Below are 115,343 nucleotides of genomic sequence, written 5' to 3' on the forward strand. Positions count from 1 at the left end.
ACAAAATCGCCGTCATCGTCCCATGCCCATGACCCGTCGCCGCCAACGACCCATACAAATCCACCCGCAACGACGCCACCTTGTCGAGATCGCCGGAGCTCTTCAGCTCCTCCGCAAACACAGCAGCAGCCCGCATCGGCCCCACAGTATGGGAACTCGAAGGACCGATCCCAATCGAAAAAAGATCAAAGACACCAACGGCCATCGTGGGATTCCTTACTTGACGTGTAGCGGGCGGGTAGAGCGTCACCAAGGCGACATGCGCACGAGGGGCCGGCGGAGCCGGACTTTTCGAAAGCGTGCGTCAAAGCGACGAAGGAGCAGCACGCGTGAAAATGTCCGGTCCGTCGGCCCCGGGGGTGGTTAGAGCCCCGGGTAGAGCGGGTGGGCTTTGGCGAGTACTTCGACACGGTGACGCAGCCCGGAAAGGTCCGTGCCGGCGTCGGCCATCAATGCCTCGGCGATGATGTCCGCAACCTCGCGGAAGGCGTCCTCGCCGAAGCCGCGGGTGGCCAGCGCAGGCGTGCCGATGCGGAGGCCGGACGTGACCATTGGCGGGCGCGGGTCGAACGGGACGGCGTTGCGGTTGACGGTGATGTCGATTTCCGCGAGCCGGTCCTCGGCCTGCTGCCCGTCGAGCTCACAGTTGCGCAGGTCCACCAGGACCAGGTGCACGTCCGTGCCGCCGGAAACCACGCTGATGCCCTCGGACGTGACGTCCTCGCGGGTGAGGCGCTCAGCCAGGATCCGGGCGCCGGCCAGGACGCGTTCCTGGCGTTCCTTGAACTCGGCGGACGCGGCGATCTTGAAGGCCACGGCCTTGCCCGCGATCACGTGCTCAAGCGGGCCGCCCTGCTGTCCGGGGAACACAGCCGAGTTGATCTTCTTGGCGATGTCGGCGTCGTTCGTCAGGATAATGCCGCCGCGCGGACCGGCGAGGGTCTTGTGCGTGGTGGACGTGGTGACATGCGCGTGCGGGACCGGCGACGGGTGCAGCCCGGCGGCCACGAGCCCGGCGAAGTGGGCCATATCCACCATCAGGTACGCGCCCACGGAATTGGCGATCCGGCGGAACTCGGCGAAGTCCAGCTGCCGGGCGTAGGCGGACCAGCCGGCCACGATCAGCGCAGGCTTGGTTTCCTGGGCCAGGCGCTCCACCTCGGCCATGTCCACGGTGTGGGTGTCCTCGCGGACGCCGTACGGGACCACGTTGTAGAGCTTGCCGGAAAAGTTGATCTTCATGCCGTGGGTGAGGTGGCCGCCGTGGGCCAGGTTCAGGCCCATGATGGTGTCGCCCGGCTTGATCAGCGCGTGCATCACCGATGCGTTGGCCTGGGCGCCGGAGTGCGGCTGCACGTTGGCGAACCCCGCGCCGAACAGCGCCTTGATCCGGTCGATGGCAAGCTGTTCGATGACGTCCACGTGCTCGCAGCCGCCGTAGTAGCGCTTGCCCGGGTAGCCCTCCGCGTACTTGTTCGTCAGCACCGAGCCCTGCGCCTGCATCACGGCGACGGCGGTGTGGTTCTCCGAGGCGATCATTTCCAGACCGTCGCGCTGGCGGGTGAGTTCGTCGTCGATCTTCGCGGCGATCTCCGGGTCCAGAGCGGACAGGTCCGCGTCCAGGGACGGGGAGATGACCTGCTCGAAGTCAGTCACTGCTGTGTTTGCGGCCGGGTTCACAGTTCGCCGCCGTTGGCTGCCGCGTACTCCTCAGCGGACATCAGCGGGCCTTCTTCGGTGACGGCAACTTTGAACAGCCAGCCTGCGCCGTAGGGATCGTTGTTGATCAGGGCGGGGTCGGAGACCACTTCGTCGTTGATCTCCACAACCTCGCCGGTGACCGGGGCGTAAAGGTCGGAGACGGACTTGGTGGATTCAACCTCGCCGCAGGTCTCGCCCGCGGTGACCGTGGAGCCAACCTCGGGCAGGTCCACATACACGATGTCGCCAAGGGCTTCGGCAGCAACAGCGGAAATGCCAATGTTGGCGGGTCCGGATCCGTCCGCGGCAACCCATTCGTGCTCGGCGGAGTACTTCAGTTCAGCAACAACTTTTGCCATGTGTTTTTCCTTAGGTTCGTGTTTGAGAAAGTGAGGGAGCGTTGGCCCAGATCCCGCATCAAGTGAGAGAGCGTCGGCCCAAAACCAGCATTAAGTGAGAGAGCGTCGAGGGCCGGCGGATGTCAGCCCCGCCGGGGCGGACGTTACTTCTGGCGCTTGTAGAAGGGGAGTTCTACTACCTCGAAGGGCTCTGGCTTGCCGCGGAGGTCGATGTCCAGGGCGGTGCCGGGTTCAGAATGTTCGACGTCGACGTAGGCCATGGCGATCGGGTAACCAAGGGTGGGGCTCGGCTGGCCGGAGGTCACTTCGCCCACGACGTTGCCGTCCTTGAGGACCGGGTAGTGGCTGCGGCCGGCGCGGCGGCCCAGGCCCTTGAGGCCCACGAGCTTGCGGCCGGACGTGGAGCCTGCGCCGAGTGCTTTGAGTTCGGCGAGCACGGCCTTGCCTACGAAGTCCGATTCCTTGGCCAGCGAAACCACGGGGCCCAGGCCTGCGGCGTAAGGGTTCCCCTCGCGGGAGAGCTCATTGCCGTAGAGGGGCATGCCGGCCTCGAGCCGGAGGGAGTCGCGGCATGCCAGGCCGGCGGGGATGAGCCCGTGGCCGGCGCCAACTTCCAGCAGCGCGTCCCACAGGCCGGCGGCGTCCTCGTTGGGGATGTAGATCTCGAAGCCGTCCTCGCCGGTGTACCCGGTCCGGGCCAGCAGCAGCTGCTGTCCGTTGATCTCCACTTCAACCGCCGCGTAATACTTCAGCTCCGTCACCAGGGAGTGCTGATCGGCAGGAACGAGCGTCAGCAGGATGGCCTCCGCGTTCGGTCCCTGCACCGCGATCAGGGAGGTCTCGGCGGAAACGTCGTTTACGGTGACGTCGAAGCCGGCAGCCCGCTCGGCCAGCGCTGCGGCAACCACCGCAGCGTTGCCGGCGTTGGGGACCACCAGGTACTTTTCTTCACTCCGCCGGTAGGAGATGAGATCGTCGATGATGCCGCCGTCTTCCTGGCAGATCAGCGAGTACTTGGCCTTGCCCACGGCAACCGCGGACAGCTTGCCGGCCAGGGCGTAGTCCAGGAAAGCGGCAGCGTCGGGACCGGTAACCCACACTTCGCCCATGTGGGAGAGGTCGAACAGGCCGGCGGCGTTACGGACGGCGTGGTGTTCGGCCAGTTCGGAGTTGTATTTCAGGGGCATCTGCCAGCCGCCGAAGTCGGTGAAGGAGGCGCCGGCAATCTTGTGCTGCTCGTACAGCGCGGTGTAGTTCTCAGTCATCACAGAATCCTTAGTTCTCAAACTCGGAAAGAGGAGGGCAGGAGCAGACCAGGTTGCGGTCCCCTGCCGCGCCGTCGATGCGGCCCACGGGCGGGAAGTACTTGTCCTGCCGGAGCGATGCCACCGGGAAGGCGGCCTGCTCGCGCGGGTACGTCCGGTCCCAGTCAGAGGAGACGACGGCGGCGGCCGTGTGGGGTGCGTTGCGCAGCGGGGACTTCTCAACGGTGAAGTCGCCGGCGGCCACCTGGTCGATTTCCTTGCGGATGGTGATCATGGCTTCGATGAAGCGGTCGATCTCCGCGAGGTCCTCGGACTCGGTGGGCTCCACCATCAGGGTGCCCGCCACCGGGAAGGACAGCGTGGGGGCGTGGAAGCCGAAGTCGATGAGCCGCTTGGCCACGTCCTCGGCCGTGACACCCGTGCGGGCGGTCAGTTCGCGCAGGTCCAGGATGCACTCGTGCGCCACCAGGCCGCTTTCGCCGGTGTAGAGCACCGGGAAGTGCTCGTCCAGGCGGGCTGCGACGTAGTTCGCAGCCAGGAGCGCGGACTTGGTGGCCTCGGTCAGGCCCTGCCCGCCCATCAGCTTCACGTAGGCCCAGGAGATCGGGAGCACACCGGCGGAGCCGAAACGTGAAGCGGAAATTGCCACGCCGTGGCCGGCCTCATGGGCAGAGTTGTTCGCATCGCCCGGCATGAACGGTGCCAGGTGGGCCTTGGCGGCAACCGGTCCGACGCCGGGTCCGCCGCCGCCGTGCGGGATGCAGAAGGTCTTGTGCAGGTTCAGGTGCGAGACGTCGCCGCCGAACTTGCCCGGCTGGGCGAGCCCGACAAGTGCGTTAAGGTTCGCGCCGTCAACGTACACCTGGCCGCCGGCGGCGTGGATCGCATCGCACACCTCGCGGACATCGGAGTCGTACACGCCGTGCGTGGACGGGTACGTGATCATGATGGCGGAGAGGACGTCCTTGTGGGCCTCGATCTTGGCCGCAAGGTCGGCATGGTCGATGGTGCCGTCTGCAGCGGTGGCAACCACCACAACCTTCATGCCCGCGAGCACGGCGGATGCGGCGTTCGTGCCGTGCGCAGAGGCGGGAATGAGGCAGACGTTGCGCTGCTGGTCCCCGCGGGAGTGGTGGTAGCCGCGGATCGCCAGCAGGCCGGCGAGTTCGCCCTGGGAGCCGGCGTTGGGCTGGATGGACACCTGGTCGTAGCCCGTGATTTCGGCAAGGTCGGCTTCCAGGCCCGCAATCAGTTCACGCCAGCCGGCAGTCTGGGAGTCCGGGGCGAACGGGTGGATGGACGCGAACTCCGGCCAGGAAATGGCCTCCATCTCGGCGGTGGCGTTGAGCTTCATGGTGCAGGAGCCCAGCGGGATCATGGTGCGGTCCAGTGCCAAGTCCCGGTCGGAGAGGCGGCGGATGTAGCGCAGCAGCTGGGTCTCGGAACGGTGCGTGTTGAACACCGGGTGCTGCAGGTAGCTGGAGGTGCGCAGCACCGATTCGGGCAGCTCGAAGCCCTCACCGGACACAACCGGACCGGCGCCAAAGGCGACGGCAACCGCGGCGAGGACCTCCGGCGTCGTGGTTTCATCAACGGACACGCCAACGGTGTCCGCGTCGATGAGGCGCAGGTTGATGCCGCGGGCTTCGGCGGCGGTGATCACCTTGGCGGACTTGCCGGGAACACTGACCGTGAGGGTGTCGAAGAAGGTGTCGGACACCAGTTCGCGGCCGGCGGTCTTCAGCGTGGCGGCTAGGGCGCGGGCGTTGTTGTGGACGGTTTCGGCGATCGCCTTCAGGCCGTCGGGGCCGTGGTAGACGGCGTAGAAGGACGAGACGATGGCCAGCAGCGCCTGGGCTGTGCAGATGTTGGACGTGGCCTTCTCGCGGCGGATGTGCTGCTCGCGGGTCTGCAGGGCAAGGCGGTAGGCCGGGACACCGGCGTTGTCCTTGGAGACGCCGACGATGCGGCCGGGGAGGGTGCGTTCCATGCCGTCGCGGACAGCCATATAGGCGGCGTGCGGTCCCCCAAAGAACAGCGGCACGCCGAAGCGCTGGGTGGAGCCGACGGCGATGTCGGCGCCCTGCTCGCCCGGCGGGGTGATGAGGGTGAGCGCCAGGAGGTCGGCGGCGACCGTGACCAGGGCGCCGCGGTCCTTGGCTTCGGCGATGACGGCGGACTGGTCCCAGACGCGGCCGGAGACGCCGGGCTGCTGGAGGACGACGCCGTTGATGTCGCCCTCGGGCAGGCCGTTCGTGAGGTCGGCGATTTCCACCTCGAAGCCGAGGGCCTCGGCGCGGCCCAGCACAATGGCGATGGTCTGCGGCAGGAGGTCGGCGTCCAGGACGGTCTTGCCGTCCTTCGCAGTCTTGGACTTGTTGGCGCGGCGCATCAGCAGCACGGCCTCTGCGACGGCGGTTGCTTCGTCGAGGAGGGAGGCGTTGGCCACCGGGAGCGCGGTAAGGTCCTGGACCATGGTCTGGAAGTTCAGCAGCGCTTCGAGCCGGCCCTGCGAAATCTCGGGCTGGTACGGGGTGTAGGCGGTGTACCAGGCGGGGGCTTCAAGGATGTTGCGGCGGATCACCGGCGGGGTCACGGTGTCGTAGTAGCCCTGGCCGATCATCTGCACGGCCATCTTGTTCTTGCCGGCCAGCTTGCGGAGCTCGGCGAGGACCTGGACTTCGCTGAGGGCGCCCTCAAGGGTGAGCGGCTTGTCCTGGCGGATGGAATCCGGAACCGCGCTGTCCGCCAGGCCGTCAAGGGTGTCGTAGCCGACGGCCTTGAGCATGGTGTCGATGTCGGACTGGCGGCGCGCGCCGATATGGCGGTCTGCGAAGGTGGTTGGGGACGAGTGAACCGTCATGAGAGGAACTCCATAATTCAGGTGGCAAACGGTGCCACTTCGATTCGGGTTCCTCCCCGCTCTGTATTGGACCTGAGAGTTTTGCGTTGCCCTGCCGTTCAGCGGGGCGCCACTTGCACCGTCGGTGAGCCCGGTTGCCCGGACTGCTTTCCAGAGTTGCCTTGCCGCGGCGGTACGTGGGCCTGAGAGATTCCTGGGGAGGATTTGCTCCTACGGCGCCTGCAGAACGTACCGGCAGGACTCTCCCGCCGCAGATCATAAGCACGTGCCACTGGTCGGTGACACGGCTCACACCATACAGGTTTTCGGGGCGGGATGCAAAATCCGTGCCCCTTCGAGGAGGACGCACGACGGCGGGACGCGCCCGCCGTCGTGCGCCTCCTTCAGCGTCTGGAGAAGCCGGCGAGGACTCCGTCGATCTGCGCCAGCAGGCCGGGCCAGCCGCTGCCCATGCCCTCAAAGGCCTGCCTGCCCATGGGGGTGTCCAGGCGGAAACCGGCGTGTTCGTGGTGGAGGACCGTGCCGCCGTCCACCGGCTCAAGCCGCCATGTGATGGTGGTGTCCAGGACGCCCTCCGAGAAGAGGAATGTGATGGATTTGCCGGGGTTTACGGTGAGGACTTCGCACTGCTGCTGGCCCCAGGAGCCCATGTCCAAGGTGAAGCGGTGGCCGGCGACCGGCGCGATGTCGCCCGGCGCCCACCACCTGGCCAGCAGCTCGGGTGTGGTCAGGGCGGCCCACACAGAGTCCGCGGGGTGCGCGAAGCGGCGTTCGAGCCGGATGGCGTTCTCGGTCATGACGGTTTCTCCTCGTCCAGAAGTTCTGCCAGCGCGTCGAGGCGCCGGTTCCAATGTGTGCTTCTTCAGCGCGCGGCCTTTTTGCCGATCCGATATCCAGCCCAGAATGCCAGGACGAGCAGCCCGACGACGGCCATTGCCAGCCCCAGTTGTGTTCCTTGGGTGACGAAGGCAATGCCGCTGCCGGTGAAAAGCTGGTTGCCCAGCGGCGCGTAGGCGAACCAGCCGAAGCTGGCGTTCGCGTTGCTCCATGCGACGAGGCCGCCTGCCATTACCGCCGCGAGGCCGGCAATGGGCACGACGGCGGCAAGGACCCGGGCAGGTGGCGGAATTTTGCGGTCCTCAGGTGCGTTGTTGTTCCCCATGCAGGCGAGTCTAGCGGGGCAGCCCTCGACTTCCGGCTCCGGGGCAGGACAGGTTCCGTGAATCGGGTTTAGGCTGGGCGGATGTTGAGCATCGGCAGCACCGTCCTCGGCGTCAACGACCTGGCCCGCGCCACCGCCTTCTGGCACGCCGCCCTCGGCTACGTCCCGCAGGAGCCAGGGGACGAAACGTGGGTAATCCTGGTGCCGGGATCAGGCCCCGGAGCGCAGCTTGCACTCATGCTGAGCGAAACGCCGGTCCAGGAGCACCCCCGCATTCACCTGGACCTGTATGCGGACGATCAGGACGCCGAGTTGGAACGTCTGGTTTCACTGGGCGCCCAGTACGTCGACTGGGACCTGTATCCGGAGGACCCCGATTTCGTGGTCCTCGCCGACCCCGACGGCAACAGGTTCTGCGTCATCGACAAAAGTCCGCGTTAGCCCCGCGAGGTTGCATTGCCAGCCGCCTTGAATGGCTAAATCTCCTGGTTGCATATGTAAAAGCCGAACCACAGAGCAGTAAGCCGGCAGCGATTGCCCAAACAAGGTTGTTCGCCTCAGTGTCAGTTTTACCCTCCGATGTGGCTTCTGTGCCGCCGACAGGAACTGGGGCGGAAGCACTCAGTGGTGATGGAGCAGAGGCTGCAGGCGCTGTTGACAAGCGTGCTTCTGAAGATGCAGTCCCGGCGTCCTTAGCAAAATCATCCGTTACGGCCGCAGGTGGAATCACTTCCGGTTCTACCGCCGGCACTTCCTCGTCCGCTATACGGGCATCGGGTGAGCGTTGGGCGGAAGCGGATCCGGCCTGAAGTGAGCGAGCATAGGCCCGAGCAGGGGCCGGCGCATCGGGAGCGAAAGTGGAGCCAGAAGCAGAGTCTTCGCTGGCGGCTTGGACCGGGGCAGGTGATTCGCTGGCACTTACAGTGGCTTCAGCGGTAGATAAAACAGAAGTTGCGGTCCCTTGCAGCCCACAATGTGTGCCTACTCCGGCCCATGCATCACCAAGTTGCAGATTCGAGCAGGAGGGAAGAGCAGGAGTGGGACGGGGTACAAACAGCAACCTGTTAGGAGTTGCACCCTTGTTGGCGCTGACGACACCCGTCGTAGCGTTATTGATCATTGTCTGCTGAACATCTGCTGGAGCTAGCGAACGATCACGGGAAAGTAGGATCGCAGCCGCACCAGAAACGTGAGGAGTGGCCATTGAGGTGCCATCCAAAGTGTTGTTACCTGTAGGAGAGCTATTCCACGCAGACCTGACGGCCACCCCGGGGGCCTGAATGTCAACGCAAGAACCGTAGTTGGACCATGAAGCTTGAGCATCGCTGATGTTTGTTGCAGCAACGGTAATGGCAGATGGAACTCGAGCGGGGGAGGTAATGCAGGCATCCTGACCGGAGTTGCCTGCGGCTGCTACTACTGTTATCCCGTCGTTTACGGCACTTTGAACGGCTTGGTCAAATGAAGCATTAGTAAAACCGCCGACACTCAGATTCATCACGGCCGGTTGACCGGCGACATGATGTGATATCGCCCAGTCGATCCCGGCCATGACCGTTGAAGACCAGCCGCTCCCGTCGCACTCAAGAGTGCGGACAGGAATGATGTTCGCTTTCTTAGCAACGCCATATGTTGTTCCCGCGGCGGTGCCGGCGACGTGGGTTCCGTGACCGTTGCAGTCATTAATCCCGTTACCGTCATTGATTGCATTCCAGCTTATGGGGACCCTGCCGGAAAACTCTGAATGGGAGAGGAGTAGTCCGGTGTCAACGACGTAGACATTCACCCCGGCGCCTTCAATATCGAAGCTGTACTGCCCGTCTCTTCCAGATCGTTGATCTACCCGGTCAAGCCCCCAGATGGAAGTAGAACTGGAAATCGAAGCACGGCTGTCGAGTTCAACGGACGCTACGTCTGCGGATTTTTTAAGCGACTCCATTTCCTCAGGTGTCGCTACAACTACTGAAGCTTTCATTGCGTGGGAAAGAGTCGCTTTTACTTCTATCCCGTTTTGTTCCAGAGACCTGGACTCTACTTCCGCGTTCACATTATTGCCGTACTTAACGATGTACCGGCTCTGACCTTCCGGCAGCGGAGCCGAGTAAGAGGGAGCCGCCGGGGAAGGATTGCCAGCTACGGGATCGGCATGGGCCACAGCCGGAGTCAAGGATAGAGCCACCGATACAGCAAAAACGGAGCAAATAGCTAGAAGGGCCTGCGGCGAAAGCTTTTTCATGCTGTGGCATTCCGTTCAGAGCTCTTCGCGTGACGGCCACATGAGGACGGGAACGAAGAGCAGAGCTGGTTGACAATCTCCCTGCGCGTTCCCGGCCGGGCGAAGCAGATGGTCCGAGGTTTCTTGAGCCGCTGCCAGGAAAAGGGAAGCTGCACACGGGCACGGGCTGACTGCTTTTTGGTAAGACAACTGTAAGCACGGATCCGGATGCGAAAACGGGATTTGGTCCAAGACTAGGATTCCTAGGGAAATCCTGCGCATTTTTTGCGATAAGCCTTGCCTGGTGCTGATCAGTCAGCCCGATCCGGATCTGCACCGACCGGAGGATTAGTGGAGCAAAAAACAAAGCGAACGACGGCGGGAACCTCCCGCCGTCGTCCGCTTATGTTTTGCGGTCCTCCCGCTAGACCTTTGCGGGTTCAGCCACCTTCAGGGGCTCGATCTTGCCCATCACGAACAGGTAGTTGGCGGCGCCGATCAGCGATACGGCACCGATGACGGCAAGCGGCGCCACGAAGGAGCCGGTCTGGTCCACAAGGACGCCGATCAGGATCGGGGTGAAGATGCCGGCCAGGTTGGAGGCGAAGTTCTGGAGGCCGCCGATGGAGCCCACGTGGCGTGAGCTGGGGGCGACGTCTGCCGGAAGCGACCAGATGCCGGTTGCTGCGACCGTCAGGCTGGAGTACGCCACCGACAGCAGGGCCAGCGCCATCCAGGCCTCCGGTACCAGCGCAGCGAACATGATGACCGAACCGCCGGTCAGGCCGCCAGCGATGGCGGTCTTGCGGACCCGGGTCACCGAGACACCGCGCTGGACGGCGCGGTCTGCAACGTAGCCCGCCAGCCAGCCGAACAGCACGGCGCAGATTCCGGGGATGGCGCCGAAGAAGCCCAGCTTGAGCAGGTCGAAGCCGCGCTCCTTCACCAGGTAGCTCGGGAAGAACGTGATGAAGAAGTAGATGGCGCTGTTGAGGCAGAAGAAGCCGAACATCATGCTCAGGACGGTCCGGTACTTGAACAGCGAGCGCCACGGAAGCTTCGCGGCACCCTCGTCATCGCTTGCGGCGCTGCGCGCACCGCCTTCCTGGATGTAGGCAACCTCGGCGGCGTCCGCCGTCGGGTGCTCTTCGGGGCTGCGGTACACCTTCCACCAGACGGCGGCCCAGATGATGCCGGCAAAGCCGATGATGATGAATACGGCGTGCCATGACGTGAAGGCGACAATCAGGGTCACGATCGGCAGGGCGATCACCGCGCCCACACGGGATCCGGAATCCCAGATGCTCGTGGCAAACGCACGCTCCCGGACCGGGAACCAGGTGGCCACCACCTTGGCCGCCGTGCTGGGGGCGGGGCTTTCGCCCACGCCCAGCAGGAACCGGGCGGCGAAAAGGGACCAGAAGTTCGTAGCCGCGGCGGTGACCATGGTGAAGATGGACCACCATACGGCCGCAAGGGAGAACGACCTGCGCGGGCCCACCTTGTCGACGTACCAGCCGGCAGCCAGCTGGCAGAAGTCGTAGGCCCAGAAGAAGGCCGCGAAGATCAGGCCCTGCTGGGTTGCCGAGAGCTCGAAATCCTCGCCCATGAACGGCAGCGCGACACTAAGGCTGGAGCGGTCAAGGTAATTGATGCTCAGGCCAATGAAGGCGAGCCAGATGATCATCCAGCGTTTTCGGGTCATGGTGCGGGGAGCCTTGGGGGAAGTTTTGGGGGCAAGCCTACTGCCTAGAGCAGTCATGCGGTCTCCTTTGACGTAAACATGGGCTTCGGGCGACACGGCGCAAAGAGGGCCGGGCGCGGTTATTGGGGGGAACGATCATATAGGAATGTGGTTAATCATATATAGAAAGTGATCCAGGACAAGTCCCTGTCCAAAAAACTTGCCCGAGCTCCCGGAACCGGCCGGTGGCTTATGATTCCCACAGCGACTCCGGCAACACACTGCAAAGAGGTAAAACGCGTGCCACCACGTCAACCGTCCGAGACTTCCCGCATCAAAGCAGCCGTCACCGACGTCTACTCCGCGATGCGCGCGTCTATCCTCAACGGGGAAATCGAACCGGGCACCCGAATCAACATCGACGCCGTTTCCCGCACCATGGGTGTATCCCAGACACCGGTCCGGGAAGTGCTCCAGCGGCTGGAAGGCGACAACCTGGTGGTCTATACCCCGGGGCGCGGCTACAGCACCACTCCCCTGCTGGGCCTGGATGAACTGCGGTCCCTGTTTGAATTCCGGCTGCTGGTGGAGCCCTGGGCCGCCCGCGCGGCAGCAGTGGACCGGCTCGCCAACCCCGCCCGCACCCTCGAAAAGGAACTGTCCACATTCCAGGGCGTCATCCAGGCCGGCGGCGACCTGCGGCAGGACCTCGTTGCGCATGACACGCGCTTCCACGACACCATCCTTGCCGCAGCCGGAAACCCCGTGGTCCGGCACGCCTTCGCCCAGACGCACTGCCACCTGCACACCTTCCGCCTCTACCCGGCCGACGTTGACGGGGCCAGCACCATGGCAGAGCATTCGGCCGTCAGGGAGGCCATCCAGGCCTGCCGGCCGGAGGAAGCAGAAGCTGCAATGGCACAGCACATCAGGAATTCCTTCACCCGCTTCGCGCAGGCATTCGAGGGAACAGTGGAACTGGAGCCCCTTGAGGAAGGCGGGCCGCCCAGGACCCGCATTGTGTGATCCCAGGCCAGCAATCGCAAGGAAGCCCGGCAATGCGCCGGGCTTCTTTTTTGTCGCAACAGCCAGGCCGGAAAACTTGACCTGCCTCACACTTCCTATATGATTATCAAACTTCATATAGGAATAGCCCACGAACTCCTCCCAGTGCAGAGAGAAGACCAGCATGCCTTCCATTTCTTCCATCCGTACCCAGGACGTCCGCTTCCCGACGTCCCTGGAACTCGACGGCTCCGACGCAGTCAACGTCGACCCCGACTACTCCGCCGCGTACGTGGTCATCCGCACCGACGCGGGCGACGAAGGCCACGGTTTTGTGTTCAGCTGCGGCCGCGGCAACGAGGTCATCACCCACGCCATCGATTCCTACGCAGCCCTCCTGGTGGGCCGGGACATCGACGAGCTCATCTACGACCTTGGCAACGCCTCCAAGCGACTCATCCACGATTCCCAGCTGCGCTGGCTCGGCCCGGAAAAGGGCGTCACCCAGATGGCGGCCGGCGCCCTGGTCAGTGCGCTCTGGGACATCCGGGCCCGGCGCGAAAACAAGCCGCTGTGGCTCCTGCTCAGCGAAATGCCCGCGGAGGAAATCGTCGACGTCGTCGACTTCACCCACATCCGGGATGCCCTCAACCCCCAGCAGGCCCTGGACATCCTGCGCGCCGGCGAGGACGGGAAGGCGGCACGGATCGCCGCACTCAAAGTGGACGGCTACCCTGCCTACACCACCTCCCCCGGTTGGCTGGGCTACAGCGACGAAAAGCTGGTCCGGCTCAGCAAGCAGGCGGCAGCGGACGGCTTCTCCATGATCAAGCTCAAAGTGGGCGGGGACATCAACGATGACCGCCGCCGCATGGCCCTGGCGCGGCAGGCCGTGGGTGAACTTCCCATCGCCATCGACGCCAACCAGCGCTGGGAGGTCTCCGAAGCCATCGAATGGGTTAACCAGCTGGCGGAATTCAACCCGTACTGGATTGAAGAGCCCACCAGCACCGATGACATCCTGGGCCACGCGGACATCCGCAAGGGCGTGGCCCCGGTCCGGGTTGCCACCGGTGAGGCTGTTGCCAGCCGCATCGTGTTCAAGCAGCTGCTGCAGGCAGGCTCCATCGATGTCCTCCAGCTTGACTCCACCCGCGTGGCCGGCGTCAACGAGAACATCGCCAACCTGCTGCTCGCCGCCAAGTTCGGCGTCCCGGTCTGCCCGCACGCCGGCGGCGTGGGGCTCTGCGAGCTCGTCCAGCACTTCTCCTTCTTCGACTATGCGGCAATCACCGGCAGCCAGGACGGGCGCATGATCGAGTATGTGGACCACCTGCACGAGCACTTCGCCGAGCCGGTCCGGATCGTCAACGGCCGCTACGCTGCCCCGCAGCTGCCCGGCACCGGCGCCGAAATGCTCAGCGCCTCGCGGGCCCGCTGGGAATTCCCGGGCGGCGCCGGCTGGGCCGAGGTGGGCAACCGCGCCGCCGTCACCGGGGCCCGGCTCGCCCAGGCGGGAGGCGTCCGATGACCACCAGCGTGGACGAGCTGGACGCCGTCGTCGAGGCCGCCCACGCCGCCTTCGCAAAGGCCCGGACAGCGGATCCCTTCACCCGGGCGTCATGGCTGGAGGCGGTGGCAGCAGCGCTGGATGCAGACGCTAACGCTCTGGTGGCGCTCGGGGAACAGGAAACCCACCTGGCCGAGGCGCGTCTCCGCGGCGAACTGAAGCGCAGCACCTTCCAGCTCCGGCTCTTCGCGGACGAGATCCGGCGCGGCGAGCACTTCGATGCCACCATCGACCACGAGGATCCGGAATGGGGCATGGGCCCGCGGCCCGACCTGCGCCGCTACAACGTGCCGCTGGGCGTGGTGGGCGTCTTCGGCGCCTCCAACTTCCCGTTTGCCTTCAGCGTGATGGGCGGCGACAGCGCCTCGGCGCTTGCCGCCGGCTGCGCCGTGGTGCACAAAGCCCACGACGGGCACCGGCAGCTTGCCCTGCGCACCGCGGAGGTTGCGGTGGCTGCACTGGACGCCGCCGGCGCGCCGTCGGGCCTCTTTGCCCTGGTGACCGGAAGGTCCGCCGCGGAGGCCCTCGTGGACCACCCCCTGACGAAGGCCATCGGCTTCACCGGCTCGACGGCTGGCGGCCGCGCCCTCTTCAACCGTGCCGCCGCGCGTCCCGAGCCCATCCCCTTCTTCGGCGAGCTCGGCGGCATCAACGCAGTCTTCGTGACGGAGAACGCGTGGGCGGCACGCCGCGACGGGATCGTCGCCGGCTACGCGGGCTCCTTCACCCTGGGCATGGGCCAGTTCTGCACCAAACCGGGCCTGCTGTTCATTCCCCGCGGGCACACCGACGCCGTCCGTGCGGCGCTGAAAAACGCGCTGGCAGGCTTCGCTGCCGCGCCGCTGCTCAGCGAGCGGCTGCACGAGGGGTACGCGGGCGCCGTCGGCGATCTCCGTGGAACGCAGGGCGTGGAGGTGCTGGTGGAGGGCGACTTTGCCGAGGCGCCGTCCCCCACCGTGCTGCACACTTCTGCGTCCGCGGTGCGCAAGGATCCGTCCATCCTGCACCAGGAGATGTTCGGGCCGGCGAGCCTCATTGTGGAGTACGGGGACGAGTCCGAGCTCCCGGCACTGGCCGGACTCCTCGAGGGGCAGCTCACCACCACCCTGCAGGCGGAAGCGGACGACGACGTCTCCGACCTCGCCGCCCGGCTCACCGACATCAGTGGCAGGGTGCTGTGGAACGGCTGGCCCACGGGCGTCACCGTCAGCTACGCGCAGCACCACGGTGGGCCTTACCCGGCGACCTCGTCCAACACCACGTCGGTGGGGACGGCCGCCATCCGGCGTTTCCTCCGGCCCGTGGCCTTCCAGTCCTTCCCGGCGGACCGGCTGCCGGAACCGGTGCAGGATGCCAATCCCTGGCGGGTGCCGCAGCGTATCGACGGCGAGTGGCAGCGGCCGGAAGCTGCGCCGGCGACGGCGGGTGGCGGCCAGTGAACGTGCCCAGGCCCATTGGAACGTCGTCGGTCCTTCCGGAGGACGCGGCTTCCGCGCTCCTGATCGGCCGGATCTGGGACGTCGAAGCGTCCGGCCCGCGCGTCGTGGTGGTCCAGGGCGGGGACGTCTATGACCTCCAGCCCCTGGCCGAAACGGTCTCCGAACTCCTCGAACGTCCGGACCTGGTGGCGGATGTCCGGGACGCCATGACCGTGCCCCGATGGTCGGCCTCGGAGATCATCGAGGCGTCCCTGGCCCGCGATACAACCCGCCCGCATCTCCTGGCCCCGGTGGACCTCCAGGTCGTCAAGGCCTGCGGCGTGACGTTCGTGGACAGCATGATTGAGCGGGTGATTGAGGAGCGCTGCGGCGGCGACGCCAGCCGCGCCAGGCAGACCCGGGAGCTGGTGGCCAGGGCACTGGGCGGCAGCATCGCCGCGGTCCGGCCCGGCTCGGCTGAAGCTGCCGAGGCCAAGAAGGTGCTCATCGCGGAAGGGCTGTGGTCGCAGTACCTGGAAGTGGGCATCGGGCCGGACCCCGAGGTGTTCACCAAGGCCCCGGTGCTTGCGTCCGTGGGCCTCGGCGCGCAGGTGGGGATCCCGTCGTTTTCCCATTGGAACAACCCCGAGCCGGAGCTGGTGCTGATCGCCACCTCCGCGGGTTCCGTTGTGGGCGCCACGCTCGGTAACGACGTCAACCTTCGGGACGTGGAGGGCCGCAGCGCCCTGCTCCTGGGCAAGGCGAAGGACAACAACGCCTCCTGCGCGCTGGGCCCCTTCATCCGGCTGTTCGACGGCGGCTTCACCCTGGACACGCTCCGCGAGGAGGAGATCCTGCTGCGGGTCGACGGCGAGGACGGCTACTGCCTTGAGGGCCGCAACTCGGTGGCCCGGATCAGCCGGCCGTTCGAAGAACTGGTGGCCGCGACCCGGGGGCGCCACCACCAGTACCCGGACGGCTTCGCGTTGTTCACCGGCACGCTGTTCGCCCCCACCCAGGACCGCAACCAGCCGGGGCAGGGCTTCACGCACAAGATGGGCGACACCGTCACCATCCGCAGCCGGCACCTCGGTGCGCTGGTCAACCAGGTGGGCCGCGCCGAGGAATTGCCGGAATGGTCCTTCGGGCTGCGGCAGCTGTTCGAGTACCTGCACCACCAGCGGGCCCTCCAGGAGTCTGCAGCCCAGGTGCGGTAGGCGGCCGGAAGCGGACGACGGCGGGAGGTTCCCGCCGTCGTCCGCTTCTTTTGATGCCGCTCCCCAAGGCGACGGTGGACGCGTCAGTTCTTGGCGACGTCCAGCTCAATCACGGCCCAGGACAGCGCCGGAAGCGTTGCCCGGAGCTCGGACCCGCTCGCCTTCGCGCCTTCCAGCGGCTTCAGCCCCACCTGGTCCGGGCGGTCCTGGCTGTTGGCGGTGAAGCGGTTCCCGCCGTCCGGAATTTCCAGGACCTCCGCGCGGACCACCTGGCGGGCGTCAAACCCGCGCAGTGAGACGTCGATGTCCGCCGCTTCCTCAAGGCCGCGGTTAGCCAGGAAGAGCGCAACGCGGCCCGTCTCCTCGTTCCACGTCGCGCTGACGTCCACGAGGTCGGTGCCGCCGAAGCGCGCGTTCTCGTACTTGTCCGAGTCAACGGACAGGCGCAGGATCTGTCCCTGCGCCAGCTCTGCCATCCGGGCGAACGGGTGGAAGATCGTCTGGCGCCAGGCCGGGCCGTTTTCCTCGCTGAGGATCGGGGCGATGACGTTGACCAGCTGCGCCTGGTTGGCGATCTTGACGCGGTCGCCGTGGCGGAGCAGCGAGTTCAGCAGGGTTCCCACCACCACGGCATCCGTCACGTTGTACTTGTCCTCGATGAGCCGGGGGTGCTCGCGCCAGCCGGCCTTGGCGACGTTGCGCAGCTGGTCATCGGTGTCCCGGCCGCGCTGGTACCAGACGTTCCACTCGTCGAAGGAAAGGTTGATGTGCTTCTTGTGCTTTCCCTTCGCCCGGACGGCGTCGGCAGTCGCGATGACTGATTCGATGAAGTAGTCCGTGTCCACTGCGCTGGCCAGGAAGCTGCCGGCATCGCCGTCGTGCTCCTGGTAGTAGGCGTGGAGGGAGACGTAGTCCACCTCCTCGTAGGCGTGCGTCAGGACAGTCTGTTCCCAGGCGCCGAAGGTGGGCATGCCCGAGTTGGAACTTCCGCAGGCCACCAGTTCGATGTCCGGGTCCACGAAGCGCATGGCCTTGGCGGCTTCCTGCGCCAGGCGGCCGTATTCCTCGGCGGTCTTGTGGCCGATCTGCCACGGCCCGTCCATCTCGTTGCCCAGGCACCAGAGCTTGATGTTGAACGGATCCTTGTGGCCGTTCTTAGCGCGGAGGTCGGACCAGTAGCTGCCGCCGGGGTGGTTGGCGTATTCCACGATCTCGCGGGCCGCATCCACTCCCCTGGTGCCCAGGTTGATGGCTTCCATGATTTCCGTGCCGGCCTGGCGGGACCAGTCAACAAATTCGTGCAGGCCGAACGCGTTGGTCTCCACGGTGTGCCAGGCGCCGTCCAGCCTGCGGGGACGGTCCTCGCGCGGGCCGATGCCGTCCTCCCAGTTGTAGCCGGAGACAAAGTTGCCGCCGGGATACCGGATGACGGTGGCACCGAGTTCCTTGACGAGCTTGAGGACGTCGCGGCGGAAGCCCTTGTCATCGGCTTCAGGGTGGCCCGGCTCGTAGATGCCGGTGTAGACGCAGCGGCCCATGTGCTCCACAAAGGAGCCAAAAAGGCGGCGGGGAACTTCGCCGATGGTGAAGTCGCGGTCGAGGGTGATCCGTGCGCGGGACATGTACAGCACTCCTTGGTCGTTTTTCAGGTCTGTTTCGTAGCGTTGGCTTGGTGGGCGGAAAAGTGCCGGATCAGGTCCCGGCGAGGCCCGTCGTCGCAACGCCCTTGATGATCTGGCGCTGGAAGAAGAGGAAGACGAGGATCAGCGGGAGCGCAGCGAGCAGGGCGGACGCCATGTTCTGCGCGTACTGGATGCCGTAGGCGCTCTTGATGGTCTGCAGCCCCACCGGCAGGGTGAGGAGCGCGCCGTCGTTGGTGGCAATGAAGGGCCACAGGAAGTTGTTCCACGCGCCGATGAACACGAAGATGGCGACGGCGGCCAGGATGGGCCGGGACAGCGGCAGGACGATCTGGGTGAAGATCCGCATGCGGCTGGCGCCGTCCATCACCGCGGCTTCCTCAAGTTCGCGGGGAATCTGGTCGAAGAACTTCTTGAGCACGAACACCATGGCCGGGTGGATGACCTGCGGCAGGATGATGGCCCAGGAGGTGTCGATCATGTGCAGGGCGAGCATTTGGTAGAAAAGCGGGATGATCAGGACCGGCGGAGGGACGATGATGGAGGCGATGATCACCGTCATCAGCACCTTCTTGCCCTTGAAGTCGATCCGGGACAGGGCATAGGCCACCAGCGCCGAAATCACCAGGGTGATGGCCGTGATGGCCGCCGAGGTGTACAGCGAGTTCCACGTCCAGAGCGGGATGTTGCCGTCCTGGAACACCTTCACGAACGCTTCGGGAGTAAAGCCCGACGGCGGCACCCACGTGATCTTCGGAGCTGCGGCATCCGTCTCGGTCTTGAAGGCGGTGGCGGTTGCCCAGGCGAAGGGGACCAGCCAGAGGACTGCGATCAGTGCGGCGACCACGACGGCGGCTATCTTGCCGGCGGTCATCTTCTTGCGGGGCTGGCGGAGTTCCTGGCTGGTGCTGATGCCTGGCTCGGCGCGGTCGAGGGTCTGAATTGCCATGGTTATGCACTCCTGCGGCGGGTGATGACGAACTGCATGACCGAGACGAGCACTATCAGTCCGAAGAAGATGTAGGAGATGGCTGCGGAATAGCCCAGCCGGTAGCCGGTGAACCCGGTTTCAAAGATGTACTGCACCACCGGCCGGGTTGATCCTCCGGGACCGCCGGCGGTCATCTGGTACACCTGGTCGAAGATCTTGAGCGAGGCGAGGATCTGGAGGAGGACGATCATCACGGTGGTGGGGGTCAGCTGCGGCAGGGTGATGGAGAAGAACTGGCGCCAGGCCCCGGCCCCGTCGAGGGATGCCGCCTCATAGTGCTGGTGCGGGATGTTTTGCATCGCGGCCAGGTAGAGCAGGAAGTTGAACCCCACCGTCCACCAGAGCGTGGCAATGACGATCGCCCACATGGCCACGTTGGGATCGTTGAGCCAGGCGACCTTGGGGATTCCGATCTTGGACAGGGAATCGTTGATGAGGCCAAGCTGCGGGTTGTACATCCACGTGAAGAACAGCGAGACCACGGTGGACGCCAGCAGGTAGGGAGCAAAGTAGGAGAGCCGCCACAGCCATTGGGCCGGCAGGCCGACGTTCAGCAGTGCCGCCATCACCAGGGCCACCAGCACCAGCGGGACCGTGCTGATCACCGTGAAATAGAGGGTGTTGCCGAGTGAGCGCCACATCCCGGCATCGGCCAGGGCTTCGGCGTAGTTCGCAAAGCCGATCAGGCTGTCATTGGCTCCGGTCAGGGACTTGCCGGTGAGGCTCATGTAGACGCCGTACAGAAGGGGCCACACAAGGAAAACGAGGAAGAAAACCAGGAAGGGCGCGGCGAACCCCCAGCCGCTGAGGTTGCTCCTGGTGAGGCTCCCGGGGCTCCGCCGGGCTGCTAGTGAAGAACTCATGTAGGACTCCTTTGTCGCTCGGTGGGGTTAGACCGGGTTGGGCCGGGAAAGAAGGTGGTTGGTGCGCTCTTCGAAGGCGTCCCAACCTGCGGCTGCCTTGTCGCGGCCAAGGAGGACGTTCTGTACGGTCTCCGCGAAGTAGGTCTGCCAGTCGGAGCCCGAGCCGCTGAACCAGGACTCGGGATCGTAGGCGATGACGTCGGCTGCGTTGGCATAATGCGCCTGCGGCGTGAGGTCCTTGTAGGCCTGGGACTGGACCACCGGCTGGTACGCGGGGATGTGGCCCGCTTCTGCCCAGGACAGGGATCCCTTGAGGACATCGCTGACGAACTTGTAGACATCGCGGCGCTTCGACTCGTCCACGTTCAGCTGCCGCGGAAGGACGAAGGAATGCGAGTCTGCGTAGGCCGCCGGGGTGCCATAGAGCGTGGGGATGGTGGCCGCGTCCACCGGCAGGCCTGCCTTCTTGAGCGTCGGCAGCTCCCAGACGCCGCTGAACAGCATGCCCGAGCCGCCGCGGGCGAACTCCGCGATGCCCGTGCTGATGTCGCCGCTCTTGGCCGCGATGGTGTCATCAAAAAGCGATGCCATGAATTCCAGCGACTCAATGGCTGCCTCCCGGTCAACCTTCATCGGCTGGCCCGGCGTCAGGATGATGTCCGCGCCGTGCTGCTTGTAGAGCGTGTAGAAAAGCCGCCACATCTGGGAACCACTGCCCAGGTAGCCAAAGGACAATCCATGGGCCTGGGTGACCTTCTGCATTTCCTTGGCCACCGCCACGAACTCCTGCGGGGAAGCCACTTCCTGCAGTTGCCCGTTGCCGGCCAGGACTCCGGCCTTGCGGGCGATGTCCGTGTTGTAGAACATGACGAACGGGTGTGAATCCAGGGCGATGGAGAACACCTTGCCGTTCTGCCGGCTCTTCTCCCAGATCCGCGGGGCGAAGTTTGCCTCCGTCACGCCGTTCTCTGCCAGCAGCGAGAGGTCCCAGGGGTCGATCAGGCCGCCGGGGGCGTAGCCCGGCACCCGGCTGGCATGCATGATCGCCAGCTCCGGCGGACGTCCGCCTGCCGAGGCCATGGCCAGTTTGGTGTAGTACGGCGGCCCCCACGCCAGCACGGTGGGATGCACCTTGAACGCCGGGTTGGCCTGGTTGGCGCCGTTGATCATCGCCTGCATCTTGATGCCGTCGCCACCGGACAGCAAATGCCAGAACCCGATGTCCCGCACGCCGGAAGCCTGGGCGTTTCCGCCGCAGCCCGTCAGTGCGCCTGCTGCCAGGACACTGCCCAAGGCGGCCGTTCCTGTCAGTAACTGCCGCCGGGACAACTGCTTCCCTGGCAAGAATTCAAACTGCTTCACCAATCACTCCTTTGGATGGGTCCGCTGAAAGGTCACTGCTTCTTATTCGAAACTCCGTTACCGGTGCGCTCCATACCCGGGCCAAACGCCTGCAGGGGGTGACGCAGGTCTCACGTTACATCGATGTAATGGAAGACCGCAAGAGAAAATTGTTAGCGCAAACAAGGTGGGCGTACGCTCTCGCTTCAGCCGCGGCTGCTGTCCCTCTCCACGATGCTGTAGTCGATGGAAACCACGCGCTGTTCCTGGCCGCGGTCCGCCATCCGCTCCGTCAGGAGGCGCAGGGCTTCGCTGGCAATAGCGCGCTTGTCGAAGGAGACAGTGGTCAGCGACGGCACGGCGTAGCGGCCGTCGGCAATATCGTCGAACCCCGCCACAGCAATGTCGTCCGGTATGCGCAGGCCCCTCTTCCAGAGCACGCTCAGGGCTCCGATGGCCATGGAATCCGTAAAGCAGAACAACGCCTCCGGGAGCGGACGCGAGTCCAGGTAGGCCGTGAGCGCATCGGCGGCAGTCTGCGGCGTCCATCTTTCGCAGGGGATCAGCAGCGACTCGTCCCGGTCAATGCCCAGGATCCCCAAGGCCTCTTCATAACCTTGCGTCCTCTGGATCGCCGCGGCGGATCCCCTGCCCTCGGTGGTTCCCAGGACAGCGATCCGGCGTCGCCCGGACGCGGCCAGGGCCAGGGTCATGTCCCGCGCGGCGCCGACGCTGTCCACGTACACGCGGTCGGCGAGCTTTTGTGCGACCTCACCGAGCAGGACCACGGGCGGCAGGGCAACGCCCACCTGCACGGCACTCTCGTCCAGCACCACGGGGTTCAGGATCAGCCCGTCTATCAGGTTGGAGCGGGCGCGCACCATGAGTTCGTGTTCGCGCTGGGGATCCGAGCCGGTCTCCTCGATCTGCACGATCCAGCCCTGCTCATGCGCCACTTCAACGATATTGTGGGCAATTTCTGCCGAGTACGGCGTGCCCAGGTCAGGCAAGGCCAGGGCAATCACCCCGGACCTCCCGTTCCGCAGCCCCCGGGCGGAGAGATTGGGCACGTAATCCAGTTCGAGGATGGCCTGCTCCACCTTGGACCGGGTGGCCCCGCTCACCGGAACGATGCCGTTCATCACGTTCGAGACAGTCTTGGGCGAAACCCCGGCGCGGCGGGCGACATCCTTGACCGTTGCGCGCAATGCTCCCCTTCCCAACTTTCCGGGCCAGAGCCGGCAACCCGGTGACCGCCTCCACGGCTGGCCTGCTGACGATGTTACCTCCAGTTGGGACGGACGACGGCGGGACCTCCCGCCGTCGTCCGTCCCCCCGCCTGAGGGGTGCCCGCAGGGCTACCAGCCCCGCATTGCCGGGGGTAACGTGGCGATCAGGCTGATACCCATCCAAGGAGGAACCCGGCATGGAAGTCGTCACCATCGAAACGCCCCAGCTTGGCGACCGCACCTACCTGGTCCACGACGGCGAGGTGGGCATCGTCATCGATCCCCAGCGGGACACCGACCGGGTGGAAAAGGCCGTGGCGGACGCCGGGGTGAGGATCACGCACGTTGCCGAGACGCACATCCACAACGACTACGTCACGGGCGGACTGCAGCTCGCCAAGGAACACAACGCCGCCTACCTGATCAACGCCGCGGACAACGTCCCGTACGCCCGCCAGCCGATCTCGGACGGAGACACGGTGCAGGTGGGAAGGATGGTCCTCAAGGCGGTGGCCACGCCCGGGCACACCCACCGCCACCTCTCCTACATCGTCACGGACGGCGAGCGCCAGGCCGTGTTCTCCGGAGGGAGCCTGCTCTACGGCTCCGTGGGGCGCACCGACCTGGTCAGCGACGATGACACCGTGCCGCTCGCCCACCACCAATACGCCTCGGTGCGGCGCCTGGTGGACGAGGCCGGCAGGGACGCCCGGCTCTACCCCACCCATGGCTTCGGCTCCTTCTGTTCCTCACGCCCGGCCAGCGTGGCCGAATCCTCCACCATCGGCGAGCAGCTGAAGGAAAACCATGCACTGACGGATCCGGACGAGGACCACTTCGTCCAGGAGCTCATCCACAACCTCACGGCATACCCCTCCTATTACGCCCATATGGCTCCGATCAACCTGGCAGGCCCCACGGCGCCGGCCCTGGAACTGCCGGACTCCCTGGACCAGGATGAGCTGGCGTCCCGGCTGCAGCGGGGAGAGTGGGTAGTGGACTTGAGGAACCGCATTGCCTTCGCCAGAAGCCACCTCAGCGGCAGCGTCAGCTTCGAATACGGCGATGGCACCAAGTTCACCGCATTCCTTGGCTGGGTCCTGCCCTGGGACGAACAGCTGACCCTCGTGGGTGAACGCCAGGACATTGAGAATGCCATTCGGGATCTTTCCCGCATCGGGATCGACAACCCCGACGCCGCAATCGGCAGCGGGCCCGCGGAACTCGCGCCCGCGGCACCCACGTCTTCCTACGCCAGTGCTGGCTGGCAGGAAGTGCTGCAGAAGCCCAAGGACGAGTGCATCCTTGATGTCCGCCGCACAGATGAGTTCGAACGGGCCCATATCCGGGAGGCAACGAACATCCCGGTCCATGAACTGCTGCGCCGCATGGACGAGGTGCCCCCCGGGCGGCTGTGGGTGCACTGCGGTTCCGGGTACCGCGCGGCAGTGGCGGCGAGCCTGCTGCAGCGCGCAGGCCGCGACGTGGTGCACATCGACGCAAGCTTCCGCGACGCGAAGAAGGCCGGCCTCACCCTGGCCTAATCCGGTGCCGGCAACCCCAGGCGCACGCGGTTCCTTCCCTCGGCCGCCAACTCTATCCAACGGCGTGCAATCGCTTGCATGATGCATGCAGTTCCCCCCTGCGGGTTCGCCGAGTTGGTACTAGAAAATTGCTTTGGCCACAGGCCTTGTCGTGCAAACGTTTGCATGCGAGTGTGGTCTCCATCACTTCCATCTCTGCTAGGAGAAACATGCACGCTTTGGACTGGATCGTTTTGTCGGGATACTTCCTCGTGATGGTGGGGATCGGATGGTGGTCGAAGCGCAGGGTTCATAACGCTGCCGACTTCTTTACTGCCGGCGGCAAGATGCCGTGGTGGCTCGCGGGAATTTCGCACCACATGTCCGGCTATTCGGCGGCCGTGTTCGTCGGTTATGCCGCACTGGCCTACACAACTGGATTTGCCGTTTACGTCTGGTGGGCAATAAGCATCACTATCGCGTGCGTCGTCGGGTCGTTCCTGTTCGCACCGCGCTGGCCGCGGCTGCGCCAGCGCCTGGGCATCATCTCCCCGCTGGAGTACCTCACCACCCGCTACAACCTTCCGGCCCAGCAGGTTCTTGCATGGTCGGGAACCGCGCTGAAGATTTTTGACGTTGCCGCCAAATGGGCAGCCAGCGCCATCCTGCTCGAATCCTTCGCCGGAGTCCCGCTGTCTGTCGGCATCATCCTCGTCGGCGGCGTGACCATGGTGTACTCAACCATCGGCGGCCTTTGGGCAGATGCGCTGACCGACTTCGGGCAGTTTGTCATCCAGTTCGTTGCAGCAATCGCCCTGCTGATTGCGGCCATGGCGAAGCTTGGCGGGTTCTCCTCAATCTTCGGCATCTGGGAGCAGCTGCCGCCATCCCACTCCGCTCCCTTCGGCGGAAACCTGACCATCGCGTTCTTCCTCGCCTACATCGTCATCAGCACCGTTTCCTACAACGGCGGCACCTGGAACCTCGCCCAGCGCTTCATTGCCGCACCCACCGGATCTTCGGCCAAGAAATCGATCCTTCTCTCCGGCGGCCTGTACCTGGTGTGGCCCCTGGTTCTGTTCTTCCCGATGTGGGCAGCGCCGCTGCTTCTGCCCAACCTGGCCAAGCCGGAGCAGTCCTACGCGCTGCTGACCGAAATGCTGCTGCCCGCAGGCCTGGTGGGGCTGGTCCTTGCCGGTATGTTCTCGCACACGATGGCCATGACCTCCTCGGACGCCAATGCAATTTCGTCAGTGATCACGCGTGACATCATTCCGGCCCTGCGGCGGTCCAAGAAGCCGTTGACCTCCAAGACCGAGCTGGCGGCAGGCAGGCTGTCCGTATTCCTGTTCATCGGACTTTCGATGCTCATCGCACTGTCCGCGGATTCCTTCGGCGGAGTCCTGGGCCTCCTGATCCTGTGGTTCGGCGCCCTTGTCGGCCCGATCGCCATTCCCATGCTGCTGGGCATGCTTGCTCCGTTCAAGCGCTGCGGTCCCTCAGCAGCGCTGTTCTCCTGGGCCGCCGGCCTGATCGTGTTCGCCGTGAACAAGTACGTGCTCACAGCGCAGGTGGCAGCGCTGGGCGATCTTGCCCAGGCGGTCTCGGTCGCCGCCCCGATCCTCGCCTCCATCGCGGTCTACTGCCTCATGGGGGTCATCCGGCCCTGGCGCAACGAGGAGTCAGACGCCTTGGTCGATTCCCTGAATGTCGATGTTCCCGACGAGGTCGAAGAGAACGCCATCGCCGCGGGCGTGCGGGCATGACCGGTGTGAAGTCCGGTCATACCCCTTCCGTGCAGGACCTGACAGGATCCGGTTTCTCTCCCGGCGCCCACCTCCAGGACATAATCCTTCCGTGGTGGGACAGCAACGGCGCGGATGACCTTCATGGCGGCGTCCTGACCTGTTTTTCCAACGACGGCGTCCTGGAGTCGAGTGATAAATACACCTGGTCGCAGGGACGCTGGGCGTGGCTGTGTGCCGAAATTGCCGCCGATGCGCGCTCCGGGTTGCTGACGGTCGACGGCGACAAATGGTCCAGGCGGGCACTCCAGACGGCCGAGTTCGTCCGGACCCACTCCGTGCTGGAGGGCGGACTCACCGCCTTCCGGACAGACCAGGCCGGAGGTCCTCTGCCCTCGGGCCCGAACGGTGAACTCGCCACCAGCGTGTTTGCCGACCTGTTCGCGGTCCTCGGCCTTGCAGGGGCAGCAACGGACCCGGCATATCCGGAGCCGGCCCGGTCAGCGGCGTCGGCCACCGCTGACGAAGTCCTGGCCAGCTCCCTGGCGAGGATACGGTCACGGACTGCTTTGACTGCCCCCTATCCGGTCCGGCCGGGCTTCTGCGACCTCGCAGGTCCCATGACACTGCTTCACGCCGGGTCCGAGCTGTATAAGTCAACGGGCTCGGAAGCGGCGCGGAACGCCGTGGCTTTTGCGCTCGGCCAACTGTTTGGCGGGCCGGGACAGGCGCCAATGTTGCAGGAAAAGCAGTGGTGGGAGTTCAGGCCGGACTCGGTTCAGGACGAAGAATCACTCCTGGCCAGGCACAGGACGCCCGGGCACCTCCTGGAACTTTTGTGGATGCTGATCCACAGCCAGGAGGCCATGGGGGATTCCGCGGCAGCCCTCCCCGACTGGCTGCCAGGACTTGCCCTGCGCGCGCTGGAGCTTGGCTGGGATGAAGAGCACGGAGGGCTCCTCCGCTACGTTGACAAGGACGGCGGAGTACCAGCCGGGACACTCTTTGGCGGTGACCCCTATGAGGAGCTTGTTCAGTCAACCTGGAGCACCAAGCTGTGGTGGGTGCATGCGGAAGCCATGTACGCCACCAAACTTCTTGCCCGCCACTACGGCGGCTGCGGCTTCGAAGAGTGGAATGCAAAGGTCACCGACTACACGCTTGCAACCTTTCCACATCCGGGCGGACAGGAATGGACGCAGATCCGGGACAGGCAGGGAGCGCCGCTGGACATGGTGGTTGCCCTCCCGGTCAAGGATCCGTTCCACATCGCACGGACTTTGGTATTTCTCAATCGGCTCGAAAAGGATGATTTACATGCAGCACAGTGACCTCACCGTGAGCGCAGCTCAATACGGGACGCTCGCCGTCCGCGCCTACCCAGGCAAGAACGAACTCGGCAAGGCAGCCGGGGAGCATGCTGCCCGGGTCATTGCGGACGCAATCAGGGCCAACGGCACGGCCAGGGTCATGTTCGCTGCGGCGCCCAGCCAGGAAGACACCCTGAAAACGCTTATTGCCGCCACAGACGTCGACTGGTCCCGTGTGGAGTGCTTCCATATGGACGACTACGTTGGGCTCCGTCCTGATGCCCCGCAGGGCTTCGGAAACTGGCTGCAACGGCTGGTTTTCGATTCAGTCACGCCCAAGGACTTCCACCGCATCAACACGGCCGGCGATGCTTCCCAGGGGGCGGAGGATTACGCCCGCGTCATGGGGTCAGCTCCCTTCGACCTCGTGCTGTGCGGCCTCGGCGTCAACGGGCACCTGGCCTTCAATGATCCGCCCGCTGATTTCAATGACCAGAAGGCTGCCCGCGTGATTCATCTGGATGACGTCTCACGGCAGCAGCAGGTTGACGAGGGCCACTTCGAGCGGCTGGAGGACGTGCCCACCCACGCCGTGACCGTGACCATTCCGCGTCTGCTCAACGCGGCGGCGATCGTTGCCTCCGTTCCGGGCAGTGCAAAGAAACAGGCGGTTGAAGACACCCTCACCAGGGCCGTTTCAGGAACGCACCCCGGCACGATTCTTCGAACCCACCCCAATGCGTCCCTGTACCTCGACGATGAGTCCGACCCGCGATGACTGACGCGGCGGACCTGGGCGCCACTTACCTGGCACGGATCACGGCCCTTCTGGAACGGATTCACGGCGAAGAGCAGGCCTCCATCTCGAAGGCGGCTTCGCTCCTTGCCGACCAGATAGCTGCCGACCGGCTCATCCATATTTACGGGCCGGGCGGCCATTCCAACCTCGCCAGCCAGGAAGTGTTCTTCCGCGCCGGCGGCCTGATGCACGTCTCGGCGATCCTCGATGAGGGGACCATGCTATCCGGCGGGGCGCTGCGCTCCATGGCCATGGAACGGACGCCCGGCTACGGCCGCATCGTGATCGAAAACGCGGGACTGACGCCCGGGGACGTGTTGATCCTTGTGAACGCTTACGGAATCAACACCGCACTCATCGACGCTGCCCTGGCGGCGGGTGCGCTGGGCGTGCGGACCATTGGCGTCTCCTCACGGGGGCATGCCGACGGCACGGCAGCCGGCCACCCCGCACGGCACCCGTCGGGATCCAACCTGCATGACGTCGTCGACCTTCACATTGACACGAAAGTGCCGATCGGAGACGCCGTCGTCGAGCTGCCGGGCGTCACCGAGAAAGTCGGGGCCGTTTCGACCTTCGCCAACGCCTACACCCTCAACTGGCTGGTGCAGTGCACCATCAAGGAACTGACGGAGCGCAACATCGAGCCGCCTGTCTGGCGGTCGGGTAACGCCCCTGGCGGCGACGAAGCCAACCGAAAGGTCCTGGACAGGTTCAAGGGCCGGGTGCATTCCCTGTGACAGTGCAGACCGCCAGGGGCCGCGACGCGGCCCGCGGGGACGTCCTCACTGTCCGGTACGACGACGGATACATCGTCTCCGTTGAACGCAGGCACGATCCCAACGCCTCGGACTTGCCCGTGCTGTCCCCCGGATTCGTCGACGCGCAGGTCAACGGTTACCTGGGACTTGACGTCAACGGGCCCGACACCGACAGCATGGTGATCGAGCGAATCACCGAGGAACTGGCGCGGATCGGCGTGACCACATGGGTGCCCACCGTCATCACCGCCAGTGAAGACGCGATCAGCCACGCACTCAGGTGTGTGGAGAAGGCCCGGAACGCGGATGCACGGGTGCGGGATGCCATTCCCAGCGTCCACGTTGAAGGGCCCTTCATTTCGGACCAGGACGGGGCGCGCGGAGTGCACGACGCCAGCCAGGTCCGGGCCATTGATCCCGAGGAGGTGCGGCGGTGGGGCGCCATCACCAGGATCGGCGTGGTGACAGTATCGCCGCATTGGGCTGACGCGCCGAGGGGAATCCGGGAGATCTGTGCCATGGGCGTCCGGATTTCCATCGGCCACACCCATGCAACTGCGGCCCAGGTCCTCGGGGCCATCGACGCCGGGGCAACACTGTCAACCCACTTGGGCAACGGTATTGCCCCGATGATTCCGCGCCATCCCAACGCCATCTGGACCCAACTGGCCGACGACCGCGTAACCTGCGGCCTGATAGCTGACGGCCACCACTTGCCGTCCGAAACACTGGAGGTCATGCTGCGCGCCAAAGGAACCCGCGGGGCATTTCTCGTTTCGGACATGACGGCGGTTGCCGGGAAGCCACCGGGGCGCTACGCGACTCCTGTGGGTGGAAGCGTTGATCTTGATGAACACGGCCGGCTCTCACATGTGGGCAGCGAGCTTCTGGCCGGCGCCGCGGCCAGCCTTCCCGACGGCCTGCGCAACGTAGTCAGGTCAACGAGCCTGGGTTTGGGGCAGGCGCTCAAACTCGTCACGGAAAACCCGGCACGGACACTGCCGGGAGCCCGTCCAGGGCTGGGAACGCTGCAGCCCGGCGCGCCTGCGGACATGGTCCTCGTCTCGGATTCCGGAACGGTGCTGGAGGTCATCAGGTCCTCGCCAAGGCGGGAGGAGATCGGCCCATGAACGACGCATCCATCACAACGGAACACAGTGGCAGCAGCTGCCTGCAGGTGGGCGCCGCCTCCGTGGAGGTTTCCGTCCCGCCCGGCACCATGATGTCCGGATTCGCCGCACGCGTGGAGCCGAGCACCGGCGTCCATGACCCCCTGACCGTGCGGGCACTTGTTATCGACGACTTCTGCTGGGTGACGGTGGATGTGTGCGGCCTCGACGGACCCACCTGCCGGACCATAGCGGACCGTATCCCCTTCCGCGAAGGGCATGCCGTGATCAGCGCCACCCACACCCACTCGGGGCCGTGTGCCATGCGTGGCGGTTTGGGGGACTGCGACCCGGACATCATCGAGGCCATCAGCGCGGCCGCGGCAGTGGCCGTCAAGGATGCCTCCAACTCCCGGGAACCGTGCCAGGCCTATTACGGATCCTTTGCGGGCCTTGGCATTGCCAAGAACCGGCGGCACCCCGGGCGTGCGATAGACCCCGCACTGCAGGTTGTGGTCTTCAAGCGGGACGACGGGACAGCCAGGGCCTGGCTGGTGCAGTATCCGTGCCATCCCGTTGTGCTTGGCGCCGACAACCGGTTGGTTTCCGGGGACTACCCGGCCTTCGTGCGGAGCCACCTTGAGCGCGCAGCCCCAGGTTCCACCGCTGTCTTCCTGACCGGGGCCGCCGGCGATGTCAATACCGGTCATTCGGCTGAGAGTTCCTATTCCCAGGCAGCGGCTGAGCACCGGACGTTCGCGGAAGCTGAACGGATAGGAGGACTGCTCGGCGAGGCCGCGGCCCAGGCACGGACCTCGGGCAAGCCGCTCGGAGGGGTCATCCTGGCTGCAGCAGCATCCATCGACCTCTCCTTCGAGGTACTTGACGCCCGCATCCCTGCGGAATCAGCGGCCTACTGGACTAAGCTCATGGCGGACGCGGCGCCCGGGCAAAGGGCCTTGCTGCAGACCTGGATCGACTGGGCGGCACGGGACCACCTGCTGAGGGACATGAAATGGAGGGGGACGGTGACAGTTCTCCGGCTGGGCAGCCTGCTGGTGGTGGCACTGCCAGGGGAACCCTTCCTCAGGTGTGCCGAGCGCATCCAGGAAGCCTTCGCCACTCCCGTCATCGTTGCCGCCTACAGCAACGGCTGTCCAGGGTACTTTCCCACTGCCGACGAATATGACCACGCAGGATACGAAGTCACGGACGCCCATCGTTATTACGGGATGCCCGCCCCCTTCAAGCGGGGCAGCGCGGAGCAGCTGGTGGAAACGGCCATTGAACTGGGACGGCGGCTGCTGTGAGGCCCAGATCCACAATTGTCCAGGTCGCCAAGCTCATCGGGGTGGCACCTTCCACGGTGTCCCGGGCATTCACGGATCCCGGGAAGCTGAAGCCGGAGACTGTCCAACGGGTCATGGACGCAGCTGCAGAGATCGGATACGTCCCCAACCACCATGCACGCGCGTTGATCACCGGCCGCTCAGGCGCAATCGGGCTGGTGCTGCCCGATGTTGCCAACCCCTTCTTTCCCCCGCTGATCCGTTACGCGCAGCTGGCGGCGGAGGATTACGGGCTCGCCGTGTTCGTTGCAGACACAGCTGAGGACACCAAGCGGGAATTGCAGATGATTGAACGGCTGTCGCCGCAGGTGGAGGGCCTGATCATAGCTTCGTCGCGGCTCTCGGACCGGGTTCTCCAGACGGTTGCCGAGCGGCAGCCGACCGTGCTGATCAACCGGGACGTCGCCGGCGTCCCGCGCGTCCTCATCAGCACGTCCAAGGCGCTCACGGACGGGCTCCGCCACCTGGTGGATGCCGGCCACACCCGTATCGCCTATGTTGGCGGTCCGGCGAGGTCCTGGTCTGATGGGCAGCGTCATGGCGCCGTGCAGTCAACCTTGGAAAGCCTCGGGCTTGAAACCTTTTTCTTCCGCGCGAAGTCCGGAAACTACGCCGATGCCCTTGAAGTCAGCGGCGAGGTGGAAGCCGCCGGAGCTACCGCCGTCGTAGCCTTCGACGACGTTGTTGCCCACGGCCTGATGTCCGGATTCCGGGCACACGGCCTCCGCGTCCCCGAGGACATCAACGTCCTGGGGTGCGATGACACCCTGGCGATAACAACCCATCCGCCACTGTCGAGCATCTCTCTGGACCTGGCATCTGCCGCCCGGAGCGCTGTGGCAATGCTGAGGTCGGCGGGCCGGCCAGGGGCGAGCAGCGACCAGCGCTTCGAACTCGAGGGGTCCCTGGTGCTTCGCGGCACCACGACTTGATCGAGTTGGCCTAGGGTTCCCTGGTATGGCGGGCACGAACTCACAGGTTGGCGGCTTCCTCCTCCGCCAGCCTGATCATGCGGAGTTCGTCCTCCACGGCGCGGGACGGCCAGTAATCCTTGGCCAGCTCAACGGCCCGGACCCTGTCCGCTTCAGGGAAGAGCTTGCCGAGCAGCCCGGCCGCCTGCAGCAGGGCAATCAGGGCTATGGTCCTGGGTTCGGGTGCCTTGGTGCCGGTCTTGGCGGACGCGGAATTTGGCGCCTGGGCCCCGGCTGTGCCGGCACCGGCAGCCGTTGCGTCGGCAGCCCCGGAATCAGGCGGCTCGAGGTTGGACGGCGCACCGCTGAGTGCCGCTTCGATTTTCTTCAGGAGCGCGGCTTCCGGGGCATGGTCCTTTTCCGGGTAGCGTACGGCGCGGAAAAGGCCCAGGTGCCTTTCGCCGACGTGTTCCACGATGCCCAGGGAAGCCATCCCCTCGTAGACGCGCTGCACTTCGGCGCGGCCCTCGAGCACCGAGACCCACCATCGTGGAGTGTGCGGCCGTGACTTGCCGCGGATGAGCTCCAGCTCGTGCTGCAGGTGGGTGTCCGGCGCAGTGCCGGCAACCCTGACGTGCTTGCCCTGCAGCTCGATGGCACCGAGCAGGTCCAGCTCGGCCAGCACAGCACCTGCCAGCGTGGTCCGAAGGGCGAAGACCGGAATTTCGGGTTTTCCGCTGGCATCATTTGTGGCCAGCAGCAGGAATGCCTGGGGAAGGCTCAGTTCCACCGCTTGGGGTGTTTCAGCGTCCATAGCACCATGGTGCGCCTGTCTGGCAGAGACTTCTACGGCCGAAGTACCTTGATTTCCCCGCTGGAACCCCTGTACCTGGGCCGGGGCAAAGGATGAAGCGGACGACGGCGGGACGTCCCGCCGTCGTCCCCTTGCGTGTCGCATCCGGAAGGGTCGCCGGTGGGCGGCGTTGCTGGCACACTGGGCCAATGAACGAGGCACTCTCACCCTCCCGCAGGCCTGGCATCCGGGCGGCGATGTTTGTGGATTTTGACAACGTCTTTACCGGCCTGCAGGCTCTCGATCCGCTGGCGGCGAAGCGGTTCGCCGAAGACCCGAAGCATTGGGCGGATGCCTTGTCAGCCGGGGGTTCCGGGGAGGGGCCGCGCCGGTTCCTGATCCGCAACTGCTACCTGAACCCGATGGTGTACTCGAAGTACCGGACATACTGGACCCGGGCCGGTTTCCGCGTGATCGACTGCCCGTCGCTCACCCAGCGGGGGAAGAGCAGCACGGACATCAACCTGGTGCTCGATGCCATGGACGCGCTCTCCGGAAGCGGCGGCATCGAAGAGTTCTTCATCGCCTCGGCCGATGCCGACTTCACGTCCCTGATCCAGCGTTTCCGTGCGGCTGACCGGATGACGACGGTCATCGCTGCCGGCGCGGTGGCGTTCGCTTACCGGGAAATGGCGGACCACGTTGTGGAGTCGCACGATTTCGTTGCGATCCTCAACGGAACCACCGGGGAGCCCATTCGTGCGGTGGCGTCTGCCAGGCAGCCGCAGGTTCCTCCCGCAACCAAGGTCAAGGCAAAAGCAAGCTCGCCGGCAATCCGTGAGGTCCTGGAGTTCGTGCGCTCCGCGCCGGGACCGGTGGTCGGCGCCATGGTAGCCCACCGGGCGCTCACCGCAGACCCCTCCCTGAAGACGGACTGGGGCGGTTTCGGGAAGTTCGGGACCTGGGTCTCGCAGATCGGCAAGGACGTGGAGTATTCGGCAGCCCAGGGCGGCTGGGTCTGGGACGGGAAGCGGTTCTCGAGCGAGGATCTTCCCGCACCGGCCGAGCAGCAGCCGGGCGTCGAGGAGCAGGTGACCCGCGTGACGGATGTGCCGGCTCTTTCAGCGTCCCAGTTCCGGCAGATTTTCCAGTCCTTGGCAGCCCGGCTTCGTGAACATCCGGTCAACCGCACGGAGCTGAGCCGCCAGGTGCGGGATGACTGCGTCAGTGCCGGCCAGCCGGTCTCACGCAACGCGGTCAGTTTTGTCCTGCAGGGCCTCGCGTACGCCAACTTCCAGCTCAGCGACGAGGCGACGGCAGCGGAACTGGCCGCAGCCTGGACGGCGAACGTGGAAGAACTCTGCCGAGTGGCGCTGCTGGAGTTCGACGCCGCCGAAAAGCTGGCAGTGCGCCGGTGGGCCAGCGGCGGGCTGCTGGACGCCTAAACGTGCTGGTCAAAAAGCACCGGGTTGAACTGCCGGCTACTATCCGGCACGGCAGGACTAGACTACTAGCAGAACATCCCTTCCAAAACGGGGAGGTCCTCATGGACGCCGAAACCGCCGGCGTGACCGGTCATGATGTCACCACCATCGTTTGCGTGTGCGGCAACACCGTCAGCCAGGACGGCTTAATCCAGGCCAACTCCCAGGGCATACCTGTTTACGCCGGAGGAGACACTCCCGTCCCGGATGGCCTGGCGGCGTGGCCCGAGGATGAGGACCTGTACACGCTGTGCCCCAGATGCGGCCGCGTGTACCGCGATGCCGTCATCGAAGAAACAGGAACGGCGCCCGTTGCTTTCCGGGTGGACGTCACCGCTGACCCACTTGCCGGAGCCATCCAGGCCCACTGGAACCTCAGCGTGTAGGCGCCCGGCCTTGGGAAGCCGGCGTCACGCCGGGCGCGTTGCGGGCCTGCCTCCCAAGGGGGCCCTGCCGGTACCTGTTTCAGCAGACCCTCCCTAACGCGCCCGATAAGCCGTTGACTGGAGGAAGGCCGCGCACAAGCGTGCCGGCACGGACTGCCAGTGGCAAAGGACTCATCATGCATACACGAACACTCGGACAGGGACTGCAGGTTTCGGCAATTGGGCTTGGCTGCATGGGCATTTCGCAGGGCTACGGCCCCAACCCCGGGGACCGCCAGGCGATGATCGGGGTCATCCGTGACGCGGTCGGCCTGGGAGTCACCTTCTTTGACACCGCCGAGGTGTACGGCCCCTACGTCAACGAGGAAATCGTGGGGGAAGCACTCGCGCCGGTGCGGGACGAGGTAATTATCGCAACGAAGTTCGGGTGGCGGATCGAGGGCGGCAAATCCGTGGGGCTGGACAGCTCACCCGAGCAGATCAAACGCGTGGCGGACGAGTCGCTGCGCCGGCTGCGCGTGGACGCGCTGGACCTCTTTTACCAGCACCGCGTGGACCCCGGTGTGCCCATCGAAGAGGTGGCCGGCGCCGTGGGCGAGCTCATCCAGGCCGGCAAGGTCCGCCACTTTGGGCTCTCAGAGGCCTCGGCTGCGACCATCCGCGCCGCCCACACAGCGTTTCCCGTGACAGCCGTCCAGAGCGAGTACTCGCTGTGGACGCGGGATCCGGAGCCGGAAGTGCTGCCCACCCTGGCGGAACTGGGGATCGGGTTCGTGCCCTTCAGCCCGCTCGGCAAGGGCTTCCTCACCGGGACCGTGGATACGTCCACGCAGTTCGCGGAAGGTGACGTCCGCGGCACCATCCCCCGCTTCACCCCGGAGAACCGTGCCGCCAACCAGGCGCTGGTGGCGCACGTCGCCGGCCTCGCCGCCGCCAAGCACGCCTCGCCGGGGCAGATCGCACTGGCATGGCTCCTGGCACAGCACCCCTGGATCGTTCCCATCCCGGGCACACGCCGCCGGGAGCGCCTCGAAGAGAACACCGCAGCTACAGCCGTTGCGCTGTCCGCCGACGAAGTCGCCGACCTGAATGCCGTGGCGAGCCGGATAGGGGTGCAGGGCAACCGCTACAACGACACGCACATGCGCTACGTCGGACGCTGACCGCTCACGCCACCTGAACGGCCGAACTTTTAGCTGCCCAACGCCTGAAAAGAGCGGACGACGGCGGGAGGTCCCGCCGTCGTCCGTTTTCCGTTTGCGAGGCGCCGCTTCCTCAGCTGACTCCGCCCGGCACTTCTAGAGCTGCCCGGTTGGGCCGGTGTCCCCGACTTCGCCGCGCCAGCCGCCGGTTTCGGTACCGCGCGATTCGATGAAGTCCTTGAACTTGCGCATGTCAGATTTCACCTGCATCTGGTCCATCTTCAATGCCGCACCTGCTTTTTCAGTGAGGGTTTCCGGAGCCCATTCGAAATGGACCCTGACCTTCGTGTGGTTGGCGTCCAGTGGCGTAAACCTGATGATGCCGGCATGGGACTTGCCGTCGGTGCTGCGCCAGGCGATCCGGTCGTCAGGCTCTTGGTCGACTATTTCAGTATCGAATTCCCGCTGGACACCGCCCACTTTGGTAACCCAATGGTTGGTGGTGTCCGTCAGCTGGGTTACGGATTCGACGCCGGACATGAATTGCGGAAAGGATTCGAACTGGGTCCACTGGTTGTACGCGGTCCGCAGCGGCACTGCTACTTCAACGGTCTCTTCAACGTGTTCCATTGCTTCCTCCTCATGACGGACGGCTGCAACAGCGGACCGGCAGAGTTTGCCATCCTGCCAGTCAGGCAGCCGCCACTTTTGCACGATAAGTCCGGCGGGCACCGGTGTCCAGACCCTTGGAATTGCCAGAATGACGGCATCATCGGATGACATTGACCGGCACAGTCGTAGGCTACTGGTAGGCCGGACGCCTAATGACGGGCCCGGGTCCCGAAGGGAACGACGAGTGGACAGTACTGCTGGTTACTGGTTCTTGGGTGCCGCCGAGTGGGGCAATGCGGCTGCCGACGTGCACGCCGGCAAAGTAGGATCGCCCTCCTGGTCGGAGGGCAACCTGGTGCGGCCCCTGATTCACGGTGCCACCTATTTCGCCCGGCTGCATGAGGAGCTCTCGGCCCTGCAAGCGGGAGACCGTGTGTGGTTCACCGACTGGCGTGGCGACGGCGACGAAAAGCTTACGGCGGACGGGCCGGCCATCGGAGAGTTGCTGGCGCGGCTTGCCCGGGACGGAGTGGAAGTGCGCGGCCTCGTGTGGAGGTCACACGGAGAGCGTGTGTCCGCCCCCATGAGCAACCTGTCCAACGAGCACCTCAGCCGCCAGATCAACGACGCCGGCGGCGAGGTGCTGCTGGACCAGCGGGTGCGGCTCTTCGGCTGCCATCACCAGAAACTGTTCGTCATCCGCAATCGTAATGACCCTTCCCGGGACATCGCATTCGTTGGCGGGATCGATCTTTCCCACAGCCGCCGGGACGACGCCGATCATATGGGAGACCCGCAGTCGGTGGAGATGGATCCCCGGTACGGGAAACGGCCTCCATGGCACGATGCCGCCCTGGAACTGCGCGGCCCGGTGGTGGCGGATGTGCTGAAGCTGTTCGCGGAAAGGTGGGACGACCCCCATCCCCTGGACCGGCGCACTCCGTACCGGATGCTGCTGCAGCGCCTGGCGGATATGCCGCGGCACCCCGAGCCCCTGCCGGAGACTGCGCCGCCACCGCCGCCGGCCGGCCCGCACGCCGTGCAGCTGCTGCGCACCTACGGCGTGAAGCATCCGCCGTTCCCGTTCGCACCCGATGGTGAACGGAGCGTTGCCCGGGCCTACACAAAAGCATTCGGCCTGGCCCGCTCCTTGATTTACATCGAGGACCAGTACCTGTGGTCTGCTGAGGTGGCGGCCGGTATCGCAGGGGCCCTCGAACAGAACCCAGGGTTGAATGTGATCGCCGTGGTACCGCGCTACCCGGACTCCGACGGTCCGTTGGGAGGGCCGCCCAAGCGGCTCGGCCAGCTGCGCGCCATCGAGAGGATGCGCCGCGTGGCTCCCGACAGATTCGGCGTGTTCAACCTGGAGAACAGGGCCGGGACACCGATCTATGTCCATGCCAAGATCTGCATCATCGACGACACCTGGTTCACGTGCGGATCGGACAACTTCAACCGGCGGTCCTGGACCACGGACAGCGAGCTCACCTGCGCGGTCATCGACACCTCCGCTGGTCAGGGGGAGGCGCCCGGCGCAGGCACTGGCCCGGGCACCAGTCCCGGCACTGGTCCCGGGACTGGTCCCGGGGCTTCCAGTCCGCTGGCCCAGGGGCTGCGGCGGCAGCTCTGGGCCGAGCACCTGGGCCTGGACCAGGATGACCCCCGGCTGAACGATCCAGCGGACGGCCTCGGCCTGTGGAATGCCGCTGCCGATGCCCTGGATGAATGGCACAAAACTGACCGCCGCTCGCCCCGCCCCGGGGGTCACGCGCGGCACCACGTCACACAACCGGTCACACGCCTGCAGCGCCTCTGGGCGGATCCTGTGTACCGCTTTTTGGTGGACCCGGACGGCCGCCCCCGCAAACTGCGTGGGACTACACGGTTTTAGGCGAGCGGGTCGATGTTCAACATGGGGTTTCACCGCTTACCGATAGGCGCCGGGCCGCAAGGAATGGGAGCCGGGGGTCACCCAGGGTCGCGCCCAGTCGCCGTCTTGGCCACCCTCGCAGCCGTGGCCTTCGGATTGAGGGCAGTGATCGAGCTTCCCGGCGAGGTCACATACTGGGATCCGCAGACTCCGCGTGACTATACCGCGGTGGCCTTAACCTCCCTGGCCTTGCTGTTCTTGGGCGGTACCCTCTGGGCCATGGGGAGGACTGGACAGCGCATGGACACAAGGACCCGAAAAGCCGCGAGGGTCAGCCGGGTGTCCCTGCGCACAGCGGCGGCCGCTGCACTGGTGGTCTCCTTCTCGAATTTCCTGGAAGACTTTCTGCGGCTGCGCTGGTTCGGAACAACCTTTGTCGCAGGAGTCCTGGTGCTCTCCCTCGCGCTGCTGACAGCAACGGTCGCCCGTTTTGCAGCCACTCCCCGGAAGGCGCCTGCCGAAGCGCTCCTTTTGCTGGCCATCACCGCCGGCGTTGTTTTCCTGTCCTTGTCAATGTTCCTTGCGTGCTTGGCCCTGCTGGCGGTGGCTGCCTACTACGCCCGAAGCCGAATCACAACCGTCCGTCCCCCTTCTGACGCGAGTTAAGCGCCGGCCAGCAACTGAATGGAGCAATTCCGGGCAAATCTTTTCCGCTTACTGCGCTACCGTGCGCCGAAGCAGCCGCCAGTTCGGCCCTGCCTACGGCTTCCGCATGCCCCCCGTCCTCCGCCTAACCGACCTGGAGGTCAAGCTCCACGGGTACGGGCCGGCGGACCGCATCATCGACCGGGCAATGCTTCAGGCCCCACTCGACAATCCTCCGAACAGCCGCCTCATCGGCTGCAGGCCCTACCCGAACCGCCACCCGCATGCTGACCGGGCCGGCGCTGACGTCCTCGGAGATGCCCAGGATGCCTCGGTCGTCAGACTCACTGTCCACGTCGACCTGCAGCCCGGGCAGTTCCACGCCCTGCTCGGCAGCACGCATCACCATCAGGGTTGCGGCGCACGAGGCATAGGCAGCACGGAAGAGCCAGCCGGGCGACGGTGCCGAACCGGTTCCACCCACGCCAGCGACCATATCGGTCTCCAGGGAGGAGCCATCCGTCCCTGTGACCCGGATGCGGAGGCCCTCCACCACAACGGCCGACGCGATCGAATCGCGGTAGCGCGCCTCGTCAGGACGGGCGCCCAGAAATTCTTTGGCCGACTTGATTGCTTCGGCAATTCGGGAGCTGCTCATCGGTCTCCTCCGACTGGGTCTTGGTACTGCCGGGGCTCTTGCGTCAACGGCCGCCTACCGGGTGTGATGTCGACGCACCGGGTATGGGAGTCAGCCAGTTTCATGGTCCCGGTGGCATGCCGGACAGTCAATAACGCATTCAGAAAAGGGGGCGCCGCTCCTGCCCGCCCCCACGACTGGCCCTGGATGTCACACAACGCCGCGGCAGCAGGATGTGGACTAGCAACGCCCTACTCTTAACGGGTGACTTTGACTAAGATGCGCACCGCCGCCGCGAGCTCCCTCGCCGCCGCCGGTCTCCTGTTTTCCCTCGCCGCCTGTTCTGCGCCGGCCACCACCTCGCCAACCACCTCTGCACCGCCGTCCACGGCAGCGGCTGCCCCCAGCGCCTCCGGCCCTTGCGACGGCGTGAAGGTCGTCGTCGACTCCGGCTCCCTCAAGCAGGCTTCCGCTGACAAGTCCGTGTGCGTGCCCGTGGACGGTCCCACCGCCGCGTCCAAGGTGCTCGAGGAAGCCAACGTCAAAACCGAAGGCACCAAGCAGTACCCCACGCTCGCGTGCCGGGTGAACGGTGTGCCGGCCGCGGACTTCGACATCAAGCACAAGGGCGGCACGTACAAGGAAGAATGCACCGGCATGCCCGCTGCATTCGCCTACTGGTCCCTCTGGCTAAAGAAGGACGCCGGCGCCTGGGAATACGCGCAGGAAGGCCTCGACACCCTGCAGGTCAGCCCCGGCCAGAGCCTGGAACTGCTCTTTACCGTCGACGGCGAACCGGCCGCCCCCGCGGCATGACCTTCCGACCCGCGCCGCTGCGCGCCGGCATTGTTCTCGCCGTCGTGTTCATCGCGGCGCGGGTCATCTACCGCGTCCTTTTCAACGGCGCGGGCCTTGGCTCGCCTGTCCTGCTCGACCTGCCGGCCATGCGGCTGCCGGCCCCGTACGCCCACGTGGTGTTCCTCGGTCCGGTCACCGGGCCCGGGCTGTGGGCGGCGGTCCTGTCCGCCCTGCCGATTGCCGGGCTGTTTGTCGGCTTCGGACTGCTGAACGCATTCGTGGACGTGGCCCGCGGCTTCGTTCACCTGGCCCGCCGCGGCCCCATGCAGGGCCTGGCCCGCACGCTGGTCGTGGCGTGGGCGGCACTCCCGGCGCTGGCCGACGCCGTGACCTCCGTACGCCTGGCGTTCCGGCTGCGGGGCGAACGCTTCGGGCCCCGCGCCCTGGTGCCCGTCCTCGAGCGCACCCTTGAACACGCGGCCCGGGTAGCCGCCGCCCTTGAGCTGCGCGGCTTCGGGAGCCGCGCCGCACACCACCCCGGGAACGACGACGGCGGCCCGCTCCTGGTGCGCGACGCCCGGTTCCGCATCGGTGACGCGCAGGTCCGTGTGGCCGGGTTCACGCCGTCGAGCGGGTCCATCACCGTCATTACGGGACCTACCGGATCCGGCAAGTCCACCATCCTGCGGGGCATCGCCGGCCTGCTCTCCCACGTGGACGGCGGAGAGATTTCCGGCACCGTTCGCGTCGCCGGAGCGGACCGTGCCCCCATGCCGCCCCGCGATACCGCCCGGCTCATCGGCGTCGTCCTGCAGAATCCCCGCGCCGCCTTCGCCAGCACGCGGGTGCGGGACGAAATCTCCCTCGCCCTTGAGCTGCGCGGCATGCCATCGGCCGCCGCCAAGGCCCGGGTGCTGGAGGTTGCCGAGCGCATCGGGGTGACGGCGCTGCTGGACCGGAATATCAGCACCCTTTCCGCCGGGGAGGCAACGCTCGTGGCCATCGCCGCCGCGGTGGTGGAACAGCCTCCCCTGCTCCTGGTGGACGAGCCGCTGGCCGACCTCGACACCACGGCCCGCAGGCACGTCATCTCCGTGCTCAACACCCTCGCCGGCGACGGTGTCTGCGTCATCGTGGCGGAGCACCGGGCGGCAGCGCTCGTCCCGGTTGCCGACTCCTGGTGGACCATTGCCGACGGCGAGCTGGTACCGGGTGCCGCGCCCTCCGCGCCGGTCCCGACGGTTGCGCACCCCACGCCTGTTCCAGATGCCGAATACGCGCCCGTGCTGACAGCGGCCAACCTCGCGGTGCACCGCAAGGGCACGCCACTGGTTCGCGACGCCTCCCTGGCCCTGCACCGCGGCGAAGTGGTGGCCCTGGTGGGGCCGAACGGGGCCGGGAAGTCGTCCCTCCTGGTGGCGCTTGCCTTGGGTGAGGGAGCGGGCGGAGTAAAAACCAACGACGGCGGAACGGCGGACGGCGGCCGCGTCGCCCTGGTGCCGGATGCCTCGGACGACCTCTTCACCAGGGATACGGTGGAGGGAGAGCTCCGCGCGGCCGAGCGGCGCCTTGCGCGCCGAAAGAACGGCCAACAGCCCGAGCCCGGCTTCGCGGCGTCACGCCTGGCCCGTCTGCGGGGAGACGTCAGCATTCCCATTGGCCATGAGCATCCCCGGGACCTGTCCGCTGGAGAGCGAAGGATCCTGGCCATTGCGCTGCAGACCATGGATGATCCCCAGGTGCTCCTGATCGACGAGCCCACCCGCGGCCTCGATCCTGCGGCCCGCGCAGCAGTCACGGCCGCGCTGCGGTCCGCAGCCGACTCCGGTACCGCTGTCCTGATCGCCACCCACGACCACGACTTTGCCCACGGCCTCGGCGCCCGGATCCTCCCGATGCGTGACGGCGTCGCACCCTCCACTGCGGTAACCGAAGCACCGGAGCCGCCCGCCCTGCTCCCCCGGCAGGTGGGCTCCGGGCCAAAGCCAATCACCGAACCGGACACCCCCGGCGCAGCAACAAAGCCCCGCATCCGGCTGCCGCGCGCCGTCGAACTCTCCGTCCTGGCAGCCGCAAACCTCGTGGCCCTCGCAGCGTTCTGCTGGCCGCTGCTTGCCGCGGCCCTCCCGCAGGACGCAGCCGCAGCCCTCCCCTACGCGGCGCTGGCAATCGCGCCGCTCGCCGCCGTCGCCATCGTTGTGTCCTTGGACGGTTCTGTCCGTTCGGCACATACTGTGGCGCTGCTCGGCGTCCTGGCCGCCGTCGGTACGGCAGTCCGGGTGGCGAGCACCGGCGTCGGGGGCGTGGAAGCAGTGTTCATCCTGCTGATCCTTGCCGGGCGGGCGTTCGGCGCGCGTTTCGGCATGCTGCTCGGCGCCGCCACGATTGCGCTCTCCAGCGCCTTGTGGGGCGGGATCGGGCCGTGGACTCCGTTCCAGATCTTCGCCTGTACGTGGGTGGGTGCGGGGGCCGGCCTGCTCCCCCGGCGGGTGCGCGGCAGGGCCGAACTGTGGATGTTGGCCGGCTACGGCGTGGTGGCGTCCTACCTGTTCGGCCTGCTGACCAACCTGTGGTTCTGGCCCTTCGCGGTGGGCGCCGGCACCGGCATCTCCTATGTGCCCGGCGCGCCGCTGGGCACCAACCTGAGCAGCTTCCTGCTGTACTCGCTGGTGACGTCGACGGCGGGCTGGGACACCCTGCGCGCCGTCACCACGGTGATCGGAATCGCCGTGGTGGGGCGGGCCATCCTCGCCGCGCTCCGGCGGGTGAAGCCGGTCTCCAGCGCAGGCGGGTACGCAGGCCAGGCTTCGTCCGCCCAGGCCAGGGACCGGCTACAGCTCAGGGTTTGAACACAGCACTGGGAACCCAACCCTTTCAGCACGCCTGCCTCACGGTACGGTGCATCACGATTTTGTGGGGGCATCGCCTACGACTTCGGGATTCTTTACGAAAACCTCTGAGTGAGAGCGCTGCTGCGCTGGGCAAGGGTCCGGAAAATTCCCGTGTGGTCAAGGGCGCCGTCGCCCCGCGCCACCATATCCTCGAAAAGACCCTGGATTACCGTGCTCAGGGGTAGCTCCAGGTGCGCTGTTCCAGCCGCCCCCAGCACGAAATTGAGGTCCTTCAGCTGGTTTTGGGCGCTGCCGCCACCCGTGAAGTCGCCGTCAATCCATCTGTGCCCCTTTTGGCGCAGCACCTCGGAGTCGGCCAGCCCACCCCGAAGCAGTTCAAGCATCACCGATGGATCCAGTCCCCCGCCGCGCGCGAGAAGCATGGCTTCGGAAACTGCCGTGACCGTGCCGGCGACCACGATCTGGTTGCAGGCCTTGGCCAGTGCGCCCGAACCTCCCGGGCCCATGTACCGGATGGTGCTGCCTATGAACCCGAACACCGGCGCGACCGAGTTAAACGTGTCCTCGTCCCCGCCCGCCATGATGCTCAGCGTGCCGTTTTCGGCACCCACGGTGCCGCCACTGACGGGGGCGTCCAAAACCCTGACGTTGTGCTCTCGAAGCATCCGTTCGCCAAAGGCCGCCACTGCCCCCGGCGAGACGGTCCCGTGCACGACGAGTATCGGGCTGGCAATGCCCCGGGCTGTCCATCCGGCTATCATGCCTTCTTCTCCCGGAAGCAACGATTCGACGTGGCTTAGGTCCGGCAACACCGTGAGAACGATGTCAGCGGCCGCCTCAAAAGGTGAGGCGGCAACACGGGCGCCCAGGCCCGCCAGGGCTTCGGCCTTCGAAGCAGTCCGGTTCCAGACAGTCAGCTCGCGGTAGCCCTTCAGCAGCCGGCGCGCCATGGGTTCCCCCATCGGCCCTAGTCCCATCAGGGCAAGCGCTGGGTGGTCAGGTTCAGGCATTGGGATCCTTTAGTGATAAGGGCTGTATGGGATAGCCGGCTGGGGCCAGGCGTTACTGATTGGTCAGGAGATCAGACGGCCATAGGATGAGCTGCGGGAAGACGGCCAGCATGACGATGGCAACCACCATGACCACATAGAGCGGCACCGCGGCCTTCACAATCTTCTCCATCGGCAGCCCGCTGACATAGGACGCCGCGAAGAGGCAGACGCCGACAGGCGGTGTGACCAGGCCGACGGCAAGGGCGGCAACGAGGAAGACGACGAAGTGGATGGGATCCACACCGGAAGACACGGCCGCGGGCATGAGCACCGGTGTGCAAAGCAGGATGGCGGCGACTTTGTCCATCACGGTTCCGATGATGATCAGGATAAGGCCGATCAGTAGCATGACGATGGTGGGGTCAGTGCTGACGCTCAGCAGCCAACTGCTGACCTTGGCCGGCAGCCCGTCAATGGTGAAGATGTAAGAGGCGACGCCGGCGATCATGGCGATGAGCAGGATGGTGCCGGTGGTGAGGCCGGCGTCCACGATCATCTTCGGCATCTGGCGCCACTTCATGTCCCGGTAGACGTAGATTCCGACCAACAGGCTGTAGAAGACGGCGACGGCGGCCGCCTCCGTGGGCGTGACGAGCCCGCTGAACATGCCCACCAGGATGATCACCGGGCCGCCCATGGCCGGGATTCCCCCGAGGACGATCCTCAGGCCCTTCTTGAAAGGCGTCTTTGAGACCTCGCCGTAACCGTGGCGTGCCGACAGGAAGAAATTCACCAGCATCAGGACGAGGATCAGGACAATGGACGGTCCAAATCCTCCTGCGAGTGCCGCGCCTACCGAGACGTTCGCGGTCGAGGCGGCGATGATCATGAGGATGCTGGGCGGTATCAGTGAGGACAGGGTAGCGGTGACCATGGTCATCGCTGCCGCATAGGGCCGCGGGTACTTATGGTCAGTCATGGCTTTGATCTCGATCTTGCCAAGGCTGACAATATCGGCAACCGAGGAACCGGAGATGCCGCCGAAGATCGCGCTCGATGCGATGTTCACTTGGCCAAGGCCGCCACGGAAGCGGCCGAAGATGACTTCGGCGCCACGGAAGATGCGGTCCGAAATACCCCCGCCGGCCATGAGGTTGCCGGCCAGGACGAACAGGGGGACAGCGACCAACAGGAAGCTGTTCATGGAGCTCATCATGGACTGCGGCAACAGGTCGAGGGGGATGTCGAAGATCAGCAGCGTGGCGATGACGCCAATGCCGAGTGAGATTGAGAGCGGAACGCCCAGCAGCAGCAGGAGGAGGAAAATGCCCAGCAGGGTCAGGCTCATGCGATCATCTCTCCTTTGAGGATTCTCTTACGCATATTCGGGGAGAAGTAGACGGTGGTGATATGGGCGACGATGGCGAGTGCTGCGCTGATCACCAGCGGCAGGGTTACCAGGAACATCTTCAGTCCCAGGGCAGGACTGGACTCTCCGGCGGCGTACTGCTGCAGCATCAGTTCCCACGTCTTGTAGATCAGGACACTGAAGAACACGGTCCCGCAGATGGCGTAGAGATGCATGCTGACTTTCTTAAGCCAGGCTGGTCCCCACGCCACCGCGAAGTTCACCCGCGGGTGCACGGCGGCCCGGAAGCCTGCTGCCATCCCCAGGAAGGTGGTGTCCATGAACAGGAAACGGGTCAGTTCCTCGGTCCATGACAGCGAGGCTCCCATCTGCCGGCTGACCATCTGGGCAGCAAGGCTGAGCAGCATCGCGCAGATTCCGACGAAGAGGAGAGCATCCACGGCCTTCCAGATCAGACCATGAGGTTCCGAGACTTCGCTTACCGGAACCACCTCGATGTTGTCTTCGGCCGCCTGGTGTTCGGCACCCCGGACTGGGGTGGTTCCCTCATCATGCACAGAACTCGTCTCCTGCACTGGACCCGCCACCTTACCGTCCAAGGAATTCAAGGCTTGACTGGACGAATTCCTTGCCCACCTTGCCCTCAAGCTCGGGGTAGACCTTCTGCGCTGCCGCCTGGAACTTTGCCCTAGCTTCGGGCGTCAGCTCGTTGATCTTCACGCCTTCGCCCTTCAGCTTGTCGAGGGTTTTGGCGGCTTCGTCGTTGTCGTACTTTGTCTTGAAGTCAGCGGTCAGGTCTGCCGCTTCCTGCAGGACCTTCCGGGTGTCCTCATCAAAGGAGTCCCACTTCTTCTTGCTGAACCCGAGGACGAGGCCGTCGGAGATGTGGCCCGTCAGGGAGAGGTAATCCTGGACTTCAAAGAACTTGTTGTTGACTGGAACTTCCAAAGGGTTTTCCTGGCCATCGATAGTCCCCAGCTGCAAGGCGGTGTAAACCTCTTTGAAGTCCATCGGCGTCGGGTTGGCGCCCAGCGAGCCAAAGAACTTAACCCAGAGGTCATTCTGCGGTACGCGGAGCTTCAGGTCCTTGAAGTCCTCGGGCTGGGTGATGGGACGCACCGAGTTGGTGGTGTGCCGCGGAGTACGGGTCAGCATGGACACGCCCTTAATGCCCAGCTTGTCCAGTGAGCCCAGCAGTTCCTTGCCCGGCTCGCCCTCAAAGTACTTGGTGACCTCCTCCGAGTCCTTGAAGAGGTAGGGAAGGCTGACGGCATTCATCTTCGGCTCGAAGGACGCGTACACCGAGGTGGACATAATGGTGGAGTCCAGCGTGCCGTTTCCAAGCAAGTTGACGGCGGCGTTCTGGTCTCCGCCAAAAAGGGTGCCGTCGGGGAATGTCTCGACCTTGACCTTGCCGTCGCTCAGCTCGGCAACCTTGTCGGCGAAGTGCTTTGCGCTGACGCCCATGGAAGAGGTTGCAGGGTCGCCGAGGCCGAGGCGGACGGTGGTGCTGGCCCCGCCGGCGCCGCCGGCGGCGCCCCCGCCGCAACCTGTGAGGGCAGTAGTAACGGTGAGTGCAACGGCCACAGCTACGGTGGCAAGGATGCGTTTTGGCATCTGATTCTCCTTTGAATACTTGCTGGTTCCTGGCCTTTACGGACAGGGGTACTGATGCCTTATGGCGGTGGTTAAAGCGTCCTGGGCTAGGTGGCTATGGGTGAGACCAGCTGCTCTTACTGCTTTCTCATCCCGCTTGCCCAGTGCCTTGCAGACGCGGCGGTGCTGTCGTTTGCTGTCTTTCCGCCGTGAATCATCCCGAAGTGGAACCGGTACACTTTTTTACCACAGCCCGGGACGGCTGTAAACATTGAGGCGCGAATGCCAGCTTGAATTACTTCGAGAACTGGAGCCGGGCGACGCTTGACCGTTCCACTAGTTCGGCGGCTACGCGTATGACGTGGGGTTTTCCCGACGTCTTGCCCTGCGTGTTGGACAAAGCGAGCTGCACGGAGTGCCGGGCGAGCAGATCTATTGGCTGCCTGACGATTGTCAGGGGCGGGGTCACGAGTTCGGTCCAAGGTGAATCTTCGAAGACGATGACGGATAGCGTCCCTGGGATGTCGATTCCGGCGTGGGAGAGGCGCCGCAAAACTTGCGTTACCTGGGCGGTATTTGCCACTACCAAAGCTGTGGGCGGCTCTTCGAGGCCGAGCAACGCCGAGGCGGCATCTCCTCCCGCCGGCCCGCGGAACGCGGCGTGCCGTATAAGGAGCTCATCTTGCTCCAGGCCGGCTGTTTCCAGGGCTTGCCGATAGCCGGCAATCCGCTCCGTTCCGGTGGTGGAGGAAGCCGGCCCGGAGATGATTCCGATCCGGCGGTGCCCGTGGGCGGCAAGGAGCGCTGTGGCGGACCGGGCGGATTCAAAGTTGTCGATGCTCACCACATCAACTTCAGGGAGCGAAGGAATTGATCGGTCGACAAAAACCACGTCAGTTCCCAGATCCTGGAGCTGCTTCCAGATTGCCAGGTTGTTGCCGGTCGGGGTCGCGATAATCCCACTGACCCTGCGTTCGATAAGCGTCGCCAGACGTTCTGACTCCAGCTGGTCATCCTCCTGCGTGGTCATCAGCAGCACCTGGATTCCGCGCGAGTGAGCCTCCTGCACCACTTGGTCGGCGAGTCGGGCGAAAAAGGGGTTGGAGACATCTGCGAGCAGCAGCCCCAGTGTTGTAGGCGGGCCATACTTGAGCTCCCTGGCTGCCGTGCGGGGGTGGTACCCGAGGCTCTTCATCACCTCGTTTACTCGGCCGCGGGTAGCTGCGGCAACTGGACCTGACCCCGGGTTTAGCACCCGGGAGACCACCGCAACGGACACCCCGGCTGCCTGGGCAACATCGCGGATGGTCGGTTGTTTCTGCACGCCTACTCCTTGCGTAGCACTTCCTGGACATCTGGAACCTTTTTCAGCCTAGGGCTTGACCTTGGGCCTTGCCCTATGACATAAAAGTGTACCGGTTCCACTTATTTTACCTTAGCTCGTTCCCGCTTGGTCTCGAGCCTCACTACCAACGGCGGCACGCCGCAAGGTCAAGAAGTAGAGCCCCAAAAGCTGCGGTCAATCCCAGACCCGCCCGCATCCCTTCCGGAACAGCGCCGTCTCCCTTGAAAGGCAACCATGAATCTGCACCATCTCCTGTCCCAGCGTGAGGCCGACGGAAAGCCCATCCGAGTCGGCCTGATCGGCGCGGGGCGCTACGGAACGATGTACCTGGCCCAGGCAAACAACATTCCGGGCATCCACGTCGTCGCCATCGCAGACATCAACGTCAAGCGCGCTGAAGGTGCCTTCGAACTCGTTGGGTGGCCCAAAGACCAGATCGCCTCCGACATAGCAACCGCTCTGAGGGACCGCTCAACCGCGATTGTGGCCAACGCTGACGAGCTTTTCGACGTCGATATCGACATCATCGTGGAAGCCACCGGCAACCCCATCGTTGGTGTCAAGCACGCTCTGCGTGCCATTGAAACGAAAAAGCACATCATCATGGTCACGGTTGAAGCCGACGCGTTGGCAGGGCCCGCTCTTGCCAAGCGGGCAGAAGCAGCCGGTGTTGTCTACTCGATGGCGTACGGCGACCAGCCGGCCCTCATCATGGAACTTGTCGATTGGGCCCGCACCAGCGGGTTCGACGTCGTGTGCGCCGGCAAAGGCGCCAAATTCCTTGAGCACTACCACGAGATGAACCCTGACAATGTCTGGGAAAACTGGGAATTCTCCAAGGAACTCACCGACTCCGGGCAGCTGAACCCCAACATGCACACCTCCTTCCGTGACGGCACCAAGGCCGCCATCGAGATGGCTGCCGTCGCCAACGGGGCAGGACTGGTTCCCTCTGACACCGGGCTGACGTTCACGCCGGGAGACGTTGAGGAAATTGCCTCAATTTGCCGGCCCGCCGACGTCGGAGGAGCCCTGGCACACGAAGGCACCGTCGACGTCATGTCCAGTGTCAAGCGCGACGGCACCTGGATCCCCCACAACACGCAGGAAGGCGTTTTCGTCGTCGTGAAGGCAACGAACGCCTACGTCTCCGGCTGCTTCAACGAATACCCCTGGCACCCGGACCCCACCGGCCAGTACGCGGCACTATACCGCCCCTACCACTACGTCGGCCTGGAACTGAACGTATCCATCGCCAACGCCGTCCTGCGCGGGATCCCCACGGGTTCACCCATCGGGTTCTTCGGCGACGTTGTCGCCACCGCCAAGAAAGACCTCAAAGCCGGTGAATTCCTTGACGGCGAAGGCGGATACACCGTCTGGGGCCAACTCGTTTCCGCGACGCACTCCGTCACTACCGGTGCGCTGCCGGTCGCGCTGGCCCACCACGTGGAACTGCGCAATGACGTCGCCAAGGGCGGGATCGTCCGCTGGGACGACGTCATCATGGACGACTCGCTCGCCCAGGCCCTCGAACTGCGTCGCGAAACCGAGGCCCTTGCCCTCGAGGAAAGCCTCACCGCTCGCAGCTAAGCCTGAAGAACACCCTGCGGATGTCCGTCGCGGACCGACAGACTTCAGCCGTCGGTCCGCGCCGCGTCCCCAGGAACCCTCCCACGCCCCTCAAGGGCACCATAAAGCAAGGAGAACCTCACCATGACCATCGTCGTCACCGCTGCTTTCAGCCCGAAGGAAGGCGCCTTCGACCTGGTCGTCGCCGCCCTCTCCCCCGCAATCAGCGAAGTACACCAGGAACCCGGCTGCCTGCTCTACGCGATCCACGAAGCCCCAAACAACCAGATTCTCATGATCGAGAAATGGGAATCAGCTGCGCTGCTCGACGCCCACGGTCAAGGTGAACCGGTCAAACGCCTGAACGCCTCCCTCGAAGGCCTGCTCGAAAAGCCTGTCGAAGTGACCCGGATGGTTCCGATTCCCGCAGGAACAGCGCAACAGGGAGCGCTGTAGTGCACAGCCCCATCGTCATCATGGGCGTATCAGGCGCAGGCAAAACAGCACTGGGCACCGCCCTGGCAGCCCGGCTCGGCGCCACCTTCAAGGATGCCGACCACCTGCACCCCTTGCCGAACGTCGAAAAAATGACAGCTGGCGTACCGCTCACTGATGAAGACAGGTGGCCCTGGCTTCGCCTGGTCGGCGCAGAACTCGCGGCCGAACACCCCCATGGGATCGTGGTTGCCTGTTCGGCCCTCAAACGCGCCTACCGTGACGCTATCCGCGCGGCCGCTCCTTCCACCAGGTTCATCCTCTTGAAGGTCGACCCTTCGGTACTGAAGGACCGGTTGGTCCAGCGTCCAGGACACTTCATGCCGGTATCCCTTCTCACCTCACAGCTGGAGACACTCGAGGCCCTCGAAACAGCTGAAGCCGGAATGACCGTGACATCCGAAGGCGGCATCGAAGCACTCACCGATCAGATTCTCGCTAATCTGCGCCAAGGACATCTCGCAGTACCGGCCGGTACCGATCAGAACGCAAGATGAGTTTCTAATCATCGGCTCGGGCTTCGGCAGCTCCGTCACCTTGCGGCGGTCCTCCATGTCCGGGCGCGCAGGGTAGCCGAGCGAGAACCGCGCACCGTGGTAGTCGAGCTTGAAATAGCCTGCAGTGTTCTTCCGCTCCCCGGTCGCTAAGCCCAGCTTCTTGCGGATGCGTGCATTTGAGCCCGGCGCCAGGTCTCCAGCGCGGGCGGAAGCACTGGCGGGCACGCCGCGCAGGCCCACTCCGACAAGGCCAGGGACCGGTGCAACTCGGGGCCTGAGGAGACCGCTAGGAAGTCAACCCGCACGCTGCGCGACACTCGAGGCGCTACTCGCGAACCTCAATGCTGGGATGGCCTGCGACTTCGGGGATGCTTCACGAAAGATCCATTATCGGCCTTTCAAAATATGCGGAGGAAACCTGCGGTGCGTCCACTAAAGGCAGCTTTACTGGCAGTCCTCAGCACAGAGAAGCCAAGCCTCCCCAAGGTCATCCCTGGTCAGGATACTGATGGGATTCCGGCGCTTTTCGATTGGTGCTTGGCCAGAGTCGATATTTCTGGCAGGATCCCGTGCACGAACGCCTGTATTGCGAGGACGGCCGCCCCGCGGCACCATTGCACGTTATCCTTCGATGCCAGCACGATGGGAGGGGTGGTGGCTCGGGGGTCGCGGTCCAAGGCAATGCCCGCGTCGAGGGCGGGGCGGGCTACTGCTGCAAGCCGAACTCCTTCTCCGGCGATGATAATGCGCTGTGGCATTGTCAGGTTGCAGATGGCTGCGATGAGCCTGCCTAAGCCGCGTCCGGCGTCGTCGACGACTCGTCTCGCTACGGGATCGCCTTGTATGGCCAGGTCCAAGGCGCCCTCGTAGTCCACCTCACGCCCCAAGGCGTTTGAAACGTGTCGGGCGATGGAATCAGAATTCAAAACACTTGTCGCACAACCTCGATGGCCGGCAAAGCATAGCGGTCCTGTGGGGTCGAGCGGCCAGTGTCCTACGAGGCCGATGCCGATCCCGCTGATGTCTTTCTCCTTCAAACATGCATCTATTCCGCATGGTTATCTTCAAAATCTTGCGCTTTTGTTGCAGCTCTTGTGACCCTAATCTCATTACAAGCTCTTCGAACCTTCAGATTCATACTTGTCCGATTAAGCGCCGGGCAGGCAGCATCGGGATGCTGTTCCACTGGACACGGCATCCCACTGACAGCCTTCGCCCTCGCGAAGGAAGAGCTGTCCCGTGTCCGTGAAGGGTGCTTCGGTGGCCTAAAACCTGGGGAGGTATCCCCATCGAAGCACCGCTTTCGGGCCACGGGGCAGCGCCTGCAACTTTGCCGGACCAGTGCAGGGCCATCCGAACGGAAGGCCTGGCACCAAATCCCTAGCAAAAGGAGTGTCCATGTCAGGAAACAGAGCCGTTGCCTACAAAGAACCCGGTGTCGTGGAAATCATCAACACCGACTACCCGACGTTCGAGCTCAAAGATGGGCCCGGCGTTAATCGCGCCAATGTGGGCCGAAAAGTGCCCCACGGCGCGATCCTGCGCACGGTGACCACCAATATCTGCGGCTCGGACCAGCACATGGTTAGGGGCCGGACCACGGCCCCTAAGGACCTCGTCCTTGGCCATGAAATCACCGGCGAAGTGGTGGAGGTCGGTCCAGACGTGGAGTTCATCAAGGTGGGAGACATTGTCTCTGTACCTTTCAATATCTCCTGCGGCCGTTGCCGGAACTGCAAGGAGCGCAAGACGGGCATCTGCCTGAACGTCAACCCTGACCGCCCGGGCAGCGCCTATGGTTATGTGGATATGGGCGGATGGGTGGGCGGCCAAGCCGAATACGTGCTGGTCCCCTATGCTGACTGGAACCTGCTCAGGTTCCCGGACCGCGACCAGGCCCTGGAAAAGATCATGGACCTGACCATGCTTTCCGATATCTTCCCCACCGGCTTCCACGGCGCCGTCACTGCCGGAGTGGGCGTCGGATCCACCGTCTACATTGCCGGTGCAGGACCTGTGGGCCTCGCGGCCGCCGTCGGCGCGCAGCTGCTCGGTGCAGCCGTCGTGATTGTCGGCGACATGAACGAAGACCGCCTGGCTCAGGCCCGCTCCTTCGGCTGCGAAACGGTGAACGTCTCCAACGGCGATCCGAAAGACCAGATCGAGCAAATCCTCGGCGTCCCCGAAGTGGATTGCGGCGTGGACGCCGTAGGGTTCGAGGCCCGCGGTCACGGCAAGGACGCCTCCCACGAGGCCCCCGCCACCGTGCTGAACTCCCTCATGGACATCACCGCTGCAGGCGGGGCCCTTGGCATTCCCGGCCTGTATGTCACCGGCGACCCGGGTGGAATCGACGAGGCCGCAAAGCACGGCTCCCTGTCCCTGTCCCTGGGCACCGGATGGGCGAAGTCCCTGTCCTTCACCACCGGCCAGTGCCCCGTCATGTCGTACAACCGGCAGCTGATGATGGCGATCCTGCACGACAAGGTCCAGATCGCCAAGGCCGTAAACGCCACAGCGATCCCGCTTGAGGATGCACCGCGCGGCTACGCCGAATTCGACGCCGGTTCGGCAACGAAGTTCGTGCTGAATCCGAACGGATACGTCAAGGCATAGAACCGCAGCTGGTGGGCCCCGGAGATTGCGACGCAAACACCACCTGGTGCAAGCCTCACGGTCTCTGGGCCTTCCCGGCCCCGCGCCACCGGCGCGCATCCACTCTCCCTGCATCAGCAAAGGTAAAAACATGGCCCATCGCACCGACCAAGAATCAATTCTCCGCCTTAGCAGCAACGGGAAGGAGCATGTTGACATCCGGCTCGAAGCATCGAGTCCGGTGACCGTTCGGCTGCAGCTGGATGGTGGCTGCAATTGCCAGCATGGCACTGAAAATCGCCCCGGTTCGTATGTTGACAGCGACCTCGGCGTCCGCTGACAGTGGCCGCACCGGCCACCCGGCATCAGCCCTAAGGCCGGGACCACACCCAGCTCACACCTTAAAGTACTTCGCCTCCAGGTGGTGGAACACAAACGCGTCGGTGGACTGCTCGGGGTGCAGCATCAGCTCATCGCTCAGGACCACGCCCATCCGCTCTGGCTTCAGCAGCTCCGTCACCTTGCGGCGGTCCTCCATGTCCGGGCACGCGGGGTAGCCGAGCGAGAACCGGGCACCGCGGTAGTCGAGCTTGAAATACCCAGCCGTGTCCTTCGGCTCCTCGGCCGCGAAACCCAGCTCCTTGCGGATGCGGGCATGCCAGAACTCCGCCAGCGCCTCGGTGAGCTGCATGACCAGGCCGTTGAGCTCGTAGTAGTCGCGGTACTGGTTGGCGGCGAACATCTTGGAGGTGAACTCTTCGATCTTCGAGCCGGCGGTGACCAGCTGCACCGGCAGCACGTCAATCTGCCCCGACTCGCGGGACTTCACAAAGTCAGCCAGGCACAGGTGCCGGTCGCGGCGCTGGCGCGGGAAGTTGAAGCGCAGCCGGTCAGTGCCGATCGGACCGCCTGAACCACCGTCCGGGGCGAGCAGGCCCGCGGTGCCGAGGACGCCGTCGGGATCTGTATCGTGGTGCAGCACCACCACCTGCTCCCCCTCGGAGACCACGGGGAAGTAGCCGTAGGCGACGGACGCGTCCAGCATGCCCTCGCCGAGGATGCGGTCCAGCCAGTACCGCAGGCGCGGCCGGCCTTCGCGTTCCACCAGTTCTTCATAGGAGGCGCCGTCCTCGCCGCGGCCGGGCTTGAGGCCCCACTGCCCCATGAACGTGGCACGCTCATCGAGGAACGCCGAGTAGTCGTGGAGCGAGACACCGCGCACAATGCGGGTGCCCCAGAACGGCGGCGCGGGCACGGGGTTGTCGGTGGCGACGTCGGACCGGCCCGGCATTGCCTCCGGCTCCGTCACCGTGAACTTGGCACCTCCCTTGTGGATGCGCTTCTTCAAAGGCGGAAGGCCGACGTCGTCCGGTGACTCGCCGCGGGCGACGCGCACCAGCGGTTCCATGAGGGCAAGGCCCTCGAAGGCGTCCTTGGCGTACCTGACCACGCCGTCAAACTGCTCCGCCAGGTCCTGCTCCACGTAGGCGCGGGTCAGGGCCGCCCCGCCGAGGATCACCGGCCACTTCTTCGCAAAGCCACGGGACTGCAGCTCCGCGAGGTTTTCCTTCATCACCACGGTGGACTTCACCAGCAGGCCGGACATGCCGATCACGTCGGCGTTGTGCTCCTCAGCTGCGGCCATGATCTCGGCGATCCCCTGCTTAATGCCGATGTTGATCACTTTGTAGCCGTTGTTGGTGAGGATGATGTCTACCAGGTTCTTGCCGATATCGTGCACGTCGCCGCGCACGGTGGCGATCACCATGGTGCCCTTGCCGGAGGAGTCCGACTTCTCCATGTGCGGCTCGAGCAGGGCGACGGCGTTCTTCATCACCTCGGCGGACTGCAGCACGAACGGCAGCTGCATCTCGCCGGCACCGAAGCGCTCGCCCACTACCTTCATGCCCTCGAGCAGGTGGTCGTTGATGATGCCGAGCGGGGTCATGCCCTCGCTGCGGGCCAGGTCGAGGTCCGCTTCGAGGCCCTTGCCTTCGCCGTCGATAATGCGCCGCTCCAACCGCGCGCCCGTGGGCAGCGCCGCGAGTTCGGCGGCGCGCTGGTCCTTGAGCGCTGCGGTGTCGACGCCGGCGAACATGTCCAGCATGATGGCGAGAGGATCGTAGGTGGTGTTGCCGTCGGCGTCGTATTCGCGGCGGTCCCAGACGAGGTCCAAGGCAACTTTCCGCTGTTCCTCCGGCAGTGAGGCGAGCGGCACGATCTTCGCGGCGTCGATGATGCCACTGGTCAGGCCGGCCTGCACGGCCTCGTGCAGGAACACGGAGTTCAGGACGACGCGCGCTGCCGGGTTCAGGCCGAAGGACACGTTGGAGACGCCGAGCGTGGTGTTGATGCCGGGGTACTTGGCGGTGATCTGGCGGATGGCCTCGATGGTTTCGATGCCGTCCCGGCGGGTCTCTTCCTGGCCGGTGGCGACGGGGAATGTAAGGCAGTCGACGATGATGTCCTCGACGCGCATCCCCCATTCGCCCACCAGGGCGTCGACGAGGCGCGAGGCAATGGCCACCTTGCCCTCGGTGGTGCGTGCCTGGCCCTCTTCGTTGATGGTCAGGGCGATCACGGCGGTGCCGTGTTCCTTCACGAGCGGCATGATGCGGGCGAAGCGGCTGTCCGGGCCGTCGCCGTCCTCGTAGTTGACGGAGTTGACCACCGGGCGCCCGCCGATGTGTTCCAGGCCGGCCTGCAGCACGGCGGGTTCGGTGGAGTCCATGACCAGAGGGAGCGTGGAGGCCGACGCGAAACGGGAGACGATCTCCTTCATGTCGGCCACGCCGTCGCGCCCCACGTAGTCAATGCAGACGTCGAGCAGGTGCGCGCCGACGCGGATCTGCTCGCGGGCGATATCGACGCAGTCGTCCCAGCGCTCTTCGAGCATCGCCTGGCGGAACGCCTTCGAACCGTTCGCGTTGGTGCGTTCACCGATGGCGAGGTAGGAGGCATCCTGGTCGAAGTTCACGTGCTGGTAGAGGGAGGCGACGCCGGCTTCCCGCTCGGTGGGGACGCGGGTTGGCTGTGTCTTGCCGTCCCCGATGGCGACCAAGGCTTTGTTGCGGAAGGGCGCAAGGCGTTCGACGACGGCGGCCATGTGTTCCGGCGTCGTACCGCAGCAGCCGCCCACCAGGCCCAGGCCGAACTCCCGCACAAACTGCTCGTGGGCGGTGGCGAGTTCTGTGGGTGAGAGCGGGTAGTGCGCGCCGTTGGCGCCAAGCACCGGGAGGCCGGCGTTGGGCATGCAAGCGATGGCCACGGAGGACTGCTTGGAGAGGTGGCGGAGGTGCTCGCTCATCTCGTCCGGGCCGGTGGCGCAGTTCAGGCCGATGGCGTCGACGCCGAGCGGTTCGAGCGCGGTGAGCGCGGCGCCGATTTCGGAGCCCATGAGCATGGTTCCGGTGGTTTCGACCGTCACCTCAACGAAGATGGGGAGCCGGATGCCGCGGGTGACGATGGCGTGTTTGCAGCCGTTGACTGCGGCTTTGGTCTGCAGGAGGTCCTGACTGGTTTCGATGAGGAAGGCGTCCGCTCCTCCGTCGATGAGGCCCTCTGCCTGCAGCGCAAACGTCTGCTTGAGGTAGTCGTAGCTGGTGTGGCCGAGGCTGGGGAGCTTGGTGCCCGGGCCCATCGAACCGAGGACCCAGCGCATGCGGCCGTCTGTTTGCTCTGCCGCTTCTGCGCGGTCGCGGGCGATCTTTGCGCCCTTGAGGGCGAGCTCGGCGATGCGGTCGTCGATGCCGTAGTCGGAGAGGTTGGACCAGTTGGCGCCGAAGGTGTTGGTTTCCACGGCGTCGATGCCAGTGGCGAAGTAGGCGTCATGGATGTCAGCGAGGACATCCGGGCGCGTGTCATTGAGGATCTCGTTGCAGCCTTCGAGGCCTAGGAAGTCCTTCTCGAGCGACAGATCCCGGCCCTGCAGCATGGTGCCCATCGCGCCGTCGGCAATGACCACCCGGTGGTTCACGGCGTCCAGGAGCTCCTGCGCACGGGCAGGACGGGGCACGGACTCAATATCAAGCGCAAAACGAGGCATCTAAACAGGTTACGGGCGACACGCCGAAACATTGCTTCGTATGTCAGTGTGCTACGACGGGGGTGGGTGAGATCCCTGGCGCCGTGTTCGCTTGGGTCAGCGGCAGGCCGACGACGACGGCGGCAGCCTGGGAGCCTACGTTTGGCAGCTGTAGCGGTTGCACAACCACGAGGATGGTTATGCCCTCTTTTCGACATGGAGTCATACCTGCCAGGCAGATGAGTGTGATTCAGGACAATCACATGTAGTTTGTTGCTTCATCAGCTTGGATCTTTGCTGCACTGCGTTGTGCAGCATTGACGGTACTTGTAGGGGGACAAATGGAGTTCGCAGAGAAGCTTTCAGCGTTGGCAGCAAAGGTGCGCCAGCAGCGCGGCGTAATTCAGACAGAAGAGGCGACGAAAAACGCGTTCGTGATGCCGTTCATTTCGACGATTCTTGGCTACGACGTCTTCAATCCGATGGAAGTCGTTCCGGAATTCATCGCAGACGTGGGGCTCAAGAAGGGCGAAAAGATCGACTATGCCATCGTCAAGGACGGCGAAGTCCAGATCCTGATCGAGTGTAAGAAGTCCAGTGAGCCCGTGAAAATCGAGCATGCATCGCAGCTCTTCCGGTACTTCGCCGTAACCAACGCTCGCATCGCGATCCTCACCAACGGGGAGGTGTATCAATTCTTCACGGACCTTGATGCCCCGAACCGCATGGACGCAAAGCCATTCCTCGTGCTCGATTTGAATGACATCGATCAAATGCTTATCCCCGAACTGCAGAAGCTATCCAAGGATGTTTTTGATCTTGATTCGATCATCAGTGCGGCCGGCGAGCTGAAGTACATAGGAGAGCTGAAGCGGACCCTGGCCGCGCAGTTCAAAGAGCCCGAAGACGAATGGGTCAAGTTCCTGACGGGACGCGTGTATTCCGGCCCATACACCCAGAAGGTGCGGGAACAGTTCTCCGCCCTGGTGGCCAAGGCATCGAAGCAGTTTCTGAATGACCAGGTGAACGAGCGCCTGAAGAAGGCCCTCGGCAACCCGGGCTTCCCCCAGAACGAGGAAGCCGCAGTTGCGGCCAGCGTCACCAGCGCTCCAGTGGCCGAAGCCGACCTGGCCGAAGCTGATGAATTGGAGACGACACTAGAAGAGATCGAGGGCTACCAGATCGTGCGCGCGATTGTCTGCAGCGAGGTAAAGCCTGTTCGCATAGCACAGCGCGACGCTAAGTCCTACTTCGCAGTTCTTTTGGACGATAACAATCGCAAGCCAATTGCCCGCCTGCATTTCAACCGGACTCAGAAGTACATCGGCATCTTCAACGACAGCAAGGAAGAGACCCGGGTGCCCATCAACTCCCTCGAGGAGATCTACGAGCACACGGAGGCGCTCCGGGCAACGGTCAAGAGCTACCTATGACCAGGCCGATACTTTTTCTCCATCCGGCTTCTGATCGCAATCACCGCCATCCTGGTTCCACGAAAAGATAAATCCGAAGGCTACGCGGCGAGACTGGATCTGACACTGGTTGATGCCCTCTCGTCCGTTCACTTCCGGTATACCGGAACACAATGATTGAACGTGGAATAGCCCTGAACGGCCCACACTGCCACAACAAAGCATTCAGATTCTACACCGTCCCAGAAAAATTGGAGTACTTGGCCGATCATATTCTGACACCAAAGAAAGTCTTCGACCGACCATAACTACTAAGAAACAAATGAATTCGTCGTTGTGGAAGCTGCAAGATCTTTGTCACATTGGCGCAATCTCGCCCTTTAATTTGCGGGCAGACGATATTGAGCACAAAAGGCTTTTCACTGTCGTTTACGCGCCGGACCTCTCACCTAAGAGCACTTCATCATGCCCCCTTCACATCGTTGAAGGCCGACGGGTTTGAGATGTTCGTCGAGCTAGGAATTAGTCGGACCCTTCGTCAATGAAGCATCGGACGATGGACTTTCTGAGCGCCGTGTGGCCCCTCTTGACATTTTCGTTGATGCTGCGCCGCCTCAAGAACGGCGCTGCCGCACGCTCCGTCGGGAGTAAGATCGTCGACGACCTACCTTATGATGGCTAGATGGGGTCGGAACCAGGTAATGCACAAGAGCCCGCTGCTTCACCAGCGGAGCGCTATAGAGACAGAGCCCGCTCAGCGACCACACTTGTGGTGACAGCCGCCGGGGCGCTAATTGCCGGACTGGTCTTTTCACCCATACGCGATTCACTTTCTCCATCAGCACAGGTCAGCGGATACATTTCCCTCATTTTTTTCGTGATCAGCGGCTGCTTTTACCTTCAAGCCTCTCTGTATTCGAAATCACACGGAACTGGCTCAAGAGAAGAATTCACAAAAGCAGTAATTGACAGTATAAAATGCCGGACGCTATGCGGCTCGGCGGCAGGGGCAATCGCGGCCACGGGGGCTCTTTTTGTTATCCCTCTTGATACCTATTTTCCCGAACCGGACACTCGGATAAGCGTCCTCCTGCCTGAATCCATAACCGCCATACCAGAATGTCCAAGAATAAAGAGGGCTTTTTCTGGCTGGGTATCGCCCGAAAACCTTCGGGATGACTCCTCCCTCCTCCACATTGAGGTCGATTCAGCTGAATGCGGCAGTCCGTCTGATCGAGGCAAGGTCCGCATCTTCTTGGATCGGAAGTCGGCCACCCTCACTGCTCAACCGGAGGGCAGCAAGAATGACTGAAGGTAAACAGACAACCACCTTAATTGTTCGTTGGGTGCCACTCCTAACTATGGATGTGTTATGGGAAGCCAGCTGGCGCCGCGCTATTCTTACGATGAACTCCTCCGCCACACCCATTAAGGAGTTCAATCAGGATTCTCCTTACGAACCTCATATACACTTCTTTGCATACGAGGCTCAATGGCATAAAAATATTAGGAGGGACGGAGCGATAGAGGCTGCGATTGTCACCAATCCTCCTGATGCAAATTCGCGAATAGTTCTAGTGGCATGCGATAAGACATACCCTAAAGTAAACGAAAGGCACCTACAGGTCTTATCGAATGAGACTCTATACAATGTCGGCAGGCAGCGCCATACTATCCGGGCCTACACGACAGATTTGCTCAGCTCAGAGACTGAAATGCTACTTTCACAATCTCTAATGGAGCGCGGCATGGTGTCCCCTGAATCTCCGGAGCTTGATATGCAGTACAAGGCACAAAACCAAAATCTAGCATTCTGGGATGCGAGAGGAATATGACGGATTCATCATGGGTATCGAGCGTTATTGTCCCTTGGGCGATGTCCCCGCATCCTAACTTTTCGCAGGAGGCTGTTGAGGGCCCGGGACTGCTGGCATTGGTGGTTCAGCTACGGGGAAACGATCTTAACCGTTACCGAGACCTACTAAGCCCGGGGTCGCCGGAATGGATCTTAGCGCTAGTGGATGCTGCGTGGCTGTCGGTAAACGAGACTTCAATGTTCGAAGGTGCTTCCAAATTATGGGACATCGTCGATAACACGGAGATTCCCATTGGAGCCCGTATTGCTGCTGCGCTTTTCGCCACAGTGGCTCAGGTGGAAATGGACGAGCCTGAAGTGGCCGTAGCCAGGCTCCGTGCCCTAGCAGAGGTGCTGCGAGCAGATATTCGGGAAACCGAAGAAATTTCTCCAAGCAAACTTCTGGTCCTTCGAGTTTTGCTAATCCAATTGGCACTCCGCGAATACGAAACGTCCGGCCGCACAGAAGCGCGGCATATCCTGGCTGAGCTCCGTGAACTGGACCATGCGCGGGGTCGCTGGGACAGATTTCCCGTGTCCAACGGTGTGAGCTGGGATTCGGCCAGGGTTCAGAAGGATGCATTCGAAGCTACTCGGGTCCACGAACGAATGCTCACTTCTAGTATGGAGAGTTTCGAAGGTGACACGTGGATCGAAGTGGTCAAGGCGCGCGCTCCATGGTCAGATACGCGAATAAAGGCTCATGCCGCCTCACGTGACAGCCAGTTCTTGAAACAGCACTTCCAGAACGCGACAGGCAATGGCACGAAGAAGACCTTATGGGCGTCGGGTGACCCCGTCCTTCGAGAAGGATGGGAGAGCCTCCTCGCTGCCGAGCTGTCGGCAAACCTCTACGAGATAAGCAATTGCCGCGCCGCGCTAGGACGCCTTCGGATTCTCACCGAGCCCACGGACGCCAGCGCTATCCAAGACGGTCTTCGCCTTTTGCGGATTGCCGGCGACAGAGAGTCGCTAGAAGGGGCAATCCACATGATTCAATCCCAGGGCCCCACCCGAGCTTTACAGGGCGATGCAACCGTCGTTCGGCAAAGATCTTCATTTCCCCGCCGTGTCGGTCAGACAGACCTCATGGTTATATCCGCGGCCGCCAACTTCATGGAACCATCGGAGCTAAATGCGGCCCTTGAAGGCGTATTCAGCTACCTGCAGACTCCATCAGAAACGTCAGCACGTAGCTTTCGCGATGAAAGATCGGCGTGGACTGCAGTTTCAAGGCTCCTACCCGACAGCGATGCTGACGATCGTGTTGCTTCCGAAGCACTCCGCTACCTGCAAGAAAGCTCGAGCCTCCGCATACTAGAAGACACGTTCCAAGGCCTAGTAGAAGAGCTCAACTGGAATGCGGTGTCAGCGGAAGTTCAGGAGGACTGGAGAGTTTGGGCACGACAAAACGCTGATCAGGAGGGCGCCAGGAATTTGGCGGCACAAGCCTCTTGTATTGGCCTACCCGCAACAAGCACGCGTGCCTACGGGGCACTATCCGACTACTACCTGGCAGTACAGCTCGCGAACTATCACCCAGATGATGCCGCACTCTCAGACATCGATAAGGAGCGGGCTATCAAGGCCTGTTTAGACGGACTCCTCGAGATACGGAATCAGGCTGGCAGCGGCAGTATGTCTTTTGGAGGGCATGATCTGGGCCTCTTATCGCTGATACTGGCTGATAAATTCAATGAGTCAAGACTTCGGGACGCCGTGACGGATCTCCTTATCGATCCAGCCGTAGACGGTTACTACAAAAAGGCGGCACTGGATCGTCTGAGCGCTTCATACAGCCAGTTTCCAAAGCCTACGCTTCGAAGACTACGCTCCAACTGGCGCAGCATAGCCGACTCCCCTCACGAGGATTCACCCTTTTCTTCCGAACAACTTCCCTATTTCCCGGAAGCGATTCGACTTGGAGCTCATTTGAAGGTGTTGAGCCGTGACGAAGCCGTCGGTGCTGTAACTGAGATGGCAGGCGGCGGCTCGGCAAGTAGCCGAAAGGCGGCATGCGCTACCCTGCCTTTCGTTGCTCGAGAATTTGATGAGCCCGAGTGGGGACAAGTCCTATTGCTTCAGTTGTCCCGAGACAGCGATTCGGTTGTACGAGCATTGGCGGGACACGGCTTGGCCCTTGTTGGCCATATGGACTCGTCCATGAGTGCCATTGTGTATCGGCGCCTCATCGAGTTACTTGAAGCAGACGGCATCCTCATACCGTTACGGACTTTGCATGGATTCCAAATCATCGCCGGGGAAGGGCTATGGAACTTCCCCAGCAGCGTGGAAGCTCAGATCTCTTTGTTGGCCGATCAGAGCCGGGCGCGTGTTCTGAGGAAAGCTTCATGGGAAGTTCAGCGATTGCTGACAAGTTCTCGATCGCCTCAAGCTCATGGTTAGTTCCTACTTCCCGCGAAGCTTCTTAGACATGTTCCGCGTCCATAACACCTAAACGGCGAGAAAACCTTAAACCTCCGCCACCGGCGCCGCGAACTGGGCCTCGTACAGCCGCGCGTAAGCCCCGCCCGCGGCCAGCAGCGAAGCGTGCGTCCCCTGCTCCACGATCCGGCCGGCCTCCATCACCAGGATGAGGTCGGCGTCGCGGATCGTGGACAGGCGGTGCGCAATCACAAACGACGTCCGGTCGCTCCTCAAAGCACTCATCGCCTTCTGCACCAGCACCTCGGTCCGGGTATCCACAGAAGACGTCGCCTCGTCCAGGATCAATACCGACGGCCGCGCCAGGAACGCCCGGGCAATCGTCAGCAGCTGCTTCTCCCCCGCAGACACGTTGGACCCCTCGTCCTCCAAAACCGTGTTGTACCCCTCGGGCAGTGACCGCACGAACCGGTCCACATACGTCGCCCGCGCAGCTTCGAGAATTTCGGATTCGGTAGCCCCAGGCCGCCCGTACGCGGTGTTGTCCCGGATGGTCCCGCCGAACAGCCACGTATCCTGCAGCACCATCCCCAGCCGCGAGCGCAGCTCGCGCCGCGGCACGGAGGTGACGTCCACGCCGTCGAGCGTTATTCGCCCAGCATCAATTTCGTAGAACCGCATCATCAGGTTCACCAGCGTGGTCTTGCCCGCCCCGGTGGGCCCCACGATCGCCACCGTCTGCCCCGGCTCCGCCACCAAGGACAGCCCGGAGATCAGCGGCTTGTCCGGCGAATACGAGAACGACACGTCCTCGAACACCAGCCGCCCCCGCCCAAAGACGGGAGAAGCAGAAGGCTCAGGCTCCTCAGACTCCTCCTCCTCGTCCAACAACGAGAACACCCGCTCAGCGGACGCAACCCCGGACTGCAGCACATTCGCCATGGACCCCAGCTGCGCCAGCGGCATGGTGAACTGCCGCGAGTACTGGATGAACGCCTGCACGTCGCCCAGCTGCAGCGCCCCGGACGCCACCTGCAGGCCGCCCACCACGGCTATCCCCACGTACACCAGGTTCCCGATGAACGTCATGGCCGGCATGATCAGCCCGGAAATGAACTGCGCGCCGAAACTCGCCTGGTACAGCTCCGTGTTCTTCTGCCGGAACCGTTCCTCCACCTCACGCTGCCGGCCGAACACCTTCACCAGCGCATGCCCGGTGTACGTCTCCTCGATCTGCCCGTTCAGCTCCCCCGTGTTCTTCCACTGCGCCACAAACAGCTTCTGCGAGCGCTTGGCAATCAGCGCCGTGATCCCCAGCGTCAGCGGAATGGTCACCAGCGCGATCAGCGCCAGCGTGGGCGAGAGGATCACCATCATCACCAGCACGCCCAGCACCGTCAGCACGGACGTGACCGCCTGGCTGATGGTCTGCTGCAGGCTCTGGGAGATGTTGTCCACGTCGTTGGTCACCCGGCTCAGCAGCTCACCGCGCTGGATCGAATCGAAATACCGCAGCGGCAGCCGGTGGATCTTCGCCTCGATCTCCCCGCGCAGCCCGAACACCGTCCGCTGCACCACCCCGTTCAGCACATACGCCTGCACCCACATAAACGCCGAGGACAGCACATACAGCACCAGCGCCCACGTCAGCACGTTCCCCAGCGCGGCGAAGTCGATCCCCTGCCCCGGCACCAGGTCCATGGCGCTGAGCATGTCCGCGCGCTGCCCCTCCCCGGACGCCCGCAGCTGCGCAATCAGCTGCTCCTTGCTCACCCCCGCGGGCAGCTCCCGGGACACCACCCCGGCGAAAATCAGGTTGGTGCCCTCCCCCAGCAGCCGCGGCCCGATCACCGAGAGCGCCACCCCGGCCACCGCCGTCACGAACACCAGCAGCAGCCACGCCCGTTCCGGCCGCAGCCTTCCCAGCAGCCGCTTGGCCGACGGCCAGAAGTTCATCGCCTTCTCCGCCGGGACGTTCATTCCCGCGAACGGCCCGCCGCGCCCCGGTCCGCCCACCGGACGGGGAATGCGTACGACGCCGGCGCCTCCGGTTGCGGAGGCGGGTGCGGCTTGGGTGCCGGCTGCGGGAGAGGGCTGGCGGCTCATACCGTCTCCTCCGCCGCCAGCTGGGAGCTGACGATCTCGCGGTATGTCTCGGACGTCTCCAGCAGCTCACTGTGCGTTCCGCGCCCCACGATCCTGCCGCCGTCGAGCACTAAAATCTGGTCCGCGTCCACGATGCTGGAGACGCGCTGGGCGATGATCACCAGCGTGGCGCCGGCGGTGCTGCGCTTGAGGGCCTGGCGGAGCCGGGCGTCGGTGCCGGTGTCCAGCGAGGAGAACGAGTCGTCGAAGATGTACAGCTCGGGCCGTTTCACCAGGGCCCGGGCGATGGCCAGCCGCTGCCGCTGCCCGCCGGAGACGTTGGTGCCGCCCTGGCTGATGGGCGCGTCCAGGCCGCCGTCCATCCGTTCCACGAAGTCCCGCGCCTGGGCGATTTCCAGAGCGGTCCAGAGCTCGTCCCCGGTGGCGTCCGGCTTGCCGTAGAGCAGGTTGCTGCGCACGGTGCCGCTGAACAGGTAGGGCCGCTGCGGGACCAGGCCGATGTGCCCCCAGAGCAGGTCCGGGTGCAGCTCGCGCACGTCCACGCCGTCCATCTTCACCGCGCCGCTGGTGGCGTCGAACAGCCGGGGCATGAGGTTCACCAGGGTGGTCTTGCCGGAGCCGGTGCTGCCGATGATCGCCGTCGTCTGCCCCGCCCTTGCGGTGAAGCTGATGCCGGAAAGGACGGGCTGGTCGGCACCCGGGTAGGCGAATCCGACGTCGCGCATTTCCAGCTCGCCGCGGCGCACCTCGCTGCTGAGGGGGTTCCGTGGCGGGCGGACGCTCGACTCGGTGCGCAGCACCTCGCCGATCCGGTCCGCGGAGACGGCGGCGCGCGGGATCATCACGGCCATGAACGTGGCCATCATGACCGACATCAGGATCTGGATCAGGTAGCTCAGGAACGCGATGAGCGTGCCCACCTGCATGGAGCCGTCCTGGATGCGGAACGAGCCGAACCAGATCACGGCCACGCTGGAGACGTTCAGCACCAGCATCACCACCGGGAAGGCGAGCGCCATCAGCCGGCCGGCGCGGAGGGCGGTGTCCGTGACGTCCTCGTTGGCCTGGGCGAAGCGCGCGGTCTCGATGTCCTCGCGGACGAACGCGCGGACCACGCGGATGCCGGTGAGCTGCTCGCGGAGGACGCGGTTCACGGTGTCGATCCGTTTCTGCATCTTGCGGAACAGCGGCACCATCCGGGCGGTGAGCAGGCCGACGGCGATCAGCAGCACCGGGACGGCGACGGCGATCAGCCAGGACAGCTGCACGTCCTGCCTGATGGCCATGATCACTCCGCCGATGCTGAGCATGGGCGCGGTGACCAGCATCGTGGCGGACATGAGCACCAGCTGCTGGACCTGCTGGACGTCGTTGGTGGACCTGGTGATGAGGCTTGGTGCGCCGAATTTGGTGACTTCCTGCTCGGAGAACTCCCCCACGCGTTTGAAGATCGCGCCCCGAAGGTCCCGGCCCACGCCCATCGCGGCCTTCGCCGCGAAGTACACCGCGATCACCGCGCACACGATCTGCAGCAGGGTGATCGCCAGCATCACGCCGCCCAGGCTCAGGATGTAGCCGATGTTCGCCTTGGCCACGCCCTCGTCGATGATGTCCGCGTTCAGGGTGGGCAGGTACAGGGACGCGATGGACTGCGCCAGCTGGAAAACCACGACGGCGGCGAGCAGCGGCCGGTGCGGCCGCAGGTATTCAACAAGCAGCTTCCAGAGCATGGGCGGCTCCTGACACAGTGTCCACAAGAGGTGGTGCGAAGGTCAGTTTACGTCCGGAGGCTGGGAACAGACCGAGCCGATGAAGGAGAATCCGAACTGGTTCTCGGAGGGCGTATTTTGCTGATCCTGCAGGGAACATCAGGGCTTGCGTCTTGCCTCCCAGAATGCGCGTATTGCAAACCATCGTTATACGTTCTGTACATGACTGACCTCACTGATCTTGATCGCAGGCTGCTGTCTGCCCTCCGCGAGGACGGCCGGGAGTCTGTGGCCAGCCTGTCGCGCAGGCTTGGAGTGGCGAGGGCTACCGTGAATAGCCGCCTTGAGCGCCTGCTCGCCTCTGGAACCATCGTGGGCTTTACGGCACGGGTCCGTGACGAAGTAGATCCGCTGACAATTCGCGCCATCACGCTGATCGCGGTCGAGGGCAGGTCTGCCAACAACGTCATACGGGAGTTACGCGGTTTTCCGGAAATCCGCGCACTGCACACCACCAACGGCGGCTGGGACCTCGTAGCGGAACTGGCCACCGAAAACCTCAGCGGCTTCGACGATGTCCTTGGCAGGATCCGTGCGGTCAATGGCGTGCTCAACAGTGAAACAAGCCTGCTGCTCAGTTCGGTGCTCAGGTAGGGGCCCGAGCGGAGCGTTGAGTGCATGATCTTGCACAATGCCAGAAATGACCTGGCAAAATGCATAAGCATTTGACGAAAGGTACGCGCTTTGCTCATTGTGGCCGCTTATCGGCGCCGAATACCGTGAGGACACCTAATGGTTCACACGGAAGAAGGAGCGCAATGACGCGTTTTGTGGATGTTCACAACATGGTTCGCTGGGTGGCCCGCACGGGAACGCAAACCATCATCTCGGAAATGATGGACTACCTTGAGGACGACTTCCGCCGCTGGGAATCCTTCGATAAGACTCCCCGGGTGGCCAGCCACACCCCGTTTGGCGTCATTGAACTCATGCCTACGAGCGACCACGAGACCTACGGTTTCAAATACGTCAATGGTCACCCCTCGAACCCCGCCCGAGGCTTCCAGACAGTAACCGCATTCGGAGTGCTGGCGGACGTCCACAACGGATACCCCACGTTCCTGACGGAGATGACGCTGCTGACAGCCCTGCGGACTGCAGCCACTTCCGGCATGGTTGGCAGAAGGCTTGCCCGCCCCGGCTCCTCTGTGATGGCCATGATCGGCACGGGAAGCCAGTCGGAGTTCCAGGCTTTGGCGTTCAAGGCAGCCCTGGGGATCACCACCCTCCGGGTCTGGGATACGGACCCGGGGGCGATGGCGAAGCTGGTGCGCAATGCGGCACCGCTGGGTTTCGATGTCCACATTGCGTCCTCTGCGGCCGACGCCGTCCAGGGTGCGGACGTCATCACCACGTGCACCGCGGACAAGGCCAACGCCACTGTCCTTACCGCGGACATGATCCGTCCAGGCGTCCACATCAACGCCATCGGCGGGGACTGCCCGGGAAAGACCGAACTTGACGCCGCCATCCTGGAACTCGGCGAGGTGTTCGTGGAGTACACGCCGCAGACCCGAATCGAAGGCGAGATCCAGCAGATGCCGGCGGACTTTGCCGTGACCGAGTTCTGGCAGGTCCTGGCCGGAGGGGCTGCCGGGCGGTCAACGCCTGAGCAGGTCACCATCTTCGACTCTGTCGGCTTCGCCATCGAGGACTTCTCCGCCCTCCGCTATGTGCGGGATGCGGTCCAGGGATCCGACTTCTTCGAAGAGATCGACCTGGTCGCAAACCCGGAGGATCCCAAAGACCTCTTCGGCCTGGTGGGCGCGCTCTCCCCGGTCGGCTAGCCCGGCTAGTTCAGCTCGAGCACGTGCAAGCTTAGCCACAGCACCAGCGTGTCCTCAGGCTGGTCCAAATCCACGCCGAAGAGGTCCCGCAGGCGCTTGAGGCGGTACCGGAGCGTGTTCTGGTGCAGGGACAAGGCTGCCGCTGTCCTTGCGGAATCGCGGGAGCAGTCAAGGTAGGTTCTCAGCGTCAGGGCATATCCGGTGCCAAACTCGGCGTCGTACTCTTGGATTCTCCGGGCGGCAGCGGACAGAAGGTGCGGTGCCGCCCGGAACGCCGCGGCCAACTCCAGGAGGGTGAGGCGGCTGCGGACCTCCCCTGCGCTGGCGTACGTGCCCGGGAAGCCGTCCGAGGCGAGCATCAGCAGGACAAGATCGGCGTCATGCCGTGAACGGCTGATGTCCGAGACGGCGTCGACCGCGGGACCCGCCGCCGCCCGCAGCTCAACTCCCAGCGATGCCCGGGAACGATCGTTGAGCCTCCGGGCAAGGGCTTCGATTGACCCCAGGGACGACGCAGCCGCCGCCGGGAATATTGCATAAATGGTAGAGCCCGCCTGCACGCATTGAGCGCCTTGGCCGTGGGCCTCGCACTGCGTGGTCACCAAGTCCGCAATCCTCACCAACGTAGTCTCGGCTGCCTGCCCGGGTTCAGCCTGAAAAGCGACGACCGCAAAAGGACCCGAATTCCGCAGCCCCAGCTGTTCGGCAACCAGGATGGCGTCGTCGCCTCCTTCGAGGAGCCGGCGCAGCAGCTCCGCGCGTTGCTGGCGTGCGAGATCATGGCTGCTGCGGGCGCGGAGCATGTGGAGCGCAGCAATGTCCGCGGCGCGTTCCAGAGCCTGTTCGGCTTCGCCATCCAGATCGCCATGGACATCAACAACCCAGATCGATCCCAGGGGCTCCTTGCCCGCCCGGACTGCTATCGCCATCCTGTCCATGGCGGGCCGGACGCCCTCGATCCGGACTGCCCCGGAGGACCGGAACACCGCCGCGTACTGGCCCGCGTTCTCGGGCAGGTACGGCACCTGCCGGCCAAGGATTCCCCTCCGCCGGTCCTCATCGATCGGCTGGTCCTCAAGCGTGGAGTACGCCAACACCTGTTCCTGCAGGTTCTCGATGGTGGTAGCCCCTCCGACCATCGCCGCAATGGCGTTTGCCAGCGCGAAAAGGTCCCCCACCCCCAGCGGTGAGATCGTGCTACCGGCATCTGCCGAGGCGTTGAGGGCAGAGTCCAGGAGTGCATTGAGATGCCGCCACCTCACGTCGTCGTCCACCACCAGGAGGGCGATGCCGGCTTCGTCCGCCACCGCTGCGAGGTGTCCGATGTCCTGGTGGAGCTTCTTGACCGCCACTGCGGCAAAGCCGGCTTCCGCCGCATCCCGGACCACGCCTGCAGTGCCCGGGTCCGCGGGATGCAGCCCGATCCCGAGCAAAATGCCCCCACGCAGCCCTTCAAGCGGCACGAAGGGGTCATAGAGCGACGGACTCATCAGGGACAACCTGGGCGGCACCGCTCCTGAACCGAGCACCAGGCCGGTGTCCTCGAGCATCTTCAGCAGGTGGGGCAGGTGGATGCTGTCATTGCGATGAGTGGCCTCGGTCATAGGGCTAAAGCTTCACACCTATGGTGCTGGAACACAAGAAGAATCGATAACCTTCGTCGGCTGCACTGAAGCCGCCGCGTGCTGGCACAGCAGATAGTTGACGCATGTCACTTACTCTTGATGCCGGTCCGGCCGCACTTCAAGCCGCAGAATCAGCAACCGCAGCAGCGTCCAGGGCCGGTGTCCTGGTGGTGGACGAACACGACCGCGACCGCCTCCGGGACGTGGAAGCACTGCTCATTGCCATCTGGGGCATGTCACCGCACGGCGCACCTATCCCCTTCGACCTCCTGCGCAGCATTGCGCATGCCGGCTGCAATGTGTCCGCCGCTTACGACCACGCCGGGCAACTGTGCGGAGCGGCGGTGGGGATCGTCTCCCCCGGAGGGCGATCCACCTACTCGCTGATTGCCGGCGTGCTTCCCGGCAACGGCGACAAGGGCGTTGGCTTCGCCCTCAAACAACACCAGCGGGCTTGGTCACTGGCCCGGGGCATCGACACCATGACCTGGACCTTTGACCCGCTGGTCAGCCGCAATGCCCGCTTCAACCTCACCAAGCTGGGAGCGTACGCATCAGAGTATGCCTGCAACTTCTATGGCCAGATGCAGGACGAGATCAACGCCAACGACGAAAGCGACCGCCTCGTGGCGGTATGGCCGCTGGCCTCCCAGCGGAGCATGGATGCCGGGCGCGGAATCCATGCAGAGATCGAACTTCCACCTGACCACTCGGCTGCCGTCCTCGAATACGGCCCCGACTCGCTGCCTGTCCTCCTGGAATCGGGCGGAACGCTGTGGTGCCGCGCGCCGCGGGACATCGTGGCACTCCGCGGCTCGAACCCCGACGCCGCAGCCCGGTGGCGTGTACTCGTGCGGGAGATCTTCGAACCCGCTTTCGCTTCGGGGCGTCAAGCATCCGGCGTCACGCGAGACGGCTGGTACAAACTGACCGCGCCCGACCAGGCCTAAACCCACCCCCAAGAGGAGAACCCATGCGCATCACATCCCGTGCAGTAACGGCCCGGACGGCCGTCCTTGCCGCCGGCCTCGCGCTGGCGACAGGCCTGGCAGCCTGCTCGGCAGAGACAACACCTGCCAGCAATGCGAACGCCTTTTCGGGAGGCGCCGTGGACGCCGCGGCCGCAGCCGCTCTTCCCGAACGCTTCAAGAGCGCAGGCGTCATCAACGTCGCCTCCGACATTCCCTATCCACCCATGGAGATGTTCGACGAAAACCAGCAGCTCACGGGCCTGGACTACGATCTCGCCCAGGCCCTCGGAGCCAAGCTCGGGGTGCGGCTGGAGCTCCGGACCCAGGCGTTCGACAGCATCATTCCCTCCCTGCAATCGGGCAAGTACGACATCATCATGTCGGGGATGAACGACACCCCGGAGCGCCAGGAAACGCTGGATTTCGTGGACTACTTCCACGCAGGATTCTCGATCCTGGTCCCCGAAGGGAACCCCGGAAACATCACCACCGTCCTGGACCTGTGCGACAAAGACGTCGCCGTGCAGAAGGCCACCGTCCAGGCCGAAATCCTCCGCACCTATGATCAGCAGTGCATGGACAAAGGGTCCCGGCCCATCAGGATCTCCGAACTCCCGCTGGAGACGGACGTCCAAACAGCCGTCCGGTCCGGAAAGGCCGCAGCCGACGTCGTTGATTCGGCGGTGGCAGCCTATGCCGCCACGACCGCCGGCGGCGGGAAGATCTTCGACCTCGTAAAAGACCCTGCCAACCCGGCCGGATACAACCCCGTCTACACCGGTATAGGTGTTCTCAAGAAGGACGCTGAGCTTTCGAAGGCGCTGCTGGCCGCCCTCCAGTCGGTCATCGCAGACGGCACCTACGATCGGATCCTGGCCAAATACAGACTCTCCGACTACACGGTCAAGGAGACCGGGCTGAACCTGGGCGGTACCAAGCCATGAACACCGCCGTCACCACCCCTCGCCAGAAACCTGCCGGCCCCGGAACCGTGCCTGCCCATGGAAGCAGCCAGGACGACGTCGTAGCCGTTCCCCTCCGGCACCCCTGGCGCTGGGTGGGAGCTGCCCTCCTTGCCCTGGGCGCTGCCGCGCTGGCGGCATCACTGTGGACCAACCCGAACATCGACCACGGCACCATTGGCACCTATGTGTTCCATCCCCGGATCCTCGGGGGCGTGGGCCTGACGATTGTCCTCACCGTTGTATCCATGGTGGTGTCCACGGTTTTTGGCGTATTCCTCGCCGTGATGCGGCTGTCCACGAATCCCGTCATGAACGCCTTCGCCTGGTTCTACGTCTGGGTCTTCCGGGGCACTCCCCTGCTGATCCAAGTGGTTTTTTGGGGCTACCTGGGACTGCTGTATTCACAGATCTCGCTGGGCATTCCCTTCACGGAATTCACTGTCTTCTCCGTGGACACCAACACCCTGGTCCCGGCCTTCACCGCCGGACTGCTCGCCATGACCCTGAACCAGGCCGCCTATTCAGCGGAAATCATTCGCGGCGGGATGCTGTCCGTCGACACCGGCCAGCACGAAGCTGCATCCTCCCTGGGAATGTCCCCGGCCTTCACCCTGTTCCGAGTGGTCCTGCCCCAGGCCATGCGGGTCATCATCCCGCCAATGGGCAATGAGACGATCTCGATGCTCAAAAACACGTCTTTGCTCTCCGTTATCGCGGTGCTGGAGCTCTACACCGTGGCCACGCAGATCTCTTCCCAGAACCTGCGCCAGGTGGAACTCCTCATCGTTGTCAGCTGCTGGTACCTCTTCCTCACCTCGGCGCTGTCCGTTCCCCAGTACTACCTGGAACGCCACTACGGCAGGGGCAACTCCCGCCAGCAGGCTCCAACTCCCCTGGCCAGGATCAGGGCAGTGCTAGGTAAACGGCCGCCCCTCGGTGGGGCGACACCCCCGAAAGCATCGAAAGGACAACCGTCATGACCGAGGCACTGGCCTCCCCCAGGCATACCGGCCACCGGCCGGCCGCACGGCCGCTCCTCGTGGCCAGCAACGTACGGAAGCACTATGGCGGCGTCGAGGTGCTGAAAGGCATCTCCCTGACGGTCAACACCGGCGAGGTCATGTGCCTCCTGGGTCCGTCCGGTTCAGGTAAATCCACCTTCCTCCGCTGCATCAACCACCTCGAACGGATCGACGGCGGCCGGATCTCCGTTGCGGGCGACCTGATTGGCTACGCGCAACGCCAGGACAAAATTTTCGAGATGAGACCCCGCGAGGTTGCCAAACAGCGCCGGGGCATCGGAATGGTCTTCCAGCGCTTCAACCTCTTTCCCCACATGACCGCACTGGAGAACATCTGGGCCGCCCCGGTCGGCGTCAAAAGGGTGCCCAAGGCGGAGGCCGTCAAGCGCGGGATGGAACTGCTGGACAGGGTGGGACTGGCCCACCTGTCCAAGGCCTATCCGTCCCAGCTTTCAGGCGGGCAGCAGCAGCGGGTCGCCATCGCCCGCGCACTTGCCATGGATCCCCAGCTCCTCCTGTTCGATGAGCCAACCAGCGCCCTTGACCCGGAACTGGTGGGCGATGTCCTGGACGTCATGCGGACCCTGGCAGCGGACGGCATGACCATGATCGTTGTCACGCACGAGATCGGCTTCGCACGCGGCGCGGGCGACAGCGTGGTGTTCATGGACGGCGGCGTGGTGGTGGAGTCCGGCGCCCCCGAAGACGTGCTGGACAACCCGCAAAACCCAAGGACCATTTCCTTCCTCGAGAGCGTGATGTAGTCCCCTTTTCCCACCGTCAGGACGGCACGCTTCCGTCCTTCCTCTTTGAACAGTGAGCCTGAATTGAAGATATCCCGCGCCACCATCACCCTGATCGATGTCCCCTTGCTGGAACCGTTCGTGGTGTCCTACGACAGCTACTCGTCAATGCCCAGCGTCATCCTCACCCTCGAAACAGACGACGGCCTGATCGGCTACGGCGAGAGTGTCCCGGACGGGCACATCACCGGGGAAACGCCCACGGGAACCGTCGAAGCGCTGCGAACGGAGTTGCTTCCCGCAGTCCTGGGGCTGGATCCCCGCGATATCACAGCCGTCCACCAGCAGCTCAACAGGGCGCTCAAGGGCTGCGGAGCTGCAAAGGCCGCCGTCGACATTGCCTGTTGGGACCTGGCCGGCAAAGCAGCCAACCGCCCCATTTACAGCCTGCTCGGCGGGCGGCGCCCGGAGCAGCCCACGATCGCGAGGGTCATGAGCATCCTTGCCCCGGAGACCCTGGCCGAACAGGCAGTCCAGGCCCGGAGCCAGGGCTACCGCCACCTCAAGATGAAACTCGGCGGCGGTGATGGCCTGGACATCGAACGCGTCCGGGCTGTCCGCGCAGCAATCGGCACGGACCTCGCCATCCGGGTGGACGCAAACCAGGGGTGGGCCGATCCTGCAACGGCAAGAGAGATGATTGCTGCCTTGGAACCCTATGGAATCGACTGGGTGGAACAGCCGCTCCACGCGGATGATATCGACGGTTTCAAGCTGCTGCGCCAGGCCACCGGCGCCCGCCTCATGGCCGACGAATCAGTGGTGGACGCCGACGACCTGGGCCGGTTCGTCAGGGACCGTTCAGTGGACATGGTCAACCTCAAGCTCATGAAGAGCGGCGGAATCACACCTTGCCACCGGCTGGCCACCCAAGCCGAACTCGGCGGCCTCAAGGTCCAGATCGGTTCCATGCTGGAAACCAGCATCGCCTCGGCCGCCGGCTTCCATCTGGCCCTGTCCCATCCAAACATTGTGTCCACCGAACTCTCGGGACCCGTCAAGTTCGCCCGGGAACCCGGAAACCTTCAGTACGTCCTGCCCGAAGTGCAGATCGGCGAGGGCCCGGGGCTGGGGGTGGACGTGGACCTCGACGTCCTGGCCGACCTAACGGTCAGCGAGTGCGGGGTCACTGCGTGATCAATGAGGCAGCGCGCCGCCGTCTGCACGACATCTGGAACCATTTGCACGATCACCCGGAACCGAGCATGGAGGAGTTTGCCACCTCCGCGTACCTTGCCGGCCTGCTCGCGGAAGCGGGCCTCGAACCACGGAAATTTTCCGACTTTCCCGGTTTCACCGTGGATGCCGGGGAGGGAATTCCCAGGATAGGGCTCAGGGCGGATATGGATGCCTTGGTGCAGGAGGTGGACGGGAAACGGATTGCTGTGCATTCGTGCGGCCATGATGCCAACATGGCGATAGTCGCTTCCGTCATGCTCGAACTTGCGGAGCAGCCGGAGCCGCTCAACGGAGCCGTCCGTGCCATCTTTCAACCCGCGGAGGAGGCGGGCAACGGGGCGGAACTGGTGGCGTCACTTGGTGTCGCGGACGGGCTTGAGTATCTCTTTGGCGTGCACCTGCGCCCGCAGCAGGAACTCCCCGCTCCCTGCCTGGCGCCCGCCATCTCCCACGGGGCCTGCCTCTTCGCCAGCGGCACCATCACAGGTGAGGACCACCATGGGGCACGGCCCCACCTCGGGGCGAACGCCGTCGAACTTGCGCTTGAAATCTCGGCAGGGCTGCAGCGCATCAAGGTCGATCCGCAGATCCCGAGTTCCGCGAAAATGACAATGCTGCACGCCGGCGGAAGCAACCTCAACGTCATCCCCGGCAGCGGATGCTTCGGGGTGGACCTGCGCGCCCAAACCAACGAAGCCATGGCCACGCTGCGGACGGGGCTGGTGGAGGTGTGCCGATCGGTGGCGGCGAACAGCGGGGCGGAGATCCGCCTCGACTTCCGGGATGAGGTGCCTGCTGCAGTGATAGGGCACAAGGCCGAGGCCGTCCTGGCTTCGTCGGTCACGGCGACATTGGGCAGGGAGTACCTGCGTCCCAGGATCGTCACGTCAGGCTCGGACGACTTCCACTTCTACACCCGGCAGAACCCTGCGCTTCAGGCGGCCATGCTGGCCGTCGGGGCAAACGTCCAACCCGGACTCCACCACCCGGACATGACGTTCGACGGCGGTGCGATGGAACGCGCCGTGGATGTCCTTCTGGCGTCCTGCCGGCAGTCGCTGGCCCGGAGCGAATAGAAGGCAGGTCGAGTCAGGCAGACTGGTCATACCGGTACCAGCCTTGCCCGGTTTTCCGGCCGTAATTACCTTGTTCGTAGAGCTCCGCCAAGGCGGGGTGGGGCAGGTCTGCCGGGTCCTGCGTTTCCTCGAAGGTCGCTTGCCGGATCAGGTAGCTCACGTCAAGGCCCACCAGGTCCATCAGCTCAAACGGCCCCATGGGGTGGCCCAGCGCAGTCCTGGCTGCAGTGTCGATGTCGCTGACACTGGCGATGCCGTCCGCGTAAAGCCGGAGTGCCTCGTCCCGGATGGCGCCCATGAGTCTGTTGGCCACAAATCCGGGGATCTCGCGGTTGATAAGGACGGGCGATTTGCCCAATGAGCGCGCCAGCTTCATGGTGGTGTCCACCGTGTCCGGAGATGTCTTGGCGTGGCGGACCACCTCAACACATTTCATGACCAGGGCCGGGTTGAAGAAATGCATGTTGCAGACCTGCTCCGGCCGCCCTGTCTCCTCGGCCACTTTCGAGGAGCCCAGCGTGGAGGAGTTCGTGGCCAGGATGGCGTGCGTGGGGGCTGCCCGTCCCAGCGCCGCGAAGATGCTGCGCTTCACTTCGAGTTTCTCGGTGGCGGCCTCGATCACGAAGTCGGCATCCGCGGCGCCGGCCTCCAGCGAGCTGGTGAAGGTGAGCCGCGCCAGGGCGGCCCCGGCATCCTGTCGGCTCCGGCGCCCCTTGGCCACGCTGCTCTCCATCCGGTCGGTGAGCTGGCTCCGGGCGGCTGCCAGCATGTCTGCCGCGACATCCTGGATGGTGACCTGGTAGCCGGCCAGGGCGCACACCATGCCGATCTGTGAGCCCATGGCTCCGGCCCCGACCACCAAAATCCTGTTGACCTGCATGATTCTCTTCTCCTGGTGCGACGGGAAGTTCCCCGACCGGCGCCTAGCTCAGCGGAAAGCGGGAATCCCGGTGATGTGGTTACCCAGGATCAGGGTGTGGACCTCGTCGGTGCCTTCGTAGGTCCGGACAGACTCCAGGTTGTTGGCGTGGCGCAGGGGCGAATAGTCCAGGGTGATGCCGTTGCCGCCCAGGATGGCGCGGGCGTCGCGGCAGATCTTGATGGCTTCCCGGACGTTGTTGAGTTTGCCTACGGAGATCTGGACGGGTGCAAGGGTGCCGGCATCCTTGAGCCGGCCCGTGTGGATCGCCAGCAGGGTGCCCTTCTGGATTTCCAGCAGCATGTCCACCAACTTCTGCTGCGTGATCTGGTACGCAGCCAGCGGTTTATCGAACTGCATCCGCTCCAGCGAGTAGGCCAGCGCCTGCTCGTAGCTGTCCCGGGCCGCCCCCATGGCACCCCAGATGATGCCGTAGCGGGCTTCATTCAGGCAGGAGAACGGGCCGCGGAGGCCCGCGGCCCCCGGCAGCCTGGCGGTGTCGTCCACTGTGACGTTTTCAAGGGTGATATCGCACTGGATCGATGCCCGCATGGAGAGCTTTGGCTCTATCGGCGTGGCGGTGAAGCCGGGAGTGTCGGTGGGGACCAGGAAACCCCGGACGCCGTCCTCCGTAGCGGCCCAAATGACGGCGATCTGCGCCACGGAGGCCAACCCGATCCACCGTTTCGCGCCGCTAATGATCCATTGGTTGCCGTCGCGGCGGGCGAAGGTCTGCATGCTGGAGGGATCCGAGCCTGCCGTGGGTTCGGTGAGGCCAAAGCAGCCGATGATCTCACCCTTCGCCATGCCGGGCAGGTAGCGGTTCTTCTGGTCCTCCGAACCCCATTTGTGGATGGCGGTCATCGCCAATGAGCCCTGGACCGAGACGAACGTCCGCAGCCCGGAGTCTCCGGCTTCCAGCTCCATCGCCGCCAAACCGTATTCGACGGCGGAACGGCCCGGGCAGCCGTAACCCTTCAGGTGCATTCCCAGGAGCCCCAAGGCACCCATCTCTTGGGAAATCTCTACCGGGAAGTGCGCAGCTTCATACCAGTCCTTGATGTTCGGCTTGATGCGCTCGCCCACGAACCGGCGGACGGTGTCCCTTAGCTTCAGCTCGTCACTGCTGAGCAGCCCCTGCAGGTCCAGCACGTCCGAGCGGACCTCGCCGGCAACGGCGGAAGCGGCCTGCAGTTCCGGTTCGGACAGGGTTTCTGGTGTGACGCTCATCTTTGATCCTCCGACTGTGACGGCCTAACGGCGTTGGTTTGCGTTCGCCCCGTTCACTGTGACAGCAATTTATGTTCCGATCCAATACCAAATGGCAGCACTATTGATTCGTTTGGAGCATTAGACGCTCAGTCAAGTTCCGGTGTCGGCAGCGCAATTTCAGAAAGCCTCAGAACCTCCCGGAGGGCGGGACTGGTGTTGTCCTTGCGCCAAATCATTCGCAGCAGCACAGGGTCCGCGGGGTCCTCCAGGGGCAGGAACAACACGCCCGGATAGTGGAGATTCTCCGCAACGGAAGAGACCGTCATCGCCACCCCGATTTCAGCGGCCACCAGTGAGACCAGCGTCAGTGAATCCGGGGCTACCTGCACAATTGACGGCAGGAACCCGGCATCGCTGGCAAGCCTGAGGAGGTGGTCGCGCAGGACTGCGCCGGGATCCGCGGGCAGGGTAACGAATGGCTCGCCGTCCAAGTCAGCCATCCGCACGGAAGCCCGCCCGGCCAGTGGGTGGCCGGCGTGCACGGCGATGACGAGTTTTTCGTTGGCAATGACCCGGGAGTCGAGGGCTGCCGGGATGAAGTTCCACCGCCCCAGCCCGATTTCCATGGCGCCGTTGGCGACTTTGTCCAGGGCCGGGATGGCGAAATTCGAGCTGTACAGCTCGAAGTCGATGCCCGGGTGTGTTTTGCGGACCAGTTTTGCCAGCTTTCCGACCATGACGTGCGACGACGCTCCGGCGAAAGCGACCCTCACGCGCCCGGTCTCGCCCTTGCCGGCGTTGGCAACCATGGTCCTGGCCCGCCGGCAGGCATCGAGAATATCCGTCGCCGGCTGGACCAGGGCCTCGCCAGCCGGGGTGAGCCGCACAGAGCGGGTGCTGCGCTCAAAGAGGGGGGCGCCGAGCTCCCGTTCCAGGTTCTGGACGGCGCGGCTGACCGGAGGCTGGGCCATATGCAGCTGCTGGGCGGCCCGTCCGAAATGCAGCTCTTGGGCAACGGCCAGGAACGCGCGGATCTGCTGGATCTCCATAGCGGGCAATTATGCGTCAGGCACATAGAAGCGTCAAACGTCAGGGAGCCTTACGCATCAATGCTGCTTTTCCACCAAGGGGCTGCGCGGTGGCGTGAGCGGGGCCTTTGTTGCGTTTTGCGCATCAAAGGTGGCCGGAATACGTATTGGACGCGAAGTAATGGGTTTGCCACAGTGGGTGATGTGGAGCACAAACCGGAAGGCATGACATGAATCAAACTGACGCTGCATCAAGGCTGAACCAGGCTTTCGGCCGCTCCGGCAGCGGGCCGCTGAGCGGCGTGGTGGTTGCGGACTTCACCCGCGTCCTCGCCGGACCGTATTGCACCATGCTGTTGGCGGACATGGGAGCGACGGTGATTAAGGTCGAGAGCCCGCACGGAGACGACACCCGCGGTTGGAAGCCGCCCGTCCGTGACGATGAAGCAACGTTCTATCTGTCCGTCAACCGCAACAAGCATTCGATTGTGCTGGACTTCAGGGACGAGTCAGACCTCGAAGTTGCCCGGGAACTCGCCGCAAGGGCAGATGTCCTCGTGGAGAACTTCAAGCCTGGCGGGCTGGAGCAGTTCAAGCTGGACTACGACAGCGTTTCCGCACTGAACCCGGATGTCATCTACGCGTCCATTACCGGTTTCGGCACGGCCGGGGGCGCGGGCCTGCCAGGCTACGATCTGTTGGTCCAGGCGGTGTCCGGAATGATGAGCCTCACCGGCGGGCAGGACACCGAACCATACCGTGCCGGACTGGCCATATTCGACGTGATCACCGGCCTGCACGCCAGCATCGGCATTCTTGGGGCACTCCACCACAAGGACAACACCGGCCAGGGGCAGCTTGTTGAGCTGAACCTGCTCTCGTCCGCCCTGTCCGGCATGGTCAACCAGTCGGCGGCCTATGTCACCGGCGGGCTGGTACCCACCCGCATGGGCAACGAGCACCCCAGCCTGTACCCCTATGAACCGATGCCTACAGGCGACGGAATGCTGATCGTCGTGGCAGGAAACAACGGCCAGTTCACCAAACTCTGTGATGCCCTGGGCATCCCCGAAGTTGCCGCAGACCCGCGCTTCGGCAACCCGCAGGAGCGCAACGCCAACCGCGAGGAGCTGCGGCCCATCCTCCAGGGGCGCCTGGCCGAGCGTTCCGCGGCTGAGTGGTTTGAGCACCTTTCCGGACTAGGCCTGCCCTGCGCGCCCATCCAGGACGTCAAGGGCGGCATTGAACTCGCCCGGAAACTGGGACTGGAACCGGTCGTTATGGCCGGAAACGGCGAACGCCGGATTCCCTCCGTGCGCCACCCGGTTGCCTTCTCGCAAACCCCGGTCAGTTATGAACTGGCCCCGCCGGAACTCAATGCCAGCTCCGATCTGGTCCGCACCTGGCTGGCCGCCAAGGAGGTGCGGCTCGTTGGCTGAGGAATTCCGCGCACAGGTGTACGTCCGCTGGTCCGACCAGGACGTCAACGGCCATGTAAACAATGCGCGCGTGGCAACCCTGCTGGAAGAGGCCCGGATTCAGTGGCGGCGCCACGCGGCCTCCGCAGCCGCTGCCGCCGAAACAACCACCCTGGTGGCGTCCCTGACGCTGCATTACCGCCGGCCCATCGAGTTCGGCCAGGACGTTGACGTGGACATCTGGGTGGCACGCATCGGGAACAGGTCCTACACCATGGCCTACGCCGGATACCAGGACGGGAACCTGGTCCTGGACGCCTCAACAGTCATGGTTTCCCTCGACGACGCGACCGGGAAGGCCCGGGCGCTCGACGCCAGGGAAAGAGACTACCTGGAGCGCTATCTGCGCGCTGAAGTGCCGGTCTGAGCGGCACCCAAACAACAACCGGACAAACACTGCGGGCAACCCCGGCTGTCCAGAGACAAAGGAAAAACTGTGGTTACAGAAGAGATCAACAGCGACTACTTCATGGTCGATGACTTCCTCTCCGAAGACGAACGGATCATCCGGAAGAAGGTCCGTAATTTTGTCGAAACCGATCTTCTGCCGGTCATCAACGACTATTGGGACCGGGCGGAATTTCCGTTCGCCCTCGTCCCCAAAATCGCGGCGCTCGGCATCGTCGGCACAACCATCGAAGGCTACGGCTGCCCCGGCATGAGCCGCCTGGCCGCCGGAATGGTGGCCATGGAGATGGCACGGGGCGACGGCTCCATCAACACCTTCATCGGGGTCCAGTCCGGCCTGGCGATGGGCACCATCAATACGCTCGGCAGCGAGGAGCAGAAGCAGCGGTGGCTTCCCGGGATGGCCAGGCTGGAAAAGATCGGGGCCTTCGGACTCACCGAGCCGGACCATGGCTCGGACTCCGTGGGGCTGGAAACGAGCGCGCGCCGGGACGGTGACCACTACATCCTGAACGGCCGCAAACGCTGGATCGGCAACGCGAGCTTCGCCGACGTCGTCGTGCTTTGGGCCCGGGATGAAGCGGACGGCAAGGTCAAGGCGTTCATTCTGGAAAAGAACGGCGACGGCAGCTACCCGGCGGGCTACCGGGCCGAGGTGATCACCGGCAAGATCGGCAAAAGGGCGATTCTGCAGCCCGACATCACCATTGAAAACCTGCGGATTCCGGCGGAGAACAAGCTCGCCGAGGCGAATTCCTTCCGCGATGTCACCCGTGTGCTCACCGCGACCCGCGGCGGTGCCTCCTGGGAATCAGTGGGCCACGGGATCGCCGCGTACGAGGCCGCAGTGAAATACGCGAAGGAACGCGTGCAGTTCGGCAAGCCCATTGCCAGTTATCAGCTGGTGCAGAACAAGCTCGCCAACATGCTGGCCGAGTTGACCGCCATGCAGCTGATTTGCTTTCGCCTGGCCGCACTCGCCGACCAAGGGAAAATGACCGGCCCCATGGCGTCACTGGCCAAGATGCACACGGCCCAGAAGGCGCGCTGGATCTGCCAGGAAGCCCGCGACATCCTGGGCGGCAACGGGCTGCTGCTGGAAAACCATGTAGCGCGCCACATGACTGATATGGAAGTCGTCCACACGTACGAGGGAACGGACTCCATCCAGTCGCTGCTGATCGGCCGCGATATCACCGGCATCTCCGCATTCTCCGGATGACGTCCTTCTTGCCAGGAACAAGCCAAACCAAACGAAGAACAAGCCAAGAGGGAGAGCCAATGAACAGGCTGAAAAACAAGACCGCCATCGTCACAGGCGGGGCACAGGGGATCGGCGCTGCCACCGCGCTCCGGCTGGCCGCGGAGGGCGCGACGGTTGCCATCCTGGACCTGAACGCCGAGCGGGCGGCGGCCACGGCCGCCGAGATCAGCTCAGACGCCGCCGTCGGGGCGGCCGGAGGTTCGGCAGTCAGTGCCGCCTGTGATGTCACGAGCGAGGACCAGGTTGCCGAGGTCTTCGGGCAGATCTTCGCCGACCACGGACGCATCGACATCCTGGTCAACAACGCCGGCATCACCCGGGACAACATGCTCTTCAAAATGGACCGTCCGGACTGGGATTCTGTCCTGGCCACCAATCTGACCAGCGCCTACCTTTGCGCCAAGGCAGCGCAGAAGTTCATGGTGCAGGCCCGGTACGGAAAGATTGTCAGCCTGAGCAGCCGCTCCGCGCTGGGCAACCGCGGGCAGGCTAACTATGCTGCCGCCAAGGCAGGGATCCAGGGACTCACCGCCACACTGGCACTGGAACTGGGTCCGTTCAACATCAACGTCAACGCGGTGGCGCCGGGCTACATCGCCACCGCCATGACCGCTGCGACAGCCGGACGGGTCGGCAGCACGCCGGAGGAGCACCAGAAATCCGTGGCCGAGCGCACCCCGTTGGGCCGGGTCGGGGAACCGGAGGAAGTGGCCGCCGCCATTGCCTTCTTCGCCAGCGATGACTCCTCATATGTCTCCGGGCAGACGCTCTACATCAACGGAGGGGCGCGTTGATGCCCGAAGCATTCCTGGTGGGCGGGGTGCGCACCCCGGTGGGGCGCTACGGCGGCTCACTGTCCGGGGTCCGTCCGGATGACCTGGCGGCACTCGTTCTCGGCGAAGCTGTTCGGCGGGCAGGAATCGAGGCTGCCGACGTCGATGAGGTGATCCTGGGCAACACCAACCAGGCGGGAGAGGACAACCGCAATGTGGCGCGGATGGCATCCCTGCTCGCAGGCTTCCCGGACAGTGTCCCGGGGATGACCGTGAACCGGCTTTGCGCCTCCGGGCTCAGCGCCATCATCATCGCATCGCAGATGATCAAGTCAGGTGCGGCGGATATCGTAGTGGCCGGCGGAGTGGAATCCATGTCCCGGGCCCCCTGGGTGCTGGCAAAGCCCGAGAAGGCATTCGGACGCCCGGGAGAAATCGCCGATACCTCCATTGGTTCGCGCTTCCTGAATCCGAAGTTCCACGAACGCCCCAAATCCACCTTTTCGATGCCGGAGACGGCAGAGGAGCTGGCGCGCGTGGACGGTATTTCCCGCGAGGACGCGGATGCCTTCGCGCTCCGTTCGCATCAACGGGCCCTTGCGGCTGTGGATGAAGGCCGTTTCCTGGCGGAGATCGTTCCGGTGGAGACCAAGCGGGGAGCTGTCAAGGAGGACGAGGGTCCCCGACGTGAAACGACCCTCGAAGCGCTGGCGGGCCTGCGCCCGGTGGTGCACCCCGGCGGCGTGGTGACCGCGGGAAACTCCAGTTCACTTAATGACGGCGCCTCCGCCGTCGTTGTTGCCAGTAAAAATGCCGTCGAGCGGCTGAACCTTCACGCACGGGCACGAATCGTCGACGGCGCCTCCGCGGGCGTGCCGCCGGAGATCATGGGCATCGGCCCGGTGCCGGCCACACTCAAGGTGCTTGGGCGGGCCGGCTGGTCACTCGATGACGTGGGGGCGATCGAGCTCAACGAGGCCTTCGCGGTGCAGGCACTGGCCTGCATGCGCAGGCTGGGAATGAATGAGGAGATCGTGAACCGGGACGGCGGCGCAATCGCGCTCGGCCACCCCCTTGGCTCCTCCGGTGCCCGGATCGCCGTTACGCTGCTGGGCAGGATGGAGCGCGAAGGTGCGGCCAGGGGCCTGGCCACCATGTGCGTGGGGCTCGGACAAGGTACCGCGATGCTCCTCGAACGAGTCTGACCCCTGTTTTCTTGCTGAAAACCGCGGATAACGACGGCGAGGGGTGACTTCACAGCGCCGGTCCCCGCCGCGAATGCCCGTCCGATTATTGATGCCTCAAGCACATCAATCTGTACTCAATTTGGTATTGGATTCGAATTGAACACTCTGCGAGAGTGATCTAGCTAACACAAAGGCGATCAAAACAATGTGCAAGACCAACCACCAACCCAAACGACAATGAGGTCCGTTTTGAAGAAGCGAAGCGCAATGCATTTGAAAGTCTCTGCAGGGCTTGTGGGGATCTCACTGGCACTGGTGGGCTGCGGCGCCGGTGGAGCGGCCCGTGCCAATGACGGATCCGACTACCCGAAGAAGCCGGTGCGGTTCCTGGTCCCTTTCGCCGCGGGTGGCCCCTCCTCCATGACAGCACTCGCCTACGCATCCTGCCTCGAACGCAGCCTGGGAAAGCCCGTCGTGGTTGAAAACAAGGCCGGCGGCAGCGGCGGCATAGCCATGCAGGAGTTGGCCGGCGCCAAGCCGGACGGCCACACGCTCGGGCTCGGCACCAACGGCCCGCTGGTCATGAACCCCATCGTGAACAAATTAGGCTACAGCCTGGCTGACTTCACCTCGGTCGGAGTCATGGCCGAGATGCCCACCGTGCTCGTGGTCGGCGCCGACTCGCCGTTTGCCGATGCGAAGGAATTCTTCGCGGCGGCCAAGGCAAGTCCCGGGAAGCTCAGCGTCGCGGTTCCCGGGGCGACCACCTCCGCAGCGATCGAGCTGACGCGGTTGAAGTCCGACTACGGCATCGAGGTCACGGCGGTTCCGACCGCCGGCAACGCGGAAATGACCACGAATCTGCTCGGCGGCCATGTCGACGCACTGTTCATAACCGACCATTCCGACGTTGCAGCACGGATCGCGGACGGATCCTTCAAGCCGCTTGCCATCAGCAGCCCGGAACGCGCCGCCTGGTACTCCGAGGTTCCGACGCTGGCCGAAGTCGGCTTCAAGGATCTGGTCAACGCAGTTTCGGTGTTCGGCGTCGTCGGCCCGAAAGGCATGCCGGAGAACGTCGTCTCCAAGCTCGAAGCCGAACTCAAGACTTGCGCCGCTGATCCGGGCGTGGCCGAACAGGTCGGCGAACGGTTTGTGACTGACGAATTCGCCGGTTCCAAAGAGCTGCACACCGCATTCACTGCCATGCAGGACCTCTACCAACCCCTCCTGGGGAAGTAAATCAGCAAAGGCATGGACATGACGAAACCCGCTCTTGGCCCCGCAGAGGTGGACGATGCCCGTCCGGCGGCCGGACACCCCGACAGGCCCCGGCATCGGCTCCGCCGCCTGGTCCCCCTTCTCCTGGTCGCCGCCGGAGTGTCGGCCGTGATCGGGTCCTGGCAGCTCTCGCTGGGAGAGCTGACCAGCCCCGGTCCCGGGCTCTGGCCCTTTATCGTCTCCGTCGCGGTGACCATCGCGGCGGTGGCCCTCGTGCTGTTCCCGGACGCGGCGGTTCCCGAGTCCTGGACCCGGCGGACGGCCGCAATTGCGGGCGGCGTGGGCAGCCTGTGCGTGTTCGTGGTGCTTTTTGAAGCCGTCGGCTTCCTGGTTCCGGCATTCCTGATGCTTCTGCTCTGGCTCCGGGCCTTCGGCCGCGAGCCGTGGCGCTGGACCGTCCCCTTGGCGGTCGGAGGCGCCGTCGTGCTGCACGTTGTTTTCGCAGGCCTGCTTGGGGTGCCGTTTCCCGACGACATCGTAGTCACCAGCCTCTTCCCGATGATCGGATTCTGATATGGACGCCCTGAACAACCTGGGCCAGGGCTTCTCTGTAGCCTTTGACCCGATGAACCTGCTGTTCGTATTCGTCGGTGTGGTCATCGGAACTGCCATCGGCGTCCTGCCGGGACTGGGACCGACCGCCACCATCGCGCTCCTGCTGCCGATCACCTACACGATGGATCCGGTCGGCGCGGTGATCATGCTGGCCGGCATCTACTACGGTTCCATGTACGGCGGAACGATCACCTCAGTCCTCCTGCGTCTTCCCGGCGAGGCCGCATCAGTGGTCACCACCTTTGATGGTTATCAGATGACCAAGCAGGGCAGGGCCGGAACGGCTCTCGGCATTTCCGCGGTCGGTTCCTTCATCGGCGGCACGGTAGCCATCATCGGCCTTACCTTCCTGGCTCCGTTGCTTGCCAAGGTGGCCGTGGCGGTGGGCCCGGCGGGCTACGTCGCCATCATGATCCTGGGCCTGTTCCTGGTGACCTCCCTCGGCACCGGGTCAACGATCAAGAGCCTGTTCATGGCAGGAGTCGGCCTCCTGCTCTCAACCGTGGGCCAGGACCCGGTTACCGGAACCGCACGCTTCACGTTCGGCCAGACGTCGCTGCTGGGCGGGTTGGATTTCGTCGCTATCGCCATGGGGCTTTTCGGTGTGGGAGAACTGCTCCATAGCCTCGAGCGGAGCGAAAAGGGCCAGGCCGTCACCGCCAAAATCAAGAACATCTGGCCCTCGCGCAGGGATTTCCGTGACTCCTCCGGTGCGATAGCCCGGGGCTCGGTGCTGGGCTTCTTCATCGGCGTCCTGCCCGGCGGCGGCGGCGTCATCTCATCGCTGGCATCCTATGCCATGGAGAAACGCCGCGCGAAGGATCCCAGCCGGTTCGGAAAGGGTGCCATCGAAGGCGTCGCCGGTCCCGAGACAGCGAATAACGCATCATCAACGTCGGCGTTCATTCCGCTGCTCGTCCTGGGCATCCCGTCCAACGTTGTCCTGGCCATGATCTACGGAGCGCTCCTGCTGCACGGGATCACACCGGGGCCGCAGCTGATCAACGAGCATCCCAACGTTTTCTGGGGCGTCGTCGCGTCAATGTACATCGGCAACCTGATGCTCATCATCCTCAATATCCCGCTGGTTGGAGTCTTCATCCAGATGCTCCGGGTACGGACGGGGATCCTTTCGACCTTCGCACTGCTGGTGGTCATGGTCGGCGTGTTCTCCATCAACAACAACCCGTTCGACATGTGGGTGGTGCTCGCGTTCGGGGTTCTCGGCTGGATCATGATCAAGGCCCACTTTGACCCAGGCCCCCTGGTGCTGGCTTTCATCCTGGGCCCGATCCTGGAGAAGTCCTTCCGCCAGACGATGCTGATCTCTGAAGGAAGCTTCGGTATTTTCGCCTCGGACCCGGTGTCCGCGACCATCTTCATCCTGATCGGGCTGTTCATTGTCTACGGCTTCATCAGCCGCAGCCGGCGGCAGCGCAGGACGCGCCGCGCAGCCGCTGCAGGCCCGGAAGAGGGCAATACGCTCGTCCACGCCTCGGCCAGGCGCGAGGGGACTCCGGATCCCGGCACCGAAGAATGATTCCGCGCCGCCAGGTCCATCCGTGAGCGCCATCGGTTGCGAGTCGACCGAAAGATAATTCGACAGAAAGACAAGGGAGCACCTTGAAGAACGTCTTGCGCCTTCAAACGACCGCCGGGCTTGCCTTGGCATCGCTGGCATCCCTGACCGTAGCAGCGTGCGGGGTGGCCGGTTCCGCCGGCCCCGGGAATGCCGGATCCGACTATCCCGCGAAGCCGGTCACCATCCTTATGCCCTATGCCGCCGGCGGCCCCTCGGATCTTACCGCCCGTTCGGTTGCCGCCTGTTTGGGGAACAGCCTCGGCGAGGCCTTCGTCGTCGAAAACAAACCCGGCGGCAGCGGAGCCGTCGCAATGCAGGAGCTGGTGGGTTCCAAACCCGACGGCCAGACGCTGGCGCTCGGTACCACCGGCACGCTGGTCATGGCCCCTATGATCAACTCGCTGAGCTACAGTCTTGCGGACGTTGAACCCATAGGTGTCATGGCCGACAATCCGACCCTGATCGTTGTGGGAACAAACTCCCCCTACAAGGACGCAGCAGAGCTCTTCGAAGCGGCCAGGGCGGATCCTGGAGCAATCTCGATGGGTGTTCCTGGTGCTACGAGTCCCGCGGCCATTGAACTGCAGCGGCTGAAGAACGACTACGGGGTTGAGATCACCGCCGTGCCGGCCTCGGGTAACGCGGAGATGACCACCAATCTGCTGGGCGGGCATGTGGATGCACTTTTCATCAACGACCATCCTGATGTCCAGGCACGGATTACCGAGGGGTCTTTCCTTCCCGTTGCCGCCACCACGCCTGAACGGCTCCGCTGGCTCCCCGACGTACCGACGCTGGCCGAATCGGGGTTCCCGGACTTGGTGAATGCCACGTCAATCTACGGCCTGTTCGGTCCCCAGGGCATGCCGGACGCTGTTGTGTCCACCCTCGAACGCGAACTCGAAACCTGCCTTAGTGACCCCAAGGTCGTTGAGCAGATCGGAAAGAACTTTGTGCCGAAGGAATTCATTGGTGCCGAGGAGCTGGGCGCCAACTTTGCCCGGATCAAGGCACTCTACGAACCGATCCTCGGCCGGTGAGCCGGGTAACAATCGTCGTCCTAGTCAACGGGAGATTTTCATGGTGAGGGAACTGAATGGCCTGGCGGAGCTCGTGCCGCTGATTGGCTCAGAACTTGGTGTGAGCGGCTGGCACAGTGTCCAACAGGACCGGATTCAGGACTTTGCCGATGCCACCGGCGACCAGCAGTGGATCCACGTCGATCCGGAGAGGGCGGCCGGCGGCCCGTTTGGGCGTCCGGTTGCCCACGGCTACCTGACCCTGTCGATGATCCCGTTCTTGGCACAAGAGGTGTACCGGGTCAATGGATTGAAGATGATCGTGAACTACGGGCTGAACAAGGTCCGGTTTCCGAGCCCGGTCCCGGTGGGTTCCCGGGTCCGGAGCCGCCTCACCCTCGTCTCCGTCACGCCGGCGGCCCAGGGCAGCCAGGTGGTGATCCGCCATGAGATTCAACTCGAGGGCGGGGCCCGGCCGGCCTGCGTGGCTGAAACAGTCTCCTTGATGGTCGGCTGAGGGGCCTCGGCAGGCCGGTGGACAAGAGAACATCCCTCAGCGATGCCGTGGCGGAGCACATCCGGGACGGCCAGATTGTTGCCCTTGAAGGATTCGGGCACCTGGTTCCGGTGGCGGCTGCCCACGAAATAATCCGGCAGGGATTCCGTGACCTGACGCTGGCCCGGATGACCGGCGACGTGCTGATTGACCAACTGCTCGCGGCCGGTTGCCTGAAGGGGGTCATCGGCTCCTTTGTCGGAAACAGTTCGGCAGGCTCGCTCCACGAGCTGCGCCGGCGGGTGGAGAACTCGGACCCCGTTCCCTTGGACCTTGAGGAATACAGCCACGGGGGCATGGTTTGCCGGTACCTTGCGGGTGCCTCGAAGCTTCCGTTTTATCCCATCAACTCCTACCGGGGCAGCGATCTCGTGGCACTGAACGGAAAGATCCGGTCCGTCAAGGACCCCTACGGCGGGGAGGAAATCCACGTGGTCCCGGCGCTGAATCCCGACGTGACGATCATTCACGCGCAGCGGGCCGACCGGGCCGGCAACATCCAGGCGTGGGGCATTCTTGGCGTGCAGGCCGAAGCTGCCTTCGCCGCTAGGAAGGTCATTGTCACGGTCGAGGAAATAGTGGACGACGCCGTCATCCGCTCCGATCCGAACCGCACCATCGTTCCATCCCACGTAGTCGACGCAGTGGTCCACTGCCCGCGGGGAGCGCATCCTCATTCGGTCCAGGGCCACTATGACCGCGACGACGGGTTCAGCCGCCGCTGGTCCGAGCTCGCCCGCGATCCGCGGCGGCTTCGCGACTGGCTGCAGGAAAACATCCACGGCACCCGGGACCATGCGGAGTATATTGCCCGTCTCGGCCCGGACTACTGGGACCGCCTGCAGGTCGAGGCGGCATTCTCCGTTCCGGTCAACTACGGAGGCCGCAAATGAGCATCACGGAACGATCGGAAAAATCATCGACACGCGTACCCTGCCGCCAAACGGAACCTGCGCAGCCGGAAGTGACCAGCAGTGAGCTGCTTACGACGCTGTCCGCCCGTGCGCTGGAAGGAAAGCATGTGGTGTTCGCCGGGCACGGACTTCCCACCCTGGCAGTGTCCTTGGCGCAGCGGACGGTTTCTCCCGGCGTCGAAATAATCTATGAGTCAGGCGTGACCGGGGCGCAGCCGGCAGACCTGCCGCGCAGTATTTCGGATTCTGTCCTCGTCACCGGCGCGGCGGGGGTCCTGCCCATGGCGCAGCTGTTCAACTTCGTGCTGCAGGGACAGCGCGTGGACGTCGGATTCCTCGGTGCCGCCCAGGTGGACAGATACGGCAGCCTGAACTCCAGCCTGATCGGAAAGGACTGGGCGGCACCGGCCAGTAAGCTCCCAGGCTCCGGGGGCGCCATCGAGGCGATGGCCGGGGCCGGCGAAATCTTCGTCGTGATGCGCCGGCACAATCCCCGGTCCCTCGTGGCGGACCTCGATTTCTGCACCACGCCCGGACCGCGGCGGGCGGCGGCGGCCCGCGGCGGCGTGATGCCCGCGGGCCTGGGCGTGACCACCGTCATTACGGATCTGGGCATCATGACGCGCCGGGGCATCGACGAAGAGCTTGTCCTCAGCGCTGTACATCCCGGCGTTGAGGTGGACGAGGTCAGGGCAGCCACGGGGTGGGACCTGCAGGTCTCGAAGAACCTGGTCACCACGGTACCGCCGACCAGCCGGGAACTTGCCCTGCTGCGGGACGTGTTGGATCCGGAGCGGGTATACCTGCGGTGAGTCCTAGTCCGGTATCCCGTCCGGATCGACAGGAATCACCGGCCTGGCCACTCCCCCGCCCTGGCAGTGCCACCACTGACGTTCTGCCATCAGATTGCCGGCGCCGTGTTCCTGATGCCCTGATCGATTCGGCCGAACTTCTTTGTTGATGCGGGGCGTTGCCGGGGCAGGAAGCTTGCCAGCACCGCAGCAGTAAAGGCTGCTCCGGCGGCAATCCAGAAGACGTGTTCAAAGGCCCGGAAGGATGGGTGCTCTGTTCCGTCAAGCGTCAGCGTGGTTGAGGCCAGCAGCACGGCCACTGCGGCGCTGCCGATGGTTGTTCCGATGACGCGCAGCACGGTGTTCAGCCCATTGGCGGCTGCAGTGACGGTTACGGGGACAGATCCCATGATGAGGGTGGGCATCGCCGCATAGGCTATGGCGTTGCCGATTCCTATGACAACAGCTGCCAGCATCACCATCCAGATCTCTTCGGTCAGGAAGAGGCGGCCAACGTAGCCGGCGGCAGAAACGAGGGAGCCCATGATGAGGGCGGTTTTGGCGCCGTAACGGCGGCTGCTGAGGGCGGATACGGGAGTGAAGAGCACCATTGCCAAGCCGATGGGAACCATGCAAAGGCCGGCCGCCATCACGCTCAGGCCGAAGCCGTATCCAACCGCGCCAGGCATCTGCAACTGCTGAGTGGTGGAGAGCAGGTTGGAGTACATGGAGTAGCCCACGAGGACCGCCACCAGGTTTGTGATCAGCACGGGCCTCCTGGCCGATGTCCGCAGGTCCAGCATTGGTTGACTGATCTTCAGTTCGAGCGGGACCCACATGGCCAGGGCAACGAGCGCGGTTAGTGCCGTTATCAGCGTTGGTGCACTGGTCCAGCCCCAGGTACCGCCCTTGGACAAGGCAAGAAGTGCCGCCGTCAGGGCCATCGAGAGCAGGATGGCCCCTCCGTAGTCGAACGCGCCCGGCGTGCGGACCCGGGATTCCGGCATGACCAGCGGCAACAGCGCGGCCAGGACGATCCCGGCCGCAGCGGCGCTCCAAAAAATCGACTGCCAGCCGAGGAACTCATACAGCACACCGGCCAGCGGAAGACCCAGCGCGCTCCCGAAACCCAAGGTGGCGCTGATCATCGCGACGGCGGGACCCAGCTTCATGGCGGGGATTTCCTCGCGCAGGACGCTGATGCCCACGGGCACGAGGGCTGCGGCGGATCCTTGGAGCGCGCGGCCGGCGATCATGGCCGGGAAACCCAGATTCAGCGCCGCCAGCGCTGAGCCGATGGTCATCATGACCAGGCAGACGAGCATGATCCGGCGTTTGCCGAACATGTCTGCCAGACGGCTCAGCACCGGGGTGGCCACTGCACTTGCAAGCAGTGTGGCGGTGAGGACCCAGGAGGCGTCCTCAACTGAGATCCCGAGCAGGCGCGGCAGGTCGGGCAGCAGGGGAACCACCGTAGCCTGCTGAAGCGTGACGGTCGTTCCGCACAGGCACAGCACCGGCACAAGGAGCCTGCCGGCAGCCCTGGGCTTCGACGCTCTGCCTTTCCCGCGTAGAGACATTTCCTTGGCGATCAGCGGGCGGTGGGGCTGTGTTGCTTGTCGGCATGCTGCGCTGCCGGCGCCCCCTCACCCGATCCCGAAGAGGTTGCGGAGAGTACTGCAGGGTCACCGCCGTCGAATGTGGCTTGCGGACCTTCCTCCTCCGCCCCCGGCACGTGTGCGGAAGCCTTGGCTCCGGCAAGGCGACGGCGACGGAACCCGGTGACGGCCTTGATGGCGATCACGGCAAGGATCAGGCTGAAGATGATTGCGGCGGCCGGGTCGGTGACAAAGATGTCGAGGCTGCCGCCGGAAATCAGCATGGACTGTCGGAAGGATTTTTCCAGGATAGGTCCGAGGACGAAGGCCAGTACCAGCGGGCCGGCGTCGAAACCTGTCTTGGACATGAGCCACCCCAGGACGCCGAAGGCCAGCACAACCCACATGTCGAAGGAACTGTTGTTGATCGAGTAAACGCCGATCAACACGATGAGCAGCGAAAAAGCGACGAGGATGCCCTGGCGCACGCGCAGCATCTGGATGAAGATGCCCACGAGCGGAATGTTGAGGATGAGCAGCATCAGGTTGCCGATGTACATCGAAGCAATAACGCCCCAGAAGAGTCCGGAGTGATCGGTCATCAGCCGCGGACCCGGGGTGATGCCGTGCATCAGCAGGGCGCCGAAGATCATTGCCAGCACTACGTTGGAGGGAATGCCAAGCACGAGCAGCGGAATAAACGCCGTGGTCGAGGACGCGTTGTTCGCCGTTTCCGGTCCCGCGACACCTTCGATGGCACCCTTGCCGAACCGGCTGGGATCCTTCGCCCGGCGCTTCTCCAGCGCGTAGGAGGCCAGGGAGGAGATGACTCCACCGCCGCCGGGAAGGATGCCGATGAAGAATCCGAGGACCGATCCTCGGCCGATGGCACCGGCAGAGTCCTTCATGTCCTTCCGCGAAGGCCAGATGTTTTTGATCTTGGCCTTGATGACCTGGGCTTTTTCGGTCTGTTCGAGGGATCGCAGCAGTTCAGCGACGCCGAACAGGCCCATTGCCACGGCCACGAAGTCCAGGCCGCCCAGCAGCGGCGCCTGGCCGAATGTGAAACGCGCCGACCCGTTGACCGGATCCTGTCCGACCGTGGACAGCAGCAGGCCGACGGCGGCCATACATACGCTTTTGATGGTGGATCCGGTGCCCAGGGACGTTACCAGGAACAGGCCCATGACCATGAGGGCAACAAAGCCGGCCGGACCCATCGACAGGGCGATTTTGCCCAGCGCGGGCGCCATGAACGTCAGTCCGATGACGGCCACGGTGCCGCCGATGAAAGAACCTATGGCGGAAATGCCCAGGGCCGCGCCGGCACGGCCCTGCTTGGTCATCTGGTAGCCGTCGAAGGTGGTCACCACCGAGGCTGCCTCGCCCGGCAGGCGCAGCAGCACGGAGGTGATGGTGCCCCCGTACATCGATCCGTAGTAGATGCCTGCCAGCATGATGATCGAAGCGGTCGGATCCATGGTGTAGGTGATGGGCAGCAGCAGCGCAATCGTCGCCGTGGGGCCCAGGCCGGGCAGGACGCCGATGGCGGTTCCCACCACCACGCCGATCAGGACAAACAGCAGGTTCACCGGGTCTAAGGCGACCGAGAAGCCTTCACCGAGGTTGCTCAGGATATCCATGTGAGGGTCCGTTCTAGACGAAGGCGTCAAGCGCCAGGTCGGCGGGGAAGGGTACGCCGAGGAGCCGGTCGAAGATGACATAAAGCACTGCCGGGCCCGCCGCGGCGAAGACAGCCGTCCAGCGCCACGACTCCCGGCCGAACACGCGGAGCCACAACACGAGCATCAACACGGCCGGGATGAAGAAGCCAATCAGTTCGAAGAGCACCACGAACGCGGCAAGGCTGGCGACGCCGGCCATTACCGACACGCTCCGGCGGCCCCAGGCCTCCAGCGGCTCATGTCCCGGCCACACGATCAGTGCCGCGGCGCTGAAGACAATGGCCAGCGAGATGGCGAACGGCCAGAGGCCCGGGGCAGGATTGTGCAGGGTGCCCAGCTTCAACTGCCATGACCCGGCCGCAGCCCCGAGGCCCAGTGCGAGCAGGACGAGCGGAGCGATTCTGCGCTGCCAGCGCAGGGCGCCGGTGCGGGGCCTTTCCGGTTCCCGGATTTCGGCGGCCGCTTCCACGGGAGTAGAAACCATGGGTTCACCCTTCTTCGTGCCGGCCGTCATTGGCCGGCGGTTGAGTCGTTGTTTGTTACTTCGCCAGGAGGGGCTCGTAGCGGGTGCGCATGTCGGCAAAAACCTGCTGGGTCGCTTCCGCATTTGAGAAGCTGTTCGGCACGAACCGGTCGCCGATCTGGCCGATGACTTCGGTGTCCTTGCTGCAGGTTTCGACGCCGCTTTCGAGTTTCTCCGAAACCTGCTGCGGCAGGCCCTTGGGGGCGAAGAGCCCGTAGACCGAGGTGGTCTTGACGTCGAAGCCGGCCTCCTTGGCCGTGGGAGCATCGGGGAAGGCCTCCGAGCGTGCTTCACCGGCAGCAGCGAGCGGGACGAGAGCGCCGTCTTTCACCTGGGCCTCAACGTCGAGGTAGTCGTTGACGAATCCGGCGTCGATGTGGCCGCCCAGCAGGTTGGTGATGAGTTCGGCGCTGCCGGAGGTGGGAACCAGCGCGAACTCGATGCCGCTCTCCTTCTGCAGGCGCTTGAGTTCAGTGGCCAGCGAGCTGGTGGCGCCGGGAACACCGATGGAGATCTTCCCGGGGTTGGCCTTGGCGGCGTCGAACAACTCCTGCAGGCTCTTGTACGGGGAGTCCTTTGGCACGGCGAAAAGGGTGGGGATGGCTGCCATGGTGCCGAGGGCCTGGAAATCGTCCTGGGAGTATGCCAGGTCGTTGCTCATCGGATTCAGGACCATAGGCCCGTTGGTGCTGAGCCCTACGGTGTAGCCGTCGGGTTTGGCGCCGGCCAACTTTTGCATGGCCACTGCACCTGCTCCGCTGTCAAGGTTCTCCACCACGAAGGTGCCGCCCAGCAGCTTTCCGAGGCAGGCCCCGTAGGCACGCGCCGTTGTATCCGAAGGCCCTCCGGCGGCATAGGGCATGACGAACGTAATGGACTTGGTCGGGTAGCTTTCGGATGATGCCTTGGAGGCACCGGAGCAGGCCGTGACGGAAAGCGAAAGGCCGGCGACAGTGACGGCAGCGAAGAACACGCGAGTCTTGTTCAAGGTAACCTCTGGTGGTTTCGGTCTGAAGTTGAGAGTGCACTCCGCAAGGAGTGCCCTCTCAGTAATACAGGATTGTGACCGGCGGCACAACCGCCTCCGGTGAAATAAATCATTCGTTGGGTGCTGCTGATTCGAGCCGGGAGACGCTCAGCGCCGCCCGGGGTTTCATGAAGGCGTCCCACAGCGGCCCGGTTGAGATCCACCGCAGCGGATCCATCAGGGCCAGGCTGCGCGGGACGAATACCTTGCGCCGCCGCGCGGCGATCGCGCCGACGAGAAGGTCGGCGCAGGTGTCCGTGCTGGACACCACGCTAAACGGCCACGGAAGGGAGCGGCTCTCCCCGGCCCGGCTTCCCGCCCCGGAAATCATGCCGGTGCTCACCCATGCCGGATGCGCGACGCCCACGTCAACGCCCTTATGGGCCAGTTCCAGCCGCAGCGCCCCGCCGAAGGCCTCCACGCCCGCCTTGGAGGCGGCATACGCGTTGGCCCGCGGAACATTCTTCAACGCGGCGGCCGAACTCATGAGCAGGTAGTAGCCCCGGTTTGCGGTGATCTCCTCCAAGGTGGCCTTGACGGTCCTGATCACACCGCCAAGATTGACGTCGACGATCCGCAGCAGGTCCTCGGTGCTGGAAACGGCCACCGTGGACGCACTGCCGATCCCGGCGCAGGCAAAGACGATGTCCAGCCGGCCGAAGTGCTCAACTGTCCGCCGGGCTGCGGCCTGCAGGGACATTTGGTCCGTCACATCCGCTGCCGTGGCCAGATGGCCCTCTCCCAGCGTGGAGACCAGCTGGTGCAGGGCTGGCTGGTCGCGGTCGACGAGGGATACGTGTGCTCCCGCGGCGGCCAGGCGCCGTGCCGTGGCCGCGGCGATACCGCCGGCACCGCCGGTAACCAGTACCACCTTGCCCCGCAGCCTGCCCGGCCCCCGCAACCGGTCCGCCCCGCTCCCGCCCGCCTCCGGAGGATTCAAGGATTGGAATCTCATCCCATGTACGACCCTCCGTTGACGTCAACCGTGACGCCCGTGACGAAGCCGTTTTCAACGGCGGCCAGGTACTGGACGGCCTGGGCAACGTCATCGGCGCTGCCCAGCCGGCCCACCGGGATGCGGCTGAGATAGTTCCGGTTGACTTCGTCGGAGACGCCGGCGGCCATGCCGGCGTCGATCCGCCCCGGGGCGATGGCGTTGACGGTGATACCGAACGGTGCCAGTTCCCGCGCGAAGGAACGGGTCAGGCCCAACAGGCCCGTCTTGGTCGCGGCATAGTGGACGCCGCCCAGCCTGCCGCCGTCGCGTCCTGCCAGGGAGGACATGTTGACGATCCTGCCGAATCCGATGTTCTTCATGTGCGGTACCAGGGCCTGGATACCCAGGAACGGGCCCGTGAGGTTTACCGCCAGGACACTCGTCCACTCATCCAAGGGGACTTCGTCACCCGGGATCTTTTGCCCGTCCCGTTTCGGGGAGATGCCGGCGTTGTTGACCAGCACCGCAGGGGTTCCCGGGCTGGCCTCCACCGCCTCTGCGATCCGTTGCCAGTCGCCGGGCTCAGTGACGTCACACTGCATTGCCTGCAGGGATCCGCCCTGCGGATCCAGGTCCGCCCGGAGGCCGGCCAATGCGGAGTTCGATGCATCCACGGCGATCACCCGGTCCCCGCTGGCCAGGAATGACTCCACGATGCCGCGGCCGATGCCCCCGGCCGCGCCGGTGACGACGACTGTTCGGTGGTGCTGCTGGTTCTTACTCATGCTTTCTCCGTTCCTCGTTGAACGGGAGGCGGCCTTCTTCTCGGCAGTCTCCCCGTGGGGCCGTTAGCCCACTCCGGCCAGGGCTTCTTCCCTGGCTTGGTCCGTGGATCCGGCCAGATAGGGTTCAGGGTCAAAGGGCGCGTTGACTTGGCGGAAGGTATAGGCCGGTTCCGGCCATAGTGTGGTCAGCCGCCCGTTGCGGTGGTCAACGTACCAGCTGCTGCAGCCGCCGTCGAGCCACACAGTGCCCTGGGCCAGCTGGTCCACACGGTCCATGAAGGCATCCTCCGCTTCCCTGCTCACCTCCAGCGCCGGCACGGCGGCCTGGTCGCGGAAGTTCACCGCGCCCATGATGTAGTCGATCTGGGCCTCGGCGATGTAGACGGCGGAGTTGTGGCCCAGCCCGGTGTTGGGCCCGTTGATGATCCACAGGTTCGGGAACCCATGCACGGCCGTGGTGGCGTAGGCCTGCATGCCGTTGGCCCAGCGTTCACTGAGCGGCTGGCCGTCGCGGCCGTAGATGCGGTAGGCAATGGGCAGGTCTGTCGCTTCAAAACCTGTGCAGGCGATGATGACATCCAGTTCGTGGCTGCCTCCGTCCCCGCCGATAACACGGTTGCCCTCCACACGCGTGACGCCGCCGGTTTCCAGGTGGACGTGCTCCTGTGTGAACGTCGGGTAGTAGTCGCTGGATTTCAGGACCCTCTTGCAGCCGAACGTGTAGTCCGGGGTTAGCTTCCGGCGCAGTTCCGGATCCTCAATCTGCCGGTGGAGATGGTCCAGGGCGACCTGCGCCGCAGCGGAAACAAGCGTCGGGGTGCCCCGGCGCTGGGCGTAGCGCTCCTCATTGGACCAGAACATCTCCTCCCGCAGTTCCTGCATCACCTCGGGCATCTTGCGGAAAAGGCCCTTTTCCTCCTCGGTGTAGGCCCGGTCCGGACGCGGCGTCACGTACGGGGCGGAGCGCTGGAACACAACGACCTCCCCGGCGATCTTTGCCACCTCGGGCAAGACCTGGATGGCCGTGGCTCCCGAGCCGACGATGCCCACCCGCTTGCCCGCCAGGTCAATCCCGTCATTCCACTGCGCTGAGTGGAACACCTCACCGGAGAAGCCGCTCAGTCCCTCGATGTCGGGCATCTTGGGCTCGGACAGATGCCCGACGGCGGTTACCAGGGTTTTGGCTGCAAACTCACCTTTGGGGGTTCTGACTTTCCACAGCGCTTCCGCCTCATCCCAGCGGGCATCGGTCAGTTCGGCGCCGAACACGATCCGTTCAAGGAGGTTCTCTTCCCGGGCAACGCTGCGCAGGTAGCCGAGGATTTCCTCTTGGGGGGCGAACATCCGGGACCACTCAGGGTTGGGGCGGAAGGAAAACGAGTACAGCAGCGACGGCACGTCGCAGGCCGCGCCCGGATAGTGGTTGTCGCGCCAGGTTCCGCCCACGTCCTCCGCCCGTTCGAGAATGATGAATGAGCGTTCGCCCTCGCGGGCCAGTTTGGCACCCATGCCAAGGCCTCCAAAGCCGGTGCCGACAATGATGACGTCGACCGGTGAACCGGACGCGGGATGTCCCATAGGGGTACTTTCCACTGTTCCTCCAATGTGTGTGTTGTTGCGTGCTGGTCCCGACGGGCTAGACAAAGAGTGCTTCCCGGATCCCGCCCGCAGGCGAAGCGGCAGGGTCCGTCACAAATTCGTTGATGAGCTGGAACAGCTGGGCCGGGCGCTCCTGCGGGACGGCGTGACCACTGTCGATGACCGCGTAGCGGGCGTTCGGAAGGCCTCCGAAAAGGAGCTGGGTCTGCCGGGCGGGCACCATCTGGTCGTGGGCGCCGGCAATGACCAGGGACGGAGCGGTGATCGCTGTCAGCCTGCCGCTCAGATCGGCGACGGCGTTGAGCCGCATCTGCCCGGCAATCCCCTCCGGGAAGGTCCGGGCATCAATCAGGGCCTGGATGTCAGCGTCGCCCCGGCCGGCAAGGAAAGGGTGTCCATAGGCTGTCCAGGTGACGAACTCGCGCAGGAGGTCCTGATCAGACTCGAAGAGCCGCTTCCAGATCCGGTTGCGAAGCCGCTGCTGGGCGTCGGCCCTGACCCAACCGGCCACCAGAGTCAGGCTTGACACGCTCTCGGGGCGGGAAGCGGCGAGGTCGGCCGCCACCAGGGCGCCCAGTGAGTAGCCGACCACATGGACCGGCTGTGCAGGAGCGCGGTGGTCGATGACAGCCGCAACCTGCCCTGACAATCCGTCGAGGGTCGGTTCCCCGGCAGGGCTCTGCAGGTCAACGGCCAGGACACGGTACCGGGCGGCAAGCATGGGAAAGAGGGTGCGGAAATGAGTCTTGGCGCTTCCGCCCGTTCCGTGGACCAGGACCACAGTTTCCCGGGGGTCTTCCGGTGCAAGCGTGTCGTGGAAAGGAACCGAAAGGCCCCCGACGTGGACGGCACCCTCGTTTGCATCTGGATGAATCTTCAATTCCAATCCCTTCGAATTTGACTGGCCGGTGCTGATAACGATGAGGGGATCCGATCGGGTGCAGGTAACGCGCAGTCATGCGATATTGAAAGTGCACTCCGTGCGGATTACACTCTCATAAAAGCATAAGAGTGATACGAAGCACAATCGTTGGAAGGGAAACAATGAAGATTACCGGCGCGGTCCTGGAGACCGTCGGCTCCCCCCGTCCGTACGCCCGGTCCCGCCCGCTTTCCGTTGCGGAGCTTGACCTCGCCGGGCCGGGACCGCAGGAAGTCCTGATACGGATGGAAGCTGCGGGTATCTGCCACTCGGACCTCTCCGTGGTCAACGGCGACCGCCCCCGTCCGCTGCCCATGCTGCTCGGCCACGAGGCCGCCGGTACGGTCGTCGCTGTGGGCGCGGATGTCGATGATCTGGAACCGGGCCAGCGGGTGGTCACGGTTTTCCTGCCGCGCTGCGAGGAGTGCCCCAACTGCCGCACCGGGGGAAAGCTGCCGTGCAGCGTCGGTACAGAATCCAACGGGGCCGGAACGCTGCCAGGGGGGTCAACGCGCCTGACGCGAGCCGGCCAGCCTGTCCGTCACCACCTCGGAGTCTCCGGCTTTGCGACCCATGCCGTGCTCAGCCGCCGCTCGGTTGTCCCGGTCGGAAGCGACGTGCCGCCGTCGGTCGCTGCACTTCTTGGGTGTGCAGTGCTGACTGGAGGCGGGGCGGTCATCAACGCGGGGAATCCCCAGGAGGGGCAGGACATCATGATCGTCGGCCTCGGAGGAGTCGGCATGGCAGCTCTGCTGACCGCCGTCGCAATCTCCTCAGCGTGGGCCGAACCCGCCCGGATCATCGGCGTCGATGCGAACCCGGACAAACTGGTCACAGCGCGGGAACTGGGGGCAACAGAAGCGTACTCGCCTGCCGAGGCCGCGGATCTGGGCATCCGGGCCCACATCGTCATCGAGGCGGCCGGCCACCCCCGCGCCTTCGAAACCGCGGTACAGGCCACGGCGCCCGGTGGCACCACGGTGACTGCCGGACTGCCGGCTCCGGGAATGCTGTCATCCATTGAACCGCTGGGGATTACAGCCGAGGCCCGCACCATCGTCGGTTCCTACCTGGGTTCAGCAGTGCCGGCCCGCGACATTCCGGTCTACGCGCAGATGTGGCGTGAAGGAAGGCTGCCGGTCGAAAAGCTGGCTTCGTCGGTGATCACCCTGGACAACATCAACGAGGCAATGGATGAACTCGCCGATGGAAATGCCATCCGCCAGATCGTGATGTTCAATTGACTGTTATCGGCATCAGAACCGCAGTGGGGCGGCTGCGAACGGCCGCCCCGCACCCCACCGCTGATAGGAACGGTAATAAAGGATGAAGACGATGACTTCGGAGGCTTCCGCCTCTGGTGCTCCCGTCGGGCTGCGCGAAAAGGCCCGGATCGAGCGGTACCAGAATATCCGCGCCGCAGCAGAACAGCTCTTCAACGAACGGGGCTACGAGCACACCACCACCAAGGAAGTGGCCGAGCTTGCCGGGGTCGGGGAGGCCACCCTCTTCCGCTACGTCAGTAATAAGCACGAACTGCTGCTGCTGGTCATCGGCGAGCGCATGGACACGACGCTCCAGGCCATCGAAGACGCGGACAAGGAACTCGCTGCCAATACTTCCACCGCGCGGGACTATGTGGAGCGGATCTACGCCATTTTCCGTGCACGCGCACGGTTTTACGCAACCGACCCGGAGAACGTCACGAGCTACCTGCACCATGGCTTCAAGGCCGGAAGCCAGCTTGGCGCCCAGAGCATCGCCCAGGGCGACAGGGTTATCGTTCTGATCGCCGCCATCCTCGACGACGCCAGGGACGCCGGATACCTCAGCGCCGACGTCGACTCACTGGTCGTTGCGCAGAACTGCAATGGAACCTACATCCACGAGGTCCTTCGCACCCCGGCGCGCGGATTCCGCCCAGAGGATCTCTGGGAGAAACTCCGCGAGCGCCTGCGCGTGCAGATCGAACCGCTTTTCCGGTTTTGAATGATCGAGCGCCTGCAACTGCCCCCATGGGGCAATAGGCCGTTCATGTCCGGAAGCTGGAACTGGGCTGGGCGTCTTCCGGAAAACTGCAGGTTCCCGTAGGCATATCGGCGCGGCCCTGGCATGCCAGGACCCTCCGGGACGCTTCATAGCCGCCCTCCACCTCCGAGACCTCCGACCTCGCCAGCGCCCAGGATGACCCGGCCCGCGCGGGGCGTGGTGGCGATATCCTCGCTGACCAGGCCCAGCAACATCGTCCGCACGGTTCTCCCGCCTCCGTGCGGATTCCGCGGTCCTGACGCCGCCTCGGACGTCCGCTTTCATGCCGAGGCCGAGTCAGACCCTTGTCGGCCCGGCACGACGAACGTACCCTTTTAGAGAACCAATAGTTCTCTAAAAGGGGGTTCGCTGGTTCTGTTCGTCCCCGGTCCTGCCCTGTGCGCGCTGGCACAGTCAGTGACGGAACTCTTCCCTCGCCGACGCCACCAACCGCCGCTCCAACCCCACCCCTCCGTCCCCAAGGGGCCCCCGATGGCTGAGAAATTTACGGGTATGCTCGCCGACTTCGGCGCCGCTGACCTGGCCTCGGCTGGCGGAAAGGGCGCCAATCTCGGCGAACTCGTGCGGCAGGGTTTCCCCGTTCCAGCAGGCTTTGTGGTCACCACCGCCGCCTACGGCACCCTGATGGCAGACACCGGCCTGGGCGTCGAACTGGAAGGGTTACTGAAAGCCGGAGATGCCGGAGCACAAATCCGGGCATTGTTCGCCCAGGCCCGGATTCCCTCGCGCGTCATCGCTGACATCGCGGCAGCCTATGCCGCCCTGGGCGGCGGTCCGGTGGCGGTGCGATCCAGTGCCACCGCCGAAGACCTGCCGGGCGCCGCGTTTGCAGGGCAACAGGACACCTTCCTGAACGTTGTGGGCGAGCAGGCGGTGATCCGCGCCGTGGCGGACTGCTGGGCTTCGTTGTGGACGGAGCGCGCCGTCGCCTACCGGCAGCGACAGGGGATCGACCCGCGCGAGGTGTCCATCGCCGTCGTCGTCCAGGACATGGTGCCGGCGGACATCGCGGGGGTCCTGTTCAGCGCCAACCCGGTGACGGGCGAACGCAGTGAAATCGTGGTGGATGCCAGCCCCGGCCTGGGCGAGGCCGTGGTTTCCGGACGGGTCACGCCGGAGCACTACGTGCTGGACCGCGCTGGCCGGACCAGCACGTACGGCCCGGGCGCCCACGAGGTGGTGATCCGGGCCCTTGCAGGAGGAGGCACGCAGGAGAGCGCCGGCACGGGCACCCGGCGGGCTGCCCTCGATACGGAACAGCTGGCGGAACTGGCGCGGCTGGCCGTGCGCGCCCAGGACCACTTCGGACGGCCGCAGGACATGGAATGGGCCGTCGCCGGCGGGCATGTGTACGTGCTCCAGGCGCGGCCGATGACGGCACTGCCGCCGCAGCCGCTGCGCCTTAACCCGTTCCAGCGGTTAATGGGCCCGTTCTTCGCCGAGATGTTCCAAGTCCGCCCCTATCCGCTGGACGTTTCGGGATGGATGCAGCGCGGCATCCTGGCGATGCTTCACGGCATGGCCGGAAGCGTCGGAGTTGTCTTCCCCGCGGTGGAGGAGTTGCTGCCGGAGGAGGACGGCGTGGTGGTCCGGCTGGTCCCGCCGGTTCCCCACCCGACGGTTCGCACGCTCGGCGCACCTGTTTCCTTGGCACGCCGTGCCCGCCGGTTCAATCCAGCCCTGTGGACGCAGGACAGCAGGTTCACCACGTACCTGGCGGACATCCGGCGGCTTAACGCGCAGGACCCCAGGGCCTTGACCTGGAAAGGGGTCATCGGGCTCGCGGAGGAAACCTTCGCCGCGATGCGCGGGATCACCGAGCTGCGGATCTCGTACCTGCCGGGAGCCTTTGTTCCCCAGCTGAAGCTGCGCCTGCTGCTCCTACTGCTGGGCAAGAGGCATCTTGGGTCGGCACTCATCGCCGGCGCTGAAACCCGCACCAGCCAGGCCAACCGCGCACTGGAGGAGCTGGCCGATTACGTCCGGTCCCAGGGCGAGCTGGCCCGGGCCTTCACGGAGTTGGAACCGCGGGGCCTGCTCTCCCGCGTGGAGCACCACCCGGATTTCCAGGAGTTCCGCACACGCTTCCAGGCCTTCCTGTCCGAATACGGACACCGCGAAACCGTCAGCGTGGTGCTGAGCAGTACGCCAACCTGGTCCGATGCCCCCGAGGTGGTTCTCGGGCTGATCACGTCAATGATGGGTGAGCGGCGGCAGGCTGCAGACCAGACAGGCCAGGCGCTCGAGGAGCTAAAACGTCATCCCGCCCTGCGGATCGCGGCCCTGCGGCGGGACCTGCTGTCCGCCGTCGACGCCGCAAAGGCCGGGACCGCCTTCCGCGAGGACAGCCACTTCTACGCCACCATGGTGCTGCCGCCGCTCCGGCGCGCGCTGTCGGAACTGGGCCGGCGGCTGTCCGACGGCGGGGTGCTCGCTGATGCGGCCGATGTCCAGCACCTGCGCTTTGAGGAACTGGCAGGAATGGACGACGGCGGCGCGCTGCCGGTTGCCGAGAGGGAACGCTACCGCCGGCTGGTGCTGGCCAGGGCCGCGAAACGCCGGGAACTGAAGGGCATCCCGCTGCTGGATCCGGCACTGTTCGCACACAAACGTCCGGCGCCCGGGACGCTGGTGTCCGGCATGCCCGCCAGCCGCGGCCAGGCAACCGGAAGGGTAAGGATCATTCGGAGGCCGGACGAATTCGGACTGCTCCGCAGCGGTGAGGTCCTGGTCTGCCCCTACACCAACCCATCCTGGACTCCGCTGTTCCAGCGTGCGGCCGCCGTCGTGGTTGACGCCGGCGGGATCGCATCCCATGCAGCCATCGTCGCCCGGGAATACGGGATCCCCGCCGTCATGGCCACCGGGTCGGGGACCCGTGACCTGCAGACCGGCCAGCTGGTCCTTGTGGACGGCACCCGCGGACAGGTCACGGCGGCTGTTGCGGAGCCGTCGTCGTGACCGCCGGGGCGCGCCCGGACCATCGGAAGCTGCCGCGCCGCCGCGGCGCGGCCCTGAACAGCGCGATCTTCGACGCCGTCCTGGCCGAGATCGCCGAATCCGGCTACGCTGCGCTGACCATGGACCGGGTAGCCGAACGCGCGCGCGCCAGCAAAGCCTCGCTCTACCGGCGGTGGTCCGGACGCGCCGCCCTGGTATTGGACGCCGCCTACGCGTCGATGCATGGCCCGGACGCGGTCCCGGATACCGGCAGCCTGCGCCTGGATACGTTGACCGTCATGCGGCAGGCTGCCCGGCTGCTGGAGGGGACGGTTGGGCAGGCAGTCCGCGGGGTGCTGGGTGAGGCCCTGCAGAACCCCGACGTTGCCGCCGAAGTCCGGGTGTTCACGCACGGCAACGCCAGCAGGGTGATGCATGAAATCCTTGCCAACGCCGTCAAACGCGGCGAGTGCGATCCGGCCCTCGTGAGCGATTTGAAGATCGAGGCCGGCCCCGCCCTGCTGCGGCACCGGTTCATCTTCGGCTCCGGACCTATTGAAGATGAGTTCCTGGTGGGGATTGTGGACGAAGTGGTGCTGCCGCTGTTCGGGGTTGACCCGAAGGACAACTCCGCGGGCACCTGAGACTGTTGGGCGGGAGCGTCACCTCGGAATAGGCCAGGCCTTCCGCATAATGCTTTTCGGTGCCGCATTGACGTAACCCACGTCACCAGCCTATCCTTGATGAAACGATTCAAGGGAAAGGGCTTTCCAGGCACAACCCTTCAAGGTCCCCGTCGACCATCCGGAACAATAGTTCCGGTTCCTTGCCAATGACGACGAAGGAATTCACCAGAATGAGCAGCAATCCCGGGGAAACCCGCCCTATCCCGGAAGCCGGCGTTGGCCAGCGGGACCCGAAGAAAGCCGCGATGAGCGGCTGGATCGGGAGCGCACTCGAATACTACGACTTCGCACTGTACTCGCTGGCAGCGACGCTCATCTTCCCCGCCATCTTCTTCCCCACCGAGAACCCGACCGTGGGGATCATCGCCTCGCTCGCCACCTACGCGGTGGGCTACGTCTCCCGCCCGGTTGGCGCGGTGGTACTGGGAGCATACGGTGACCGGCACGGCCGCAAGCAGGTGCTCGTCTTCGCCATGCTGCTGATGGGCTTCGCCACCTTCGCCGTCGGGCTGCTGCCCACGTACGGGCAGGTGGGCATCCTGGCGCCGATCCTGCTGGTGATCCTCCGCCTCATCCAGGGCTTCGCCGTCGCAGGAGAACTGGGCGGCGCCAGCGCGATGATCGTGGAGCACTCCCCCGATGCCAGGCGCGGCTTCTTCGCAAGCTTCAGCCTGCAGGGCACCCAGGTGGGCTCCATCCTGGCCACCGCCGTGCTGCTCCCGCTTGCAGCCATCCTGCCCGCCGACCAGTTCCAGGCCTGGGGCTGGCGCATCCCGTTCCTGCTCAGCGCCTTCGTGATCCTGGCCGGCTACGTAATCCGCCGCCGCGTGCAGGAACCGCCGGCGTATGCGGCGCAGTCCCAGGCCGGCAAGGCCAAGCAGCGGTTCCCCCTCGTTGACTTGGTCCGCAGCTACCCCTGGGTCCTGGTCCGTTGCATCCTGATGACGTTCACCAACGTGATCGGCATGGCAACGCTCATCTTCGGCGTCTCCTACGCCACCCAGAAGGGCTACGGCAACGGCTTCTCCAGCAGCGACTTCCTGTGGGTGACCCTCGTGGCCAACATCGCCGCCGTCGTCACCATTCCGCTGTTCGGTGCACTCTCGGACAAGATCGGCCGGCGGATGCTGATGGTCGCGGGCGGCCTGGGCGGCGGCGCACTGGCCGGCGGCTACCTCTGGGCCATTGAACAGGGAAGCCTGGCGCTGGTCTTCGTCTGCATCGTCATTGTGCAGGGCCTCTTCTTTCAGATGTGGAACGCCACCTTCGCCACGTTCTTCCAGGAGCAGTTCCCCATGCGGATCCGCGTTACCGGCTTCGCGGTGTCGCAGAACGTGGGCCTCATGATCGCATCGTTCTTCCCAAGCATCTTCACCGCAGTCGCTCCCCCGGGATCCACCAACGTCCCCGTGGTCATCGGGCTGACCACGCTGGGTATCTGCGCCGTCGCAGCGCTCGCTGCCCTCCTGTCCCCCGACACCAAGGGCAAATCGCTCGACGACCTCGAGACCCGCAAGAACGAAATTGAAGCGTCAGAGCCGGCTCTTGCCCGTGAAAGCGTGGCGGCGGGGTAACGGATGCCACCCTGGTGCGGGCTAACTTGCGTGGCACCAAGAACCAAGCGGTCGACGGCGGGACTTTCCCGCCGTCGGCCTCTTTCGTTAAGAACGTCCTCGACGTCTTCAGCAGGAAACACTGCGGTTTACAGAGAATTTTGCCCTGTAGTCCGTCACACTTATGAAGGCTATGGATTCTGGGGGATGCCGTCGTCGACTGCCGCCGCCCGGTCACCTGGGGCCGCATCATCATTCTCCGGAAGGCATCAACCATGACCCAGCAACACCCCGACGCGAACTCGGCCCCGCAGGAAAATTACGGCCCGCCTGTGCCCCCTCCTTACAACGGCGCCCAAGCTCCAACCCCGCCGCCCTTCCCCGGCCCGCAGTACTCTGCGCAGCCGCCCATGCCCCAGCCGCCCCAGTACTCAAGCCAACCGCCCATGCCGCAGCCGCCCCAGTACTCAAGCCAACCGCCCATGCCGCAGCCGGGTTACGGTTACCCGCAGTCCAAGTCGAAGATCGCGGCAGGCTTGTTGGGCATATTCCTGGGTGGCCTGGGTATCCACCGCTTTTACCTTGGATATACAAAGATCGGCATCATCCAGCTCGTGCTCGCGATCGTCTTGAGTGTGCTGGGCTTGGGATTCCTCGCCTTGTGGGGCCTTATTGAGGGCATCATGATCCTCGCGGGCGCCGCCTACTTCCAGCGGGACGCCCACGGCGTTCCGCTCCGCAACTAGGCCGAAGGAGACTGCACTTTGACTGAGATCATTCACGACAAGTATGAACAGCTCGAGCAAATCAGGGCCGGGCTCCTGCAGGGAGAAATCGTTTACGCCGTTTACGACTGCATCGGGGTCGGTACCGGCTTCGTGGGCATCACCAACATGCGCGTAATCCTCCAGGACAAGAGCTTCGTCGGAAACAAACTTGCCGTCGTGTCCGTGCCCTACAAGAACATCCGCTCCGTTTCCATGCTGTCCAACAAGTCGATGATGGGCAGGTTCGCGTCAACCTCCAGCATCGGAATCGACACCGGTGGCAGCATCAAGGAAGCGGACTTCCGCGGCGATGACAAAGCCAAGCACGCACATGACTTGATTCTCTGGAACATGCTGAACACGAAATAGCAGTCAGCACGTAGAAGGGCGATCGGATGCTCCGGCCGCCCTTCTACGGCGAGGGAACTGCCTGGTTACCGGCAGTAGGTGTGGCCCTCACAGCATTAGCAACCCTGTCTGCGATGACCTGGGCGTCACTTCCGGAATCAAGGATGGTGTTCCGGGCTGATGCGGGATCGACCATCACGGCCGTCACGGCGAGGCCGTCCGACGCCCCGGTTGCCAGCAGCGCGTCCACCTGCGCCGAGAAGCAGGAGTCGCTTGACTTGGCATGGACGTCCATCGCCACCACGTGGTTGTTGGAGACGAAGTTGCCCGCCCCCGCCTGCAGCCTGATGATGACGGGCGTGGCGCCTGCCGGCCGGATGCCCTGTGAGTCGATGACCTCGGAGAAGTGGTTGCCGATCACGGAGTTGTTGTTGCCGCTGACGCAGAGAAGTCCGGTGAGGTCGTCCAGTCCGTTGTCCACCCCCAGGAAGGGCGTCCAGGGCTCATGGTCCCGCAGGAAGTGGTTCGTGGCCACGAGGTTTTCCGAGCTGTTCCCCGCGAGGACCACCATCCCGGGGTAGAAGGAATGCAGCCGGTTGTTGGTGACGCTCGAACGCGTGACGCCGTCGAAATAGACACTGCTCGCACCGCGGGGGAAGACGTTGTTCGCGGTGACCAGGAGCCCACCGTGGTTCTGGGCATAGATGGAGTGGCCCTTGAAGCCTGCTCCGATCAGGTTGTCAGTAATCTTTGACGCCTGCCCCCACCCGCGCAGCCCGATGCAGCTTCCGCATTCAGCGATGAAGTTGCCGTGGATGGACAGCGCGTCCGCGTTGTGGATGGTGAGCGCGTTCTCGAGGTAGATGAAGCCCATGCCGGTGACGCGGAAGGAGTCATTGGCGCTCGCCACATAAATGCCGGTCTTGCCGTTGACGTAGGTGTTCTCCGCAGGCAGCCCCGAGCCGTCCGGGGTGAAGTGCAGCCCGTCGATGCAGAAGTTGGAGAACTCCACCGAGCTGATCCGCGGGCTCCCGCTCCGCTCAATGTAGAAAGCGGCGCCCTTGGATTCCTCCCCGTCGCCGGCGGGCGGAAGGTCAACGATAATCCGGCTCCCGCCGGGCCACAGCTCATGCAGGTCCGGCCATTCGTCCTCGGGAACGTTGAACCGGATGCTCGACGACGTAAACCCGTGTCCCGAGCCCTCGATTCGAAGGAAGCTGACGTCGATCACCACCTGCGTGCGAAGGTGGTAGTCCCCCGGCGGAATGTAGATCACCGCGCCTGGCTTTCCGCCGTTGTCCACATCCGTGGCGGCCTGCCGGTCCTTGATGTCAGCGATGATGCTGTTGATGACCTCGCCGACGTCCTTGGAAGGATTGCCTACGGGCCAGGTGGTCACGTCGTAGTAGTTGTTGCTTGGCATGGGTTCTTCCCTGTCGAGTTGCGGTTAGGCGAGTGTTGAGACGGCGAGCTTCAGCATTGTTGCCGGGCCCCCCTCGGCCGACAGCCAGTTCTCCTGGTGTCCGGCTTCCGGAAAGATAAGGTCAGCCAGGACCGCCTTCCCGCCTTGGGCGAATACCTCCACCGAACAATGGTCGACGACGATCTGCAGCTTGAGCACGCCGTCCTCCAGGTCAACGGGTGCTGACTCGATCGAAGCGAATTTCGCGTGGAAGGAGGTGTCGCCTGATTGCCGGCGGTCCAGGATGAGCCGTGCGCTGGTGGTGTCGTAGCTGAGAATGGCGCCCTTGCTCCCCTCACTGCTTCCGAAGAGCCGGAAAACAAGGCGCTCGGCGCTTCCGGGCCGTATCTGCGCCTCGATGACCTGGGCGCTGCCCGGTACCGCATCCGGCAACCGGAGGGGTGGACTTCCCAGTTCAAAGGGCGCCGCGTTCAGCTGGTCCCTGGCAACAGGCAGTTCCTTTCCAGCAGGGTGGCCGGCGAGGACCGGCTGCTGGATCAGGCGCGCAGAGCCGTTGACTGCTGTGAGGCGCACTTCCCGGGCGAGGGTCATCGAGGACCGCCAGGGGGCGGTGGGCAGATCATTGGCGTAGTCCCAGTTGCTCATCCAGCCGATGATGATGCGCCGTCCATCCGGGACGTTGCTGAACGAGACGGAGGCATAGCAGTCGCGCCCCCAGTCCAGCCACAGGCATTGCTGCAGGGCTGCAGCGGACGCGGCGGAGTCACCCAGGGCGCCGATCCCGGCAGGCGCCGCGACGGAAGTGGCGTCCGGGAGGAACCGGACGCCGTCGAAATGCCCTATGAAGTACTGGCCGCCGGATCCTCCCGCCACCGCACCGGGGTTGATGTTCACGATCAGTATCCATTTGATGTTGTCCGGGTCCCCGTCCACCGCCAGGGGAAAGAGATCGGGGCATTCCCATTCGCCCTGGTCGGCATTCATCGGGCCGAAGTCGCTGAGGAAGTCCCAGGTCTTGAGGTCGTCCGACCGGTAGAAGACCACCTTCTGGTGCTGCGCTTCGACGGCCACCATGACCCAGCAGCTGTCATGCCCGTCCTGGTAACGGAAGACTTTGGGGTCCCGAAAGTGCGCTGAGTTCCGCGCGAGGACAGGGTTGCCTCCGTATTTCCTCCAGGTCATGCCGGCGTCGGTGCTGTAGGCCAGGGACTGCGCCTGCGTGCCCCTGTGTTCGGACGCGGCCTTGTAGGCGCTGGTGTAAACGGCTACCAGGGCGGGTGCATCCGCCGTGCCGAAACCGGACGTGTTGCCGTGGTCCACTACGACGCTTCCCGAAAAGATGTCCTCTGCCTCATCGCAGGCGATGGCAACGGGGTGTTCGGTCCAGTGCAGCAAATCGCGGGACGTGGCGTGGCCCCAGGACATGTTGCCCCACACGTTGCCGTAGGGGTTGTTCTGGAAGAAGAGGTGGTAGAGGCCGTCATGGAAAACCAGGCCGTTGGGATCGTTCAGCCAGGTATCCCGTGCCGTGAAGTGGATGGCAGGCCGGAACCTGGAGGTTTCCGCCGGGACTGTTTCAGGGTATGCGGCATCAAGGAAGGTCGACATGTTCGTGCGGTCCTTTTGGAAAGTGGAAGGGGCTGGCTGCTACGGCCGGGGAGCCGCGATGGAGTCACGGCGCACCAGGGGGCAGCCCAGGATGGTCGGGTGAAGTGCCATGAGGGTGAGGTCGGTCTTCCCCTCCACGGCGTCAATCAGGTGTTCGGTGGCCCAGGCACCCATCTCGTAGTGGGGCAGGGCCACGGTGGTAAGTCCCGGGTGGAGGTTGGCGGCGATCAGTTCCTGGTCATCGAAGCCGACGACTGAAAGGTCACCGGGGATGCTGAGTCCCAGCTCCGCGGCAGCGCGGTAGGCTCCCATCGCCATCCGGTCGTTGTAGCAGAACAGTGCCGTAGGCATGTCGGCGCGGTCCCCTCGTGCCAGGATCCGCCGGGCCGCCTCGTAGCCGCCATGCACTTCCGAGACCTCGGACTCGACAGGTGCCGCGTCGCCGTCGAGCCCTGCTTCAGTCAGCATCGCCCGGAAGGCCTGGAGCCGCTGGCGGGTTGCGGGGACGTCATCGGTGTTGTTGATGAAGCCCACCCGGGTGTGGCCCGCTTCGAGGAGCGCGCCCACCGCGGCGCGTGCACCGCCGTCTTCATCCGGGATCACGGCGGTGATGTTTCCGCCGCGGGCCACCGAGTCCACCAGGACGGACGGCACGCTGCCAAGGTTGGCCGGCAGCTCCACGTTGCGGTGGTACATGGTGGCGTAGAGGATGCCGTCCACCCGGCGTTCCAAAAGGGCCTCGACGTCGGCCTGCCGGGATTCGAGGCTCGCCGAGCCGGAGGTGTTGATGATCATGAGCCCGTACCCCCGGGCCTTGGCGGCCTCGTCGGCGCCCAGGATGATCCGGCCGGCGTGGGGCGTCGTCGCGATGTCCTCGCTCACCAGCCCCAGCATGCCGGTCCGTTGCGTGCGCAGGGCCTGGGCCAGGCGGTTGGGTCCGTAGCCCAGTTGCTCGGCGGCCGTCTTCACCTTGTCCCTGGTTTCGGGGCTGATCCGGGCGTAGGAAACATCGTTGAGGACATGGGAGACAGTTGTCACGGACACCCCGGCGGCCACGGCCACATCCTTGATGCCGATGTTCTTGTTGCTCATCTGTTTCCCACGTCCTCATGGTTGGTGATGCCCCTGGGGGTTACCAGTAGGCTACTCGTTGATGGTGGCCTAGCCCTTGACGGCGCCCAGCGTCATGCCCGCCACGATCCTGCGCTGCAGCAGAAGCGTGAGGAGGATGACCGGGATGGAGTACACGGCGGCCAGCGCCGTCATGGATCCCCAGTCCAGGCCGAACTGGGTCTGGAAGTTCGCGATCACCACCGGCGTTGTCTGCGATCGGATGGCGGTCATCAGGAGCGCGAAGAGGAACTCGTTCCAGGAGGCCAGGAAGGCGAAGATCGCGGTGACGGCGATGCCGCCGGAGACCACCGGCATCACCACCCGCCAGAGGGCGCCGAGCCTGCTGCACCCGTCCACGGTGGCCGCTTCCTCCAGGTCTTTCGGCACCGCTTCGAAGAAGCTGGACATCAGCCAGATGGAGAGCGGCAGCGAAATGGTGGTGTGGGCGATGGACAGGGCAATTGGCGTATCCGACAGCCCCATGGTTGCCATCATTGAGGCCAGCGGAATGCCGATCGCCACCGGCGGGACCATGCGCGTCACCAGGGCGGCCATGATGAAGATCCGGCCGCTGAGGGTCTTGTACCGGGTGATGCCATAGGCGGCCGGAACCGCCAGGACCAGCGAAAGCAGGGTGCTGATCACGGCCGTCTGGATGCTGTTGATGAAGGAGGCCAGGACTCCGTTCCGGCCCAGCGCGTTGGCGTAGTTCTCCAGCGTCCACTCCCGGGGCAGGATGGTGGGCGGCACCGCAATGGTGTCGATCGGGGTCTTGAAGGACGTGAACAGCAGGTACAGGAACGGGAATCCGTACAGCACCATGGCGGTGGCGAGCAGGACCCACAGCAGCGTGCGGGTGCTGCGCCGTCCGGCCTCCAGCCCTTCCCGGTTGACGCCGCGGCGCCTCCGCGGAGGGACGACGGCGGGCGGTTCGGACGGTGCCGCGGCCGCCTTGGCCGGGCCCCCGCCGTCGTGCTTAATGCGTTCGGCGACGCGCATCAGGTGTCCTTTCCTGGCCGCCAGATGGTGGCCACCGCGAAGAACGCGACGGCGAGCATCGCCAGCAGGTAGATGGTGCCCATGGCGCTGGCCAGCCCGGGATCGCCGAAGCGGATCATGGTGCGGTAGATCAGCAGGCTCATGGTTTCCGAAGCGGACTGGGGCCCGCCGTTGGTTTGGATGAGGATGGTGTCGAAGGCCCGGGCCGCGTCAATGCCGCGGACAACCAGGGCGACGGCGATGACCGGCCTCAGCAAGGGCAGGATGATGCGGAACAGCATGGCCGGTGCGCGGGCACCGTCCAGGCGTGCCGCTTCGATCAGGTCCCCGGGGATGTTCTGCAGCCCGGCGAACAGCACCAGGCACATGAACGAGGTGGTGAGCCAGATGTCCGGGATGGCCACCGAGTAGAGCACGATGCCCGGATCGGACAGCCAGCCGATCTGGTTGGGGTTTTGCAGGATGCCTGCCTGGTGCAGGAGCGTTCCGATGAGGCCGAAGTTGTCGATCATCAGGAACTTCCAGAGCAGGCCTGCCACAATTGGGGCGATCATGAGCGGGTACATGAACACCGTCCGCCAGATCTGGGAACTGCGGCCCAGCATGGTGAACAGCAGGGCCATGCCCAGGCCCAGGGCGAACTCAAGCGTGACCACCACCAGGGTGTAGGCCAGGGTCCGCCAGCCCGCGCCCGTGAAAGCCTCGGAGGCGAAGGCGCGGAAGTAGTTGTCCAGGCCCACGAAGTCGCGGGGGCCGCCGGCAATTGGAGAGATCTTGAAGAAGCTGTCCGCCACCAGGCGGAACAGCGGGAAGGCCACGAATACTGCGAGGAACAGCGCCGCTGGCGCCATCAGGAACATTGCGAAGCGGCGATCGGAGATGCGCACGGTTTTCTCTTCCGCTGGTTGGGGCCGCGGCCGGCACCGTACTTGCTGTGCCTCTTCGGCAGATGCCGGCCGCGGAGGTCTTACTTGAGGAGGTCCTCGATCTGCTTCTTGGCGTCGGCGAGGAGGGTGGTGGAATCACCGCCGGCCACGGCCTTCTGCAGCATGGGGACAAGGACAGTGTCGACGATCTGCTGCCACTTCTCGGTTGCCGGGCGGGTGGCCGTGGCCTCGCCGT

Annotated in this window: 98 protein-coding genes, 1 pseudogene and 1 riboswitch (1 of these 100 running past the window's edge); of the genes and pseudogenes, 54 read left to right on the plus strand and 45 right to left on the minus strand. The window is 64.4% G+C overall.

The genetic code is table 11. The annotated features are described in order from the left end of the window. The 7 genes from Q9R30_RS02740 to Q9R30_RS02770 all read right to left on the minus strand — a co-directional run. Positions 1–205: serine dehydratase beta chain (locus Q9R30_RS02740; protein ID WP_311216688.1), on the minus strand; the 205-nt coding region annotated here is incomplete at its 3' end. 158 nt (positions 206–363) lie between these two features. Then, on the minus strand, positions 364–1,656 hold the full coding sequence (glyA, locus tag Q9R30_RS02745; RefSeq protein ID WP_311216689.1) for a serine hydroxymethyltransferase: 1,293 nt from the start codon (positions 1,654–1,656) through the stop codon (positions 364–366). A gap of 20 nt (positions 1,657–1,676) precedes the next feature. Then, the gene (gene gcvH / locus Q9R30_RS02750; protein ID WP_104999117.1) at positions 1,677–2,060 is read right to left on the minus strand and encodes a glycine cleavage system protein GcvH; all 384 of its coding nucleotides are present in this window, start codon (positions 2,058–2,060) and stop codon (positions 1,677–1,679) included. Between the two features lie 143 nt (positions 2,061–2,203). Next, entirely contained in the window at positions 2,204–3,325 is a 1,122-nt protein-coding gene (gene gcvT, locus Q9R30_RS02755; RefSeq protein ID WP_311216690.1) for a glycine cleavage system aminomethyltransferase GcvT, read from the minus strand. Between the two features lie 10 nt (positions 3,326–3,335). Continuing rightward, entirely contained in the window at positions 3,336–6,188 is a 2,853-nt protein-coding gene (gcvP, locus tag Q9R30_RS02760; RefSeq protein ID WP_311216691.1) for an aminomethyl-transferring glycine dehydrogenase, read from the minus strand. 160 nt (positions 6,189–6,348) lie between these two features. Then, positions 6,349–6,446, minus strand: a riboswitch (glycine riboswitch). Between the two features lie 125 nt (positions 6,447–6,571). Further along, entirely contained in the window at positions 6,572–6,985 is a 414-nt protein-coding gene (locus Q9R30_RS02765; protein ID WP_311216692.1) for an SRPBCC domain-containing protein, read from the minus strand. 65 nt (positions 6,986–7,050) lie between these two features. Continuing rightward, positions 7,051–7,350 carry a hypothetical protein gene (locus Q9R30_RS02770; RefSeq protein ID WP_311216693.1) on the minus strand — a complete coding sequence of 100 codons (300 nt, stop codon included), beginning with the start codon at positions 7,348–7,350 and terminating at the stop codon, positions 7,051–7,053. A gap of 81 nt (positions 7,351–7,431) precedes the next feature. Between Q9R30_RS02770 and Q9R30_RS02775 the strand changes: the two genes are divergently transcribed. After that, positions 7,432–7,791, plus strand: coding sequence for a VOC family protein (locus Q9R30_RS02775; protein WP_311216694.1), 360 nt, complete (start codon positions 7,432–7,434; stop codon positions 7,789–7,791). Here Q9R30_RS02775 and Q9R30_RS02780 read toward each other — a convergent pair. Together Q9R30_RS02780 and Q9R30_RS02785 are read right to left on the minus strand one after the other, a co-directional pair. Continuing rightward, positions 7,769–9,586, minus strand: coding sequence for a S8 family serine peptidase (locus Q9R30_RS02780; RefSeq protein WP_311216695.1), 1,818 nt, complete (start codon positions 9,584–9,586; stop codon positions 7,769–7,771). The genes Q9R30_RS02775 and Q9R30_RS02780 overlap by 23 nt on opposite strands. Positions 9,587–9,989: 403 nt before the next feature. Then, positions 9,990–11,327 carry an MFS transporter gene (locus tag Q9R30_RS02785; protein WP_104999128.1) on the minus strand — a complete coding sequence of 446 codons (1,338 nt, stop codon included), beginning with the start codon at positions 11,325–11,327 and terminating at the stop codon, positions 9,990–9,992. Positions 11,328–11,549: 222 nt separating this feature from the next. On the opposite strand from Q9R30_RS02785, the gene Q9R30_RS02790 reads away from it, so the two are divergent. From Q9R30_RS02790 to Q9R30_RS02805, 4 genes are all read left to right on the plus strand, one after another. Continuing rightward, the gene (locus Q9R30_RS02790; RefSeq protein ID WP_311216696.1) at positions 11,550–12,275 is read left to right on the plus strand and encodes a GntR family transcriptional regulator; all 726 of its coding nucleotides are present in this window, start codon (positions 11,550–11,552) and stop codon (positions 12,273–12,275) included. Between the two features lie 163 nt (positions 12,276–12,438). After that, the gene (locus tag Q9R30_RS02795) at positions 12,439–13,785 is read left to right on the plus strand and encodes an enolase C-terminal domain-like protein (RefSeq protein ID WP_104999129.1); all 1,347 of its coding nucleotides are present in this window, start codon (positions 12,439–12,441) and stop codon (positions 13,783–13,785) included. Beyond that, a complete protein-coding gene (locus tag Q9R30_RS02800; RefSeq protein ID WP_311216697.1) occupies positions 13,782–15,263 on the plus strand; it encodes an aldehyde dehydrogenase (NADP(+)) in 1,482 nt (493 codons plus the stop codon). The genes Q9R30_RS02795 and Q9R30_RS02800 overlap by 4 nt, the downstream gene beginning before the upstream one ends. Continuing rightward, positions 15,260–16,459: a fumarylacetoacetate hydrolase family protein gene (locus tag Q9R30_RS02805; protein ID WP_311216698.1), complete on the plus strand. Its 1,200-nt coding sequence runs from the start codon at positions 15,260–15,262 to the stop codon at positions 16,457–16,459. The genes Q9R30_RS02800 and Q9R30_RS02805 overlap by 4 nt, the downstream gene beginning before the upstream one ends. 83 nt (positions 16,460–16,542) lie before the next feature. Here the strand turns inward: Q9R30_RS02805 and Q9R30_RS02810 are convergent, their stop codons facing one another. The 5 genes from Q9R30_RS02810 to Q9R30_RS02830 form a co-directional block, all read right to left on the minus strand. Continuing rightward, a complete protein-coding gene (locus Q9R30_RS02810; protein WP_311216699.1) occupies positions 16,543–18,081 on the minus strand; it encodes an alpha-N-arabinofuranosidase in 1,539 nt (512 codons plus the stop codon). A 70-nt stretch (positions 18,082–18,151) separates the two neighbouring features. Beyond that, the gene (locus tag Q9R30_RS02815; protein WP_311216700.1) at positions 18,152–19,048 is read right to left on the minus strand and encodes a carbohydrate ABC transporter permease; all 897 of its coding nucleotides are present in this window, start codon (positions 19,046–19,048) and stop codon (positions 18,152–18,154) included. A 2-nt stretch (positions 19,049–19,050) separates the two neighbouring features. Continuing rightward, positions 19,051–19,953: a carbohydrate ABC transporter permease gene (locus Q9R30_RS02820; RefSeq protein ID WP_104999133.1), complete on the minus strand. Its 903-nt coding sequence runs from the start codon at positions 19,951–19,953 to the stop codon at positions 19,051–19,053. Between the two features lie 27 nt (positions 19,954–19,980). After that, entirely contained in the window at positions 19,981–21,315 is a 1,335-nt protein-coding gene (locus Q9R30_RS02825; protein WP_311216701.1) for an extracellular solute-binding protein, read from the minus strand. A 185-nt stretch (positions 21,316–21,500) separates the two neighbouring features. After that, the gene (locus Q9R30_RS02830; RefSeq protein WP_104999135.1) at positions 21,501–22,502 is read right to left on the minus strand and encodes a LacI family DNA-binding transcriptional regulator; all 1,002 of its coding nucleotides are present in this window, start codon (positions 22,500–22,502) and stop codon (positions 21,501–21,503) included. A gap of 218 nt (positions 22,503–22,720) precedes the next feature. Here Q9R30_RS02830 and Q9R30_RS02835 point away from each other — a divergent pair, with 218 nt between their 5' ends. The 8 genes from Q9R30_RS02835 to Q9R30_RS02870 all read left to right on the plus strand — a co-directional run bounded on the left by Q9R30_RS02835 (position 22,721) and on the right by Q9R30_RS02870 (position 32,051). After that, positions 22,721–24,067 (plus strand): MBL fold metallo-hydrolase, encoded by a 1,347-nt coding sequence (locus Q9R30_RS02835; RefSeq protein ID WP_311216702.1) that lies wholly within the window; start codon positions 22,721–22,723, stop codon positions 24,065–24,067. A gap of 209 nt (positions 24,068–24,276) precedes the next feature. Beyond that, a complete protein-coding gene (locus Q9R30_RS02840) occupies positions 24,277–25,812 on the plus strand; it encodes a sodium:solute symporter family protein (protein WP_104999137.1) in 1,536 nt (511 codons plus the stop codon). 29 nt (positions 25,813–25,841) lie between these two features. Next, positions 25,842–27,122, plus strand: coding sequence for an AGE family epimerase/isomerase (locus tag Q9R30_RS02845; protein ID WP_311216703.1), 1,281 nt, complete (start codon positions 25,842–25,844; stop codon positions 27,120–27,122). After that, positions 27,109–27,879 (plus strand): 6-phosphogluconolactonase, encoded by a 771-nt coding sequence (locus tag Q9R30_RS02850; protein WP_104999139.1) that lies wholly within the window; start codon positions 27,109–27,111, stop codon positions 27,877–27,879. The genes Q9R30_RS02845 and Q9R30_RS02850 overlap by 14 nt, the downstream gene beginning before the upstream one ends. Then, positions 27,876–28,640 (plus strand): sugar isomerase domain-containing protein, encoded by a 765-nt coding sequence (locus Q9R30_RS02855; protein WP_311216704.1) that lies wholly within the window; start codon positions 27,876–27,878, stop codon positions 28,638–28,640. Before Q9R30_RS02850 ends, Q9R30_RS02855 begins: the two co-directional genes overlap by 4 nt. Next, positions 28,637–29,791, plus strand: coding sequence for an N-acetylglucosamine-6-phosphate deacetylase (locus Q9R30_RS02860; protein ID WP_104999141.1), 1,155 nt, complete (start codon positions 28,637–28,639; stop codon positions 29,789–29,791). The genes Q9R30_RS02855 and Q9R30_RS02860 overlap by 4 nt, the downstream gene beginning before the upstream one ends. Next, positions 29,788–31,080, plus strand: coding sequence for a neutral/alkaline non-lysosomal ceramidase N-terminal domain-containing protein (locus Q9R30_RS02865; protein WP_311216705.1), 1,293 nt, complete (start codon positions 29,788–29,790; stop codon positions 31,078–31,080). The genes Q9R30_RS02860 and Q9R30_RS02865 overlap by 4 nt, the downstream gene beginning before the upstream one ends. Next, a complete protein-coding gene (locus tag Q9R30_RS02870; protein WP_104999143.1) occupies positions 31,077–32,051 on the plus strand; it encodes a LacI family DNA-binding transcriptional regulator in 975 nt (324 codons plus the stop codon). Before Q9R30_RS02865 ends, Q9R30_RS02870 begins: the two co-directional genes overlap by 4 nt. Positions 32,052–32,091: 40 nt before the next feature. Here Q9R30_RS02870 and Q9R30_RS02875 read toward each other — a convergent pair whose 3' ends face one another. Further along, complete coding sequence (locus tag Q9R30_RS02875) at positions 32,092–32,844, minus strand: GPP34 family phosphoprotein (RefSeq protein ID WP_311216706.1); 753 nt, start codon at positions 32,842–32,844, stop codon at positions 32,092–32,094. A 188-nt stretch (positions 32,845–33,032) separates the two neighbouring features. Between Q9R30_RS02875 and Q9R30_RS02880 the strand changes: the two genes are divergently transcribed. The 3 genes from Q9R30_RS02880 to Q9R30_RS02890 all read left to right on the plus strand — a co-directional run bounded on the left by Q9R30_RS02880 (position 33,033) and on the right by Q9R30_RS02890 (position 35,856). Next, positions 33,033–34,268: an NYN domain-containing protein gene (locus Q9R30_RS02880; protein ID WP_311216707.1), complete on the plus strand. Its 1,236-nt coding sequence runs from the start codon at positions 33,033–33,035 to the stop codon at positions 34,266–34,268. A gap of 101 nt (positions 34,269–34,369) precedes the next feature. Further along, on the plus strand, positions 34,370–34,693 hold the full coding sequence (locus Q9R30_RS02885) for a hypothetical protein (RefSeq protein WP_311216708.1): 324 nt from the start codon (positions 34,370–34,372) through the stop codon (positions 34,691–34,693). A gap of 176 nt (positions 34,694–34,869) precedes the next feature. Then, a complete protein-coding gene (locus Q9R30_RS02890; RefSeq protein ID WP_311216709.1) occupies positions 34,870–35,856 on the plus strand; it encodes an aldo/keto reductase in 987 nt (328 codons plus the stop codon). Positions 35,857–35,991: 135 nt separating this feature from the next. On the opposite strand, the gene Q9R30_RS02895 is transcribed toward Q9R30_RS02890, so the two are convergent. Beyond that, positions 35,992–36,465, minus strand: coding sequence for an SRPBCC family protein (locus Q9R30_RS02895; RefSeq protein ID WP_311216710.1), 474 nt, complete (start codon positions 36,463–36,465; stop codon positions 35,992–35,994). Between the two features lie 226 nt (positions 36,466–36,691). Here Q9R30_RS02895 and Q9R30_RS02900 point away from each other — a divergent pair, with 226 nt between their 5' ends. Together Q9R30_RS02900 and Q9R30_RS02905 are read left to right on the plus strand one after the other, a co-directional pair. After that, positions 36,692–38,341, plus strand: a complete 1,650-nt coding sequence (locus Q9R30_RS02900; protein ID WP_311216711.1) for a phospholipase D-like domain-containing protein — start codon at positions 36,692–36,694, stop codon at positions 38,339–38,341. Between the two features lie 105 nt (positions 38,342–38,446). Further along, positions 38,447–38,986: a hypothetical protein gene (locus tag Q9R30_RS02905; protein ID WP_311216712.1), complete on the plus strand. Its 540-nt coding sequence runs from the start codon at positions 38,447–38,449 to the stop codon at positions 38,984–38,986. 124 nt (positions 38,987–39,110) lie between these two features. On the opposite strand, the gene Q9R30_RS02910 is transcribed toward Q9R30_RS02905, so the two are convergent. After that, complete coding sequence (locus Q9R30_RS02910; protein WP_311216713.1) at positions 39,111–39,623, minus strand: OsmC family protein; 513 nt, start codon at positions 39,621–39,623, stop codon at positions 39,111–39,113. A 243-nt stretch (positions 39,624–39,866) separates the two neighbouring features. Here Q9R30_RS02910 and Q9R30_RS02915 point away from each other — a divergent pair, with 243 nt between their 5' ends. Together Q9R30_RS02915 and Q9R30_RS02920 are read left to right on the plus strand one after the other, a co-directional pair. Then, the gene (locus tag Q9R30_RS02915; protein ID WP_311216714.1) at positions 39,867–40,418 is read left to right on the plus strand and encodes a hypothetical protein; all 552 of its coding nucleotides are present in this window, start codon (positions 39,867–39,869) and stop codon (positions 40,416–40,418) included. Then, positions 40,415–43,249 carry an ATP-binding cassette domain-containing protein gene (locus Q9R30_RS02920; RefSeq protein WP_311216715.1) on the plus strand — a complete coding sequence of 945 codons (2,835 nt, stop codon included), beginning with the start codon at positions 40,415–40,417 and terminating at the stop codon, positions 43,247–43,249. The genes Q9R30_RS02915 and Q9R30_RS02920 overlap by 4 nt, the downstream gene beginning before the upstream one ends. Before the next feature lie 95 nt (positions 43,250–43,344). Here the strand turns inward: Q9R30_RS02920 and Q9R30_RS02925 are convergent, their stop codons facing one another. From Q9R30_RS02925 to Q9R30_RS02945, 5 genes are all read right to left on the minus strand, one after another. Further along, positions 43,345–44,262 (minus strand): NAD(P)-dependent oxidoreductase, encoded by a 918-nt coding sequence (locus Q9R30_RS02925; RefSeq protein ID WP_311216716.1) that lies wholly within the window; start codon positions 44,260–44,262, stop codon positions 43,345–43,347. 52 nt (positions 44,263–44,314) lie between these two features. Continuing rightward, entirely contained in the window at positions 44,315–45,592 is a 1,278-nt protein-coding gene (locus Q9R30_RS02930; protein ID WP_104999154.1) for a TRAP transporter large permease, read from the minus strand. Next, positions 45,589–46,170, minus strand: a complete 582-nt coding sequence (locus Q9R30_RS02935; protein ID WP_311216717.1) for a TRAP transporter small permease subunit — start codon at positions 46,168–46,170, stop codon at positions 45,589–45,591. Before Q9R30_RS02935 ends, Q9R30_RS02930 begins: the two co-directional genes overlap by 4 nt. A 31-nt stretch (positions 46,171–46,201) precedes the next feature. Continuing rightward, positions 46,202–47,230 (minus strand): DctP family TRAP transporter solute-binding subunit, encoded by a 1,029-nt coding sequence (locus Q9R30_RS02940; protein WP_104999156.1) that lies wholly within the window; start codon positions 47,228–47,230, stop codon positions 46,202–46,204. Positions 47,231–47,504: 274 nt separating this feature from the next. Then, entirely contained in the window at positions 47,505–48,533 is a 1,029-nt protein-coding gene (locus tag Q9R30_RS02945; protein WP_104999157.1) for a LacI family DNA-binding transcriptional regulator, read from the minus strand. A 255-nt stretch (positions 48,534–48,788) separates the two neighbouring features. On the opposite strand from Q9R30_RS02945, the gene Q9R30_RS02950 reads away from it, so the two are divergent. The 3 genes from Q9R30_RS02950 (at position 48,789) to Q9R30_RS02960 (ending at position 51,118) form a co-directional block, all read left to right on the plus strand. Further along, positions 48,789–50,147, plus strand: a complete 1,359-nt coding sequence (locus tag Q9R30_RS02950) for a Gfo/Idh/MocA family oxidoreductase (protein ID WP_311216718.1) — start codon at positions 48,789–48,791, stop codon at positions 50,145–50,147. A gap of 123 nt (positions 50,148–50,270) precedes the next feature. Further along, positions 50,271–50,582 carry a putative quinol monooxygenase gene (locus Q9R30_RS02955; protein WP_311216719.1) on the plus strand — a complete coding sequence of 104 codons (312 nt, stop codon included), beginning with the start codon at positions 50,271–50,273 and terminating at the stop codon, positions 50,580–50,582. Next, the gene (locus tag Q9R30_RS02960; protein ID WP_311216720.1) at positions 50,582–51,118 is read left to right on the plus strand and encodes a gluconokinase; all 537 of its coding nucleotides are present in this window, start codon (positions 50,582–50,584) and stop codon (positions 51,116–51,118) included. Before Q9R30_RS02955 ends, Q9R30_RS02960 begins: the two co-directional genes overlap by 1 nt. Before the next feature lie 9 nt (positions 51,119–51,127). Here Q9R30_RS02960 and Q9R30_RS19330 read toward each other — a convergent pair. Both Q9R30_RS19330 and Q9R30_RS02965 read right to left on the minus strand, forming a co-directional pair. Beyond that, positions 51,128–51,310: pseudogene (locus tag Q9R30_RS19330) on the minus strand (vitamin B12 dependent-methionine synthase activation domain-containing protein); the annotation flags it as partial. 305 nt (positions 51,311–51,615) lie between these two features. Next, positions 51,616–52,155, minus strand: coding sequence for an ROK family protein (locus tag Q9R30_RS02965; RefSeq protein WP_311216721.1), 540 nt, complete (start codon positions 52,153–52,155; stop codon positions 51,616–51,618). A 361-nt stretch (positions 52,156–52,516) separates the two neighbouring features. Here Q9R30_RS02965 and fdhA point away from each other — a divergent pair, with 361 nt between their 5' ends. Further along, on the plus strand, positions 52,517–53,734 hold the full coding sequence (fdhA, locus tag Q9R30_RS02970) for a formaldehyde dehydrogenase, glutathione-independent (protein WP_104999162.1): 1,218 nt from the start codon (positions 52,517–52,519) through the stop codon (positions 53,732–53,734). A gap of 373 nt (positions 53,735–54,107) precedes the next feature. Here the strand turns inward: fdhA and metH are convergent, their stop codons facing one another. Continuing rightward, the gene (gene metH, locus Q9R30_RS02975; protein WP_311216722.1) at positions 54,108–57,758 is read right to left on the minus strand and encodes a methionine synthase; all 3,651 of its coding nucleotides are present in this window, start codon (positions 57,756–57,758) and stop codon (positions 54,108–54,110) included. Between the two features lie 320 nt (positions 57,759–58,078). On the opposite strand from metH, the gene Q9R30_RS02980 reads away from it, so the two are divergent. From Q9R30_RS02980 to Q9R30_RS02990, 3 genes are all read left to right on the plus strand, one after another. Continuing rightward, positions 58,079–59,170: a type I restriction endonuclease gene (locus Q9R30_RS02980; RefSeq protein ID WP_311216723.1), complete on the plus strand. Its 1,092-nt coding sequence runs from the start codon at positions 58,079–58,081 to the stop codon at positions 59,168–59,170. Positions 59,171–60,453: 1,283 nt separating this feature from the next. Beyond that, positions 60,454–60,984: a hypothetical protein gene (locus tag Q9R30_RS02985; RefSeq protein ID WP_311216724.1), complete on the plus strand. Its 531-nt coding sequence runs from the start codon at positions 60,454–60,456 to the stop codon at positions 60,982–60,984. Between the two features lie 182 nt (positions 60,985–61,166). Next, positions 61,167–63,410: a hypothetical protein gene (locus Q9R30_RS02990; RefSeq protein WP_311216725.1), complete on the plus strand. Its 2,244-nt coding sequence runs from the start codon at positions 61,167–61,169 to the stop codon at positions 63,408–63,410. A gap of 66 nt (positions 63,411–63,476) precedes the next feature. Here Q9R30_RS02990 and Q9R30_RS02995 read toward each other — a convergent pair whose 3' ends face one another. Together Q9R30_RS02995 and Q9R30_RS03000 are read right to left on the minus strand one after the other, a co-directional pair. Then, on the minus strand, positions 63,477–65,495 hold the full coding sequence (locus Q9R30_RS02995) for an ABC transporter ATP-binding protein (RefSeq protein WP_311216726.1): 2,019 nt from the start codon (positions 65,493–65,495) through the stop codon (positions 63,477–63,479). After that, the gene (locus Q9R30_RS03000; RefSeq protein ID WP_311216727.1) at positions 65,492–67,225 is read right to left on the minus strand and encodes an ABC transporter ATP-binding protein; all 1,734 of its coding nucleotides are present in this window, start codon (positions 67,223–67,225) and stop codon (positions 65,492–65,494) included. The genes Q9R30_RS02995 and Q9R30_RS03000 overlap by 4 nt, the downstream gene beginning before the upstream one ends. A gap of 201 nt (positions 67,226–67,426) precedes the next feature. Between Q9R30_RS03000 and Q9R30_RS03005 the strand changes: the two genes are divergently transcribed. Both Q9R30_RS03005 and Q9R30_RS03010 read left to right on the plus strand, forming a co-directional pair. Then, the gene (locus Q9R30_RS03005) at positions 67,427–67,858 is read left to right on the plus strand and encodes an Lrp/AsnC family transcriptional regulator (protein ID WP_311216728.1); all 432 of its coding nucleotides are present in this window, start codon (positions 67,427–67,429) and stop codon (positions 67,856–67,858) included. Between the two features lie 164 nt (positions 67,859–68,022). After that, complete coding sequence (locus Q9R30_RS03010) at positions 68,023–69,051, plus strand: ornithine cyclodeaminase (protein ID WP_311216729.1); 1,029 nt, start codon at positions 68,023–68,025, stop codon at positions 69,049–69,051. Positions 69,052–69,056: 5 nt separating this feature from the next. Here Q9R30_RS03010 and Q9R30_RS03015 read toward each other — a convergent pair whose 3' ends face one another. Continuing rightward, complete coding sequence (locus Q9R30_RS03015) at positions 69,057–70,655, minus strand: helix-turn-helix domain-containing protein (RefSeq protein WP_311216730.1); 1,599 nt, start codon at positions 70,653–70,655, stop codon at positions 69,057–69,059. Positions 70,656–70,759: 104 nt separating this feature from the next. Here Q9R30_RS03015 and Q9R30_RS03020 point away from each other — a divergent pair, with 104 nt between their 5' ends. The 6 genes from Q9R30_RS03020 to Q9R30_RS03045 all read left to right on the plus strand — a co-directional run bounded on the left by Q9R30_RS03020 (position 70,760) and on the right by Q9R30_RS03045 (position 76,692). Beyond that, a complete protein-coding gene (locus Q9R30_RS03020) occupies positions 70,760–71,626 on the plus strand; it encodes a hypothetical protein (protein ID WP_311216731.1) in 867 nt (288 codons plus the stop codon). Between the two features lie 23 nt (positions 71,627–71,649). Then, positions 71,650–72,591: an ABC transporter substrate-binding protein gene (locus Q9R30_RS03025; protein ID WP_311216732.1), complete on the plus strand. Its 942-nt coding sequence runs from the start codon at positions 71,650–71,652 to the stop codon at positions 72,589–72,591. Then, a complete protein-coding gene (locus Q9R30_RS03030; RefSeq protein WP_311216733.1) occupies positions 72,588–73,592 on the plus strand; it encodes an amino acid ABC transporter permease in 1,005 nt (334 codons plus the stop codon). The genes Q9R30_RS03025 and Q9R30_RS03030 overlap by 4 nt, the downstream gene beginning before the upstream one ends. After that, positions 73,589–74,398 carry an amino acid ABC transporter ATP-binding protein gene (locus Q9R30_RS03035; RefSeq protein ID WP_311216734.1) on the plus strand — a complete coding sequence of 270 codons (810 nt, stop codon included), beginning with the start codon at positions 73,589–73,591 and terminating at the stop codon, positions 74,396–74,398. Before Q9R30_RS03030 ends, Q9R30_RS03035 begins: the two co-directional genes overlap by 4 nt. Before the next feature lie 63 nt (positions 74,399–74,461). Beyond that, a complete protein-coding gene (locus Q9R30_RS03040; RefSeq protein WP_311216735.1) occupies positions 74,462–75,574 on the plus strand; it encodes a dipeptide epimerase in 1,113 nt (370 codons plus the stop codon). After that, positions 75,571–76,692, plus strand: coding sequence for an amidohydrolase (locus tag Q9R30_RS03045; RefSeq protein WP_311216736.1), 1,122 nt, complete (start codon positions 75,571–75,573; stop codon positions 76,690–76,692). Before Q9R30_RS03040 ends, Q9R30_RS03045 begins: the two co-directional genes overlap by 4 nt. A gap of 13 nt (positions 76,693–76,705) precedes the next feature. Here Q9R30_RS03045 and Q9R30_RS03050 read toward each other — a convergent pair whose 3' ends face one another. The 3 genes from Q9R30_RS03050 to Q9R30_RS03060 all read right to left on the minus strand — a co-directional run bounded on the left by Q9R30_RS03050 (position 76,706) and on the right by Q9R30_RS03060 (position 79,872). Then, on the minus strand, positions 76,706–77,572 hold the full coding sequence (locus tag Q9R30_RS03050; protein ID WP_311216737.1) for a 3-hydroxyacyl-CoA dehydrogenase family protein: 867 nt from the start codon (positions 77,570–77,572) through the stop codon (positions 76,706–76,708). Between the two features lie 48 nt (positions 77,573–77,620). Then, positions 77,621–78,841, minus strand: coding sequence for an acyl-CoA dehydrogenase family protein (locus Q9R30_RS03055; protein WP_311216738.1), 1,221 nt, complete (start codon positions 78,839–78,841; stop codon positions 77,621–77,623). A gap of 128 nt (positions 78,842–78,969) precedes the next feature. After that, positions 78,970–79,872 (minus strand): LysR family transcriptional regulator, encoded by a 903-nt coding sequence (locus Q9R30_RS03060; RefSeq protein ID WP_157240816.1) that lies wholly within the window; start codon positions 79,870–79,872, stop codon positions 78,970–78,972. A gap of 209 nt (positions 79,873–80,081) precedes the next feature. Between Q9R30_RS03060 and Q9R30_RS03065 the strand changes: the two genes are divergently transcribed. The 12 genes from Q9R30_RS03065 (at position 80,082) to Q9R30_RS03120 (ending at position 91,680) form a co-directional block, all read left to right on the plus strand. Further along, a complete protein-coding gene (locus tag Q9R30_RS03065) occupies positions 80,082–81,290 on the plus strand; it encodes a CoA transferase (RefSeq protein ID WP_311216739.1) in 1,209 nt (402 codons plus the stop codon). Then, positions 81,283–81,696 carry a thioesterase family protein gene (locus Q9R30_RS03070; protein WP_311216740.1) on the plus strand — a complete coding sequence of 138 codons (414 nt, stop codon included), beginning with the start codon at positions 81,283–81,285 and terminating at the stop codon, positions 81,694–81,696. Before Q9R30_RS03065 ends, Q9R30_RS03070 begins: the two co-directional genes overlap by 8 nt. 102 nt (positions 81,697–81,798) lie before the next feature. After that, positions 81,799–82,959, plus strand: coding sequence for an acyl-CoA dehydrogenase family protein (locus Q9R30_RS03075; protein WP_157242910.1), 1,161 nt, complete (start codon positions 81,799–81,801; stop codon positions 82,957–82,959). 59 nt (positions 82,960–83,018) lie between these two features. Next, on the plus strand, positions 83,019–83,795 hold the full coding sequence (fabG, locus tag Q9R30_RS03080; RefSeq protein WP_311216742.1) for a 3-oxoacyl-ACP reductase FabG: 777 nt from the start codon (positions 83,019–83,021) through the stop codon (positions 83,793–83,795). Then, entirely contained in the window at positions 83,795–84,979 is a 1,185-nt protein-coding gene (locus Q9R30_RS03085; RefSeq protein ID WP_311216743.1) for a thiolase family protein, read from the plus strand. The genes fabG and Q9R30_RS03085 overlap by 1 nt, the downstream gene beginning before the upstream one ends. Before the next feature lie 249 nt (positions 84,980–85,228). Next, on the plus strand, positions 85,229–86,203 hold the full coding sequence (locus Q9R30_RS03090) for a tripartite tricarboxylate transporter substrate binding protein (RefSeq protein WP_311216744.1): 975 nt from the start codon (positions 85,229–85,231) through the stop codon (positions 86,201–86,203). 18 nt (positions 86,204–86,221) lie between these two features. Further along, positions 86,222–86,755: a tripartite tricarboxylate transporter TctB family protein gene (locus Q9R30_RS03095; RefSeq protein WP_311216745.1), complete on the plus strand. Its 534-nt coding sequence runs from the start codon at positions 86,222–86,224 to the stop codon at positions 86,753–86,755. Position 86,756: 1 nt separating this feature from the next. Next, positions 86,757–88,337 carry a tripartite tricarboxylate transporter permease gene (locus Q9R30_RS03100; protein WP_311216746.1) on the plus strand — a complete coding sequence of 527 codons (1,581 nt, stop codon included), beginning with the start codon at positions 86,757–86,759 and terminating at the stop codon, positions 88,335–88,337. Between the two features lie 83 nt (positions 88,338–88,420). Then, positions 88,421–89,419 (plus strand): tripartite tricarboxylate transporter substrate binding protein, encoded by a 999-nt coding sequence (locus tag Q9R30_RS03105; protein WP_311216747.1) that lies wholly within the window; start codon positions 88,421–88,423, stop codon positions 89,417–89,419. A gap of 40 nt (positions 89,420–89,459) precedes the next feature. Further along, a complete protein-coding gene (locus Q9R30_RS03110; protein ID WP_157240801.1) occupies positions 89,460–89,915 on the plus strand; it encodes a MaoC family dehydratase in 456 nt (151 codons plus the stop codon). Between the two features lie 17 nt (positions 89,916–89,932). Further along, positions 89,933–90,847: a CoA-transferase gene (locus Q9R30_RS03115; protein ID WP_311216748.1), complete on the plus strand. Its 915-nt coding sequence runs from the start codon at positions 89,933–89,935 to the stop codon at positions 90,845–90,847. Between the two features lie 71 nt (positions 90,848–90,918). Continuing rightward, positions 90,919–91,680: a CoA-transferase gene (locus tag Q9R30_RS03120; protein WP_311216749.1), complete on the plus strand. Its 762-nt coding sequence runs from the start codon at positions 90,919–90,921 to the stop codon at positions 91,678–91,680. 89 nt (positions 91,681–91,769) lie between these two features. Here Q9R30_RS03120 and Q9R30_RS03125 read toward each other — a convergent pair whose 3' ends face one another. The 8 genes from Q9R30_RS03125 to Q9R30_RS03160 form a co-directional block, all read right to left on the minus strand. Continuing rightward, a complete protein-coding gene (locus tag Q9R30_RS03125) occupies positions 91,770–93,239 on the minus strand; it encodes an MFS transporter (protein ID WP_311216750.1) in 1,470 nt (489 codons plus the stop codon). 11 nt (positions 93,240–93,250) lie between these two features. Then, the gene (locus Q9R30_RS03130) at positions 93,251–94,900 is read right to left on the minus strand and encodes a tripartite tricarboxylate transporter permease (protein WP_311216751.1); all 1,650 of its coding nucleotides are present in this window, start codon (positions 94,898–94,900) and stop codon (positions 93,251–93,253) included. 13 nt (positions 94,901–94,913) lie between these two features. Continuing rightward, positions 94,914–95,426, minus strand: a complete 513-nt coding sequence (locus Q9R30_RS03135; RefSeq protein ID WP_311216752.1) for a tripartite tricarboxylate transporter TctB family protein — start codon at positions 95,424–95,426, stop codon at positions 94,914–94,916. Positions 95,427–95,481: 55 nt separating this feature from the next. Beyond that, complete coding sequence (locus Q9R30_RS03140) at positions 95,482–96,453, minus strand: tripartite tricarboxylate transporter substrate binding protein (RefSeq protein ID WP_311216753.1); 972 nt, start codon at positions 96,451–96,453, stop codon at positions 95,482–95,484. A 109-nt stretch (positions 96,454–96,562) separates the two neighbouring features. Beyond that, complete coding sequence (locus Q9R30_RS03145; protein WP_311216754.1) at positions 96,563–97,432, minus strand: SDR family NAD(P)-dependent oxidoreductase; 870 nt, start codon at positions 97,430–97,432, stop codon at positions 96,563–96,565. An 11-nt stretch (positions 97,433–97,443) separates the two neighbouring features. After that, complete coding sequence (locus tag Q9R30_RS03150) at positions 97,444–98,214, minus strand: SDR family NAD(P)-dependent oxidoreductase (protein WP_311216755.1); 771 nt, start codon at positions 98,212–98,214, stop codon at positions 97,444–97,446. Positions 98,215–98,277: 63 nt separating this feature from the next. After that, the gene (locus Q9R30_RS03155) at positions 98,278–99,792 is read right to left on the minus strand and encodes an NAD(P)/FAD-dependent oxidoreductase (RefSeq protein WP_311216756.1); all 1,515 of its coding nucleotides are present in this window, start codon (positions 99,790–99,792) and stop codon (positions 98,278–98,280) included. Between the two features lie 58 nt (positions 99,793–99,850). Next, the gene (locus tag Q9R30_RS03160) at positions 99,851–100,693 is read right to left on the minus strand and encodes an alpha/beta fold hydrolase (RefSeq protein WP_311216757.1); all 843 of its coding nucleotides are present in this window, start codon (positions 100,691–100,693) and stop codon (positions 99,851–99,853) included. Between the two features lie 164 nt (positions 100,694–100,857). Between Q9R30_RS03160 and Q9R30_RS03165 the strand changes: the two genes are divergently transcribed. The 7 genes from Q9R30_RS03165 (at position 100,858) to Q9R30_RS03195 (ending at position 109,099) form a co-directional block, all read left to right on the plus strand. Continuing rightward, a complete protein-coding gene (locus Q9R30_RS03165) occupies positions 100,858–101,979 on the plus strand; it encodes an alcohol dehydrogenase catalytic domain-containing protein (protein WP_311216758.1) in 1,122 nt (373 codons plus the stop codon). Positions 101,980–102,070: 91 nt separating this feature from the next. Continuing rightward, positions 102,071–102,724 (plus strand): TetR/AcrR family transcriptional regulator, encoded by a 654-nt coding sequence (locus Q9R30_RS03170; RefSeq protein ID WP_311216759.1) that lies wholly within the window; start codon positions 102,071–102,073, stop codon positions 102,722–102,724. A gap of 531 nt (positions 102,725–103,255) precedes the next feature. Further along, complete coding sequence (locus tag Q9R30_RS03175) at positions 103,256–105,745, plus strand: PEP/pyruvate-binding domain-containing protein (RefSeq protein ID WP_311216760.1); 2,490 nt, start codon at positions 103,256–103,258, stop codon at positions 105,743–105,745. Next, a complete protein-coding gene (locus tag Q9R30_RS03180; protein WP_311216761.1) occupies positions 105,742–106,368 on the plus strand; it encodes a TetR/AcrR family transcriptional regulator in 627 nt (208 codons plus the stop codon). The genes Q9R30_RS03175 and Q9R30_RS03180 overlap by 4 nt, the downstream gene beginning before the upstream one ends. Positions 106,369–106,580: 212 nt before the next feature. Continuing rightward, complete coding sequence (locus tag Q9R30_RS03185) at positions 106,581–107,984, plus strand: MFS transporter (RefSeq protein WP_311216762.1); 1,404 nt, start codon at positions 106,581–106,583, stop codon at positions 107,982–107,984. Between the two features lie 254 nt (positions 107,985–108,238). Continuing rightward, entirely contained in the window at positions 108,239–108,709 is a 471-nt protein-coding gene (locus tag Q9R30_RS03190) for a TM2 domain-containing protein (protein ID WP_311216763.1), read from the plus strand. A gap of 18 nt (positions 108,710–108,727) precedes the next feature. Further along, a complete protein-coding gene (locus Q9R30_RS03195; protein ID WP_104999181.1) occupies positions 108,728–109,099 on the plus strand; it encodes a PH domain-containing protein in 372 nt (123 codons plus the stop codon). A 43-nt stretch (positions 109,100–109,142) separates the two neighbouring features. On the opposite strand, the gene Q9R30_RS03200 is transcribed toward Q9R30_RS03195, so the two are convergent. The 6 genes from Q9R30_RS03200 to Q9R30_RS03225 all read right to left on the minus strand — a co-directional run. Then, a complete protein-coding gene (locus Q9R30_RS03200) occupies positions 109,143–110,501 on the minus strand; it encodes a NosD domain-containing protein (RefSeq protein ID WP_311216764.1) in 1,359 nt (452 codons plus the stop codon). A gap of 24 nt (positions 110,502–110,525) precedes the next feature. Further along, positions 110,526–112,109 (minus strand): glycoside hydrolase family 32 protein, encoded by a 1,584-nt coding sequence (locus tag Q9R30_RS03205; RefSeq protein WP_311216765.1) that lies wholly within the window; start codon positions 112,107–112,109, stop codon positions 110,526–110,528. 39 nt (positions 112,110–112,148) lie between these two features. After that, a complete protein-coding gene (locus tag Q9R30_RS03210; RefSeq protein WP_104999184.1) occupies positions 112,149–113,201 on the minus strand; it encodes a LacI family DNA-binding transcriptional regulator in 1,053 nt (350 codons plus the stop codon). Between the two features lie 69 nt (positions 113,202–113,270). Next, positions 113,271–114,221: a carbohydrate ABC transporter permease gene (locus Q9R30_RS03215; RefSeq protein ID WP_311216766.1), complete on the minus strand. Its 951-nt coding sequence runs from the start codon at positions 114,219–114,221 to the stop codon at positions 113,271–113,273. Further along, positions 114,221–115,108: a sugar ABC transporter permease gene (locus Q9R30_RS03220; protein WP_311216767.1), complete on the minus strand. Its 888-nt coding sequence runs from the start codon at positions 115,106–115,108 to the stop codon at positions 114,221–114,223. Before Q9R30_RS03220 ends, Q9R30_RS03215 begins: the two co-directional genes overlap by 1 nt. An 80-nt stretch (positions 115,109–115,188) precedes the next feature. Beyond that, positions 115,189–115,343 carry the end of a sugar ABC transporter substrate-binding protein gene (locus Q9R30_RS03225; RefSeq protein WP_311216768.1) on the minus strand. Its footprint extends 1,126 nt past the window's final position, so the window shows 155 of its 1,281 coding nt (coding positions 1,127–1,281); its start codon lies off the right edge, out of view — the gene reads right to left on this strand; it ends in the stop codon at positions 115,189–115,191.

The organism is Arthrobacter sp. AB6, from assembly GCF_031844545.1.
In the GTDB taxonomy this organism is placed as follows: domain Bacteria; phylum Actinomycetota; class Actinomycetes; order Actinomycetales; family Micrococcaceae; genus Arthrobacter.

Coding starts and splice junctions, on each gene's coding strand:
- gcvH (WP_104999117.1), bottom strand. CDS start 2,060: ATGGCAAAAGTTGTTGCTGAACTGAAGTACTCCGCCGAGCACGAATGG.
- gcvT (WP_311216690.1), bottom strand. CDS start 3,325: ATGACTGAGAACTACACCGCGCTGTACGAGCAGCACAAGATTGCCGGC.
- gcvP (WP_311216691.1), bottom strand. CDS start 6,188: ATGACGGTTCACTCGTCCCCAACCACCTTCGCAGACCGCCATATCGGC.
- Q9R30_RS02765 (WP_311216692.1), bottom strand. CDS start 6,985: ATGACCGAGAACGCCATCCGGCTCGAACGCCGCTTCGCGCACCCCGCG.
- Q9R30_RS02770 (WP_311216693.1), bottom strand. CDS start 7,350: ATGGGGAACAACAACGCACCTGAGGACCGCAAAATTCCGCCACCTGCC.
- Q9R30_RS02775 (WP_311216694.1), top strand. CDS start 7,432: ATGTTGAGCATCGGCAGCACCGTCCTCGGCGTCAACGACCTGGCCCGC.
- Q9R30_RS02780 (WP_311216695.1), bottom strand. CDS start 9,586: ATGAAAAAGCTTTCGCCGCAGGCCCTTCTAGCTATTTGCTCCGTTTTT.
- Q9R30_RS02785 (WP_104999128.1), bottom strand. CDS start 11,327: ATGACTGCTCTAGGCAGTAGGCTTGCCCCCAAAACTTCCCCCAAGGCT.
- Q9R30_RS02795 (WP_104999129.1), top strand. CDS start 12,439: ATGCCTTCCATTTCTTCCATCCGTACCCAGGACGTCCGCTTCCCGACG.
- Q9R30_RS02800 (WP_311216697.1), top strand. CDS start 13,782: ATGACCACCAGCGTGGACGAGCTGGACGCCGTCGTCGAGGCCGCCCAC.
- Q9R30_RS02810 (WP_311216699.1), bottom strand. CDS start 18,081: ATGTCCCGCGCACGGATCACCCTCGACCGCGACTTCACCATCGGCGAA.
- Q9R30_RS02815 (WP_311216700.1), bottom strand. CDS start 19,048: ATGGCAATTCAGACCCTCGACCGCGCCGAGCCAGGCATCAGCACCAGC.
- Q9R30_RS02820 (WP_104999133.1), bottom strand. CDS start 19,953: ATGAGTTCTTCACTAGCAGCCCGGCGGAGCCCCGGGAGCCTCACCAGG.
- Q9R30_RS02835 (WP_311216702.1), top strand. CDS start 22,721: ATGGAAGTCGTCACCATCGAAACGCCCCAGCTTGGCGACCGCACCTAC.
- Q9R30_RS02840 (WP_104999137.1), top strand. CDS start 24,277: ATGCACGCTTTGGACTGGATCGTTTTGTCGGGATACTTCCTCGTGATG.
- Q9R30_RS02850 (WP_104999139.1), top strand. CDS start 27,109: ATGCAGCACAGTGACCTCACCGTGAGCGCAGCTCAATACGGGACGCTC.
- Q9R30_RS02855 (WP_311216704.1), top strand. CDS start 27,876: ATGACTGACGCGGCGGACCTGGGCGCCACTTACCTGGCACGGATCACG.
- Q9R30_RS02865 (WP_311216705.1), top strand. CDS start 29,788: ATGAACGACGCATCCATCACAACGGAACACAGTGGCAGCAGCTGCCTG.
- Q9R30_RS02875 (WP_311216706.1), bottom strand. CDS start 32,844: ATGGACGCTGAAACACCCCAAGCGGTGGAACTGAGCCTTCCCCAGGCA.
- Q9R30_RS02880 (WP_311216707.1), top strand. CDS start 33,033: ATGAACGAGGCACTCTCACCCTCCCGCAGGCCTGGCATCCGGGCGGCG.
- Q9R30_RS02885 (WP_311216708.1), top strand. CDS start 34,370: ATGGACGCCGAAACCGCCGGCGTGACCGGTCATGATGTCACCACCATC.
- Q9R30_RS02890 (WP_311216709.1), top strand. CDS start 34,870: ATGCATACACGAACACTCGGACAGGGACTGCAGGTTTCGGCAATTGGG.
- Q9R30_RS02895 (WP_311216710.1), bottom strand. CDS start 36,465: ATGGAACACGTTGAAGAGACCGTTGAAGTAGCAGTGCCGCTGCGGACC.
- Q9R30_RS02910 (WP_311216713.1), bottom strand. CDS start 39,623: ATGAGCAGCTCCCGAATTGCCGAAGCAATCAAGTCGGCCAAAGAATTT.
- Q9R30_RS02920 (WP_311216715.1), top strand. CDS start 40,415: ATGACCTTCCGACCCGCGCCGCTGCGCGCCGGCATTGTTCTCGCCGTC.
- Q9R30_RS02925 (WP_311216716.1), bottom strand. CDS start 44,262: ATGCCTGAACCTGACCACCCAGCGCTTGCCCTGATGGGACTAGGGCCG.
- Q9R30_RS02930 (WP_104999154.1), bottom strand. CDS start 45,592: ATGAGCCTGACCCTGCTGGGCATTTTCCTCCTCCTGCTGCTGCTGGGC.
- Q9R30_RS02940 (WP_104999156.1), bottom strand. CDS start 47,230: ATGCCAAAACGCATCCTTGCCACCGTAGCTGTGGCCGTTGCACTCACC.
- Q9R30_RS02950 (WP_311216718.1), top strand. CDS start 48,789: ATGAATCTGCACCATCTCCTGTCCCAGCGTGAGGCCGACGGAAAGCCC.
- Q9R30_RS02955 (WP_311216719.1), top strand. CDS start 50,271: ATGACCATCGTCGTCACCGCTGCTTTCAGCCCGAAGGAAGGCGCCTTC.
- fdhA (WP_104999162.1), top strand. CDS start 52,517: ATGTCAGGAAACAGAGCCGTTGCCTACAAAGAACCCGGTGTCGTGGAA.
- metH (WP_311216722.1), bottom strand. CDS start 57,758: ATGCCTCGTTTTGCGCTTGATATTGAGTCCGTGCCCCGTCCTGCCCGT.
- Q9R30_RS02980 (WP_311216723.1), top strand. CDS start 58,079: ATGGAGTTCGCAGAGAAGCTTTCAGCGTTGGCAGCAAAGGTGCGCCAG.
- Q9R30_RS02985 (WP_311216724.1), top strand. CDS start 60,454: ATGACTGAAGGTAAACAGACAACCACCTTAATTGTTCGTTGGGTGCCA.
- Q9R30_RS02995 (WP_311216726.1), bottom strand. CDS start 65,495: ATGAGCCGCCAGCCCTCTCCCGCAGCCGGCACCCAAGCCGCACCCGCC.
- Q9R30_RS03000 (WP_311216727.1), bottom strand. CDS start 67,225: ATGCTCTGGAAGCTGCTTGTTGAATACCTGCGGCCGCACCGGCCGCTG.
- Q9R30_RS03005 (WP_311216728.1), top strand. CDS start 67,427: ATGACTGACCTCACTGATCTTGATCGCAGGCTGCTGTCTGCCCTCCGC.
- Q9R30_RS03010 (WP_311216729.1), top strand. CDS start 68,023: ATGACGCGTTTTGTGGATGTTCACAACATGGTTCGCTGGGTGGCCCGC.
- Q9R30_RS03015 (WP_311216730.1), bottom strand. CDS start 70,655: ATGACCGAGGCCACTCATCGCAATGACAGCATCCACCTGCCCCACCTG.
- Q9R30_RS03020 (WP_311216731.1), top strand. CDS start 70,760: ATGTCACTTACTCTTGATGCCGGTCCGGCCGCACTTCAAGCCGCAGAA.
- Q9R30_RS03025 (WP_311216732.1), top strand. CDS start 71,650: ATGCGCATCACATCCCGTGCAGTAACGGCCCGGACGGCCGTCCTTGCC.
- Q9R30_RS03030 (WP_311216733.1), top strand. CDS start 72,588: ATGAACACCGCCGTCACCACCCCTCGCCAGAAACCTGCCGGCCCCGGA.
- Q9R30_RS03035 (WP_311216734.1), top strand. CDS start 73,589: ATGACCGAGGCACTGGCCTCCCCCAGGCATACCGGCCACCGGCCGGCC.
- Q9R30_RS03050 (WP_311216737.1), bottom strand. CDS start 77,572: ATGCAGGTCAACAGGATTTTGGTGGTCGGGGCCGGAGCCATGGGCTCA.
- Q9R30_RS03055 (WP_311216738.1), bottom strand. CDS start 78,841: ATGAGCGTCACACCAGAAACCCTGTCCGAACCGGAACTGCAGGCCGCT.
- Q9R30_RS03060 (WP_157240816.1), bottom strand. CDS start 79,872: ATGGAGATCCAGCAGATCCGCGCGTTCCTGGCCGTTGCCCAAGAGCTG.
- Q9R30_RS03065 (WP_311216739.1), top strand. CDS start 80,082: ATGAATCAAACTGACGCTGCATCAAGGCTGAACCAGGCTTTCGGCCGC.
- Q9R30_RS03075 (WP_157242910.1), top strand. CDS start 81,799: ATGGTCGATGACTTCCTCTCCGAAGACGAACGGATCATCCGGAAGAAG.
- fabG (WP_311216742.1), top strand. CDS start 83,019: ATGAACAGGCTGAAAAACAAGACCGCCATCGTCACAGGCGGGGCACAG.
- Q9R30_RS03085 (WP_311216743.1), top strand. CDS start 83,795: ATGCCCGAAGCATTCCTGGTGGGCGGGGTGCGCACCCCGGTGGGGCGC.
- Q9R30_RS03090 (WP_311216744.1), top strand. CDS start 85,229: ATGCATTTGAAAGTCTCTGCAGGGCTTGTGGGGATCTCACTGGCACTG.
- Q9R30_RS03095 (WP_311216745.1), top strand. CDS start 86,222: ATGACGAAACCCGCTCTTGGCCCCGCAGAGGTGGACGATGCCCGTCCG.
- Q9R30_RS03100 (WP_311216746.1), top strand. CDS start 86,757: ATGGACGCCCTGAACAACCTGGGCCAGGGCTTCTCTGTAGCCTTTGAC.
- Q9R30_RS03110 (WP_157240801.1), top strand. CDS start 89,460: ATGGTGAGGGAACTGAATGGCCTGGCGGAGCTCGTGCCGCTGATTGGC.
- Q9R30_RS03125 (WP_311216750.1), bottom strand. CDS start 93,239: ATGTCTCTACGCGGGAAAGGCAGAGCGTCGAAGCCCAGGGCTGCCGGC.
- Q9R30_RS03130 (WP_311216751.1), bottom strand. CDS start 94,900: ATGGATATCCTGAGCAACCTCGGTGAAGGCTTCTCGGTCGCCTTAGAC.
- Q9R30_RS03135 (WP_311216752.1), bottom strand. CDS start 95,426: ATGGTTTCTACTCCCGTGGAAGCGGCCGCCGAAATCCGGGAACCGGAA.
- Q9R30_RS03150 (WP_311216755.1), bottom strand. CDS start 98,214: ATGAGTAAGAACCAGCAGCACCACCGAACAGTCGTCGTCACCGGCGCG.
- Q9R30_RS03155 (WP_311216756.1), bottom strand. CDS start 99,792: ATGGGACATCCCGCGTCCGGTTCACCGGTCGACGTCATCATTGTCGGC.
- Q9R30_RS03165 (WP_311216758.1), top strand. CDS start 100,858: ATGAAGATTACCGGCGCGGTCCTGGAGACCGTCGGCTCCCCCCGTCCG.
- Q9R30_RS03170 (WP_311216759.1), top strand. CDS start 102,071: ATGACTTCGGAGGCTTCCGCCTCTGGTGCTCCCGTCGGGCTGCGCGAA.
- Q9R30_RS03175 (WP_311216760.1), top strand. CDS start 103,256: ATGGCTGAGAAATTTACGGGTATGCTCGCCGACTTCGGCGCCGCTGAC.
- Q9R30_RS03185 (WP_311216762.1), top strand. CDS start 106,581: ATGAGCAGCAATCCCGGGGAAACCCGCCCTATCCCGGAAGCCGGCGTT.
- Q9R30_RS03190 (WP_311216763.1), top strand. CDS start 108,239: ATGACCCAGCAACACCCCGACGCGAACTCGGCCCCGCAGGAAAATTAC.
- Q9R30_RS03200 (WP_311216764.1), bottom strand. CDS start 110,501: ATGCCAAGCAACAACTACTACGACGTGACCACCTGGCCCGTAGGCAAT.
- Q9R30_RS03205 (WP_311216765.1), bottom strand. CDS start 112,109: ATGTCGACCTTCCTTGATGCCGCATACCCTGAAACAGTCCCGGCGGAA.
- Q9R30_RS03210 (WP_104999184.1), bottom strand. CDS start 113,201: ATGAGCAACAAGAACATCGGCATCAAGGATGTGGCCGTGGCCGCCGGG.
- Q9R30_RS03215 (WP_311216766.1), bottom strand. CDS start 114,221: ATGCGCGTCGCCGAACGCATTAAGCACGACGGCGGGGGCCCGGCCAAG.